This window comes from Halorubrum sp. B53, assembly GCF_059752395.1.
Genome location: NZ_MWTH01000003.1, coordinates 53,168 through 162,690, shown reverse-complemented (window position 1 = coordinate 162,690; position 109,523 = coordinate 53,168). Strand labels below are relative to the sequence as shown.

The window sequence follows — 109,523 nt, the reverse complement described above, 5'->3', positions numbered from 1 at the left end:
CATGGTCGACCGCGTTCCGCAGGACGTGCACGAGCGGGTCGCGCATCTCCGTCAGGATCGTCCGGTCGAGCTCGACGTCGTCGCCCTCGATCTCGAAGTCGATCCGCTTGTCGAGGTCCCGCGAGATGTCGCGGACGAGCCGCGGGAAGGAGTCGGACACCTGCGAGAACGGGATGAGCCGCATGTCCATCGCGGTGTCCTGCAGGCTGGAGGCGAGCTTGTCGAGCTCGTCTAAGGCGTCCGACTCGGCGTCCGCCTCCTCCAGCTCCCGACGGAGCTTGATCCGGCTCGTCACCAGCTGCTCGACGAGCCCGTACAGCTCGTCGACCTGGTCGACGTCGACCCGGATCGACTTGATCTCGTCGCGGTCGCCCTTCCCGGACGGCGAGCCTGACTGGTTGTCGGGGCTCTCCGAATCGGCCTCGTCGGGGCTCTCCGAATCGGTCTCGTCCGGCTCGGTCTCGTCGTCCTCGGCGCCGTCCTCCTCGACAGCCTCCGGGTCAGCGGGCTCGAACTCCTCGGCCCGTTCCTCGACGGAGTCCGGCTCCTCGCCCTCGCTCCCCGCGTCCGGTTCCTCATCAGCAGCGGCGCTCTCGTCGGACGCGTCGGACGACTCCCCGTCGTCACCGACGAGCGCCGTCGCGATCGACTCGACCTGCGTGAGCGCGCCGAGTCCCTCCGCGACCACGTCGGGGTCGGCGCCGGAGACGAAGGCGTCGAACCCCTCGTCGTACTCGCCGTCCTCCAGCGCGTCCGGGTCCGGATCGGTGACGTGGCCGTCGAACTGCCCGTCGAGCGCCTGGAGGACGAGCGCGGCGTCGACGCCGGCCATCGCCGTCTCGCCGACCGTCACGTCGGCGTACACGACCGGGGCGTCGAGCGCCGCGGCGGCCGCGGGGAGGTCGGGGACGGAGACATCGGCGTCGGGCTCGTCCGCTGTGTCGGCGGCGTCAGGCTCGTCGTCGCTGTCGGCGGCGGCGCCCCCTTCGCCGTCGGTCGTCTCGTCCTCGGTGTCTCCAGCGGACCCGTCGTCCGCCGAGTCGCCACCGACGGTTCCGTGCTCCTCCATCTCGCGGAGTCGGCCCTCCAGATCCGACGGGTCGGTCGACACCTCGCCGGTATCGGCGATCTCCGCGACCATCGCTTCGACGGTGTCGACGCCCTCGAACAAGAGGTCCATCAGCTCCGGCGTCACCTCGCGGTCGCCCTGCCGGACCGCGTCGAGTAAGTCCTCTAAGGCGTGCCCGAAGTCGGAGACGTCGTCGTATCCCATCGCCGCGGCGTTCCCCTTCAGCGTGTGGGCGACGCGGAACACGTCGTCCATCGCCTCGGCGTCCTCGGGATCCGCCTCGAGGGCGAGCAGGGCGTTGTTGAGGTCTGTGATCCCGTCCTCGGCCTCGGCGACGAACGCGGCGCGGTGGGAGTCCATCAGGCCTCACCCCCCACGATCGCGCCGGCGACGTCGTCGAGGTCGCACACCTCGTCGACGCCGCCCGTCTCCACCGCGCGCTTCGGCATCCCGTAGATGACGCAGGTGTCCTCGCTCTGCGCGATCGTCCGCGCGCCGGCGTCGGCCATCGCCCGGATCCCCTCGGCGGCGTCGGCGCCCATCCCCGTCAACACGACGCCGACGAGCGGATCGTCGATCACTTGGGCCGCCGAGCGCATCGTCACGTCGGCGGCCGGCGTCACCGACTGCGAGTCGTCCTCGTCGAGCTTGACGCGGAGCCGTCCCGCGCGGTAGCCGTCGATCCGGGTGTGGCTCCCGCCGCGGGCGACGACCGCCTCCCCCGCCCCGATCCGCGCCCCGTCGCTCGCCTCGCGCACGTCGTACGCCGAGGCCGCGTCGAGCCGGTCGGCGAACCGCGAAGTGAACGCCTCCGGCATGTGCTGGACGATGACGACCCGGCAGTCCCCCATCGGCAGCGCCGACATCACGCGTTCGACCGCGTTCGGGCCGCCGGTGGACGCACCGATCACGACCGTCAGCGGGGCGTCGACGTCGACTGTCCCGTCGCCCGACGAACCGATCGAGCCGCCCGCCGAGTCGGCCGCACCGGCCGCGTCGGCGCGGTCGCGCTCGCGCCGGTCGCGCGTCGCCGCGTCGAGGTCGGCGTCCGCGACCGACTTGACCGCCTCGACGAGCCGGTCGGACTCGCGGGAGACGCCGGTCGACACCTCGCCGCCGGGCTTCGAGAAGAAGTCGACCGCGCCGCGCTCGAGCGCCTCGAAGGTCACCGCCGCGCCCTCGGCGGTGTGGGCGGACAGCATCAGGACCGGCGTCGGCGTCTCGTCCATCAGCCGCTCGACGGCCTCCAGTCCCCCCATCCCCGGCATCTCGACGTCCATCGTCACCACGTCCGGGCGCGTCTCGGCGACCACCGACAGCGCCTCGGCGCCGTCGCCGGCCTCGCCGACCACCGCCACTCCGGCGTCCGTCAGGAGATCGGCGATCAGCCCTCGCATAAACGGCGAGTCGTCGACGACAACGACCCGCAAGGAGTCGTCGCGACCGCCCCGCCGATCCGTCGTCCTACTCATGTGCGAAACCGGAACCAGAATGAGCATAAATGCACGGACCCAGGAATCACCCCTGATAATTCAGGGGACACGGTTATTGGTGACTTCATCGCAGGATAGCCCATGGCAGCCACCGAGACGGAGGCCGAACCGACGAAGGTGTTGGAGTTCGGGCTGGGCGACGGGACGTACTGTCTGGACATCGGCGTCATCGACGAGATCGTCGACGCCGGCGAGCTCACCCGCATCCCCAACTCGCCGGCCCACGTCGAGGGCGTGATGGACCTGCGCGGACGGACGACGACGATCGTCGACCCGAAGACGCTCTTCGACATCGCGGAGGAGGGGCCGCGCGAGCGCATCGTCGTGTTCGACGACGACGAGATCGACGAGGGCGGCACCGTCGGCTGGATGGTCGACGAGGTGTTCCAGGTCCGCGACGTCGCGCCCGAGGACGTCGACCAGAGCACGACCGTCGACGACGAGGGGCTCCGCGGGATCGTCAAATCCGACGACCGCTTCGTCGTCTGGGTCTCGCCCGACGTCGAGGACGTCGCCGCCGACGTGGTCGAAGACGCCGAGGCGTAGCGTCCGGCGAGGCGTAGCGGCAGGAGCCGATCGCTCCGACGACCGCGTCTCCCGGAGCGCGACCGTTCTCACCCCTGAGAAACGGGAGCCAACCCTTATGCGGTGACCGGCGAGTCTCCCCGTATGCGCGCCACAAGCGGCGTTCCCGGGTTCGATGACCTCGTCGACGGCGGCTTCCCGGAGAATCGCTTATACGTTGTCAGCGGCCCTCCCGGCAGCGGGAAAACGACGTTCTGCTCCCAGTTCGCCGCGCAGGGCGCCCGCAACGGCGAGGACGTGCTGTACATCAGCATGCACGAGACCAAAGAGGGGATCCGCCGCGACATGAGCGGGTACGACTTCGGCTTCGACCGGGCGCTCGACACTGATCGGGTCACCTTCCTCGACTCCTTCTCCTCGGACGGCCGCCGGTTCTTCGGCCTCCCCGGCGAGCGCCGGGACCACTCCGGGGTGACGAACCGCCTCACCGGCTTCATCAACTCCCGCGACATCGACCGCGTCGTCTTCGACTCCACCATGCTGCTGCGGTTCCTCCTCGACGACGACGAGGACACGATGATCCAGCTGCTCTCGTCGCTGAAGCGGACCGACGCGACGACGCTGCTCATCTCCGAGATGACCGACCCGAGCGCCTACTCGGAGGAGCACTACCTCGCGCACGGCGTCGTCTTCATGCACAACTACCTCGAGGACGACGGGATGCAGCGCGGGATCCAGGTGCTGAAGATGCGCGGGACCGACATCGACACCGACATCCAAGACGTCGAGTTCACGGATGGCGGCCTCCGCGTCGGCGCCGCCGCGACGGTGACGCACTGATGTACGACCGGATCTTCGGCACGGAGTGGAACGAGCTCACCCGCGAGGAGGCGGTCCGCCGGGCGTTCGCGCTCGGCGTCGCCGAGGGCGTGGGGAACCGCCGGCCCGAGGAGCTCGATCGCGTGATGGAGGCGTTCCCGAGCGCGTACGACCAGAGCCTCGTCGAGCTGGCGTACGACGAGGGCCGGACCAAGGCGCTCGACGCCGCCGCCGAGGCCGACGAGCCGAGGGAGGTGTGGAACGCGCTCGTCGACGAGGCGGGCGCCCCGCGCGAGCCGCCCGTTCGGGCCGCGCTGCCCGGAGCGATAACGGATCTGACACTGACGCGCTCGCCCAGAGAAGGCCCCCCGTCCTCGCTCGACTTCCCGTCGATGCTCCGGAAGTGATCCCTCGGAAGGGTTTTACGCGATACCGCCTCAACCCAGACACATGACGGTGCTTCCCGACGCTGTCCGCGACGCCGACAGCGTGCTCGTCAGCGGCCCCCCGATGAGCGGGAAGTACGACCTGTTCAACCGGCTGCTCGCCGAGTGGACCGACGCGCCGGTCGTCATCTCGACCGGTCGCACCGCGGAGAAGGTGCGCGACGACTACGAGACGATCACGGGACGGGACGGCGACGACGTGATCGTCATCGACTGCGTCACTCACGAGCAGGGGGACAAGCGCGACGACACGCCGACGACGAAGTACGTCGCCAGCGCCGGGAACCTCACCGACATCGGGATCAAGTTCACCGACGTCGTCGAGTCCTCGACCGGCCGCGACCGCGCGGTCGGGGTCTACTCGCTCTCCCAGCTGTTGATGTACTGGGACCCCGAGCGCATCTACCGGTTCACCCGCGTGATGACCTCGCAGACGTCGGGCGAGGGGTGGCCCTTCGTCGGCGTCGTCGGGTCGACGGCGCACGACGAGCAGGTGGTTCACACCCTCCACGAGCCGTTCGAGGTCGTCGTCGAGACGCGCGTGGAGGACGACGACCGCGAGTTCCGCGTCCGCGGGCGGGTGGGCGGCCCCTCCGAGTGGACCGAATTCTAGCCGGCGACGGCGACGGCGACGCGCTCTCCTACCCGATCAGCTCGAACTGCGCTCCCAGCGGCGGCGCGTCGACGATCCCCCAGTAGACGAACCGGTAGGTCCCGGACCCGAGCGGCGGGCAGACGGCCAGGTCGAGGTCTGGGACCGCCGACGCGATCGCCTCCTCCTCGAGGTCGATCGACCAGCTGTACGTGCCGTCGAACGACTCCTCGGACCGCGGGAGGTCGACCGACTCGCCCGCGGGCGACCCGCGGACGTCGAGCCACCCCGCCCCGGTCTCCCGCTGGATCGAGTAGGCGTGTCGACCGAGGGCGGTCACCGGCTCGTCGCCGGTGTTCCGCAACACGAGTCGGATCGGCTGTCCGTACGTCTCCGAGTTCCCCTCCGAAGAGAGCTCGAGCGTCGTCCCGGCCGTCTCGACGAGCGTCCCCTCGACCTCCCGCTCGAACGGCTGCGCGAGCCGGACGAACTCGTCGTCCTCGCAGGTCAGGGTCTCCGGGACCCCCTCCGGTCCCTGCGGACCGTCGCCGGCGGCGAAGTCGAGACAGCCGGCGACGCCGGCCGCCCCCGCGGCGGCCAGCGTCGCCCCGGTCCGCGCCAACAGGTCGCGTCGCGTGCGCTCCATGCGAACCGTAGGGGCGGGACCGGTTTCAAGCACACGCGTTCGGACCGCCGCTCTCCGCCCCGGGTTCGGAACCGCTTTCCCGTCGGCCGGCGCATGGCCGTCCATGGAGCTGTTCGGATCCAGCGGCATTCGCGGGGTCGCGCTGCGGTACCTCACGCCGGAGCTCGTCCTCGACATCGCGAAGGCGGCCGGATCGGTGTGGGACGCCGACCGGGTCGCCGTCGCGCGCGACACCCGCACCACCGGCGAGCTGTTCGCCAACGCCGCCGCGAGCGGGCTGGCCGCGGTCGGCTGCGACGTCGACCGGCTCGGCGTCGTGCCGACGCCGGCGGTCGGTAACTACTGCGAGTCGGAGGGGGTCCCCGCCGTGCTCGTCACCGCCTCGCACAACCCGCCGGAGTTCAACGGGATCAAGCTCGTCGGCGACGACGGCGTCGAGCTCTCGGTCGACGTCTTGGAGCGCGTCGAGCGCCGCGTCCTCGACGACGACTACGACCTCGCCGACTGGCGGACCGCCGGCGAGACGACCGCCGTCGAGGGCGCCGTCGACGACTACGTGACCCAGCTGCTCGACGCGGTCGACCGCGAGGCGATCGCCGACGCCGGCCTGACGGTCGCGGTCGACCCCGGCCACGGCGCGGCGTCCGTCTCGTCGCCGCGGACGTACCGCGAGCTGGGCTGCGAGGTACTGACGGTGAACGCGACGCCGGACGGTCACTTCCCCGGCCGCGACTCGGAGCCGGTCCCGGAGAACCTCGAGGCGCTCTCCCGGCTCGTCGCGACCTCCGACGCCGACGTGGGGATCGCCCACGACGGCGACGCGGACCGCGCCGTCTTCGTCGACGAGAACGGCGGGTTCGTCGACGGCGACACCTCCTTCGCGGCGATGGCCGACGCCTGTCTGGAGCCCGACGACGCCGTCGTCAGCGCGGTGAACGTCTCCCAGCGGCTCGTCGACGTCTGCGACGCGAACGACGCCGACCTCGAGCTGACGCCCATCGGCGCGACCAACATCATCACCCGGACGCGCGAGCTCCACGAGGAGGGGGTGAACGTCCCCATCGCGGGCGAGGGGAACGGCGGGGTGTTCTTCCCGCCGTACCGGCTCTCGCGGGACGGCGCGTACATCGGCGCGCGCTTCCTCGAACTGCTCGCGGCCGCCGGCGACCCGGTCAGCGAGGTCGTCGCGCCGTACGCCGACTACCACTTCGTGCGCCGGAACGTCGAGTACGCGGACGGCGACGAGCGCGACGACATGCTCTCGGCGGCGCGGGCGTACGTGGAGACCGCCGACGCGGCGCCGAACACCACGGACGGCTACCGGCTCGACTACGGCGACGCGTGGGTGCTCGTGCGGCCGTCCGGGACGGAGCCGAAGATCCGGATCTACGCCGAGTCAGCCGAGGCCGACCGCGCCGAGCAGCTCGCGACGGACATGCTGGTCGCCGTCGAGAGCGGGCGGTAGGAGCGCGGGCGACTCGTCCCCCGAAATCGATTTCTCTGAGCCGCGATTCTCACACGGGTACACCGCGCTCTCGGCCGGTCGCGGCGACTGAGACCGCGACGGCGAATAGCTGACAGACTCCCGACAGCTATCGGTAGTAATATATTAACTCAGGTTGTAGTAATAATCGACATGGACGCAACGCAGTCCGGCGTCGCATCGCGCGGTAACCAGCGGAGTTCGACCGCACCGACCGATCTGGTGCGGGTGATGGAGAGCGAGACGGAGACGATCACCGGCGCCGTCGCGTCGGGAGCGGTAACGCTCGGAGACCTAGACCGGTTCGTCCGGAGCGTCGAGCGCGGCGAGGTCGACTGCTGCGGCGGGACCGACGCCGTCGTCCGGATCGTCCGGTCGCTGTTGAGCGACCGGCGCCCGAGCTGGGAGGAGATGGAGCCCGCCAAGCAGGCGGGTGCCTGACGACGCGGTCGAAGTAACGGCGATCCCCGAAAGAACGTAATCTGCGGTCGCCCGAATCTCTCTCGTCGTTTTTATTCCGTCGTTCTTCTCGCCGTTTTTCCGTGCGCTGCTTCCGCCCGCGTCTCCCGCTATCGGTCGAGCGCCGCGAGGGCCTCGGCCGCCTCGCGGGCCGCCCGCAGGTGGTCGCGGGCCCGTCGGGGATCGTCCGTCTCCTCGGCCGCGGCGGAGAACCTGTTCAGCGTCCGCACGAGCGACGCCCGGGCGTCGGCGACGCTCTCGGGCCCGGCGCTCGTCGACGTCGCGGTGCCGTCCCCGGGCGCAGCCGCGCTCGGGGTCGGCCCGGTCGCCGGCGATCCGGACGCGCCGGGCGACGAGTCGGGCGCGTCGGCGGCCGACGGATCCGGCGTTTCGGCGACCGACTGATCGGGCGCTTCGGCGGCCGGCTCGGGACCGGTCCCCGCCGGCCCCCGGTCGGCCCGCCGCACTCCGGCTGCCCCGTTCTCGCCGGCCGCCGCGGACGACTTCCCGCCCGCTGCCGGGGGCGACTCCCCGCCGGCCGGCGGCGGCGCCGACTGCCCGGCGGTGGTCGAGTCGGCGTCCGCGGCGCCTGCGAGGTCCGCGGCGTCCGCAGCCTCCGCGGCGTCCGCAGTCTCCGCGGCGTCTGCGGCGTCCACCGTGTGGCAGGTCGGACAGAACTCCTGCCCGTCCTTCCGGAAGATGGGGTCGCCGCAGTCGTCGCAGTGGCGGTTCGTCATCGTCGCCCCCTGCAGGAGGAGCTCGGACATCCGCTGAGTGTGCTCGCGCTTCTCCTCGTCGTCCGCGAGCTTCTCGCGGAGCTTCTCCCGTTCGGCCTCCTTGTCGAACCCGTCGCTCATGGGCGGACGAACGTGGTTGAGGAGGAAAAGTCCGATGGGCTCGGGACGGCTGCGCACAGAGAAGCTATCGTCGCCGACGAGGAGCGAGCGCTCCCGTCGGGGCGTCTACTCCTCGGTGATCGTGCGGTCGTCCTCGTCGAGCTCGCCGCGGTGGATCTTCGAGCCGTCCTGCGCGACCTGGCGGCCGAGCACCGCGCACTTCACCCGCATCGGGGAGATGTCGACGCCGAGCATCTCCGTGACGTCGTCGGTGTCCATCTCGTGGAGCTCCTCGACCGCCATCCCGTGGAGCCGCTCCGAGAGCATGCTCGCGGAGGCCATCGAGATGGCGCAGCCGTCGCCGGTAAAGCGCACCGCCTCGATCGTCTCGCCCGCCTCGTCGAGGTCGACGTCCATCCGGATCGTGTCGCCGCAGGAGGGGTTCTCGCCGACGTGCGTGAAGTCCGGCTCCTCGAGTTCCCCGTAGTTGCGCGGGTTCTTGTAGTGGTCGAGGATCTGCTGCCGGTACATGTCCGAGCCCAGTCCCATATCGGTCTCAGATAGGCCGGTGCGGGTCAAAAGGGTTCCGTCGGGGCGGGCGAGCGGCTACTCCTCGGACGCGGACGACTCCGCCGCGCTCGGAGCGACCGTCGTCGCCGGGCGGACGTTCCCGGCGTCGTCGCCGACGAGTCCGCGGAGCCGCTCGAGGATGCGGTCGTACTGACCTCGTTCCGGGCGCTTGGAGAAGTAGGCGTCCGCGCCGGCGTCGAGCGCCCGCGATTCCGTCTCGCGCTCGCGGCAGGTGGTGTGGAACGCGACCGGCACGTCGCTGCCCCGCTCCCGGAGCCGCTCGACCAGCTCGACGCCGGAGCCGTCCGGGAGCCGCTGTTCGGTCACGACGCAGTCGACCGCGCCGACCGCGTCGAGCGCCGCTCCCATCCCGTCGACCGAGAGGACCGCGAACCCGTCGGCGAACCGCTCCGCGAAGGCCGCCAGCAGCTCCGCGGAGCGCGCGTCCGGCTCGACGTGAAGCAGGACGACGGACCCATCGTCTTCCGTCGGGTCGCCGCCGGCGGTGTGTGCGTCTGTCTGGGCATCGGAAGCGGTCGGAGATCGTGTGAAATCTGTCATAGGCTTGGATATTCCGACGCGACGTCGTCGGGCGTTGACGGCGGACGGATTCGGGTCACGCTCTCGCCGAGCGTCGCGAACGCCGGGCGCCGGAGGCCGTCGGCGGAGGCGTCCCGAGAGCGGTAGTCGGCGGGGGCGTCCCGAGAGCGGTCGCCGCAGGTCTCCCGCGATCAGTCCGTCGTAGTGACTCATCGGACGCGCTCCATACGGGTATAAAATGGAGATGCTCAGCCCGAATTTTCCCGGATTAAGCCCGTTTTAACGTCGAGTGTCGCCGTCAGTTATATGCTATCGACGACCGCGCCGACGATCGCGCCGCCGACGGTGTCGACCCGGCCGCGTCGGCGCTCGCCACCTCGGCGACGCGCTCCGCCCGCCGCGGCGCGCGCGGCGGGGGTCAGGCGAACAGGTCGCGCGCCTCGCCGACGGCCTCGACGAGGGCGTCGACCTCCTCGACGGTGTTGTAGAGGTAGAAGGAGGCGCGCGCGGTGGCGGCGACCCCCAGCTCGTCGTGGAGCGGCTGGGTGCAGTGGTCGCCGGCGCGGATCGCGATCCCGTAGTCGTTGAGGATGCTGGAGAGGTCGTGCGCGTGGACGCCCTCGACGTTGAACGCGACGAGCCCGCCGCGGTCGTCGCCGGGCGGCCCGTAGATCTCCACGCCGCCGAGCGCCTGCAGCTCGTCGTACGCGTACTCGGCGAGCAGGTCCTCGTGGGCCTCGACCCGGTCCATCCCGACCGCCTCTAAGTACTCGATCGCCGCCGCGAAGCCGATCCCCTGCGCGATCGAGGGCGTGCCGGCCTCGAACTTCCACGGTAGGTCCTCCCAGGTGGAGTCCTCGAAGGAGACGCGCCGGATCATGTCGCCGCCGTAGAGGTACGGCTGCATGGAGTCGAGGAGTTCCTCGCGACCGTACAGCGCGCCGATCCCGGTCGGCCCGCACATCTTGTGCGCGGAGAAGGCGAAGAAGTCGACGCCGAGCGCTTTCACGTCGACTGCGCGGTTCGGCACCGACTGCGCGCCGTCGGCGAAAATGAGCGCGTCGTGGTCGTGCGCGAGGTCCGCGAGGTCGGCTATCGGATTAATGGTGCCGAGCGTGTTCGAGACGTGGACCGCCGACACCATCTGCGTGTCGTCGTCGATCAGTTCGGCGGCGTCGTCCATGTCGAGCCGCCCCTCGTCGGTGACGTCGATGAAGCGCACGTCGGCGCCGGTCCGCTTGCCGATCTGCTGCCACGTGACGAGCGAGGCGTGGTGCTCCATCTCGGTGAGGACGACGTTGTCCCCGGGGCCGAGCTCTTCGAGGCCCCACGCGTAGGCGACGAGGTTCATCGCCTCGGTCGTGTTCTTGGTGAAGACGATCTCCTCGCGGCCCGCGGCGCCGACGAAGTCCGCGACCGTGTCGTGGGCCTCCTCGTAGGCGACGGAGGCCTCCTGGCTCAGCTGGTGGATGCCGCGGTGGACGTTGGCGTTGTAGCTCCGGTAGTAGTCGGCGATCGCGTCGACGACTTGGTCCGGCGTGTGCGAGGTCGCCGCGTTGTCGAGGTAGACGAGCGGGGTGTCGTCGCCCGGCCCCTCACCCGGCGACTCCGGATCCCCGCCGACCTTCCGGTCGAGGACGGGGAAATCGGCCCGGAGCGCCTCCACGTCGAACGAGTACTGCTCCTGAACTCCCATTACGCCGAGTTGGGCCCCGAGCACTAACACGTCTTCGGTTCGGCAGGTGTTGTGGATAGCTCGGATCGAAACTGGTGTATATAAATGGTCGCTGTCGTCAGCAGAGTGACCGCCTCCAAATCCCCAGCCGCTCGGCAATACGTCGTTGCTGTCGACGGTGCGACGAACACCGCCAAAGCTCCAGCCGCGACGGCTCGCGCACCTCGCCGCGGTCCTCAGTCGCTCGCGGTGTCGCCGGCGCTTCGCGCCGGCTGCTAGAGGGACCTCCGGTCCCTCTCCGCTCGCTCCCTGCGGTCCTTGCGTCGGTGTGCTTCGCCCTCGCGGCTGCCCCTTTGAGTCCCGCCCCGCACAGCAACCGCACCTCACGCCTCCCCAGCCTCGGCGGACGGCCCGGCGCGGGCAGGGCCGCGCCGAACCGCCGCCTCCCTCGCGCGGTCTGCTCGCGGCCTGACGGCCGCTCGCAGGCGCACGCCGGGGTTGTTTATAAATACTCACGTCGAGACGTTTCGTTCTCCGCGTTGCGGTGTGACGCCCGAACTAATGCCCTTTTGAACGCGGGGGACCTCCGGTCGGGTATGACCGATACGCTCAGGCTCGCCACGCGCGGGTCGGACCTGGCCCTCCGGCAGGCCGGGACCGTCCGCGACGCGCTGTCGAGCCGCCGACGCGACGTGGAGCTCCGCCGCGTCGAGACCCGCGGCGACCAGATCCCCGACGAGCTGATCCACCGGCTCGGGAAGACCGGCGCCTTCGTCCGCTCGCTCGACGAGGAGGTGCTCGCCGGCGACGCCGACCTCGCCGTCCACTCGCTGAAGGACGTGCCGACCGAGGGGATGGACGACATGGTCGTCGCCGGCGTCCCGGAGCGCGCGCCCTCCGGCGACGTGTTCGTCCACCCCGACGGGCTCGGGATCGAGGACCTCCCCGCGGGCTCCGTCGTGGGAACCGGCTCGCTCCGGCGGACCGCCCAGATCAAGGCCACGCGCCCGGACCTGGTCGTCGAGCCGTTACGGGGGAACGTCGACACTCGGATCGAGAAGCTGCTCGCGCCCGGCCTCCAAGCGGAACACGAGCGCCGGCTGATCGCCTCGGGCGAGGCGAGCGCGATGACCGCCGAGGAGGGCGGGGTGAGCGACGAGGGCGACGCCGAGAGCGGCGAGACCGACGCGGACGTCGAGAGCGGCAAGACCGACGCGGACGCCGAGAGCGACGAGCCCGAGGTCGACGAGGAGTTCGAGACCACCGTCGAGGAGTGGTTCGACTCCCTCTCCGACCTGGAGCGCTCGGCGATGGAGCGGAAGGTGGAGACGGAGTACGACGCCATCGTCCTCGCGGAGGCGGGGCTCCGGCGCTCCGACCTGTTCCACGACGTCCCGACGACCCGGCTCCCGCGCGAGGAGTTCGTCCCCGCGGCCGGCCAGGGCGCCATCGCGGTGACCGCGACTGACCCCGACGTGATCGAGGACGTGCGCTCCGCGGTCGACCACCCCCGGACCCGGGTGGCGGTCACCGTCGAGCGCACGATCCTCGGCGAGCTCAACGGCGGCTGCGTCGCGCCGATCGGCGTCTCGGCGCTCGTGCAGGGCGAGCACGTCCACACGCGCGTCCGGGTCCTCTCGACCGACGGCACCGAGGAGGTGGCCGACACCCGCGACCTCCCGATCCGGTCGCACGCGAAGGCCGCCGAGTCGTTCGCGGCGGACTTAGCGGACCGGGGCGCCGACGACCTGATCGCGGCCGCCCGCGAGGCGGCCGAGGTCGACGAGGGGACCCGACAGGAGGCGGCCGATGAGTGAGGGGGAGAGCGAGGGCGACGGCAGGGAATCGACCGAGCCCGGCACCGTCTACCTCGTCGGCTCCGGCCCGGGCGACCCGGACCTCATGACCGTGAAGGCCGCCCGGCTGATCGAGTCGGCCGACGTGGTCCTCCACGACAAGCTCCCGGGCCCGGAGATCCTCGGGGAGATCCCCGAAGCGAAGCGCGAGGACGTCGGCAAGCGCGCCGGCGGCGAGTGGACCCCGCAGGAGTACACGAACCGACGGCTGGTCGAACTGGCGCGCGAGGGGAAGTCGGTCGTCCGGCTCAAGGGCGGCGACCCGTTCGTGTTCGGCCGCGGCGGCGAGGAGGCCGAACACCTCGCTGAGGCCGGGATCCCCTTCGAGGTCGTCCCGGGCGTCACCTCCGCGATCGCGGGGCCCGCGGTCGCCGGGATCCCCGTGACGCACCGCGACCACGCCTCCTCCGTCTCCTTCGTCACGGGCCACGAGGACCCGACGAAAGAGGAGTCGGCGGTCGACTGGGACGCGCTCGCCGCGACCGGCGGGACGATCGTCGTGCTGATGGGCGTCGGCAAGCTGCCCGCGTACACCGCCGAGCTCCGCGACGCCGGGCTCGACGGCGACACCCCGGTCGCGCTGGTCGAGCGCGCGACGTGGCCGGAGATGCGCGTCGCGACCGGCACCCTCGATACCATCGTCGAGGTCCGCGACGAGGCCGAGATCGAGCCGCCCGCGATCACCGTCATCGGCGACGTGGCGGCGACTCGGGACCGCGTCGTCGAGTTCCTCCGGAACGACCGCGAGCGAGGTGAGGAGGCGTGAGCGACCCCGCTCCCCGCGTCGCCGTCTTCCGCCCGGCCGACGAGCGGATCGACGACGCCGCGGCGCTGCTGGAGTCGCTCGGCGCCGACCCGGTCGCGGACCCGATGCTCGCGGTCGAGCCGACGGGCGCGGTGCCGGCCGCGGCGCCGTACGTCGTCCTCACGAGCAAGACCGGCGTCGAGCTCGCGGCCAAGGCGGGCTGGGAGCCGGGCGACGCGACGCTCGCCGCCATCGGCCCCGCCACCGCCGACGCGGCCCGGGAGGCGGGTTGGACCGTCGACATCGTCCCCGACGAGTACACCTCGGCGGGGCTGGTCGAGGCGCTCTCGGGCCGCGTCGACGGCGAGCGCGTCGAGGTGGCGCGCTCGGACCACGGCAGCGACGTGCTCGTAGACGGGCTCCGCGAGGCCGGCGCGACGGTGAACGAGACGGTGCTCTACCGCCTGACGCGGCCGGAGGGCGCGGGCGAGTCCGCGGAGTTCGCCGCCGCGGGCGACCTCGACGCCGCCGCGTTCACCTCGTCGCTCACGGTGACCCACTTCCTCGACGCCGCCGAGGAGCGGGGACTCCGCGAGGCGGCGGTCGCGGGCCTGACCGACGCGGTCGTCGGCGCCATCGGTCCGCCGACCGCGGAGACGGCGATGGACCACGGGATCGACGTCGACGTCGTCCCGGAGGACGCCGACTTCGCGGCCCTCGCCGAATCGGTCGTCGAGGCGGTGGACGGCGGCGAGGCGGGCGACGACACCTCACCGAACCGTTAGTTTTCAACTGAGATATCTCGTTTTCGCCAAAACGGGGGGCGACCCTTAAGCACGGGTTTGGAGGATGCTTGGAACGTTTCGGCTCAGCCTCCCGATAGAATGGTTATCAACCTAGATAACTGGAGCCGTGTATTTATCAACCGACAGGTGTGGTGTACTGTTATGCAACCGAGCGAGCGCTGGACGCTGCGGACCGACGGCGAGGCGTTAGTCGTCGAGTTCCCGCACGGGACGGGGCTCAGCCCCGCCGACGGCGAGGCGCTGCTCGATCGGTGGCGGACCGTCACCGCCGACCGCGCGGTCGACGCCGTGGTGATCGTCGTGAAGACGAGCCGTCCCTGCTCCGACGCGGGACGGCGCGCGCTCCGCGAGTCCGCGCAGATCGCCGTCGCCCGGGGCGTGGACCGGTTCGCCGTCGTCGGCGAGCGCTCGAAGCGCCGCTACCTCAAGCGGACAATCGACGTCGACGGGATCGACACCGAGGCGTTCAACGACGACGACGCCGCGCTGCGGTGGGCGAAGTGCCCGTCGACGGCCGCGCCGTCCGTCGAGACCTCGTCGTAGGCGGGATCGCGGCGCGTTTGAAAAGTAGGCGCGAGTCGGTCGGCGAGTGGGGACGCGGGTCACCCTCTCGCGGTCGGTCGTCGCTTCAGGCGGCGGTCTCGTTCTCGGCGTCGTCGGTCTCGTTTCCGGTGGCTCCGTCGCCGTCGTCCTCCGAGTCCGCCGTTTCGTTCGCGTCTTCGTCGGAATCGTCCTCGTCACTCTCGTCCTCGTCACTCTCGTCGTCGCCGTCATCACCCTCGTCGTCCCCGTCCGCATCGTCGTCGATCTCGTTGACGTCGACGTCTCGGCCCGCGACCCCGCTGCCGGAGATCACCGGCTTGAGGATGTAGCCGTTGTTCTTGCCGCGCTTGACGACGTTGATGTCGAAGACGAAGCTGACGGGCTCGTCGGGCGTGACCTCGAACCCGTTCGTGATCTGGAGCTTCTCGCTCGGGAGCTTCACGTCGACCGCCTCGCCCTCGACGATCCCTTCGACCGCGGAGACCTCGAGCTCGACCTTCTCGTAGCTCCCCGCCGGGATCTCGTCGTCGAACACGGCCGTCGCGTCGTCTCCGATCACCTGCGTGAGGTCGACGGTCTCGCCGCCGAGGTCGACGACGGTGAAGCCGCGGTCGTCCTCGTCATCCGCGTCCTCGTCGTCCGCGTCCTCTTCGTTCTCCTCGTCCTCGTCGTCCGTCTCCTCGTCCTCCTCCGCGGTCCCGTTGGGGGAGTCGCTCTCCACCTCGGTCTCGTTGCCGGTCTGATCCGACCCGTCGTCGGTCTCCGCGTCGTCCGTTTCATCCGTCTCCGCGTCGTTCTCGTCGTCCGTCTCCGCGTCGTTCTCGTCGTCCGTCTCCGCGTCGTCCTCCTCGTCATCCTCTTCCTCGTCGTCCCGAGCCTCGAAGATCCGCGCCTCGTCGAGCGTGACGTTCAGCTCATCGAAGTCGGCGATGTCGGCCGGCGCGTCGCTGATGAGGAGCCGGAAGTTCCCGGTGAGCGTCTGGGAGCCGTCCGAGCCGTCCGAACCGTCCGAGCCGTCCGAACCGTCCGAGCCGTCGGACGCGAGTCCCCCGTCGCCGGCACAGCCCGCGAGCATCGTCGCGCCCACGCCCGCGCCGAGCGCCACGAACTCCCGTCGCCCGAAGCCGTCGGTGGGAGTGCCCTGAGATCGGTCGCCGCCTGTCGTCCGCGATGGGTCCGTCATGGTGAGTCACCGAAGGCGCCCCGCACGGGTATAAAAGGGAGATCCTCAGTCCGAGTTTGCGCGGATCAAGCCCGTTTTGCGGGCGCCAGCCGCGTTCGTTTATAAACGGTCGGCGGCGTCGCCCGCGAGGAGCGACGATTCGGCCGCGTCGATGCCGGCCGCCTCGACCACGCGCTTCGCCTCTCGGGTGGCGCGCTCGCGGACGGCGTCGGCGTCGATCCCGACGTGCTCGCCGTCGTCATACCGGACGTCGCCGTCGACCATGGTGAAGACCACGTCGTCGCCGTGGGCGGCGTACACGAGGTGGGAGCGCGGGTCGTGGACCGGCGTGGCGCGCGTGCGGTCGGCGGTGAGCCCGATCACGTCCGCGCGCTGGCCCTCGCGGAGGGTGCCGAGGCGGTCGAAGCCGGCGGCGCGCGCGCCGTTCGTGGTCGCCATCTCCAGCACGGTCGCGGCCGGGAGCCGGGTCGGGTCGCGAGCGTCAACCTTCCCGAGGAGGCTCGCCTGCCGCATCTCGGTGAAGGGGTCGAGCGTGTTGTTGCAGGGCGGCCCGTCGTTGCCGAGCGCGACCGCGATCCCCCGGTCGAGGTAGTCGTGGACCGGGGCGACCCCGGAGGCGAGTTTCATGTTCGAGGAGGGGCAGTGGGTGACGACCGTGTCCGTCTCGGCGAGCACCTCGCGCTCGCGCTCGTCCGTGTGCACGCAGTGCGCGAGGGTCACGTCCGGTCCGGTGAGCCCGACCTCGTCGAGCCACAGGACGTTCCGCATCCCCGTGTCGGCCTCCACCGCCCTGATTTCCTCTTCGTTCTCGCTGGCGTGAGTGTGGATCGTCACGCCCTCGTGGCGGTCGGCGAGCTCGCGGCAGCCCCGCAGACACGCCTCGCTGCAGGTGACGGCGAAGCGGGGCGTGACCGCGTAGCGCACCCGCCCGCCGGCGGCGCCGTGGTACTCCTCGATGAGGGCCTCGCTCTCGGTGAGCGCGGCGTCGGTGCCCTCCAGCAGGCCGTCCGGCGAGTCGCGGTCCATCAGCACCTTCCCGAGCCGCGCGCGGATCCCGGTCTCGATCGCGGCCTCGAACGCCTGCTCCGCGTGATTGACCGAGAGGTGGTCGACGACGGTCGTCGTCCCCGATTCGAGGCACTCCAGGTGGCCCAACTCGGCTGCGGCGCGGGTCGCCTCGGCGTCCATCGCGGCCTCCATCGGGAGCACGGCGTCGAACAGCCAGTCGAGGAGGGAGGCGTCGTCGGCGATCCCGCGTCCGAGCGACTGCACCGAGTGCACGTGGCCGCCGATCAGGCCGGGCGCGACGATGTCGACCTCGCGGCGCTCGTGGTCGGGATACTCCTCGCGGAGGGCGGCGGCGTCGCCGACCGCGGCGATCGTCGCGCCCTCGACGACGACCGCGCCGTCGGGGACGACGGTCGCGGGGTCGGCGATGACGGTTCCGGCGATCAGCATGTCCGTCCGTTCCTAACGGTCGCCTCTTAAGAGGGTGTCCCTCGCGAGGCGGCGGCGGGCGGGCGGGTCGGCTGCCCGCGACGCGGACGCCGCGCTCCGTCACCGACCCCGCGCTCTCCCGTCCGCTACTCCAGTTCCGTCTCGCGCTCGCGGCGGTCGCGGGACTCGCGTCGGTCCGCGGCGGTGGCGTCGATTCGCCCCTCCAACTCCTCGGTCTCCAGCAGTCGGTCGAGTCGGCGCTCGAACTCCTCCTCGCCGATCTCGCCGGTCGCGTACCGCTCACGGAGCGTCTCCAGGGGATCCCCGGTCGTCGCGGGCGCCGAGACCGACTCACCGGCCGCTTCCCCGGACTCGACGAGCGGGAAGTCCTCGTCGAGCAGCGCCACCAGCGGGATGATCACGAAGAAGCCGAGGATGAACGTGGCGGGGATCAGCGGCCCCAGCGCCCCCGGGAGGAGGACGGCGAACAACGAGGTGAGCCCGAACGAGAGGACCGCAACGAGCCCTATCAGCCGATTTTTCTCGAACGTCGGGAGGGACATACGCGGGGGATTTCGACGAATCACCAAAAACGTACTGCCGGCGGTCCGTCGATCGGGTCGACCGCGGCGGCGACCGCGACCGACGGCTATTCGTTCCGGCCGCTCCCACGCGGATCCGTGCTCAGATACGTGACGACGAATCCGGGGAAGGTGCGCGAGGCGGAGCGCTACCTCCCGGACGGCTCGGTGGAGCGGCTCGACTTCGACTACCCGGAGATACAGGCCGCGGAGCTCGGACCGATAGCCGCCCGCGGCGCTCGGGAGGCGTACCGCCACGCGGGCGGGGCGGTGCTCGTCGACGACGCGGGGCTGTTCGTCGAGGGGCTCGACGGCTTCCCCGGCCCGTACTCCTCGTACGTCGAGGAGACGCTCGGGATCGAGCGGGTCCACGAGATCGCGGCCGACCTCGACGACCGCCGGGCCGCGTTCCGCTGCGTGCTCGGCTACTGCGACGGCGACGAGTTCGCCGCGAGCCCGGATCCGGTCGACCGCGGGGACCGGAACGCGGCCGCCGCGGCGGGTCCGGACGCGGACGGCGACGCGGACGCGGCCGGCGAGCGCGACGACGCCGAGCCTCTCCCCGTCAAGCTGTTCGAAGGGTACGTCCCCGGCCGGATCGTCGCGCCGCGCGGCGGGGGCGGCTTCGGCTACGACCCGATCTTCGAGCACGACGGCGAGACGTTCGCCGAGATGGACACCGACCGGAAGAACGCGGTGTCGCACCGCGGCCGCGCCTTGGAGAAGTTCGCGGAGTGGTACGCGGAGCGGTGAGTCGGCGTCTCAGGCGGCGTCGGTGACCGCGGCGGTCAACAGGTCGCAGCCGAGTTCGATCTCGCGTTCGGTGACGTCGAGGGGCGGGAGGACCCGGAGCACGTCGTGACCGGCCGCCAGCGTGAGCAGCCCGCGGGAGAACGCCCCCGTCAGGACCGCGTCGCGGCGCTCCGTCGAGTCGAACTGGACCGCGAGCATCAGTCCCTTCCCGCGGACGTCGGTCACGCCCGGGAGGTCGGCGTCGCGCATCGTCTCTTTGAACTGTCGACCCCGGACGGTGGCGTTGTCCATGAGGTCGTGCTCGCGGATGGCGTCGAGCGTGAGCGCGCCCTGCGCCGAGGCGATCACGTCGCCGGCGCCCCACGTCGACGAGAGCCGGCTCGTCTCCTCGGGGAACACGTCCGAGCGGGAGATCGTCGCGCCGACGCGGAGCCCCTTCGCGCTGGAGATCACGTCCGGTTCGAGCGCGTAGTGGTCGGCGCCCCACAGCTCCCCGGTGCGGCCGACCCCGGACTGGATCTCGTCGGCGATCAGCGTGATGTCGTGCTCGTCGACCAAGGCCGCGATCTCGTCGGTGAACGCGTCGGAGGGGAACCGGTAGCCGCCCTCGCCCTGGATCGGTTCGAGGATGAGGTACGCCACGTCGTCGGGGTCGACGTGACCGCGTTCGGGGTCGAGCTTCTCGCGGAGCCGGGAGACGCCGCCCGCGAAGAAGCCGCACGAGCAGGTCTCGGGGGTGCAGGACCGGTCCTCGCAGAACGGGGCGTCGTGGACGCCGCTGATCTCCGGGAACTCCCGGCGGTAGACGGACTTGGAGCGGTTGAGCGAGAGCGCTCCGAGCGTCCGCCCGTGGAACGCGCCGTCGAACGTGATCGCGTGCTTGGCGCCGCCGGAGTCGTCGTACGCGATCTTGATCGCGTTCTCGACCGCCTCCGCCCCGGAGTTCGAGAGGAAGACCGTGTCCATGTCGTAGTGGGCGGTGACCTCGGTGAGCCGCTCCATCAGCCCGGACGATCCCGGGAGCCCGTCGCCGGGCGACTCGCCGCCGGCGACGTAGAAGTCCTGGCCCGCGATCTTCAGCGGGTCGACGAGGTCGAACTCGGAGAGCGGCTCCATAATCAACGGGTTGTTGTAGCCGAGCGGCGCGGCGGCGACGTGGCTGGTGAAGTCCATGAGGACGTTGCCGTCGACGTCGGTGCAGAACGGGCCCTCCGCGGGCGCGGTGCGGTCCCAGACGAACTCGTAGACGTACGTGCTCGGCGCGGCCGACTCGTGGTGGTAGTCGACCCACTCTCGCGCGCGATCGCCCGGGAGGTCCGTGACGTCGGGCGTGGCCGTGTGGCGATCCATGGTGACGCGTCGCACGCCCGCGGAATAAAGCCGAGGCGATCGCTCGGTCGTTGGAGAAACCTCCAACTGCAGTTCGCGAGACGCGACGGGAGGCTGAGAAGAGGGCGAGAGGCTGAGAAGAGGGCGAGAGGCTGAGAAGAGGGCGAGAGGCTGAGAAGAGGGCGAGAGGCTGAGAAGAGGGCGAGAGGCTGAGAAGAGGGCGAGAGGCAGTGAGGGGCAGGGGAGAACGAAGAGAGCGGGCGGTGGAGAGGAGCGAGAACCGAGACCGACGACGCTACCGACCGGTCAGTGGTCGACGTACTGCGTCTCCCACTCGGTGCGGGCCTCGATCTCGCGTCGGCCGCGGCGGGTGAGCGTGTAGTAGTTCGTGCGGCGGTCGCGCTGGCCCTTCTCCACGAGTCCCTTCTCCACGAGCGTGTCGAGGTTGGGGTAAAGCCGGCCGTGGTGGATCTCCTTTTCGTAGTAGTCCTCCAGCTCCTCTTTGATCGCGAGCCCGTGCGGCTCGTCCAGACCGGCGATCACGTAGAGCAGGTCACGCTGAAAACCCGTGAGGTCGTACATGCAACTGCTCGTACATTCCTGTTCTAAATAAATAAATATACCGTTACAAACGGCCTCGATCCGCGCTCCAACCCGTGTAATCAGCCGATTTCTTCGGTTCAGTTCTGTCAGTAGATCAACTATGGCGACGCAATTCGGGCCGAATCGCGTCCCTGACCGAACGTCCGGAAACTGATAGGTCGACACGGAGACCCGTCTCCCGGGTCGGTCAGATCGGTCGAGTCAATCGCGTCAGTCGGATCGGTCGAGTCAATCGCGTCAGTCGGATCGGTCGCGTCGCTCGCGACGTGCGGGCGTGTCGGAAGCAGAAAGCCGGCGCGCCCGACGCGGAAAAAAGCCGCGTCGGGCGGCCGATTGGTCCCCGCTGACGCTTCGGCCCTCCAGACGAAGCGTCACCTGACAGTACAGGGTTCGGATTGATAAAGCTAACGAGGGACCGCCACAGGTGTTCTATCGACAACATGTTACGGGGGTCGAAACGGTGTGGCGGGGCTGTCACAGAGGAACAAAGAGGAAGCCCACGGCTTCAGTCGTAGGTTACTGACAGGCGGTCCGACTCACATGTGCTCCTCCTCTAGCACCCAGCCGAGCGCGCGCTTGTAGTGAGTGAACAGCTCTTCGACGCCGCGGTGAGACATCTCCTCGTCGTCGAGCTGTTCGCGGAGAAACTCGTACTGCTCGCGGATCTCGTCTTCGGAGCGCATGGACGCGGGTACGGTGCGTGCCCGGATAGGGTTGTGGCCGAGGACGACGTGCACGAGGCGTGATGCGGATCGGCGGGGGATACGTCCAAAGCCCCAGCTCCTCGTTTATAAATAGCTGACTGCGGATCGACTGTGAAGACCTCCAAAGCCCCAGCCGCGACGGCTCGCGCGCCTTGCTGCGCGCTTCAGTCGCTCACTTCGTTCGCTCCTTCCAGTGCTTGCTGCGGCGTGCTTCGCCCTCGCGGCTGCCCCTTTGAGTCCCGCCCGCACCGCAACCGCACCTCACACCTCCCCAGCCTCGTCGGACCGGCGCGGCCGCGCCGGTCCGACTCCCTCGCACGCGCTCCGCGCGGCCTTCCGGCCGCTCGGAGGCGCGCGCCACCGCCCTGTTTATTTATAAACCGTCGCTGTTCGGCCGCCCGAGGTCGCCCGCGAACGATACGTTGATACGTCGACCGCCGGTACCCGATGAGACGATGGACGACCGGACGCGCGAGTACCTGAAGGGGCGGTTCGGCGACTACTACCGCCGCGCGTCGCCGTCGCTCCCGCCGGACGCGAACCTCCGCGAGTGGGGCCACATCCCGTGGACGCCCGGCTCCGGAACGACGATGGTCCGCCACCAGTCGCTGTACGATTTAGGCGACGTCGACACGTTCTTCGCGGACAACGCGCCCCGGCACGCCTACTTCTCGGCCGCGCGCTACGACGACCCCGGCGCCTCGACGATGTCGCGGAAGGGGTGGCGCTCCGCCGACCTGATCTTCGACCTCGACGCCGACCACCTCCCCGGCGTGGACCCGGAGGCGACCTCGTACCCCGAGATGCTGGCGGAGTGTAAAGACGCCCTCCTGCGCCTGCTGGACTTCCTCGACGACGACTTCGCCTTCGACGACCTCACCGTCGTCTTCTCCGGCGGGCGCGGCTACCACGTCCACGTCCGCGACGAGAGCGTGCGGGAGCTCGACAGCGAGGCGCGCCGGGAGATCGTCGACTACGTCCGCGCGATCGACCTCGACACCGAGGGCCTGATCCGGACCGTCTCCGAGCGCGGCACGACGAAGCGCGTGCTCCGCACCGAGGGCGGGTGGGGCGCCCGGGTCCACGAGGCGCTCGTCGAATACGCCGACGACCTCCGCGACATGGACGAGGACGACGCCCGCGAGCGCCTGATGGAGTTAGAGGGGATCGGCGAGGGGCGCGCGGAGACGATCCTCGGCGCGTTCGACCGGAACCCGACCGCGGTCCGCGAGGGCAACGTCGAGGCCGGGGGGCCGGGCGTGCGCCGGCTCGTCTCCGCGCTGGCCTCGCGCGTGGCCGCGACCGACACGGCGCCGATCGACGAGCCGGTGACCACGGACACGCGGCGGCTCATCCGGCTCCCGGGCACCCTCCACGGCGGCTCCGGGCTCGTCGTCACGCCGATCGAGCGCGACGAGCTCGCTGACTTCGACCCGCTGCGGGACGCGGTGCCGGACCGATTCGTCGGCCGGGAGATCCGGATCGAGAGCGACGCCGATCGGACGGTAGAATTAAACGGCGAGCGCGTTAGAGTTGAATCCGGTAGAAACACCGTGCCCGAGTTCGCCGGGGTCTTCCTGATGGCCCGCGGCGAGGCGCGGAAGGCACCCGAATAATGAACCTCGACGAGCTCAGATCGGCCCAGGCGAAGGAACGCCGCAAGGACAGCCTCCAGCACCTGCGGGACTCCTTCTACGACGACGTGGCGGCCTACGTCGCCGACCTGCGCGCGGCCCGCGACCGCCGCGCCGAGCAGGTCGACAAGCCGTTCTCCGACGACGACGTCCGCCGCCTCTCCGACGAGGTCGAGACGGCCGAGGAGGTCGCGGAGGCGCTGTACGAGCGCCGCGTCGGCAAGGTCGTCAAGCTCGCGTCGTTCGCGGCGGCCGACATGTCGGTCGACGCCGACGGCATGACGACCGAGGAGCGCCGGCTGTTCGACGACCTCGTCGAGCGGATCAAGGCGAACAAATCGAGCGTGCTCGACGTGCTCTCCGGCGAGGTGTCGGTGGACGAGTCCGCGTCCGACCCGACGCCCGTCCCCGAGTCCGACTCGCCGCCCGTATCCGAGTCGACGACTGACGGGATCGCGGAGGGAGGGGACCCGACGGAGGGAGTCGCGGCGGACTCCCGCGAGGACCCGGTCCCGCCCGCGCCCGAGCCGGAGACCGCGGACGAGACGACCGCCGCCGAGGCCGGAGGCGACGAGGTCGCCGACGCGCTCGCCGGCGCCATGGGCGGCGCGGACGACGGGGTCGCCGACGCGCTGGACGCGGCCCGTGACGGGACCGCGGAGGGGTCGGACGCGCCCCCGCCGACCGACGCGTCGGGCCGCGAGGCTGGCGAGGGCACCGCGGAGAGTACCCCGGGCGGCGCCACAACCGACGGCGGCCCGACCGCGGTCCCGCCGGAGTCCGCGCCGCCCGGCGCGCCCGGGATCGACGACCCAGGGGCCGCGAGCGACACTGACTCGGCCGGTGGCGCGAGCGACGGCGCCGGCGCGCCCACCGAGACCGGCGCCGAGCCCGACTCTGGAATCGACGACCGCGCGACCGTCCGGATCACCCGCGACGTCGGCGCCATCTTCGGCGTCGACGAGCGGGAGTACGACCTCGCGAGCGAGGACGTCGTGACCCTCCCCGTCGAGAACGCGGAGCCCCTGGTCGAGCGGGACGCCGCTGAGCGGCTCGACTGACCCCCGTCGATGGGCGCCGACGCCGCGGCGAGGGGGCCGGACGCGGCGGCGACCCGACGAGCACGGACCCTCGGCGCGGCGGCCACGGTCCTCGCGCTCGGCGGCATCGCGGCCGCGATTCTCCTCGACCCGACGTTCTCGTGGACGAGCGACGCGCTCTCCGATCTGGGGGTCCGCGAGCCGAGCGCGCCCGTCTTCAACTGGGGGCTGATCCTCGGTGGCGCGGCCGGCGTGGGGTACGCGGTCGAACTCGGGCGAGTGTTCGACTCCCGGGCCGGCGCGCTCCGCGCGGTCGCCCTCGGGCTCGCGATGGCCGCGATGGCGGGGGTCGGCGCCTTCGATCTCACGGAGCCGCTCCACGGCCCGTCCGCCGTCGGCTTCTACGCCCTGGTCACAGTCGCCGCCGCCGTCGACGGGGTCGTCCGTAAGGGGAGGGCGACGGGGCGGATCGCCCTCGCGTTCGTCCCGGCCCACGTCGCGGTGTGGGCGACGTTCGTCGCGGGGTGGTGGCCGGTGACGGGGCTCGCGCTGCCGGAGTTGCCGGGCGCGCTCTTCCTCGCCGCGTGGGTGTGGCTCCTCGGGCCGGCACCGGTCCTCGAGGCGGTCGCGACGCGGCTCGACGGAGGCGGGAGCGACGGAGGCGGGAGCGACGAGAGCGGGAGCAATCGGGGCAGAAGCGACGGGTCCGGGACCGACGAGCACTAACGCCGCGGGCGGCTACGGCCCGGTAATGGAGGTCGAGTTCCTCGGCGGCGCCCGCGAGGTCGGTCGGAGCGCGGTCCTCGTCGACGGCGCGCTGCTCTTGGACTACGGCCTGTTGACCGCGGACCCGCCGCAGTACCCGGTCCGCGACCCCGAGCCCGACGCGGTCGTCGTCTCGCACGGCCACCTCGACCACGCCGGCGCGGTGCCCGCGCTTTTAAAAGGCGACCGGCGGCCGGCGATTCACTGGACCCCGCCCACCGCGGACCTGACGCGGACACTGGCGCGCGACACGCTCAAGCTGCACGGGAACAGCCCGCTGTGTCTCTTCTCGGAGGAGCACGTCGCGCGGCTCGGCGAGGTCGAGGAGTGCCGCGCCTACGGGGAGCCGTTCGCCGTCGAAGCCGGCGGGACGGAGTACGAGGTGACGCTTCGCAACGCCGGGCACATCCCCGGGTCCGCGCACGTCCTCGTCGACGACGGCGAGACTCGCCTGCTGTACACCGGCGACTTCCACACCGACGACCAGCGGCTCGTCTCGGGGACGACAGCGCGGCCCGACGCCGACGCCGTGATCTGCGAGGCGACGTACGCGGACGTGACCCACGAGGACCGCCGCGCCGTGGAGGACCGCTGGGCCGAGAGCGCGAAGACGACGATCTGGGAGGGCGGGACCGTCGTCGCGCCCGCCTTCGCTATCGGGCGGACCCAGGAGCTCATGCTCGTCGCCGACGCGAACGACATCACCCCGTACGTCGACGGGATGGGGATCGAGGTGACGCGGATCGTTCGGCGGCACCCCGAGTTCCTGCGCGACCCCGAGGCGCTCCGCCGGGCGAAGGGCGCCGCGCGCTTCGTCACCGGCCGCGACGGCCAGCGCGAGCGGATCGCCGCCGACAACGAGCTGATAATCACCACCTCGGGGATGCTCGCGGGCGGCCCGGTCCACTCGTACCTCCCGAAGATCCGGGGGAGCCCGACGAACCTCGTGACGCTGACGGGGTACCAGGTCGAGGGGACGCCCGGCCGCGAGCTCCAGGAGCACGGGCGGCTGGCGATAAACGGGCAGGTGCGCCCCGTCAGCGCCCGAGTGGAGTCGTACGACTTCTCCGCGCACGCCGACCGCGAGGGGTTGGAGTCGTTCTTGAACTCGTATCGGGGGGCGCGCGTGCTGGTGAACCACGGCGACCGCTGCGAGGCGTTCGCCGAGGACTTGCGTGAGGACGGGTTCGCGGCGAGCGCGCCCGCGATCGGCGAGCGGATCGATGTATAAAAGGAGCGAACCGGGAGTGGGGGTCAGTCGCCGTCCCCGCTCTCGGCGACGACCTCGTTGCCATCGACCGAGGCGTTCAGCAGGAACTCCTCGTCGACGGCCCCCTCGTACTCGACGCCGTCACCCGAGGAGGGATTCTCGTAGTCGCCGGCGTCCCAGCCCGGGTGGACGTAGGTGACGCCTTGTCCGGGGAACTCGACGGCGGCGATCTTCCAGTTCTCCGGCGGGTCGTCGACCTGCGACCGAATCTTCTCGGCGGTGTCGAGCCGGTCATCTCCGTCGAACGTCGTCACCTTCCCGAGCTCGTCGACGCCGTCGGCGGGATTCTCAGCGATCCACACGGTCGCATCGACGAATCCGTTCGCGCTCTGGACCGTGACGTTCCCGTTCGCCCCGTCGTTGAATTCGACCCCCGTCACCGTCGGTCCCTTCGGCACGCACGTCACGGTGTGGGTGCGGTCCAGCGAGACGCTGACGCCGCCGCCGCTCCCGTCGGCCTCGAACAGGAGCGGGACCGGCTCCTCCTCCGAGCAGTGCAGGGTGACGTTGACCGGGAGGGCGGCTCCCCGATCGAGCGACGAGGGCGTCTCGACCGACTCGATCGTCGCCGCTGTCGCTCCGGTGTCCGCGATAGAGACGTCGACGTCGAACTCGTCGAGGTCGCTCCCGAACTGGTTGCGGTACTCGACGACGGGCGTGGACTCCCCGTCGTGGACCTCGTCGGTCAGCGGCTCGTAACCGAGGTACGCGCTCGTGTCGTTGGTGACGTTGACCGCGAGCCCGCGGTCGGCCTCCATCGCGGTGAACCCGGCGGTGCCGAAGATCAGCCCGACCGCGGCCGTGAACGCGAGCACGAGGCTCAGCGTCCGGAGGGCTCGCATCCGGGCCGGCGGCGACCGGGTCGCGGTGCTCATCTGCGCTTGCGGAGCTCTGGCGGTTTCTCGGTGTTGCCGAGGCGCGTCCGGCGTCCGATGACGTGGTGCGCGGCCGACGAGAGCCCGAAGGCGGTGGCGGTGAACACGCCCACGTCGAGCGCTTCGAGCCAGGCGAACCCCGGCGTCCCGGTGGCGACGGCGACCGTGAGGGAGACGGCGAGGCCCGCGAGCCCGACGTAGTAGAGGCTCCACGGGATCTCCGTGCTCCGAAGGACCTCGACGTAGATATCGAGCTCCTCCAGCTCGTCTGTCGGCTCGACGAGGTTCTCCTCCTCATGGACCGTCACCACGTTCTTCTCCTCCAGCTTCGGTAAGTGCGTGCGCTGAAGCGTGCTGTACACGTTCCGGCGGTCCTCGTACTGGACCTCGTCCGGGTCGACGTCGCGCTCCCACGCGGTGACGCGCGTGGAGAGCTCGGAGACGGCGACTGGCTCCTCCGCGCGCTTGAGCGCGTGGATGACGAACCGGCGGCGCCTGTTCGACAGCAGTTTGAAGATCTCGTCTTCGGACAGTTCGCCGCCGCCGTTTCGCCCCGCCCCGTATGTCGTTGTCGCTGTAGAGAGCATCGATGTGACCACCTGGTTCTGCGCCGGCGGATCCCCCTCCTCGAACCGGCGATTTTCGCTCGTAATGTGTGATTGTGTCTACCATAAATAGGTTGGATAATTAACCTGTTAAATTAAGAAATGTGATGAGAACACGTTCGGCTCGTTAGTTCCTCGAGAGGCGATTGAGCCGCGGAGCGGGGTCCTCGCGGGTCTTCAGGGAGTCGTTGAGACGCGGCGGGCGATTCAGGCGCGGGCTTCAGCGTCTCCACGTCGGGTTCAAGGACGACTCGATACGGACCGCGAGGAGCGGTCGACCCGTATCGAGGCGCTCACGTCGCGTTATCGAGCCCGGCGCGTGATCGTGTCGAGAATTTCATAACGAAGTACCATGCCCCGTATGGATTATCCGAGCGCTCCCGGCCCGGACGACCGGGCTGCGGGGGTGCGCGAACACAGGTGAGATACGACATGGAACGGCGCAAGTTCGTGATCGGTATGGGATCGCTCGCTGCCGGCGGGGCAGCTGCAACGGGGACTGGTGCATTTACAAGCGCAGTCGTGCCGCGTGAAGGCGACATCAACGTCGCTAACGACAGTAACGCTTTCCTCCAACTCAAAGCCGGTGGAGCCAGAGGCGTTGGAGAGCGGGTCGATCAGAACGGTAGCGGGGAATTATATATTGATCTCGACGATGATGCGGGAGGAGATGGCGTTAATGACCAGTCGAAGTACCAACTCGGTGCGATGAACGACTCTGCGACTGGAGACGAGATCGCTTTTGATAGCCTTTATGACAGCGATTCTAGCCCGGCTGCAGCAGGCAACGGAGAACCGTGGGTTGACGATAGTACTAATGACGGACTCGATCAGTCAGCATTCGTGCTCCACAACCAGAGCGGGCAGACGCTTGACATCCAAATTGGCCTAAATAGTGCGTCTGGAAGTCCGGGTGCAACGCTGTACCTACAGGGGAAAGCAACTGCAATCGATAGCGGGGGCGAAGACAGTCAATTGGACGGAGCAACGCAAACTCAGACTACAGACCTCGACCTCAGCGATCCAACAGAAGGTCAAGAAGACGAGGAAGAAGCTCTTAGTTTCAATAATGATGGCGAAGGAGCGGACGAGGCCATTCCTTCGGGTGAGTCTGTATATGTCTCATTCCAAGTTGACACGACAGAGGCACAGACCGCAGATGGTACTTCACTCGCTGAAGAGCTGACTATCAGCGCCAACGAGGCTGCTGATCCTGGTGGTGAGGATACGACATAGTCGCCCCAGTCACTTTCGACCAACTGTTTCTGTTTTAATATGATTTCATAAATAAAATAAAATCAACCGATATCAGTCTATAATCGGGGAGAAACCAATTGAATTACGGAGAGTTATTAGAGAAAACAGAGCGTCGCTCACAAGAAACGGAGAGTAACCTACAGATATGAAACGAAGAAAACTTCTCCTCGGACTGAGTGCGACTGTCACGGGCGGCAGCGCGACGCTCGGAACTGGAGCATTTACCTCTGCTCAAGTGAACCGAGACGCAAACATCTCAGTCGTCAGTGACTCGCAGAGCCTCGTCGCTCTGATTCCGAACGATGAGGTTGCCGGCGTTTCTGAAGGTGACAACGGCCAGTTATCGATATCCATCGCCGATCCGGGAGTTAATGTCAACTCCATCTACCAGTTCGGTTACCTCACTGAGACGTATCCCAAGGTGACGCCGGATTGGTTCACGTTGGAAACGACGAGCGATCCGGTCGGTGCCAGTACCGACGACTTCGAATCGGCTTTCCTGATATCAAACCAGACGGATAGCACGATGAGTATCACCTTCACCTTAGATCCGACCAGCAGCAGCTCAGATGCCGGTGACACGAGATTCCTATTCGAAATCCATGATTCGAGCGGGAAACTGTCCGAAGTTCGGTATCCGGACCAGATCGCAGCACCGTCGCTAGAATTCGATCCCGGCGACGCGTTAGGTGTTTCATTCGTCGTCAACGCTCTTAATGGCGACGTCGGCGACTTCTTCACCGCGTCGCTGACGGTCGAGGCCAGTGCGGTCTCCTAACCGAATTTTCATTTTCGGTTGACGATGAGACGCGTTCCACCGTGATCTGATCCTCCTATCGAGGAGATTCATGTTGATTAATGAGCACATATATAGTTTATAATACGAGGCCACTGCTCGATGCTAATTGAGGACCGATTACTTTGGTACCTCTAGATAGATCACTATATCTAATGTCGTCCCGAGGATCGACAACCTTCCTCGCGCTCGCTGCCGTTGCGGTCACTGTCCTCCTCGCGATATCCACCGGCGCCGTCGTCCTCGATCAACCCACCGACCCCATCACCGACGACGTCGCCCTCCAACCCGGCGACAACCCCTATGCCTATCTCGACGAGAACGACGAGCTCGCGATCGACATTACCGAGGACAACCCCCGAATCGAACACGATGGGGTCAACGTAGACGCGTTCGCCGCCCAGGAGGCGCTCTTCTACATCACCTACGATGGGAACGCGACCGCCGAGGCGTGGATCGAACACGAGGGGACGGGCGTCACCTTCGTCGTCGACGGCGAACCGGTCGAGAGCCCCGAGCGGGCGGTGTTGCTCACGCCCGAGGACAACGCCGTCCCGGTCGGCGTCCGGATCGACACCCGCGTCGCCGGGGTCGTTCCGGGCGACCGACTCATCGACGAGATCTCGGTCCACGCCAGAGTCGCGGAGCCGGAGGAACCGTCCGGCGGGGAGAGTCCGAGCGACGACGGCGACGAAGACGACGACCCGAGCCCCACCACCGGCCCGATCGTCTCCGTCGATCGCCCGTCCCCGAGCGTCCGAGAGGTGACGCTCCGATCGGTCGGCGGCGGCGAGGAGACCGCGGTCGACCTGCGGGGGCTCCGCGTCGGCGACCCCGCGATCCTGCTCGACCGGCTGACGTTCGTCCGGGAGTCGCCCGGCGACGTCGCGTTCGCGGTGCGGGGGATGAGCGACCGGCCCACGGAGGCGCCGCCACCGCCCGGCGTCGACCCCCTGGGGTACTACGCGGTCGAGTTCGCGGAGTCCGGCCAGCCGATCGCGGAGGCGACCGCCGAGATCGCCGTGGACCGCGACCGGCTCGCCGCGGCCGGAGTTGCCCCCGAGCGCCTCGCCGTCTACCGCGAGACCGACGCGGGCTGGGAGGGCGCCGAGATGCGCGTCGTCGACGCGGGAGCCGAGACGGTCCGGCTCCGGGCCGCCACCGAGGGGTTCTCCGCGTTCACGGTCGCGGCCGAGCGCCCGGCGCTGGCCCCGACCGAGGCGAGCCTCTCCGACGACCGGGTCGCGCCGGGCGAGCCCCTGACGGTCGCGGTCGACGTCGAGAACCGCGGGCCGGCCCCCGCGAGCGACGAGACAATCCGGGTCGAGACCGCCGGCGGGAGCGCGGTCGCGAGCGACGAGGCGGTCACGGTCGACGCGGACCCTGACGCGACGGCGACCGAGTCGGTGACGGTCCGGTTCGACGAGCCCGGGGAGTACGACCTCGTCCTCGCCGGCGACGCGGTCGCGGAGACGGCGGACGAGGGGGAGCCGAGCCTCGGGTCCGTCACCGTGACGGAGCGCGCGGACGGCGCGGGAGACGACGGGACCGAGCCGCGCGTGGGTGACGACGCGGGCGGCGGGGGCGACGGAGGCGACAGCGACGACGCCGGGGAGGGACGGACGGGGGACGGGAACGGAGCGGGAACGACGGGCGACGGGGAGGCGGGAACGGAGCTGTCGACCCTCGATCTCGCCGACTTCGCGGGGCTCGCAGCGCTCGTCGCTATCGTCCTCGCGACGCTGGTCCTGGTCCGGCGCGCGCCGCGGTGACCGCGTCTGGGCGATTTAGGCGGGACGAGTCGGGCGGTGCGAGGCAGGCGATGCGAGTCGGACGGAGCGAGGCGGGCGGCACACGGGACGACGGCTCGCGGAGCGGTCGAGTCGAGGAGAGGGGGCAGACGCCTCGGGCGGGGAGCCGGGAGGGGGACCGACGGGTCGACTACTCGCCGCCGTCGGTGTACGCCCAGTCGTCGAGCACGCGGTCGGCGGTCGCGTTCGCCTCGGCGGGGGTGGGGCAGTCGCCGCCGCCGACCTCGTCGGCGAGGTCGCAGGCGAGGTCGTACACGGCCGCGCCGTCGGCGCGCTCGGCGACGCGCTCGAACGTCGGTCGGTAGCCGGCGGCCGCGCGCTGTCCGGTCTGGTCGAGGGAGGCGTCGATGGCGTACTCGAGCTGTCGGACCGCTTCCTGGGGTTCCATACGCGAACGCTGGACCTCTCCGCACTTAAGTATACTCGGATTCGGAATTGAGTTAATACTTCCGCAGCGAGGGCCCGACGGCGGGGGCGGAGCCGGCCGCGGGGTCGCGGAAAGGGGGTCGGCGATCGACGTATATACGCGTCGGCGCGCCGCAGAACGTCCATGACCGACGTAGACGAGCGCGCGGCCGTCGCGGAGCGCGCGGCGCGAGCGGGCGGCCGCGTGGCGCACGACCGCTTCCGGAGCGGCATCGCCGTCGAGACCAAGGGGGAGATCGACGTGGTGACGGAGGCCGACCGGGCCGCCCAGCGCACCGTGATCGAGTCGATTCGGGAGCGGTTCCCGGACGACGTGATCGTCGGGGAGGAGGAAGACGAGCGCAAGACCGTCCCCGAGGACGGCGCGGCGTGGGTGATCGACCCCATCGACGGCACGCACAACTACGTCCGGGACATCCGCGTGTGGGGCACCGCGGTCGCGGCCGTCGTCGACGGCGAGCCGGTCGCGGCCGCCACCGTCTGTCCCGCGCTCGGCGACGCCTACACCGCCGACGCCGACGGCGCGTATCGGAACGGCGACCGGATCGCGGTCAACGACGTCGCCGACCCGCACCGGGCCGCCGTCGACCCGACGCTGTGGTGGGACCTCGACGCCCGCGACGAGTACGCCGCCGCCTGCGAGGCGATCGTCCGGCGGTTCGCCGACATGCGCCGATTCGGCGCCGCGCAGGTCACGCTCCCGACCGTCGCGGCCGGCGGGCTGGAGGGCACGATCTCGAACCTCCGGGCGAACCCGTGGGACTCCGTCGGCGGCGTGTTCATGATCCGACAGGCCGGCGGGCGCGTCACCGACCTGGAGGGGAACCGCTGGCGACACGACTCGACCGGGCTCGTCGCCTCGAACGGCGCCCTTCACGACGAGGTGCTTGCCGCCGCGCGCGAGATCGAGGAGTTGGACTGAGCGAGATTATTTATAAACGAGATATGGTGGCGCGTGCCTGCGAGCGGGCCGTAGGCCCGCGAGGAGCCCGCGCGAGGGAGTCGGACCGGCGCGGCCGCGCCGGTCCGACGAGGCTGGGGAGGCGTGAGGTGCGGGGCGGTGCTGTGCGGGGGGGACTCAAAGGGGCAGTCGCGAGGACGGCGCAGGCGACGTAAGCACCGCAGGGAGCGAGTGAAACGAGCGACTGAGGAGCGCAGCGAGCGTGCGCCGTCCTCGCGGCTGGGGCTTTGGGAATGATCGCCGTCGAAGCCCCGGTAACAGGCCCGACTTATAAATAGCCGAGGGCGACGCCGAACGCGTCCGAACCGCCGCCGAAAACGAACACACGCGAGTACAGCCGAGGGTTCAAATCCGATCCCACCGAACCCCGCCACATGTACGCGGTCGTCGGCTGCAACGAGTGCGCGGCCATGTGGCTCCTCTCGGACCCCCGGACCAGCGACAGCGCGACCTGCCCGCGCTGCGGGAAGACGCATCGGACGGCGAAGCTCAAGCGGTTCTTCGAGTCGGAGGACCGCGAGGCGGCCCGGGAGGCCCGCGCGGCGCTGCTCGCGAAGAAGCGGGACGAGAGCGCCGCGTTCGCCGAGGTGGACCACGTCTCGGAGCTCGAACGCGCCGTCGAGGACGCCGGGATCGACGACCGCGAGTACCTCGAGGCCGGCGGGGTCGACGCCGACGCCGTCGACGAGGCCGGCGCCCGCGCGGAGGGCGGCGGGTCGGCCTCGCGCACCCGGACCGAGATCGTCCGCGACGCGGTCGACGCCGCCGACGAGCCGACCGAGCGGAACGTCGTCGCCCGCGCAGGCGAGCACGGCGTCCCGGCCGACGCGGCCCGCGAGATCCTGACGAAGCTCACGCGGCGGGGCGAGCTCTCCGAGTCGCGGGGGCGGTACAGGGTGCTCTGAGCCGGCCCTCGACTCGGCTGCGGCCGACTGCGTCCCGTCCCCGGACCGCATCGAAATCCGACAAAGCACTTATATTGTCGGTTTGACGTGCGACGTATGGACACGCGAACTGCCCTCCTGGCGGCCGCGGCCGCGGTGCTCGTCGTGAGCGCGGTCGGGGTCGTCGCCGCGCCGGACGCGCTCGACGACCCCCGCGAGGAGCCCGAACGCCCCGGCCGCGTCGACGTCGCCGGCATGGTCGTCTCGCCGGGCGAGGTGCGCGGCGAGACCGCGGAGCTCCGGCTCGGCCTCGACCTCCGACACCGCGGGTCGGCCGTCGAGAACGTCACCGTGCGCCACCGCGCGATCGGCGCCGACTCGGGCCTGCTCGTCGACGAGACGACGGTCGACGTCGGCACCGTCGACGGCGGCGGCGAGCGGACGATCGACGGCGCCGTCGACGTGGAGCGCTCGGGCGGCTACCGGATCGAGACCGTCGTCTTCGTCGACGGCGAGCGCCGAGAGAGCCGGACGACCCGCGTCGGCGGCGTGGCCGCGCTCACGCCCGACTACGCCGACTCGCGGGTGGGATTCACGGACGGGAACGTCTGGCCGACCGTCGCGGTCAGCGTGAGCGAAGCGGACAACCGGACCGCGACGCTGTCGGTCTCCGTCTCCGTGACCAACCGCGGTGACACGGCGTCCGAGCCCCTCGACCTCCGACTGCTGATGCGGCAGGCCGAGTCCAACGTGATCGCCGACGAGGCCCGCGAGACCGTCGGGTCGGTCCGCCCCGGGCGGACGGACACGGTGACGACGACCGTCGAGGTGCCCGCCGATTACAACTACTACGTCGACGCGGCGCTGTGGAGCGACGACGTCCTCATCGACGAGACGCAGGGCGTCGCCAACCTGAACCCGCGGGAGACGATCTCGGCCGACGAGAGCGTCGAGGAGGTGGAGTTCTCCGTCGAGGACTTCGCGGGCGGCGACGGCGCGGGCGGCTCAGGCGACGACGCGGCCGACGGCGAGCGGCCCCCCGGCGACGGCAGCACCGCCGACGGCACGCCCGGGTTCGGGCCGGTCGTCGCGCTCGCCGCGCTCCTCGCCGCGGCGCTGTACGCCCGGAGGCGACCATGACGGGCGACGACCGGCCGGAGGCGAACGGACGGACGACCGACTCCGAACCCGACCGACCCGCGACCCAACCCGACCGACCCGCGACCGAACCCGACCGACCCGCGACCCAACCCATGACCGACACCGACGCAGACACGACCGAGACGGGCGAACCGACCGCGGCCGCCGAATCGGCCGCCGAACCGACCGGCGGCGATCGCGACCGATCGGCGGACAGCGGGATCGACCGGCTCTCCACCGACCGCCTCCGCGGCATCCTCGATCGGGTCGGCCTCGCCGCGCTGGTCCTGCTCGCGCTGATCGCCGGGTGGGGGTTCTACAGTCAGACCGGCGCCGCGATCCGGACGTGGCTCGACCCGGCCTACCAGCCGATCGCGCTGGCGACGTTCAACCTCGCGATACTCCTCGTCGCGCTCGCCGGCGTGGCCCACCAGCTCACCCGCATCCGCGCGAACGAGTAGTCGGGGCGGCAGGTGGAATACGTGCCGGGACGGCAGGTCGAACGCGCGCCGCCGCGACGCCTCACTCCTCCGGCAGGTCGTCCGAGCTGGCGGGAATCCGCTCCACCTGCCCGGCGAGTGTCGCCGCGTCGCCGGCGACCGTGGAGGGCTCGACGCCGGCCACGTTCGAAACCAGTCGGACGTGCGCCGCGAGCAGCGCGATCGCGCGGAGCCCCTCGCCCTCGGGCTCGTCTTCCGCCCGCTGTGCGAACGTCGTGTCGACCTCACCGTCGCGGATAATACCGACCTGTAGCGCCTCGATATCGTCGCTGTCGAGGAGGTCTCGGGCGCGGGCGAGCTTGGCGGCGAACTCCCCCTCGTCGGGGGTCTCGCCGGCGGCGGACTCGCCGTCGTTGGAAGGAGACCCGTCAGCGGCCGTCGCGTCGTCGTCGCTCATGAACAACCGTACGCGGAGCCGACGCAAAAGTGCGGCGTTCGCGCGGGGAAAATCGGGAACTCACAGCGTCGCGAAGGACGGAACCGCGGGGCGGCCGGCGTTACTCGCTCGGCCGCGGGCGGGCGATGAACAGCGCCTCTTCGAGCGTGAACGGGTCGTACGTCGACTGGTGGCAGACGCAGTAGGTCCCGTTCTCGGCGTCGTACCGGGCGGACTCCTCTAACACCTTGTAGTCGGGAATACAGCAGAAGTGCGTACAGACGTTGAGGTACGCGATGAACCCCTGATCGGTGGAGGCCTCGAGCCACTCGTTGTCCGAGTTCGCGACGGCCTCCTCGATCCGCGGCGACCGGATGACGATGGCGTTCAGGTTGGTCTCGGCGTCCTCGGACCGCCACGTGACGGACGCCGGCTTCCCGACGCCGTCGTCGCCGATCCCGTTGCCCCACGTGTCGTAGTTGGCGAAGTCGTCGACGTGGATCCGCTCGCCCGCGTCGTACGTCTCGTCCTGCCAGTCGTACTTCCCGGGGGCGGCGCGGAACAGGTTGTCCGACTCGAACTCCGGCGCGATGTTCTCTTGGGACTCGACGCCGCAGTACTGGAACCACGCGCCGGTGTAGGTTTTCCCGCCCAGCTGCTCTTTCGCCACTTGGACTTCCTGTCCCTCCTGGGTTTCGGTCTGCGTCTCGGGCCAGATCCCCTCGATGAACCCGTCGTCGGTCACCTGCAGGGGAATCTGCGGGAGCCCGCGCGGCGCCGGACCGCCGGTCTGCCTGATCGTCGTGGCGACCGTCGCCCCGCCGCCGACCCCACCGGCGGTCGTCAGCGTGTTCACGGTCGCCGAACCCATCGCCCCGACGCCCGCGAGGGCCGCGCCCCCGACGACGCCCTTGACGAAGCGCCGCCGACCGGACTCGGCCGGATACTTGTCGGACTTACTCATACGCGTGGTTCGGGATGGATCGGTAAAAAGGGTGACGAACCCGCCACCCGAGGGGTCGGCCGACCGGAATCGGACGAAGCCGACCGATTCGGCTCGATTCGGCTCCCCCGTGACGGAGAGCGGTGACCGAGCCTCCGATCGACGCACGATCGATCGGGATATTCACTCGATACCGAGGCAAACATTCGTTCAGACATCGCATTTAACCCGCGGCGACGGGTGTCACTGTGGTATGGAGTTGCACAATCGAGACGTGCGGACGGACGTCCGGGAGCTCGGCGCGCTCGTGGGGGACGTCCTCGCCGCACAGGCCTCCACGGAAGCGTACGAGACGGTGGAAGCGCTGCGGAACACGGCGATCCGATACCGGCGAGGGGACGCGGAGAGCCGAGCCGGGCTCCACGAGTCGGTCGGCGAGCTCTCGTCGAACCGCGAGGAGATCGTCGCCCGCGCGTTCACCACCTACTTCGAGCTGATCAACCTCGCCGAGGAGCGCGAGCGCGTGCGCGCCATCCGGAACGCCGACGACGAGGGCGCACTGCACGACTCCTTCGAGGCCACGATCGCGGAGTTCGCGGAGCAGGGCGTCGAGCCCGACGAGCTGCGCGAGCTGTTAGAGGACGTGCTCATCGAGCCGACGTTCACGGCCCACCCGACCGAGGCCCGCCGGGCGACGGTGAAGGCGAAGCTGCGGTCGATCGCCAACCACCTCGAGGACCTCGACGAGCGCAACCTCACCGACCGCGAGCGGAACGCGATCTGGCGCGACGTCACCGCCGAGGTGACGAGCCTCTGGGGCACCCGACAGGTGCGCCAGCGACGCCCGGAGCCGGAAGACGAGGCGCGCAACGTCGGCTGGTACTTGGAGAACACCCTCTTCGACGTCGTCGGCGACGCCTACGAGGAGTTCGAGGAGACCATCTCGAGCGAGTACGACGACGTCGACTGCCCGAAGCTGTTCGAGTTCCGCTCGTGGGCCGGCTCTGACCGCGACGGCAACCCCTTCGTCACGCCCGAGGTCACCGACGAGACGCTCGAGCGCCAGCGAGCGGTCGCCATCGAGAAGTACCGCGACCAGTGCAAGCGGCTCTCCGCCGTGTTGAGCCAGGACGGCGAGCGGTACGCGATCGACGACCGACTCACCGAGTCGCTCGCCGACGACGCCGAGCGGTTCCCGACCGTCGTCGAGGAGGCCCGGGAGCGCTACCCCGACGAGCCGTACCGCCAGAAGCTCCGGCTGATGCGCGAGCGGCTCGACCGCGTCGACGACGTCCGACCCGGCGAGTACCCCGACGGCGACGCCTTCCTCGCCGACCTCAACGTGATCGCCGAGTCGCTCCGGGGCGACGGGCAGGACGCGGTCCGCGAGTCGTTCGTCGAGCCGCTCCGCCGGCAGGTGGACACGTTCGGCTTCACGCTGGCCTCGCTCGACCTCCGCGACCACCGCGAGAACCACACCGAGGCCGTCGCCGAGGCGGTCGCGAGCGAGGGGGTCGACTACCGCGAGATGGACGAGGCGGCCCGCGAGGAGTTCCTCACCGAGGCCATCCTGCAGGACGACCCCGTCATCGACCCCGACGAGCCCGGCGACGTCTCCGAGACGACCGAGCGCGTGCTTGAGCGGTTCAGCGAGCTCGCCGGCTGGCAGGAGGAGTACGGCCAGCAGGCGATCGACACCTACTGCATCTCGATGACCGAGGAGCCGAGCCACGTGCTCGAGGTGCTCTTCCTGGCCGACCAGGTCGGCGCCGTCTCGCTGCCGGACCACTGCGGGCTCGACGTCGTCCCCCTGCTCGAGACCGAGTCCGCGCTCAACGGCGCCGAGCGCATCCTCGGGGCGCTGTTCGACAACGAGGCGTACGCGACCGCGCTGGAGGTCCGCGACGACGTGCAGGAGGTGATGCTCGGCTACTCCGACTCCAACAAGGAGAACGGCTTCCTCGCCGCGAACTGGGACCTCTACGAGAACCAGCGCCGGATCGCGCGGTTCTGCCGCGAGGAGGACGTCACGCTCCGGCTGTTCCACGGCCGCGGCGGCTCCATCTCGCGCGGCGGCGGCCCGATGAACGAGGCGCTGCTCGCGCTGCCGAACGAGACCGTCACCGGGCAGGTGAAGTTCACCGAGCAGGGCGAGGCGATCGCCGAGAAGTACGCCAACCCGCGGATCGCCGAGCGCGAGCTCGAGCAGATGCTCGACGCGCAGATCCGCGCCCGCCACGAGGCCAACGAGGAGCCCACCGAGGACGTCCCCGAGGCGTGGGTCGACGCGATGGAGACGATGGCGCCCGCGGCCCGCGAGACGTACCGCGACCTGCTGAACACGGACGGGTTCGTCGACTACTTCGGGCAGGCGACGCCCATCTCCGTCGTCGAGGACCTCAATCTCGGCTCGCGGCCCGCTTCCCGCTCCGGCGAGCGCACCGTCGAGGACCTGCGCGCGATCCCGTGGGTGTTCTCGTGGACCCAGACGCGGCTCATCCTCCCCGGCTGGTACTCGCTCGCCTCCGGCATCGACGCCTACCTCGACGAGGTCGGCGAGGAGACGGGGCTCGAGACCCTCCGCGAGATGTACGAGGAGTGGCCGTTCTTCCGCACCACGCTCGACAACGCCGGGCTCGCGCTCGCTCGGACGGAGCCGGAGATCGCCGCCGAGTACGCCGACCTCGCCGACGACGAGCTCCGCGAGCGCTTCTTCCCGGAACTGATCGGCGAGTACGAGCGCGGACGCGAACTGGTGTTGGCGATCAGCGGCCGCGACGGGCTCCTCCGCCGCGAGTGGCTCGAAGAGAGCCTCGACCGTCGGAACCCGTACGTCGACCCGCTGAACCTGCTGCAGGCGAACCTGCTCGGGCGTACGCACCGCACCGAGGAGGAGGAGCGCACCCTCCGGCTCACCGTCAACGGCATCGCCGCCGGGATGAAGAACACCGGATAGCGGGGCGCACGGCGGTTCCGTCGGTACTCCTTTTATACGACGTGGGTCCGTTCGCGACCGAACGACTCCGTCGGCCGTTTCGGCGATTCCGCGGGCCGACTGGCGGCGTCGCCGCTCGGAGTGCGGGCGGTCGTCTGCACTCCGGGCGACGGCCGCCGGTACCGATCGGTAGTCAGGGGGCTCGCGGCGGCTTCCGGGCCTCGATAGTGGCCGAGACGAGATAGTCACCGAGGTTGCGGTCGGCGTCCCAATCGCTGATGAACTCCGTGCTCTCGTCTTTGGGCGCGATCTCGATCGCCTCGAAGCCGGCGCTGTCGAGCATCGCTTCGAGATCCGAAACGGTCGACGCGCCGGCGACGCAGCCGGTGAGCGAGTCCGGGTCCGTCTCGACGTCGTCGGGGAACGGCGCGGTTCGGACGACGTCCGAGACGGCGACGCGTCCGCCGGGTTTGAGGACGCGATAGGCGTCGTCGAACACGGGCTGTTTTTCGGGGGCGAGGTTGACGACGCAGTTCGAGATGACGACGTCGACGGTCGCGTCGGCGACGGGGAGGTGACTGATCTCGCCGAGCCGGAACTCGACGTTGTCGACGTCGTTCTTCGCGACGTTCTCCCTCGCTTTCGAGACCATCTCCGGGGTCATGTCGACGCCGATGACCCGGCCGCCCGGGGAGACCTCCCGCGCGGCGAGAAAGCAGTCGAAGCCCGCGCCTGAGCCGAGGTCGAGCACCGTCTCGCCGGGCGCCATCTCGGCGAACGCCTTCGGATTCCCGCACCCGAGACCGAGGTCCGCACCGTCGGCGACCGACGCGATGTCGTCCGTCTCGTACCCGAGGCGCTCGCTCCCGGTCGCGCCTTCGCTGCCGTCACAGCACCCGCCGTCGTCGACGTCGACACCGACGTCGCCGCAGCAGTCCGTCCCCCCCGCGGCGATGGCTCCGTAGCGTTCGCGCACCATCTTCCGAGTCTCTTCGGGGTCGCGCTCGTCGGCCGCCGGCTCGTTACTCACGGCTACCTCGCAGGTCGTCGAGCGTTTCGAGGAGAACCGCAGTCGCCTCGGTCGGTTCGTAGTACCGCCAGGACCCCTCTTTACGGCGCGTGACCAGTCCCGCGGTGTACAGGCGGGAAAGCGCTTGGCTGACGGCGCTCTGGCTGACCCCGACCGCGGCTTCGAGGTCGCAGACGCAGACGCCGTCGTCGGCGGTCGCGACGCGGCGAAGCAGCTCGTATCGCGTGTCGTTCGCCATCGCGGTCAGTAGTCGGAGGTCCGTCGCCATGGCGTCCGAGTCGACGTCTCCGGGCGGTGCACAGCAGGCGACGGTCCCGTCCGCGGTTTCGTCGGTGACCGTTCCATCACTCATATCAACTATAGCTTATACAAGCGTCTACTAATATGTGCCGCTGAGGAACCGCGCACGACATCGGAACGCGCCGAAACCGTCGCTAAATCCGCTATCACCGCCATCTGACCCCGTAGGTACGCTCGCGGGAGGAGTGTGCGCAGAGACGCTTTCCGAGGGCGCTTTTCGAGCAACGCCCACGTTCGAGGGCGTGTGAGCCGCGGACGGACGCGTTGAGGCGCCGGTCTCGACTACTGAGTAGGAATTCTATATAGCGGTATAAGATATACTCGCGAGAGAACGGCGAGCGCGTCGCTCAGACGGATCCACCGGAGGAGGGGCCATCGGCGTCGGAATCGCCGGAGACGCGACCGAGAGCCGCGGCTGGAGCGGGCGAACGGTTCAGAAAAAGCGAATCGGCGGTCTACGCGTAGCGTTCGAGTTCCGGGCGGTCGAGGTCCTCGAAGACCTCGGCGGCGACCTCGGAGAGGAACGCCTCGCCCTCGTCGGAGAGGCGGCGGCCCTCGCCGGCGGCGGTCGTCACGAGACCGTCCTCCTCGAGCGCCTGCAGCGACGCGCGGATGAGCTTGCGGGAGCCCGAGGAGTGGCGGCCGGGACGGACGATGTAGCGGTTCGAGCCGCGCTTCTTCGAGCCGTACTCGGTGGCGAGCCGCTCGATGCCGATCGGCTCGTTCTGGGCGACCTTGCGGAGGAGGCTCGCGGAGCGCACGTACCAGAAGTCCTCCTGTTCCGGCGGGAGCTCCTTGCCGGAGCCGCTCTTGGCGAACTCGACCCAGTCAGGCTCGTCGATCCGGTCCTCGAGTCGTGCGGCGACCTCCTCGATGAGGGCGTCCGCCGGCACGTCGTAGATGGTTACCATTGAGTATCGATTCACCCTAGCGTCGTTTAAAACCATCGTATCGGGAGAGCCCCGTGTTAGCCGTTTTCACGGGGTTGCGGGCTTCTACCGGGACCTCGGGCGAGGCGAACGCGGGCGGAAGCGCTACTCGACGTACTCGTACTTCCGCTCGTTCATCCGACCCCAGCCGGTGAAGACGAACTCCCCGTCGGGCTGGGTGAACTCCTCGATCTCGCGTTCCACGTCCATGTCGTACTCGTGGACGTCGTGGACGTCCTCGTACTCCTCCCACGTGAGGTCGTATCGCTCGGCGAGCTGGTCGTCGATGTCGAGCCCCTCGATTTCGGCGCGCCATCCCTCGCGGACCGTCTCCGCGTGGATCTCCGCCTGTGCGCCGGAGCCGTACGAGGCGACGAGCAGCGTCTCGCCAGCGAACGACCGGTCGCGCGTCAGAGCGTCGCGCAGCGCGCTGACGCGGGCGATGTGGACCGAACTCGTGTACCAGTTGCCGACCTCCCGGGAGAGCCCCAGCGTCGGCTCCACGACGGTGTCGTACCACGTCTGGTACTGGTCGGTGGTCTTCAGCTCGTCCATGTAGTCGCGAATGGCCGCCTCGTACGCCTCGCGGTCGGCGAAGTCGGCCTCGCGCGGCTGGCGGCCGATCTCGTCTGCGAGCTCGTCCTCGTGCTCCGTGTCGCGGATGACGTGCCGGTACGCCAAGAGGGCCGCCTTCCGGACCATTCCCGGGAACGGCGTGTGGAACGGGGCGTACGCGAAGTCGTCGAGTTCGATGTCGTCGGTGACGGACTCGTAGTCCTCCAGCGCCTCCCGCATCCGGGAGAGGTACACTTGCACGGAGCGTTTCCCGTCGACGCTCGGGAACTGCTGGTTCGGCTTCAGGAAGTCCGTCTCGTCCTTCGAGCCGTACCCCTGATCGGTCGAGAGCGCGACGATGGAGGGGTCCTCGTCGATCAGCATCGCGACGGCGCCGGCGCCCTGCGTCGCCTCACCGGGGTCGCCGCGGGCGTACAGCGCGGTGTCGGTCGTGATGACGATCGCCGGCCGGTCGCGGTTCCGCCCGGCGCGGATCCAGTTGTACGCGTCGTCGATGGCCTGCGTGCCGGCCAGGCAGGCGAACTTGCGCTCGCCCTTGTTGGCGTGGGTGAAGTCGCCGTCGTATACCTGTTCGAGACAGCCCGCGATGTACGTCGACACCGGCTTCGAGTGGTCGAACGCCGACTCGGTGGCGACGTCGATCCGGCCGATGTCCGCCGGCTCCAGCCCCTTCCGGTCCATCAGCCCCTTCGCGGCGTTCGCGCCCATCGTGACGATGTCCTCGTAGACGTCCGGGAACGAGGAGTTGTTGAGCCCGAGCCCCTTCGTGTACTTCTCCGGGTCGTCGCCCTTCTCCGGCGCGAACGTGCCCGGTAAGTCGAGCTTGAGCTTCCCGGTCCAGATCTCGACGGCGTCGATGCCGACTTCGGTCATGAGCGGTTGTTCATGAGGTGGGCATATGGCTTTGTCGATGGTGGGTTACGTCGATTGTGGAACCGATTTAGCGTGATCTGATTCGAATATCGAGACTCTTACCGGATTGCTGTATGTTCACAATCGAGGATTCTGTTGTAATGCTATCACGAAGATTGTTCAGTTCCGATTGAGTTGCACTTTCATAACTTGCCGCATCGAACAGATCGCGCTCTCCCTGCGCGAGTCCGATATCATTTGCTGCTTCTGTGGTCAATTCAAACGTGTTTCCGTCGATGACGACGGTTTTTTGACTCCAGTCACCACCTACTTTCCCGCCGGGATCATCTCTAATAGTGACTTGGATTGCGTTCGATGAGCCGTCAGAATTTTCAATATCGAAGTTTGTGTTGATCTGCTCATTATTTTTAAGACCCATATACGAAATCACATTAACAGTTGCAGGGCCTCCGCTACCCCTGTCACTACCTCCAATAGCCGCATTATCGTTTTGTGCCGCTTCTTCTGGCGCTTCCCCCACACCGACTGTATCCAAAGTCAGGTTCTCGGCAGTCGTATTGAGCGTCAGGTTGTAGACGCCGTCGCCGTTCGCATCGTCCGTAACACCTCTGTAGATATCGCTATCTGTCGGGAGATCGGTCTCGTTTTTCCAGTCGTCCTCGCTCAGCCGCGTCGGAACGGTGACGGTCAGGTCGCCCTCAGGAAGCGTCTCAGTGACGTTGTCGGCCGGCCGGAGCTCTAGCGTTACCCGACCGGCCCCGCTCCGGCGGAACTCGTTCTGGAGGGCTACGACCCGGACTTCCCCGTCACTGGTGACGAGCTCTTGATCCTCGATCACCGCGATTCCGCCGCCCTCGTCGCGAGCGTCGACGTAAAGCACGGAGGCGTCGTACCACGTCGGCGACTGGTCGATTTCGTTGTAGCCTGGTCGATACTGGATGAATCGGGTAGAGACGTTCACAGACTCACCGGAACCCTCAATCGTGATATTGTACGAATCCGTCGTCCGTATGGTCCCAGCCGGGTCTGGCGGATTAATCGCGAATATGCGGGTCGAATAGGTGGTGCCCAGCCGAACCGTCTGATACTGCGGTTGGTCGACACTCCCAGCTTGCAGAATCCCCGCTCTGAGCTCGACGAGGTCGTTTCGGACCTCCTCGAAGTGCTCGAACTCCGTCTGCGCGTTCTGCTGCGGGACCACCTGCACCTGATACAGCGAAAGCGCGAGGATCAGGAACCCGAACAGAATCACGGTCCCGATCACGACCGACTGGCCCCGACGGTCGTGGCTGAATCGCATTAGGAGATATCGGACCCGGACACGTATAAAAGCCTCCGCCCGCCGTCTCAATCGCGATAACCGTCTCCGCGACCCCGCACCTCACTCGCCGCCCGCTTCCCGTCGCGCCGTCAGCCACGCCGACGTGGCGGCCACGACGCTCGCGAACCCGCCGACCAGCACCGCTTGCGTCCAGTTTGCCCCGAGCAGGTACCCCGTGACCAGCGTGACGAGCACGAAGGCGATCACGACGGAGCCGATTGTCGGAGCGAACGAGTCGGGGTTCGAATCGGTCATACCCGGATCTGCCCCGGCCGGGCGATAAACCGGCCGATCGACCGAGGGTCGGGCCGGTCGTAGTATCGGAGTGAATTGAGCGTCCGCACCGCTAATAAATTGTATACCGCGATATCAAATCGGCTTCGCGGCGCTCACCCCCGTCTTCCGACCGGTCCGTTTTTGCGCGCGGCGGCTGTCTCCGCGCGTATGGCGAAACAGCCGCACCTGCTGGTCGAGGAGGGCGACGTCCACGAGACCGCGGTCATCCCCGGCGACCCGGGCCGCGTCGACCGGATCGCGGATCTGTGCGACGACAGCGAGCTCGTCGCGCAGAACCGCGAGTACAAGGTCGTCAACGCGAGCTACGAGGGGACGGATCTCACGATCTGCTCGACCGGGATCGGCTGCCCGTCGGCCGCGATCGCCGTCGAGGAGCTCTCGCGGGTCGGCGTCGAGACGTTCCTCCGGTGCGGCACGTGCGGCGCCCTGCAGGCCGACATGGAGGTCGGCGACATGGTGGTCGCGACGGGCGCCGCCAAGGAGGAGGGAACGAGCAAGCGCTACGAGTCGGTCGAGTACCCCGCGGTCCCCGACTACGACGCGCTGCGCGAGCTGGTCGGCGCCGCCGAGGCCAACGACGAGGAGATCCACGTCGGCCCGATCGTCTCCGACGACGCGTTCTACAACGAGGACGAGTCGTACGTCGCCGACTGGAACGACGCGAACCTGCTCGCGATCGAGATGGAGGCCGCGACCGTCTTCGCGCTGGCGCGCCGCAAGGGGCTCCGGGCCGGCGCGATCTGTACCGTCGACGGCAACCTCGTCGCGGGCACCCAGAAGGGCGCGGACTCGGACGACGAGCTCCCGGAGAAGGCCAAGGACAACGTCGAACGCGCGATCCGGATCACGCTGAACGCGGTCACAGAGCTGTAGGCGGCGTCGCGCGGCGGGGTTCTCTCTACTCGTCTTCCGCTCGGAACTCCACTAGCGTCAGGTCCCGGTCGAGCGCGCAGGTGTCGTGCGGCGGCTCGCCGAGCACCTGGTCGATCACGCGCTCGTCGTCGAAGTCGGCGCCGTCGGGGACGCAGTAGCCGTGGCTCGGGCACTCGGTGTGCGGGCACGGCCCCGCGAGCGAGACGCGGCTGCCGGCGTACGCCTGCTTCGACGGGACGTTCGCTGGGACCGGCGCGGGCTCGACTTCGACCGCCCGGACGCCGGCGTCGTGGACGGCGCAGTCGAGAACCTGCGCGTTCTCGCGGATCCCCGTCACGCGGTACCGGGTCCCCTCTGAGAGGTTGAGACACTGGCTCCGGTAGGGGCACCCCTCGCAGTCGGGCGACTCCCCCTCGTAGACGAACTCGCGCCCCGTGTCCGCGAGCCGCGTACCGATGAGCGTGACCGTGGTCATGGGCGACACGACGCTCCGCGCCGCCGTAAGCCTCCCGCCTCGCGGGGGACGCAAGAGAGGCCCGGTCGGTCCGGAGTACCGACCGCCGGGAGCGCAAGCCGGAGGGCAAGACACATCCCCGGCCCCCGGCAACGACGACCGAACGAATGATCGCGGGGCTCGCGCGGGACGCGAAACGAGAGGCGGAGGCGGCGAACGAGCGGCGCGTCCTCGTGTGCGCCGGCGACCGCGACCGCGGGATCGACGCGGCGTACGACGCGATCGAGGCGGTCGACCCCGACTCGACCGCCGTCGTCTCGACGCGCGATGGGTTCCGGTTCGAGGAGCACCGGCCACGGAACGCGGACGAGCTGCTCGGGCGCACCCGCGAGATCGTCGTCCTCGACTGTCACGAGCGGTTCGTCCCGAACGCGCTCGGCCGGTGCGTCGGCGCGGTCGACGGCGGCGGCCTCCTCGTCCTCCTGACGCCGGCGCTCGACGAGTGGCCGGCGGTCCGCGATCGCTTCGACGACTCGCTGGCGGTCCCGCCGTATACCATCGACGACGTCACGGGGCGCTTTCGCGAGCGGTTGGTCGACACACTGCGCGCGCACCCGGGGATCGCGATCGTCTCGCTCGGGGAGGACGGCGGCGAGGACGACGTCGTCGAGCGGGACGGGCTGACCGGCGGGCCGGTAGACGGAGCCGGCCCGAGAAGCCAACCGACCGTCCCGCCGGACGCGACGTTCCCCGCCGCGGCGTACGAGGCGTGTCTCACGGCCGATCAGGTCCGGGCGGTGCGCGCGTTCGAGTCGCTGTCGACCCCCGGCAACGCGGTCGTCGTTGAGGCCGACCGCGGGCGGGGGAAGTCGAGCGCGGCGGGGCTCGCGGCGGGCGCGCTCGCGCTCGCCGGCGCCGACGTGCTCGTCACCGCCCCCGCGGCCCGCAACGCCGCCGAGGTGTTCGCGCGGGCCGAGGAGCTGATCGGGGGATCCGACGCCGAAAGCGACGGGGCTCCGCTCGGGGAGAACCGCCGCGTCGACGCGCCGGGCGGCGGGCGCGTGCGGTACCTGCCGCCCGCCGAGGCCGCGGAGCTGCCCGGCGACCCCGACGTCGCGATCGTCGACGAGGCGGCCGCCCTCCCGGTGCGGCTGCTGGAGGGGTTCCTCGACGGGTCGCTCTCGGTCGCGTTCTGCACGACGGTCCACGGCTACGAGGGGGCCGGCCGCGGCTTCGCGATCCGGTTCCGCGAGCGGCTGCTCGACGGCCCGCTCGCGGTGCGGGACGTCCGCCTCGACGAGCCGATCCGGTACGCGCGGAACGACCCGGTCGAGGCGTGGGCGTCGCGGGCGCTCCTGCTCGACGCGCGGCCGGCGGTCGACGAGGCGGTCGCGGGAACGGCGGTGGCGGACGCGACGTACCGGACGCTCGCGCCCGACGACCTGCTCGCGGACGAGACCCTGCTCGGGGAGGCGTTCGGACTGCTCGTCGCCGCTCACTACCGCACCGAGCCGAACGACCTCGCGCGGCTGCTCGACGCTCCGAACCTCTCGGCGCGGGCGCTCGTCGCCGAGGGGCGGGTCGTCGCGGTCGCGCTGCTCGCGCGCGAGGGGGGGCTCGACGCCGAGACCCGCCGGGCGATGTACGAGGGCGAGCGCGTCCGCGGCAACATGGTGCCGGACGTGCTCACGAGCCAACTTCGCGACGAGGGCGCCGCCGAGCCGCGGGGGATTCGGACCGTCCGGATCGCGACCCACCACGCCGTCCGGGACGAGGGGTTCGGCTCCCGCCTGCTGGAGGAGATCCACGCCGAGTTCGGCGGGGCGGGCGGTGGGGTCGACGGCGCGGGGGGCGGCGACCGGGACGAGGTCGACTACTTCTCGGTCGGCTACGGCGCGACCCCGCGCCTGCTCCGGTTCTGGCGGCGGGCGGGCTACCGGACCGTCCACCTCTCGACCTCCCGCAACGACGCCTCCGGCGAGTACTCGGCGATCATGGTGCGACCGGTGACCGCGGCCGGCCGCGACCTGTGCTCCCGCCACGCCGCCGCCTTCCGCGACCGCGAGCGCGACGGGCTCTCCGACGCCCACCGCGACGTCGACCCCGACGTGGTCGCCGGCGCGCTCCGCGCCTGCCCGGCGCCGGTCCCCGTTGACCTGACCGAGACCGAGTGGCGCTCCGTCGTCGGCGCGTCGTTCGGCCCCGGGATGTACGACAGCGCCCCCGGCGCGTTCCGCGACCTGGCGATGGCGGCGCTCGTCGGCGTGGACGACGGCTCCGAGGCGGGCTCGGCCCTCGACGCCCGCGAGCGACGCCTGCTCGTCCGGAAGGTGTTACAGGGTCGGCCGGGCGCGTCGGTCGCCGACGAGCTCGGCTACGTCTCCACGGCCGCTTGCATGCGCGCGCTCGGCGACGCGTACGAGCCGCTCGTCGAGCGGTACGGGACGGAGCTCGCGCTCTCGGAGCGCGACCGGTTCACCGTCGAGTGACCCCGCGGCCGCGGCGGTTCGGGGCCAACACCGAAGGCGGTCGCGAACGGAGAGCCGGTATGACCGCCGATGCGAACGATCCCCCGACCACCTGCACGGAGTCGGACTGCGACCGGCCGGCGGCCGTTCGCCTGCGCGTGCCGTGGGACGCGGACCGCGCCGTCTGCCCGGCCTGTGCGCGGGCGCTGGCCCAGCGGGACGGCGTCGTCGCGGAGCCGCTCTCCGGTCACGAGGACGCGTGGCCGTGACGGGTTGAAAAGGCGTTCGGGACCGCTTACAGCGACCGCGCCATCATCACTTCGTCGACGTATTCGCCGTCGATCTTGTAGTGGTCCTCGCGGGTCGCCTCGGTGTGCCACCCGTGCGTCTCCAAGAAGTTCCGTGCCTCCTCGTTGGTGGCGGGGACGCTGTTGTACAGCTTCTCGAAGTCGTTCTCGCGCGCCCAGGTTGACCCCTTCTCCAGCAGCGTCGTCCCGATTCCGCCGCCGCGGTACTCGTCGAGGACGCCGACCGTGAGCTTCGCCGTGTGGCGGAGCTTCCCGGTCTGTGGGAGGTCGAGGTGGACCCAGCCGACCACCTGTTCCTCCACGGTGGCCACGAAGAACATCCGCGACTCGGCGCTGTTGTTCCGCAACAGGATCTCCTCGTAATCGATCAGGTCGGCGACGGTCTCCGCCTCGATGTACGACCCCTCGTTCGCCACCTGCCGGATGATGCCGACGAGCCCCGAGAGGTCCGCCTGTCGCGCGGTCCGGATCGTGAAACGGCCGTCGTCGTCGTGCTTGTGGACGACTCCCGAGTCCGTGTCGAACGCGATCTCGAGCTCGCCCTCGTCCTGCCGCACGTAGCCGTCGCGTCGCAACACGGCGAGGTGGTGGCCGAACGCCTCCTCGTCGAATCCGAGCTCGCGGCGCACCGCCTCCGCCGAGACCGACCCGCGCCGCTCCACGTACTCGTAGATGTCTTTCCGGTCACGGTTCTCGATCGAAACGCGTTGCGCGAGCTCCATGGTTCGTGGTACCACACAACAACAGATAAGTATTCCCCACGATCGATCGTGTTTGTTACTTCGCCTGACCGCGGGCGTGGGGTCGCGGTTCGCGGCGGCCCGCGACCCACGGCGGCCTGCGACTCACGGCTCGTTGCGATGCGTCCCCGTGAGCAGCGCCGCCACGTCGGTGATGTCGTGCGTGTCGATCAGCAGTTCGGCGGCCTCGCGGACGGTCGCGTCCGGGTCGGCGTCGACCCCTCGACACCGGGCGTACACCGCCAGCCAGTCGCTCGTCGCGGCGTGAAGGCGGTCGAGTTCCCGCCCGGAGAACCTGACCGGCTCGTCCGCCGTGCGCGCCTCCACGTAGACGCCGACGACCGGCCCGAGCCCGTCGCGCGCCGCGACCAGCGCCGCCTCCTCGCGGTCCGAAACGGCGGTTCCCGCGAGTTCGAGCCCCGCGTACCGCGATCCGCCGTTCGCGACCGTCGGTCCGTCGTCCGCGTCCCTCGACTCGTTCCCGTCGACGTTCCGCGGGGGGTCGAACCGTTCGCGCGCGGCGCGGGCGTCCGCCGCGAGCGACGCGATCCGGTCGGCGTACCGAGAGCGCGTCCCCGCCACGTTACCCTTCCTTGAACTCGACGCCCTTGCCGCCGCTGGGGTGTTCCCACTCCGTGTCTGCGACGACGGCGCAGGTGCCGCACTCGACGCACGGCTGCGTGTCGAGGCTGACGACGCGCTTCTCCTCGCCGTTCGTCCGAACCGTCTCGTCGCGGTAGCAGCCGCCGCCGAACTCCTCGGCGCTCACCGGACAGGCGGTCACGGCGGCCCCGCTCGCCTCGTAGCTCTCGTCGCGGAGCTCGATGTGCGGGTCGCCGACGTCGTAGGTCAGGTCGCCGATCCGGTCCGCGAGGTCCGGCGGACGAACGCCGGCCTCGTCGTCGGCGGGCGAGCGCTCCTCGATCGGCTCGCCGAGGACCTCCGCGATCCGCGTCGGCACGTCGACGTACGAGAACCGGGTGTCCGGCACCATCCCGAGCAGCAGCGGGGAGTTGAACGCGCGCTCCGCGAGCCCGTCGAAGGCCCGCAGGCCGGCCGCGCCCAGCGACGACTCGACTAAGGCGCTCCCGATCCGGTTCACGGCGTCGTGCTCGGAGACGGCCCGCGTCGCCCGGTAGCGTCGCGGGCGGAGCTTCTCCATCACGCCCTCCTCGCGGAGCTTCCGCTCGTAGAGCTCTCCCGCCTTCGAGGCGTCCCCTCGCGTCCGGGCCTCGACGAAGGCCTCGGCGGCGAGCCCGCCGGCGGTCACGGCGTGGTTCATCCCCTTGATGATCGGCCCCTGCGCCTGCATCTGGCCGGCGGCGTCGCCGACGAGCAGGAGCCGCCCGCGGTGCGGCGAGGGATGTGCGACCTTCTTCGAGTCGGGAACGAGCTTCGCCGAGTACTCGCGCTCCGCGTACTCGCCCTGGAACCAGCGGTCGAGCAGGGGATGCGTCAGGAGGCCGTCGAGCAGCTCGTGCGGCTCCGCCCGCTGTGCGGTCAGCGAGTCGAGGTGGAACACCGTCCCGATCGACAGCGAGTCCTCGTTGGTGTAGAGGAAGCCGCCCCCGCGGACGCCGTCGAACAGGTCGCCCGAGAACAGGTGGGCCGCGCCGCCCTCCGGATCCACGTCGAACCGCTCGTTGATGACGTCGGGCTCCATGTCGACGACCGCCTTCACCCCCTGGAACCAGTCTTCGGGGTCGTCCCAGTCCATGAGCCCGGCGTCGCGCGCCAGCTCGGAGTTGACGCCGTCGGCGGCGACGACCAGGTCCGCGCGGATGGGGTCGAGCTCGTCGCAGGTGACGCCGACGATCTCGCCGTCCTCGCGGAGCAGGCCGTTGACTCGGACCCCCGTGAGCAGCCCGCCGCCGGTCTCGCGGGTCAGCTCGTGGACGCGCTCCGCGAGCCACGAGTCCATCCGTCGGCGCAGCACCGCGTCACACCAGTCGGTGTCGTGGTTGTGGATCCGGTCGAGGTCGAACGTCTTCACGCGGTCGCCCGCGACGTTGTGCATGTGGTACTCGTCGATCGGGCGCTCGGACGCCGCCTCGCGGAACCCGGGGAACAGCCCGTCGATCGTGTAGGGCGCGGACTCCTCGGCGTAGATCAGCCCGCCGGAGACGCTCTTCGAGCCGGCGTCGACGCCCCGCTCCAAGACGAGCGTCTCGACGCCCTGCTTGGCCAGCGCCGCGGCCGCCGCCGCGCCGCCGGGGCCCGCCCCGACGACGACGGCCTCGTAGTGCTCGTGATCGGCCGATTCGCCGGCGTCGACCGCGTCGGCGTCAGTCATCGGCCACCCCCTCCATCGCCGCGACGGAGCCGTCGCCCTCGACCGCCGCCGTCAGCCGGGGTAACACTTCGAATAAGTCGCCCTCGACGAAGTAGTCGGAGAACTCGCGGATGTCGGCCTCGGGGTCGTCGTTGATCGCGATGATCGTGTCGGACTCGTCCATGCCGACCTTGTGCTGGACCGCGCCGGAGATGCCGGCCGCGACGTACACGTCTGGCTCGACGACCTGCCCGGACTCGCCGATCTGTCGCTCCTCGCTGATGTAGTCCTCGACGTGGCTCGCGAACTCGTAGGAGGCGGTGATGACGCCGCGCGAGAGTCCGAGCGCGGCGTCGTCGAACGCGTCCACGAGGTCGACGCCGAGCTCGATCCCCTCGGTGGGGTCGTCGCCGATCCCCCGACCGAGCGCGACGATCACGTCGTGGCCGGTCAGGTCGATGCCCTCTTCCAGCCGGTCGTGCTCCACGACGTCGACCTGGAACCAGTCGTCCGGGAGGTCGAGGTCGTGTTCGACGACCTCGCCCTCGCGCTCCGGGTCCGGGTCGGGGAGGTCGAAGGCGCCCGGGATGACGCTGGCGCCCTGCGGGTGGAAGTCGCGGTGCGGCTTGTCGATACAGAGGATAGTCGAGTACTCGAACCCGGAGAAGTCCGGGCGGGGCATGTGGAGCACGCGCTCGAACTCCTCGCTGTCGCCCGGCTTCCCCGTCTTCGCCGGGTTGGAGATCATCGCCTCCTCGATGTACAGGTCCGAGCAGTCGGAGGCGAGCCCGGAGTCGAGCTCGGCCTGCACGAGCGCGGAGAGGTCGCGCCCGTTGTGCGTCGCCGGGAACACGGTGTAGCGGGGCTCGTGGTAGTCGCGCCACTCCGCCTCGAAGTCCCGGCACATGTGCACGAACAGCTCCGTGTACGGCTTGTGCCGGAAGCGGTCGAGCCGGTCGTCCTCGTGGTAGACCGCGCGGTCCGCGCCGTAGGCGATCGCCTCCTCGGCGAGGTCGGCGACGTCGTCCCCGATGAGGACCGCGATCACGTCCTCCTCGTCGCCGTATCGCTCGGCGTAGTCGTCCAGCAGCTCGTCGGCCTTGCCGAGGATCTCCTTCGAGGCGTCGACGAGCTCGCCCCGCTGGGTCTCGCAGTACACCCACATGTCGCGGTACGTCTCGCCGGAGACGCCCTCGACGTACGTCTTGTCGGCGGTCGGATGGTCGAGGTTCGGGTGTTTCTCCTCCGGCGGCACGTACTCGGCCGCCTCCTCGTCGTCCCCCTGCTCGGTTCCCTCGATCGCCTCGATCCGACTCTCGATCCGCGTGATCGCGCCGTCGCGGTCCTCGCCGTCCCGTTCGCGGTCGAGCAGCTCGCGGAGGACGTCGGGGTCGTCGACCCCGCGAACCATGTTGGCGACCTCCGCGATCGACAGCTCCGCGGGGTCGACCTCGGCGGGATCGACGTCCTCGTCACCGCCTTCCGCCTCCGATTCCAGCGTCTCGATCCGGCTCTCGATCAGCGTCTTCACCGGGGCGCGGTCGGGGCCCTCGCTTTCCAGCTCCAGCATCTCCTGCAGCTCCCCGAGGTCGTCGACGCCGTTGACCTTCGGGCCGAGGTCCGCGATCTCGTGGTCGGTGGGGTCGATGTCGACCATCGTCAGTCACCCCCCGCGAACGGCGCCAGTTCGTCCACGACCGCGTCCATTCCGTCGGCGTCGTCCGGGGAGACTACCGTCGCCTCGCGCTCCGACGGCTCCTGCGCGATCGGGTCCACGCCCGCGACGATCGTCGGCGACCCGTCGAGCCCGATGAAGTCCGGGTCAAGGTTGAGATCCTCGTGGTTCCACGTCGTGAGGTGCTCCTCGTACTCCGCCGCGCGCTCCGTCGTCTCCTCGCGGAGGTCCTTATACCGGAGCTGGTGGGCCGCCTTCCGGTAGCTCGGCTCGAACTCCGGGTCGGTGACGACCAGCGCCGGGAAGTCGGTCTCGACGGTCTCGATCTCCGCCACGTCGCCCTTGACCAGCCGCTTCGCGCGGAGCGTCTCCTCCTCCGGGTCGACGTCGAGCGCGACCACGTGAGTCACGAGCGACCGGTCGGGCAGCGCGTCGTTCATGTGGTGACACCAGGTCGTCTGCGGGCCGGTGTGCCCCGTCTCCCCGTCGGCCGTCTTAAATCCCGCAACGATCAGGTCCGGCTCGGGGTCGAGCTTCGAGAGCCCCGTCGCGACGGTGATCGACGTGGCCCAGGTGTCGGCCGCGGCCATCTCTCGATCGGAGAGGAGATAGAGATCGTCGGCGTACACCTCTCGCATACCTTCTTGCAGCACCTCCTCGTACCCCGGCGGCCCCATGCTCAGCAGGGAGACGGTTCCGCCGTGGCGTACCTTTTCCTGCAGCGCCGCCCGCAACGCGACCTTGTCGTTCGGGTTCATGACCGTGGGCGTCTTTCCGCGCTCCAGGTGACCGTCCTCGTCGAACGCCACCTTTCCCTCGCGGAAGTCTGGGACGCCTTTTGTCAGGACAACTGTGTGCATCGTTGGTATTCCTCAGCCGACGATTATCACGATTCCTAATAGTCCTTTGTGCGAGGTTACACGATCGGACGGGACCGGACGCGACCGCGCGGTACCGGAAAATCTCCGCAGGAACGTATCGTTTCGAGGGGAAACCGCGGAAAGTCCGTTGCGAACGCCCGAACTCGAAGTTTCAACCGGCGAGGAGGAGGCCGTTGCAGGTTACCGACGGAGCGGATGGCGTCTCAGATGCGGCCGGCCCGGCCGGGGTCGACGTCGATCGCGTCGACCGGGCACACGTCGACGCAGAGCATACAGTCGATACACTGGTCCTCGTTGGTGGGGTTCGCCTTGATCTCGCTTTCGGGGTGGCCGGGCGTGTCGACCCACTCGAACACGTCGACCGGGCAGTCCTCCAGACACGCGCCGTCGGCCAGGCAGATGTCGAAGTCGACGGCGACGTGGGTGCCGCGGATACCGAGCTCTTCCGGCGAGTCGACCGGGCCCCACACCGCCACGCCGTTCTCCTCACCGACCTGTTCGCGGGTCTCCTCGAAGTTCGGGTCGATGGTCATGTATACACGGACACTCCGCTGCTCGGCATATAAATCCGGCGACGGGACGGGAGACGCCGCTGAACGGTCGAAAACGACGGGCCGGGTCGTCGGAGGCCGACGTACGGGACGACGGCGACCGGGCTACCCGTCGGTCGGCGGGCGGACCGGCCCGAGGCGGCTCACGGGTGCGCGTAGTAGGCGACGAGGTCCTCCTCGCCGGTCGGTCCGTACGCCTCGCCCGTCGGCTCGGGGGCGAAGTCGTCGAGGCGGACGAACCCGACGCGCTCGAACTGGACCACGTCGTCGACGGCGGCGTCCGCGATCGCGGGCTCGGCGAACCCGCGCACGTCGCCCTCGATCGTGCGCATGAGCGTCTCCAAGCTCTCGTCCGCGGGGACCCAGTGAACCACGTCGACGTCGCCCTCGCGGACGACCTCGATGTCGTCGCCGACGTACTGGAACGCGTTCCGGGTGTATCGGACGCAGCCGAACCCCTTGAGCCAGACGCGGTCGCCGCGTCCCGGGAGGTCGGACTCCTCGATCAGCACGCGCCCGGCGGGGACCGTGCGGGTGCCGCGCTCTTCGTGATCGGGATGCAGCGGCGGGTGTCCGGCCTCGGGGCCGCCGACCACGTCGAGTCCGACCGCGGGGTCGTCGTCGCGGTCGCGCACGAGGAAGTACCGGTCCGCGTCGTCGTCGACCAGGTCGCGGTTGTTCGCGTACACCGACGACATCGCGAGGTCGACGTCGGAGGTGGACATCCCCAGCGCCGTCATCGAGTCGACGAGGGCCTGCCCCCGGATGCCGCGGCGGCGCATCGACCGGATCGTCGGCGCGCGCGGGTCGTCCCAGCCGGTCAACTCGCCGTCCTCGATGAGTTTTTTGATCGTCGACGTGGAGAGCGTCACGTCGTACTCGTCGACCTGCACGTGGCCCCAGTGGAGCACCTCGGGGTACTCCCAGTCGAAGTAGTCGTAGACGAACCGCTGGCGCTTCGCGGAGTCCTGGAGGTCGATGCCGCGGATGATGTGGGTGACGCCCGTGAGGTGGTCGTCGACGCCCGACTGGAAATCGAGCATGGGCCAGCACCGGTAGTCGGCCGCCGACTCCCGCGGGTGCGGCGTGTCGATCATCCGGAACGCGACCCAGTCGCGCAGCGCCGGGTTCTTGTGGTCGATATCGGTGCGCACGCGGAGCACCATCTCGCCGGCGTCGTACTCGCCGTCGACCATCGCCGAAAACTCCTCGTGGACCGTCTCGCGGTCCTTCTCGCGGTGCGGGCACGCCTCGGCGTCGTTCTTGAGCGCGGAGAACTCCTCGCCGGAACACGAGCAGGTGTACGCGCCGCCGGCGTCGATGAGGTCGCGGGCGTGCTCGTAGTAGGTGTCGAGCCGGTCGGAGGCCTTCAGCACGCGGTCGGCCTCGAAGCCGAGGTACTCGATGTCCTCCAAGATGGCGTCGTACGCGTCCAAGTCGGGTCGCTTCGTCTCGGGGTCGGTGTCGTCGAACCGGCAGATGAACTCGCCGTCGTACCGCTCCTGGTACGTCCCGATCACCGCGGGCATCCGGGCGTGGCCGACGTGCCACGGGCCGTTGGGGTTCGGCGCGGCGCGCATCACGACCTCGCCCGGCTCGGCGTTCGGGAGGTCGGGGAGGACGCGGTCGTCCTCCTCGTCTTCGGCCTCCAGCTCCGCGAGCTTGTCGGGCGCGAGCTCGGCGAGCCGGTCGCGGCGCTCGGCCTCGTCCATGTCGGCGATCCGGTTCACGACCGGCGCGACGACCCCCGGGATCTCGTCGCCGTGCGGTCGAAAATCGGGGTTCTCGCCCATGAGCGGGCCCATGATGGCGCCCACGTCAGGGTCGCTGCCGTGTTTGAGCGCGTTGAACAGCGCGGCGGCCTCGCCGGCCGCCTCGACGCGCTCGCGGAGTTCGTCGTCCATGCCCGTCGGTTGGCGGGGTCGGCTCAAAAGCGCCGCGGAACGGCGGCCTGCGGGAGGCTGCCGAGGAGGGACGCCCAGAGAAACGGCGTCGGAGGGACGGCCGCGGCGGGGGCCGCGGAGGGGGAGTCCGCGGGTAGGGGCGTCAGGAACCAGCGCCCGGACGGACTTAAACGACCGAGACCATTCACGGCCCGAACGGGGCGATTTCGGACCGAGCGGGCCGTGAACGGTCGATACGCTTATCAACAACGGACAGGTTAAGATGTCGAATAGTCGTGGTTCGCCGGCTTGATATCGGGTCGCGCCGTGGGTGAGGCATGGACACGAGAGCGGCCCGACGCGCCCCCCTATCGGCGGAGGGATCGGCGTGGTAGGACCCATGTCGGACGCGGAGCGCGACGCGGGGAACCGCAAGATCAAGGCCGGCGTCCTCCTGCTCGTGGCCGTCTCGCCGCCGCTCATCGCCCTCCAGTGGGGAGCGACGCCGGTGGAACTGCTCGCCGCCCTCGGCGCCGGGATCGTGTTGGGAGCGCTGCTCGTGTGGTACCTCGGCCGCCTCGCCGACGAGTTCACCGGCGGGTCGCAGCGGCCGGGTCGGCGACGATAGGGACCGGGTCGGCGACAACAGCGCCCGGGTCGCGCCTGCGCTCAGTCCCCGTCCGCTCGCGGGAGTTTCTCGCCGCCGACGACCTCGCCCGCGCGGTCGCCGGCGACTGACCGCGACGACGACAGCGGCGAGACGCTCACCTCGCCCTCCACGGCCGCGAGCCGGTCGGACCCCGCGTCGTCGGCGACGTCCCCGCGGAGGAACTCCCGCCAGAAGCGGTCGCGGAGCTCCATTCCCATCTCGCCGCGCCGCTCGCCGAACTCCCATCCCTCGGGGACGTTCTCGTCGTTCGGACCCTCCTCGCCCGGTCGGAACTCGATCACGTCGAAGCCGCGCGCGGGCTCCGTCAGCCGATAGGTCGGGTCGCTCGCGGTCTCGTCGTCCGCGGCCGGCGCGTTAACGTTCAGCACGTCGGCGCCGAACGGGAGGGTCAGCCCTCCCGTGTCCCCGTCGCCGCCCGCTTCCGTCCCGTCCTCCGCGCGGTCGAGGAGGTCGAGCGTCGCCTCGGCGGCGAGCGCGAAGTCGCCGGCGTCGAGGGTCGGTGGCACGGGGAGGTTCCCGCGGTCGTACAGCGAGACGGCGATCGCGGGCGTCCCGAGGAACGCGGCCTCCATCGCGGCGCCGACCGTCCCGGACTGCCCGAGGATGTGCGCGCCGATGTTCGGCCCGTGGTTGCAGCCGGAGACGACGACGTCCGGGTCGAGCCCGAGCGCCACCTCGGCGACGGCGACGCAGTCGGCGGGCGTGCCCTCGACCGCGTAGCCGGCGTCCGTCTCCGCGTACTCCACGGTGGTGTCCCACCACGACCGGGCGCCGCCGACCCCGGACTGGTTCTGCTTCGGCGCGACGACGGTCACGTCGTGCTCGCGGGAGAGGGCGTCCGAGAGCGCCCGGATCCCGACGGCGTCGATCCCGTCGTCGTTGGTGAGGAGGATCTCGCGGGTCATGGAGGACACTGCGGCGGGCCGAGTCAAAACGTCGCCGGTAGCGGGCGAACGCGGTGGCAGAGAGAGGGATGAAAACGGGGATCCGACGCGGGAACCGGCAGGCGTCGGGCGGGTGGTACTCCGGGGGCGGTCAGCGGAGGAAACGGCGGGCGGGGTCGTCTCCGGTCTCGAACCGACGAGCGCGGCCGCGGTCGGTCGGCGACGGTCAGTCGGCGGCGACGTGCGGGGTCGCCTCCGCGAGATCGAGCACCTCGTCGAAGAAGCCGAGCGAGTCGTGCGGCCCGGGGTTCGCCTCGGGGTGGTACTGGCGGGTGATGACGTCGAGCTCCTCGCTGTCGAGCCCCTCGACGGTGTCGTCGTTGACGTTCACCTGCGTCACCTCGAGCGGACCGGTGTCGTCGACCGTGTAGCCGTGGTTCTGCGTCGTCATCACGACCCGCTCGCTGCGGAGGTCCCTGACGGGCTGGTTGACGCCACGGTGGCCGAACGCCATCTTCTCGGTCGAGCCGCCGAGCGCGCTCGTGATCACCTGCTGGCCGAGACAGATGCCGGCCATCGGCAGCTCGCCGGCGAAGGCGTCGACGACCTCCTGGGCGGCGACGAAGTTCTCCGGGTCGCCCGGGCCGTTCGAGACGAAGAGGACGTCGGGATCGATCTCGGCGACGTCCTCGGGGGTCGCGTCGTACGGGAGGACGTGGACGTCCGCGCCGCGCTCGGTGAGCGAGGAGATGATCGAGCCCTTCGCGCCGCAGTCGAGCATCGCGACGTCGGCGACGCCGCCGCCCTCGTGGACGGTCGGTTCCGTCACAGACACCTGCGCGCCGATGTCGACGTGGTCGCTCATCGGCTCGCACGCCTCCATCTCCGCGACCGCGTCCTCGGGGGTCACGTCCGGGCCGGCGGCGATCCCGCAGGCCATCGCGCCCTCCTCGCGGACGGTGGTGACGATCTCGCGGGTGTCGACGTGGTCGACGGCCGGGATCTCCTCGTCGGTGAGCCACTCGGCGACGTCGTCGGTCAGCTCGCGGGCGATCGCCGCGTTCGGCTGGACCGACTCGGACTCGAACCGCTCGCTTCGGACGCCGTAGTTCCCGATCAGGGGGTACGAGAAGGTGAGGATCTGTTCGGCGTAGGAGGGGTCGGTGAGCGACTCCTCGTAGCCGGTGTACGCGGTCGTGAACACCAGTTCGCCGCGGGTGCGCCCCGGCGCACGAGCGCGCGCTTCGAGCACGCGTCCGTCGGCCAGCGCGATATAGGCGTCCGACATTACGAGAAACGTACGTGCAGTAGGTAATAAATGCGTCGTTCGTAGCTTCGTTACGATATTCGTAACGAGTAAGTCGCCGGGGCGAGTGAATCGAGTATGGACGACCTCGACCGCCGGATCCTCTCGATCCTGCGCCGGGACGCGCGAACTCCCTACACGGAGATCGCGGACCGGGTCGGCACCTCGGAGGGAACCGTGCGCAACCGCGTCGACCGCATGACCGAGGAGGGGATCATCGAGCGGTTCACCGTCACGACCCGCACCGGCAACGTGAAGGCGATGATCGAGATCTCGGTGGAGATGAACGTGGACACCGCCGCCGTCGGCGACCGGATGGTCGAGTGGGAGGAGGTGGACTTCGTCTGGCAGGTGTCCGGCGAGGACGACATCGTGCTCGTCGTCGACGCCGTCGACACGCGCGCCGTCAACGAGCTGATCTCGCAGGCCCGCGAGATGGACGAGGTGAAGTCGACGAAAACGCGGCTCATCCTGAACGAGCGGCTCGGCTAAGGCGATCGGTTGGACGGTCAGCGCCGCCGCTAGCGGGTCGAAATAGCGGGAGAATTCGAGAGCGCGGCGCGCGCCCTATCGGCCGGAAGACGGTCGCGGCGCGTCTACTCGAGCGTACCCTGGGTGACGAGGGTGTCGTCCTCCAGGTAGTGCTCGAGGTGGTGACCGTGCTCCTCGACGTCCATGAGGACCTCGCGGAGCTGTTCCTCGGTGTTGTAGTCGCCGAGGTTGTTGGCGAGCTGGATGTGCTCGCGGAGCATCTCCGTGATGTCGCCGAAGATCTCCAGATCGTTCTCCAGCCCCGTCCGGATGTCGTAGGCGTCGGCGTCCTCCGGACTCACCGGCGCGTGCTCCTCGTAGTTCGCGCCGCCCGATAGCGGCACGCCGCCGAGCGCCTGCGCGCGCTCGGCGATCACGTCGGCGCCCTCCTCGAGGTCGGCCGCGACCTCGCCGAGGTAGACGTGGATGTCGTGGAACTCGGCGCCCTCGACGAGCCAGTGGTGCTTTTTCACCTGGTGGTAGAGGACGTACGTCGCCGCAAGATCGGTGTTGAGCGCGTCGACGAGCTGTTCGGCCTTCTCCTCGGGGACGCGGAGCGCTTCGCTCTCGTGGACGTCGCCGTAGCGTTGTCGAGCCTCTTTCTGGGTACTCATGTCTACCTCTAGATACGCGCGCGGGTCACTTAACTGTTTTCACGAAGATAATCAGATTTCTAAATAACAAAAATTATTTTTGCAGATTGCACACCGACTCGACGAGTCCGCACCGATCTGCGATCGCGTCTCTGTCGAGCGTCGCGAGCGGACCCCCGCTCGCCGCGGATATAGACGGCTTAAAAAACGGATCCAGCATCGCCGCGAAGGGAAACGTCTTAATGGACTACGCGCGCAGTTCGTGGTATATGAGCAACGGCGACGACGACCCGGCCGACGCCTCCGAGGAGGCCGACGCCGCAGACGACGCGGAGGAAGAGGCCGGCGCCGGCGAGTCGACGGACGCGGCCGCCGCGCCCACGCTTCCCGACGAAGCGACCGAGGAGTCCTTAAACGAGTACCTCGACGAGATCTCGACGCTCCTCGACGACGCCGAGACCGAGGCGGACCTCGACGACGTCGACGCGCTCCTCGACGACGCCGAGTCGGGGATCGAGGAGGCCGACCTCCCCGAGCCCGACGAGGACGACGAGGACGCCGACGACCCCCGCAGCGACCTCGAGGACCGCGTCGCGGAGCTTCGCGAGGGCGTCGAGGCGGCGCGCGGCCCCTACGCGGAGGACGTCGTCGACGCGATCGAGAGCGCCGGGGCGACGCTCGAGGAGACCGAGTGGACGGCAGCCGGGATCGACGACGCCGCCGACGCGGTGACCGACTTCGTCGAGGCGGCCGCGGACGCCGTCGACGACGGGGTGGACGCGGACGAGATCGAGACGGACCCCGCCGCCGTCGACGCCTCGGCCGACGCGGCGGCCGACGGCGAGAGCGACGACGCCGACGCGGATGACGCCGACACGAATGAGGCCGGCGAACCGACCTCCGAAGACGACCGCGTCGCAGCCCTCGTCTCCGCCCTCGACGCCGTCGCGGCCGGCGTCGCTGACGCGGACCTCGACCCCGACGGCGACGCGGAGACGATCGCCCCCCTCATCGAGGCGACGGACGAGCTTGAGGCGGGGCTCGACGACGCCGAGGAGTGGGACGACCTCGAGACCCACGAGCAGCTCCGCGCGGAGGGGTACTACGACGTGCTCGGCCACTACAAGGACTACCCGGTCGAGTGGTCGGCGCTGAAAGAGCACGAGGCGCGCGGCAACGTCGACATGGTCCTGCTCGCGCTCGACTCGCTCACCTCCGACTTCATGGAGCGGCACTGCCTCGAGGCGCTCGAACGCATGGGCAAGCGCGGGAAGACCGAGGCGTCGGTGGAGGAACTGCTCGGCCGCGCCGAGAAGCGCGACCAGTTCGCGATCCGCATCCTCGGGAAGATGGCCGCCGACGAGGCGACGGAGACCCTCGTCGAGTACGTCCCGGAGGAGTCGAACCCCCAGCTCCAGAAGGCGACGTTCAAGTCGCTCGGCGAGATCGGCGCGAGCGAGGCGGTCCAGCCGCTCGCGGACGCGCTCGTCGACGACGACACCGAGGAGCTCGTGCGTCCCCACGCGGCTCGCGCGCTCGGGCTCATCGGCGACGCCCGCGCGGTCGACCCGCTCGCGGACGTGCTCGCCGGCGACGGCTCGGACGACGTGCGCGCCGCGGCCGGCTGGGCGCTCCGCCAGATCGGCACCCGCGACGCCCTCGAAACCGTCGCCGAGTACGCCGACGAGCGGTCGTTCATTATCTCGACCGAGGGCGAGAAGGCCAAGCGCTCGCTCGACGCCGCGTCGGCGACCGCCTGACACGTCGGCCTGACCGTCGGGTGAACTGCCCGGTTCTTTTTATCAGATACCGCGGGCAGCCCCGGTGTGTCGTCCGCATCGTCTCGTCCCGCACGCGACTCGAACGCGAGCGTCGCCGTCGCGCTCGGGCTGCTCGTCCTGACGGCCGCCGCGCCGGTCGCGGCGGCGGACGCCGGGAACCACTCGGTGGCCGTCACCGATCGAGCGAGCGGCGCACCGGAGAACCGGACCCTCGTTGCTGAGCAGCCGCGGATCCTCGAGCTGTTCCCGAACCCAACGGCGTCGGAGAACCGCGGCGAGTACCTCGTCGTCCGGCTCCCCGAGCGCGGGAACTGGTCGCTCTCGGACGGCTACCACGAGGCGGCGATCCCGGCGAACGCGAGCGGCGTCGTCGCGCTTTCGATGGACCCCGCGAACACGACGCCGCTGCTCGACGACGAGAGCGCGGTCGGCGTTCACGGCGCCCACGACGACGGCGCCGGCACCCCCGAGCTCCGCGCGCTCGACGGCTACTTCCCGCTCGCCGCGTCCGGCGACCGGATCGCGCTCCGGCGGAACGGGACGGCGGTCGCCGTGGTCGACTACGACCGCGCGCCGGAGGGCCACCGCTGGCGCGCGGACTGGGGCGAGTGGCGGCCGCGCGGCTACGACGCACGGTCCGCGGCCCGCACGCCCAACGCGACCGTGCGCCCGTTCGTGCTCCCGGACAGTCCGGGCATGCCGATCGAGCCGCTTCGCGGGGCGGAAGACCGGCTGCTGCTCGCCGGCTACACGCTGGGCTCCGAGCGCGTCGCCGACCTCCTCGTCGCCGCCGCCGAGCGCGGCGTCGAGGTGCGCGTCCTCGTCGAGGGGTCGCCCGTCGGCGGGTTCTCCGCGCGGAGCGCGCGGCTCCTCGACCGGGTCGCCGCCGCCGGCGTCGAGGTGCGCGTCCTCGACGGCGACCCCGAGCGGTTCCGCTTCCACCACGCGAAGTACGCCGTCGCCGACGACCGCGCGGTCGTCCTCACGGAGAACTGGAAGCCGTCGGGCACCGGCGGCCGAACCAACCGGGGGTGGGGCGTCGTCACCGGGACGCCCCGGTCTGCGCCCGCCGGCGAGACGACCGCCGACGACCTCGCCGCGCTGTTCCGCGCCGATGCCGCGGCGGCCGATGCCCGGTCGTGGGAGGCGTTTCGCACGGCGGCCGAGTTCCACGACGGTGGCACGGCGAACGGGAGCTACCCGGCGCGGTTCGAGGCCCCTCCGCCGACGACGGCTGACGTCGAACTCCTGACGGCCCCCGGGAACGGCGCAGACCGCTTGGTCGAGCGGATCGACACCGCGGACGACCGCGTGCTGGCGCTCGTCCCGCGGACCGGCGGCCCGGACAATCGGCTCGTCCGCGCGCTCCGGCGGGCCGCCGACCGCGGCGTCGACGTTCACCTGTTGCTGTCGAACGCGTGGTACGACCGGGAGGAGAACCGCGCGCTCGTCGAGGCGCTCGCGGACGAGCCGGTCGAGGTCGCCGTCGCGGAGCCGCGCGGCCGGTACGGGAAGGTCCACGCCAAGGGCGTCGTCGTCGACGACGCGGCGATCGTCGGGAGCCTCAACTGGAATCGGGGCGCCGCGACGGAGAACCGAGAGGTGTTGCTCGCGATAGAAGACGAGGCGGTCGCCGACTTCTACGCTCGCGCGTACGCGGCCGACTGGCGCGGCGGCGGGGTCCATCTGCCGGTCGGACTCGTGGGCGGTCTCGGGGCCGCGGTCGCGGGCGCCGGCGTCGTCGCGCGGCGGGAAGTAGAATTCGCGTGAGCTCCCGAAAAACTCCGGGGGACCGCGTCAGTCGTCGAGCGCGGCCGTCGACGAGAGCGCCTCGTCGATCTCCGCCTCGGCCATCTTCTCGACGAGTGTCTCGATGACGGCGCTCCGGCGGCCCTTCACGAACTTGATCGAGCCGACGACGAGGTGGCCGCCGCCGGAGACGCCCGCCTCCGGGAGCTCCTCGTTCAGCTCGGTCACCATGTTCGGGATGTCGAGGCGGACCCCGTCGGACCGGAGCACGCAGAAGTCCGGCCCGTAGCCGATCGTGATGACGGGGTCGCCCGTCTCCGTGACGCGGGTGTCGTGGAGCTCGCCGGTCGTCTTCCCGGGCGCCGGGTAGGTAAACCGGTGGGCGTACTCGTCGAGGTCGATGCGGTAGAGGTGCGCGCCGGAGGCGAGCCGCTCGTGCTCGACGTGGTCGTCGAGCGCGTCGAGCTGGCGGTCGACGTCGCGCTCGGCGCGCTCGGAGAGGAACTCGACCAGCTCCTCGTGGCGCCCTTCGTCGTCGCAGCCGACGTTGAGGGCGTCGTTGACCAGCGTCTTCCCCTCGGAGTAGCGCAGCCAGTGGGCGGCGTAGTCGAGCGCCTCGCCGATGTCGAGCAGGTCGGACTCGTCGTACCCGGCGTCCTCGGCGAGCGCGACGTAGTCGTCCATCGCCTCCGCCTTCGAGCGGTCGGAGAGCCCGGCCACCGCGGGGACGTGTTCGAGCTCCTCGGTGATCGAGGGGTCGATCAGCCGGGCGAGTTCGACACACATCATCCCCGTCGTGACCCGGTAGTCCTCGCCGTGGAGGTACGGGTTGACGTGCGCGTCGAGCAGCGGCTCAACGGCCTCGGGGTCGGGGTGGTGGTGGTCGACGACGGAGATCGGGATGTCGTAGTGTGCGAGGTTCTCGTAGGCGGGGACGTCCTCCTCGGTCGACCCGTTGTCGAGCATCAGGAGGAAGGGGAGCTTCTGGCCGTGGCGGGCGCGCCCCTCCAGCGCGAAGTTCAGGTCGCGGGTGACGTCCTCCATCTCGTAGTACGGCGCCTTGCTCGGGAGCCGCTTGAACAGGTGTCGCGCCGCGTCGGGGTCCTCGTGGACGTCGGTCACGAAGTTCTCCAAGGCGAGCTGGACCGGGATCGCCGCGCACATCCCGTCGCCGTCGGCGTGGTGGCGGACGCGGATCGGGCGGCCGGCGAGCACGGTCCGGCGGAGCAGCCGGGCGAGTTCGCGGAGGTCCTCGTGGATCGGCTCGAACGCCTCCCACTCGACGAGGGGGTCGACGTCGGCGGGCGCGGCGCGCTCGTCGAGCGCGGCCTCGAACCGCTCGCGGGCCTCGGCGGCGCGCTCGTCGGGGAGCCGCCGCAGCGAGTCGACCTCCAGCTGGAGGGCGTTCTCGCGGGTCTCGACCGTTCCGCTGACGTGGACCATGTCGCCGACCGCGACCTCGGGGTACGCGCGGACGCCGGCCTCCTCGAAGGCCGCGCAGGAGACGACGCCGGAGGCGTCGGCGACGGCGAAGATCGTCGGGCCGCCGGTCTGTTTCGCCTGGACGACCTCGCCCTCGACGGTGACCTCGTCGCCCGGGGAGAGCCCGCGGACGCGGGAGACCGTCGGCTCGTGGGCGACCGTCTCGGTGCGGTAGTCGTCGGGGGCCTCGTCGTCGAACGCGACGTCGCCGTTCTCCTTCACTTCGGTCAGCCGGACGATCAGTCGGTCGCCGACCGCGTAGTCGCCGTCGATGTTCGACTCGTGGACGAGCCCCGAGAGGGCGTCGGAGACGTCGACGAAGACGCCGTAGTCGACGACGCCGTTGACCTCGGCGTGATACAGCGCGTCTATCTCGGCGTCCTCGAGGGTGCAGTCGGGTGCCAAGTCGTAGACGATCGGCCGGTCGTCGGCCGCCCCCTTCGCCGCGTCGGCGTCGGGTTCGGGGCTCGAATCGCCCCGCGTGCCGGAATCCCCGGCGGTGTTCTCGCTCATGGAAGGCCTTCGGGAACGGGCGGTGTTAAGCCTGTTCTCTCGCGTCTCTGCCCGTCTGGACGCGTTCGACCCGTGGACCCGCCGTCGTCCGGTCCGGAACCCCTATGGGGCGACGGCGCCTTCCGTCGCGTATGCGACTGTTCCGCTCGGACGAGCTCCTCGGGATCGCCCGAGAGACGATGGAGTTCGTCCTCGAGGCGAGCGAGGAGACCCACCCCAACGAGTACATGGGGTTCCTCCGCGCGGACGACGCCCGGAAGCTCGACGTCGACCGAGACGGGCAGGTGATCACCGACGTGCTCGTCATCCCGGGCACTGAGTCGAACCCGACGAGCGCCAGCGTGCGCACGCACATGAAGCCGAACGACATGCGCGCCGTCGGGTCGGTCCACTCGCACCCGAACGGGGCGCTCCGGCCGAGCGCGGCCGACCTCGCGACGTTCGGCCAGGGGCGGGTGCACATCATCGTCGGCGCCCCCTACGGGTGGGGCGACTGGAAGGCGTTCGACAACGAGGGGAACCAGACGACCCTCGACGTGCTCGACGTCGAGGTGCCCGACGAGCACTTCTTCGATTTCACGCAGGAGGACATCGACAGCGAGCTCGACACGGAGCGCCGCGACGGCGGCGGCTTCCTCTCGTGGTTCCGATGACCCGGGTCGTCGCGCAGGGGACGTTCGACCTGCTCCACCCCGGTCACGTCCACTACTTGGAGGACGCGGCGACGTACGGCGACGAGCTCCACGCCATCGTCGCCCGCCGCGACAACGTCACCCACAAGCCGGAGCCGATCCTCTGCGCGCGCCAGCGGCGCGACATGGTCGCCGCCCTCGAGGCGGTCGACGAGGCCCACCTCGGCGACCCGGAGGACGTGTTCGTCCCCATCGAGCGGCTCGACCCGGACGTGATCGTGTTGGGCTACGACCAGCACCACGACGAGGCGGGAATCGCCGAGTCGCTCGCGGCCCGGGACATCGACTGCCGCGTCGAGCGGGCGTCGGGACGGGAAGCCCGGTACGAGAACGAGCTGCTCTCCAGCGGCGACATCGTCGACCGGGTCCTCCGTCGACGCGGGGCGTCCGGCGAGGTCGACGACGGCTCGCGCGGGGCCGACGAGGACTCGAGCGGAGTTGACGACGCCGCGCCCGGCGATGCCGGCGAGCGGCGATAGCTCTGTCGCGTCGGCCGCGTTCGGCGCGGATCCGCCGAAGCGCGGGACATATATGGATCCGTTCCCAAGCGAGCGTCAGTGACGATACCCGACCGGTTCCCCGCGGTCCTCGCGGCGACGGCGATGGGCGTGTACCTCCTGCTCGTCGTCGGTGCCACGACCTCGCTCACCGAGGCGGCCGCCGCCTGCTCGGGCTGGCCGCTCTGCGGCGGGGGCGCCGCGCTCCCCGTCGAGACCGCCGGCTGGATAGCGCTCGGTCACCGAGCGATCGCCGCCGTCGTCGGCGTCCTCGTGGTCCTCTCGGTCGCCCTCGCGTGGCGCGACGGGGCGAGCCGTCGGGTCCGGGGCGCCCTCACGGCTGCCCTCCTGCTGTTCCCGGCCCAGGCGGGCGTCGGCGCGCTCGTCGCGGTCGGCGGGCTTCCCGCCTCGCTCGGTCCGGTCCACCTCCTGCTGGGCGTGACGATCTTCGGCGCCGTGCTCGCCGCGCTCGCGTGGTGGCTGGAGGCCGAGACCGGCGTCGCCGACGACGCTCCCGTGGACTTCCAGGCGGGGACGGACGACCTCCCGCCGGTCGACGAGGCGCCCGAGCCCGAGATCCCGACGGCGGCGGTGCCCCGGCTGAAGGCGACCGCGGCCGCCTACTTCCAACTGATGAAGCCCCGTCTGATGTGGCTCCTCTGCCTCGTCGCCGCCGCGGCGATGGCGCTCGCCGGCGGGCGGGGATTCACCCCGTACGTCGTGGCCGCGACGCTCGCGGGCGGCGCGCTCTCGATCGGCGCGTCGGGGACGTTCAACCACGTCTTCGAGCGCGACATCGACAAGCGGATGCAGCGGACCAACGACCGCCCGCTGGCGACAGACCTCGTCCCGGTGCGCAACGCGCTCGCGTTCGGACTGCTGCTGACGGCGGTCTCCCTCGGCCTCTTCTGGACGGTGAACCCGCTGACCGCGGGCCTCGGGCTGGTCGCGATCCTGTTCTACAGCGTCGTCTACACCCTCGTGTTGAAGCCGAACACGGTCCAGAACACCGTCATCGGCGGCGCGGCGGGCGCGCTGCCGGCGCTCATCGGCTGGGCGGCGGTGACCGGCGAGGTCGGCGGCGGCGGGCTGCTGCTCGCGCTGGTCATCTTCCTGTGGACGCCGGCGCACTTCTACAACCTCGCGCTGGCGTACAAGGACGACTACGAGCGCGGCGGCTTCCCGATGATGCCCGTCGTCCGCGGCGAGACGGCGACGCGCCGCCACATCGTCTGGTACCTCGGGGCGACGCTCGTCGCCGCGGTCGCGCTCGCGGTGGTCGCCGAGCCGCTCGGCGCGCTCTACGCCGCGGTCGGCGTCGCCCTCGGCGCGGTGTTCCTGTGGGCGGTCGTCCGGCTCCACTACGAGCAGACGGAGGCCGCGGCGTTCCGCGCGTTCCACGCGTCGAACGCCTACCTCGGTCTCCTGCTGTTCGCCGTCGTGTTCGACGCGCTCGTGGTCTGACGGGTGCGGCCCGGAGCCGGGCGGCGCGGAGTTAAAAGCGTTCGACTCGAAGTAACGCCACATGACCCGAGTGGAGGTCGAGTACTGCGTGCCGTGCGGCATGTTGAACCGCGCTCAGGACGTCTCGGAAGCCCTGCTCAAGCAGTTCGGCGAGGGGCTCGACGAGGTCGCGCTGGTGACGGGCGACGACGGCGTGTTCGTCGTCCGCGCGGACGGCGACGTCGTCTTCGACAAGACCGAAGACGAGTACGACGTCGACGCCATCGTGCGGGCCGTCAGGCCGTACGTCGGCGCCGCCGCGTGACCGTGACTCACTCGCCCTTATAAACGGCCCGCGCCGAGTTCGACACCACGAGGACGCTGCTCGTCGCCATCGCGAGCGCGGCGAGGAGCGGGTTGAGAACGCCCGAGATCGCCATCGGGATCGCCACCGCGTTGTAGACGAACGCCCAGCCGAGATTCTGCTTGAGCCGGCGGTTCGTCCCGCGGGTGACCGCGAACAGCTCCGGGATCGCGGAGAGGCGGTCCTCCAAGAGGACGGCGTCCGCGGCGTCGGCCGCCAGGTCGGTCCCGCTCGCGATCGAGACGCCGAGGTCGGCCGCGGCGAGCGCGGGCGCGTCGTTGCTGCCGTCGCCGACCATGGCGACGCGTTCGGTCGCCGCGAGCCGCCGCACCGTCTCGGCCTTCGCCTCCGGCGGCACCGCCGCGAAGACCTCGTCGATCGCCGGGTGGTCCTCGAACCGCCGGGCCGCCTCGGGCGAGTCGCCGGTGAGCACCACGACGCGTCGCCCCCCCTCAGTGAGGTCGGTGACGACCGCCTCCCACCCGTCGCGGACCTCGTCGCCGACGACGAGGACGCCGACGACCGACCCCTCCCAGCCGACGAAGACGGGAACCCGCCCGTCGTCCCGGGCCTCTCCGCCGGCCGCCTCCAGTGACGCCGGCACGGTCCACTCCGCGCCGTCGAACAGCGACCGATGGCCGACGACGACCGCGTCGCCGTCGACGCGGCCCGTAACGCCCCGGTCCGAGACGGTCACGTCCGTCGCCGCGGCGTCGCCGCCGGCCGCGACCGCCCGGGACCCGTCCGGGTCGGTTCCGGTCGTCACGCCCCCGTCGGTCGCCGCCCCGGGGGCGTCGTCGCCCGCCTCGCCGCGAGCGCCGGCGGCGGAGTGACCTCCTCCGTCGCCCGCGACGGCGTCGACGATCGCCTCGGCGACGGGGTGGACCGAGGCGCGCTCGACCGCCGCCGCCCGCCGCCGCACTTCGTCCGGCGAGGCGCCGTCGGCGACGGTGTCGACCAGCCGCATCTCGCCGTCGGTCAGCGTCCCCGTCTTGTCGAGCACGACGGTGTCGATGTCGGCGGCCTCCTCGAAGACGGCGTCCGAGACGATCACGATGCCGCGGCGGGCCGCGTCGCGGATCCCGGCGGCGATGGCGAGCGGCGTCGCGAGCCCGAGCGCGCACGGGCACGAGACGATGAGCACCGTGAGCCCGACCAGCGCGGCGTCCACGGGCGCCGCCCCGAACGCGAACGTGGCGCCGGCGCCGAGGACGGCGACCGCGACGACGAGCGGCACGAACACCGTCGCGAGCCTGTCGACGAGCCGCTGGACGCCCGACCGCGAGCTCTGGATCTCCCACAGCAGTCGGACGAGGGTGTCGAGGGTGCTCGTCGCGTCCTCGCCGACCTCGACGACGATCGGCGCGTCGGTGACGACGGTGCCGCCGCGGACCGCGTCGCCCTCCCGCTTCGTCGCTGGGAGCGACTCGCCCGTGACGAGCGCCTCGTCGACGGCGGCGGTCCCCTCGGCGACGGTCCCGTCGAAGGGGACGCGCTCGCCGGGGCGCACGAGGAGCCGGTCGCCCGGATCGACGGCGTCGGCCGCGACGGTCTCCCCGCCCTCGGTGCGGACCGTCCGGTCGCCGGCCGTCGTGAGCTCGGAGAGCATCCCGGTCGCGCGCCGCTTGATGATCGACTCGTAGTGGTTGCCCGCGGTGACGACCAAGATCACGGCGATCGTCACGTCGAAGTAGAGGTCGGTCCGACCGAGGAGGAGCGCGAGCGTGCTGTACGTGTACGAGCTGGCCGCCGCGAGCGACACCAACAGGTCCATGTTCGGCTGTCGCGCCCGGAGGCTCACGTACGCGCCCCGCAGGATCGGGTAGCCGGTGTAAAAGAGGACGATCGAGGCGAACACCCACACCTGCGCGAACAGGTAGGTGCCCGAGACGCCGCCGAGATCGAGGATCGGCTCGTACCCGAAGTAGGTCGGGTATAAGAAGAGGACGTACCACAGCATCGCCATCATCCCGAAGAAGCCGCCGCCGATCAGGAAGCGGACCACGGCGACGTCGTCGCCGTCCGGCTCCGGGTCGGCCCGGTCGCTCGCGGAGTACCCGGCGACCGAGAGCCGCTCGGGGAGCTCGTCGGCGCTCACCGCGTCGGGGTCGTAGTCGACGCGGATCGTGTCGGTCGCGTAGCTCGCCTCGGCGGCCGCCACGCCCTCCTGCTCGCCGGCGGTCAGCTCGAGGAACGACTCGCACGTCGCGCAGTGCATCCCGTCGACGTGGAGGAACGTCGTCTCCCCGTCGAACTCCCGGTCCGGCTCCGTCTCGGGGCGCCGCTCGTCGAGGTCGTCGAGGTCGTCGACGTCGTCCAGCGACCGGGCGACCGCGAGGCAGCCGCGGCAGCAGAACTCGCCGTCGACGTCCGGGGCGGTGTTGGGGTCGTCCCCCGTCGGCAGGTCACAGAGGGTGCAGTTCGACATGGCGTTCGGTCCCGGCGGTCGGTCGGCGACGCTACGCCTCCTCCGGGTCCGCCGCGTCGGCCGAGCCCGAGCCGGGGCGGAGGCTCCCGCCGGTCGCGACGTGGAGGCTCGCCCAGATGATGAGCACGTTCACGAGCGTCACGGCGACGAAGATCTCCGCCCGGTCGGCGATGAACACCGTTGCCGGAATGAGACCGCCCAACACGAGGAGCACGGCCCGCTGGAGCGAGAACTTCATACCACGGTGTAGGGTCTGCCGAACATATATAACGCCCGTGTTTTCATGTCCCGGGAACGGATAGATATTATATAGTCGCTAATCTATAACCCGGCCTATGGGGCAAAACCAAGCCGCACACGCATCGAGTGATGATGTGAGCGGTGAAGAGGAGTTCGATCCGATCGGAACGCTCACGCTCATCGGGATATATTTCGTCATCCTGCTGTTAGCGTGGGTGTACATCTATTACATCGAGTTCCTCGGCCGCGATCTAGTCGTCGTGGGGTGATCACGCATGCACATTCACGCCTACGAAAAACTCTGGCTCGCGGCATCGATCCTGCTGATACTGCTGCTCATCGGCTCGGTCACCTACGGCGCGGTCGGTCCCGGCGTCGCGATGGTCTCCGACAGCGAACAGCCCATCGACGCCCAGGGGCTCGACGAGGACGAGCGCTTCTCCGAGCCCCGCGTCGAACAGGTCGGCGACAACGAGTACGCCGCCTACGTCGTCGCTTACCAGTTCGGCTTCACCCCCGACCCGATCGTCGTGCCCGAAAACAGCACCGTCACGTTCTACGTCACCTCTCGCGACGTGATCCACGGCTTCGAGGTCGTCGGAACCAACGCGAACACGATGGTCGTCCCCGGCGAGGTCTCCGAGATCACGGTGGAAGTCGACGGATCGAAGGAGTACGGGCTCATCTGTAACGAGTACTGCGGCGCCGGCCACCACGTGATGGAGGGGAACGTGAACGTCGTCAGTCAAGAAGAGTTCGAAAACCGCAACAGCGGGGGTGACGACGCATGAGCGAGGCCATCGAAGCCGAGCAGTCGTTCGTCGACAAGTTCCCCGACGAGGCGCGGATCGTCCGCGCCGCGCTGCTCAGCTCCTTCCTCGCGCTGGCGCTCGGCGCGATCTTCGGGATCATCCAAACGCTCCACCGGACCGGGGTGTTCCGGGGGATCATCTCCTCGACCGACTACTACACGTCCCTCACCGCACACGGCGTGTTCCTGGCGATCAGCTTCACCACGTTCTTCCTCGTGGGACTGTTCACGTGGGCGGTGACGCGGAGCCTCGACCGGCCGCTCATCGACATCCGGATCACGTGGACGTGGTACGCGATCATGGCGGTTGGCATGACGATGACCGGCGTCTCCATCCTCGCCGGCTTCGTCCCCGCCCTCGACATGAGCGCCGACGTCCTGTTCACCTTCTACGCCCCGCTGCAGGCGCACCCCCTGTTTTACGCCGGCCTCGCCGTCTTCATCGTCGGCTCCTGGATCGCCGGCGCCGACTGGTTCCGCACCTTCCTCGCCTGGAAGCGCGAGCACCCCGACGAGCGCATCCCGCTCCAGACGTTCATGGTGTTGACCACCATGGCCATGTGGTACATCGCCTCCTCGGCCGTGGCCGCCTCCGTCCTCATCTTCCTCCTCCCGTGGTCGCTCGGCTTCATCGACCAGGTGAATCCCACGCTCACCCGGACGCTGTTCTGGTTCTTCGGCCACCCCGTCGTCTACTTCTGGCTCATGCCCGCCTACCTGCTGTGGTACACCGTCCTCCCGAAAATCGCCGGCGGACGCCTGTTCAGCGACCCGCTCGCCCGCGTCGTCTTCGTCCTGTTCCTCTTACTGTCGACCCCGGTCGGCATCCACCACCAGTACCTCGACCCCGGCATCGCCGAGGGGTTCAAGTTCATCTCGATGACCAACACCATGTTCCTGCTGTTGCCGAGTCTGCTCACCGCGTTCACGGTCGTCGCGAGCGTCGAGTACGGCGCCCGCCAGCGCGGCGGCACCGGCCTCCTCGGCTGGCTCACCGACCTCCCGTGGCGCGACCCCGCGTTCACCGGCATGATGCTCGCCGGCCTGATGTTCGCCGCCGGCGGCTTCTCCGGCATGGTCAACGCCGGGATGAACATCAACTACATGATCCACAACACGATCTGGGTGCCGGGCCACTTCCACCTCACCGTCGGCACCGCCGTCGCGCTCACGTTCATGGCCGCCACCTACTGGATCTGGCCGCAGATCTCCAACAAGCCGATCTTCAGCCGATCGATCGGGCTGTTCCAGGTCGTCCTCTGGTTCATCGGCATGGCGCTGATGTCCAACGCGATGCACGCACAGGGAATCATGGGCGTGCCGCGCCGGACCGCCGAACCCGAGTACTCCGGCTTCGATTACCCGACGATGTTCGGCGGGTTCGAAGAGCTCAACATCCAGATCGCCATCGGCGGGACGCTGCTGTTCGTCTCGACGGTGCTGTTCATGGGGAACCTCGTGCTCACGATGGGGAACCCGAAGGTGTCCGGACTCGCCGAGTCGCTGCCGCCGGCGCTGTCCGGCCCCGACGACGCCCCGCGCGTGCTCGACAGCCTCCGGCTGTGGGTGGGGATCGCGCTGACGCTCGTCGTGCTGGCGTACGCGCTCCCGCTGGCGGCGATCATTCAGCGCGGCGGCCTGCTCGGCCCGGGCGTGGGCACGTACCCGGTGTGGCTCGCACCGGCGCTCGACGCGCTCGCGGGCGCGGTGACCCCGGTGGTCGGCGCCGTCGGTGAGGCGACCGCCTCGCTCGTCGAGGTGGGCCGATGAGCCTCGATCGGACCCGCGGCGGGCTCCTCGTGGCGTTCGCGATCTTCGGCGTGATCGTCTACGAGTTCCGGACGGTCCTGGACTTCGTCGGCGTCGAGCTCCCGCTGATCCCCTATATGGCCGCCGTCTTCGCGCTCGCCGGCGTCCTGCTGTGGATCGTCACGCTGACCGGCGGCTGGCGGACCGAACCCGAGGGCGACGAGCCGGCGTAGCGGCGCGGAGCGCTCCGCCCGGACGGTCCGTTCGAGGCCCTCGCACCGCGAGTGTTTTGTGCTATCCGACCAATATCCGGTATGGAACGGACGCGTGTCACGGTCCGGTGTGCCGACTGTCCCTTCGAGGCGGGGTACGACCGGCTCCCGCCGGCGCGGGCCGCGCTCGGCGAACACGAGTCGGCGACCGGTCACGAGGTGGCGTGGGAGATCGAGTCGCTCGCCGAAGGCGTCTCGCGGGCCGGCGCCGACGCGGGCGTCTGCGGCCGCCCCGAGTGCGCCAACGAGGACTCGCCGCTCGTGAACCCCGAGCCGGCCGACCGGTAGCGCGGCGCGGACGATCGCCGGCCGCCTCGGGCCGGAGTCGCCGGCTCTTTTATATTCGGACCCTCGATGGTCGCGTATGTCAACCCGGACCGATCGGCTCACCTTCGGCGTGCTCGGCACCGCGGGAATCGCTCGCGACGCGGTGGTCCCGGCGATCGCGGCGAGCGAGCACGCGGTCGGCGCGGTCGCCTCGCGAGACGGCGACCGGGCGGCGGCGTTCGCCGAAGCGGCGTCGATCCCGCGGAGCTACGGCTCTTACGAGGCGCTTTTGACGGACGACGAGCTCGACGCCGTCTACGTCCCGCTGCCGAACGGGCTCCACGCCGAGTGGACGACGCGCGCGGCCGACGCGGGGCTCCACGTACTCTGCGAGAAGCCGCTCGCGGTCGACGCCGCGGAGGCGCGCGAGGTGACCGATCACTGTGCGGACCGCGGCGTCACGCTGATGGAGGGGTTCATGTACCGGTACCACCCCCGCACCGAGCGAGTCCTCGAGCTGGTCGAGCGGGAACTGGACGACGTGCGTACGGTGACCTCGACGTTCCGGTTCCCGCTGTACGACCGACCGGACGACGTGCGCCTCGACCCGGCGCTCGCCGGCGGGTCGCTGATGGACGTCGGCTGTTACCCCGTCTCGCTCGTCAGGGCGGTCCTCGGCGAGCCCGATCGAGCGTACGCGCACGCGAACGACACCCGGGACGCCGGCGTCGACACGGAGCTCGCGGGCGTCTTGGAGTACGACGACGGCCGGTCCGCCCGAGTCGCCTCGGGATTCGACACGCAGCTCGTCCAGCGGTACCGGATCGACGCGACGAACGGCTGGATCGCGGTCGAGCAAGCGTTCGACGCGCCGACCGACGAGCCGGTGGAGCTGACCTACCAGATCGACGGCCGGCGCGGCGTCGAGACGTTCGAGCCCGTGGACCAGTACCGGCTGCAGGTGGAGCACTTCGCCGATCGCGTCGCCGACGACGCCGACCCCCTGACCGACGGGGAAGCGGCCGTCGCGAACATGCGGGTCATCGACGCGCTCGCCGAGAGCGGCGACGGCGGCGACGGCGCGGTGGACGTCTCCTGAACGGGGCCTCCCCGCGGCGAACCGAGCGGTGGGCGCCGTCGATCCGAGCGAGCGTTTATATGCGTTCGGCCCTAATAGTGTGCATGATGAGCAATACTACGGCCGGCGGCGCTGAGTCGGATGGAAACGAGGGGGTCCGCCGTCCGACGTCTCTCGCCGACGCTGACGCCCTCGACGCGTTCGTCGCCGACGCCGACGCCGCGCTCGTCGAGTTCTACACCGACGGGTGCGGGATCTGTGCGAGCATGGAGCCCGTCCTCGGGAACGTCGCTCGCGCGCTCGACGTCGACGTCGCCCTGATAAACCCCCGCGACGATCCGCCGCTCGTCGAGCGGTTCGACGTCCGAAGCGTGCCGCTGTTCGTGCTGTTCGTGGACGGCGAACCGGTCGCGCGACGTGCGGAGGGGTTCATCCCCGGCGACGACCTCACCGCGTGGGTCGACGAACGCGTCGAGTGATCGGTCGCGGCGGCGCGAGACGCGCGCATCGCTACCGGGACGCGACGAACTGAACAGAAAGACGTTCGATTTCCGGCCGAAGCCCGACGGCGTCGGCGCTACAGTCGGCCGACGTTCTCGACGGCGACGGACTCGACGCCGTCGACGTCGGCGAACGCCTCTTCGACCGCCTCGGTCCCGCCCGCGCCGTCGGGGACGATGACGGTCGGCAGAAGGGCGACGAGGCCGAACGCGACGTCGTCGCGCTGGAAGCCGCGGATCTTCGCGCCCTGCGGGAGCGACTCCTCGAGTCGGTCCTGCAGGTCGTCGAGGTCGACCTCGGGGCTGTTCGGCATGACCTTGATTTTGGCGGCGACGTCTCCCATAACTAGGGTCCTCGGAAGCCGCAGTCGGGACACTCGTAGAGGTTGCTCTGCTTCCGGCACTTCGCGCACCGGTGGATGGTCGTCCCGCAGTCCGGGCAGGAGAACCGCGCGGCGTTCATGCCGGCCACCTGGATACCACAGGAGACACACTGCCGGGTGCCCTGCGTTTCACTCTCGCTCATACACTGAGACACCACCGCGCGACTTTTAACCGTTGTTCTTTGCGGTCGGCGCCGAACGCGGCGTGGGGCGCGGTACCGCGCCGCTCGGGTGTCGAACGCGCGGAGCGCGGCCAGCGGTAGGCGAGAGCCGAGGACCGCGGAGCGCGGTTCGAGGGAGTCGGCGACGGAGTCCCCCCGGCGCTCACCCGACGATCAGCGGACCGATCAGCACGCCCATCAGGTGGACCCGCCGGGCGCCGACCCGGGGCGGGACGAGTCCCAGCGCGCCGGCGACGGCGAAGACCCCGACGCCGAACGGTCCCGCGAACAGGAACGAGACGCCGGCGAGCAGCGCCAACACGCCGATCGAGAGGCGGGTGTAATCCGCGTTCCCGACGACGCGGAGGTAGGCGTCGCCGACGAGGAGGACGAGCGCGAACCCGCAGGCCGCCGCGGCCCCCGCGGCGACGAGGAGGATCGGGAGCGCGAAGGGGACGCCGGCGCGGTCGATAGCGACAGTGACCCCCGTCCGGGGCGTGCCGAGCGCGACGAGGGAGAACAGCGCGAATATCGTGTTCGCCGTGTTGGCGCCGCTCGTGGCGACGAGGAATCCGCGGTCGCCCTCCTCGCGCGGGACCGCGGGCAGCGCGGCGACGGCGGCGATGGCGGCGGAGACGCCCGGGACGTAGCCGACCACCGCGCCCGCGAGCGACCCGGCGCCGGCGCTCACGCCGAGGTCGCGGGGCGCCATCGTGATCCGCGCGTCGGCCTGCGGCGGGACGCCCTCGCCCCCGAGCGCGTCGACGAGGACGGGCGCGCCGAACAGTCCGGCGAACAGCGGCGCGAGGACGCCGCCGGCGTCGAGCGGCGCCGCGGGATCGACGTCGAGGGTTGCGAACCCGAGCGCGGCGCTCGCGAGAAACGCGAGAAACCCGCCGACTGCGGCCTCCTTCGACGACTCGGTGAACACGAGGAACGCGACGACGCCGGTCAAGAGCAGCGGGAGGTGCGCCCGCACCGTCGGATACCCGCGCATCATGATCCACGTGATCGGCACGGCGAGCGGGACCGCGAGCGCGACGGCCAGCCCGGAGCCGACCGCCGAGAGCCGGATCGCCTCGCGGCCGCGGCCCGCGATCACGAGCCGGTGGCCCGGCAGCGCCGCGACCGCCGTCGCCGCGTCGGGCACGCCGAGCGCGAGCGCGGGGACGATGTCGAGGAACGAGTGGACCACGCCCGCGCCGAGCATCGCGACGCCGACGAGGAGCGGATCGGCGGCGACCGAGGGGGCGAGCCCCGCGAGCAGCAGCGCGAAGTTGTTCGCGTGGAGGCCCGGAACGAGCCCGCTCAGCGTGCCGAGCGCGGCGCCGCCGCACAGGAACGCGAGCGCGGCGGCCGCGAACGTCGGGTCGACGACAGGGCGGACGAGGGCGTCCATCGCGACGAGGTGGCCGCGGCTTCGGTGATAAGGCGCGGGGTGTGCGGCGAGACCGAGCGCCGCGGCTCGGGAATCGCGGAACGTGCGGTCGAAAACTCGGGACCGGTTAGGCCTTCTGGGCCGCCTGCGCCTTCTTCTGGGTGACGTAGCCGGCGATCCGGTTGCGGACGCCCTTCGACTCGACGGTGGTCAGGGCCGTGACGCTCTCCTTGTTCGTCTCGAAGTCCGTGTTGAACGAGTCGGGGTACCGCTCAAGCAGGACGTTCCCGAGCTGCTTGATGTACTTGGGTTTGATGGCCATACCGAGCGATACCGCCGGGCCGAACTAAAAGGGTTCGTTACGCCGCGAGCGGCCGCAAGGCGGTATTACGCCGGGCGAGCCACGCGGTCCGGTCAGGGCTCGTCGTCGACGTCGTCGCCGTCGCCCCCGCGCTCGGTCCCCTCCGCCGCCGCGAGCGCCCGCCACCCGGTCGCCTCGTCGATCCGAGCGAACGCCTCGCGCTCGGCGGGACCGCCGCAGCGGTCGACCACGTCCGCGAAGTACGCCAGCCGGCCGAGCAGGTCCGCCGTGTCGAACGCGGGCACGTCGAGCCGCGAGGCGGCCACCGTGGCGTCGACGACCGCGCCGAACCCGCGGTTGATCGTCGGCACGCGCTCACGGCGAACCGCGCTCTCGACGGGATCGAGCGCCCACGTCCGGATCGTCGTGTCGCCCTCGGTCTCGCTCCCGATCTCCTCGGCGGTCACCTCGACCCACGCGTCGGCCGTCTCGAGGACGGGGTCGTCGACCTCCCGGACCGTCAGCGCGGCGTCGACGAACGTGCGCGGGTCGGTCGTGAACTGGACGACCCCGCCGCCGCGCTCGGTGAAGTTCCGCCACGTCCGAGTGCGCCCGTACGTCCGCGCGGTCACGGGGTCACCGGGGTCGGCCGGCGCGTGGATCCCGAGCGCCGCGACGTTCCAGCGGTCGTTCGGGCCGAGCGTCGTCACGACCGACTCGGTGACGCCGCGGAGCGCGACCGGCCAGCCGTCGGGCGCAACGGCGTCGGCGCCGTCGGCCGCCCCGCCGCGGCCCACGTCGGGCGCGTCGTCGGTCACCGCGCCACCTCCGCGCCGCGCCGGAGCGCGACGTACAGCGCCGCGCAGGTGAGGTCCGCGGTCGTCCCGGGGTTGATCCCCTCGTCGACGAACGCCGTCGCCAGCGCCTCGGCGGCGTCGAGGTCGGCCCCGTGGACGGCGTCGGCGTCGACGTCGCTCGGGTCGAGGGGACCCGTGGAACCGCCGTCGTCCGCTCCGCCGAGCAGGGCGGCGGCCCGTGCGCTCGCCTCGCGGGCCGTCTCCGGGTCGTGGCTCGCGGCGACCAGCGTGTCGGGCTCGGCCGCGAGCAGGCCGAGGAAGGCGCGCGCGGCTCGATCGGTCAGCGGCCCCTCGTCGGCGCGGATCCACTCGGCGGCGCGGAACGTCCGCGGGAACCCCTCGACCCACTCCTGCGCGTTGCGGTCGGGAACGCGGTCCGGATCGTCGGGGGCGGCCGAGACCGCCATCACGTCTCGGAGCGTCAGCTCCCGGTCGCGGAGCGCCGGCGCCGCGTCGCTCCCGTGACGCACGTCCAGTTCGGCGGCGTCCGCCGGCGGATCCGCGACCGCGACATCGACGCGCTCGAAGGCGCGGTAGAACGCGACCGCGTCGCCGACGGTGGTCTCGCGGGTCACGCGGTCGACGGCGTCCGGGTCGAGATTCCCCGAGGGCGACACGTCGCCCGCGGGCGAACCCACGACGGTCGCGCGGAGCAGCGGGACGAGCAGCAGCAGACAACCGAACTGGGTGTTCGTTCCCGCGCGGTCGGCCATCCCCGCCACGCCGCGCTCGAAGGCGTCGCCGACGGACCCCTCGTCGCTCGCGGCCAGTTCGAGCCCGTCGCGGGCGCCGACCGCTCCGCCGAGAAAGGACTCGAACCGGAGGTCGTCCAGGTCCCGCCGCCGGTCGACGTTGCCCGGTTTCGGGGTGCCGGCGACTTCGAGCAGGAGCGCGAGGGTCGCGTCGTCGACCGGATCGCGGGCGCGGGAGTCGACGGCCGTCACGGCGACGCCTCCCGTCGGCGCTCCGGCGGCTCGCCGATCGAGAGCTCCCCGTCGCGCCACGCGCGAACCGCCTCGGCGACGCGAGCGAGCTCCGCCGGGTGCTCGGTCGGCCGCCCGACGCTGACGGCGTCGGCGCCGTGCGCGGCGTACTCAGCGACCGTCCGCCGGCCCCGGACGCCGTTGTTGGCGATCACGGTGAGGTCGGCGCGGGCTCCCTCATCCGCGATCAGTTCTCCGACGACGGCCTCCGAGTCCATCGCGTCGACGTGGAGCCACTCCGCCCCCGCGTCGGCGACCGCGTCGGCGACGGCGACGAGGTCGACGTCGGGGACCTCGGCGCGGACCTTCACGCTCGTCGTCGCACCGGTCCCGGCCGCGGCGGCGACGTAGTCGGCGAGCCGGTCGCGGTCGGAGAGCAGGGACTCGCCGCAGCCGACCGCGCGGAGTTCCGGCTGTCGGCAGTGAGCGTTGACCTCGCAGACGGCGCCGTGCTCGGCGCAGACCGCCGCCGCCTCGCGTACCGGGTCGACGGTCGCGCTCCGGACGTTGACTCCGGGACGGACCGGCGCGTCGGCGAGCGCGGCGAGCTGTCGGTCGATCCACGCGAGCGGGTCGTCAGGGAGGAACTCCGAGCGCCCGCGCGCGACGAGATCGCGGGCCGCGGCCCGGCTCGCAGGGTCGAGCGCGATCCCGCCCAGCACCGCCGCGTCGACGTGCGAGGCGGCGGCGCGCGCCCAGTCGGCGTCGGCCGCGCCGCTGAGGCTGGCGGCGACGAGGGAGGGGGACTCGCCATCGTCGGTTGCCGTCACTCCGCCACCTCCGCGTCGGTCGCCGCCGCGTCCGACACCGCTGTCAGCGCGCGCTCGCAGGCTCGGGCGACGCGCTCGGCGTCGTCGGCGTCGTCGATCCGTGTGTCGGTGCGCTCGACGTGGCGCTCGGAGAGCTCGGTCGGATCGTCCGTATCGAGGACGAACGCGTCCGCAAACGGGTACGCGGCGGCGACGCCCGCGGTCGAGGGGTCGCGGCCGACGCCGGCCATCAGGTCGGCCGCCGGGCCGGAGAAGGCCTCGTCGCCGACGAACGGCGAGACCGCGACGACCGGCGTCGCCGACAGCGCCGCCTCGAACTCGGGGAGCGCGAGCATCGGGCCGAGGCTCGTCACGGGGTTTGAGGGACCGATAACGACCGGGTCGGCGAGGGCGTCCAGCACGGCGTCGGTCGGCTCGGCGTCGTCCGCGCCGCGGAACTCCACGTCGTCGACCGGCGGCTCGCCGCGGCGCGCGACCCAGTACTCCTGGAAGTGGATCGTCTCGCCGGCCGCGGTGTGTATCAGCGTCGCGACCGGGTCGTCGGACATCGGGAGGAGGTCGACGTCGAGGCCGAAGGCGTCGGCGAGCGCCCGGATCGCCTCGGTGAGCGTGCGGCCCTCGTCGAGCAGGCTCGTGCGCGTGACGTGGACCGCGCGGTCGCGGTCGCCGATCTCCATGAACTCGCCGACGCCGGAGAAGCGCCGCCAGCGGGCGATCTCGCGGCCCGCCGTCTGCGCCTCGGCGTCGAGGTACCGCGGCTGCGTCCCGATCCCGACCTCGTCCGCGAGCCGGCGCAGCTCCGCGTGGGTCTCGGTGGTGTCGTCGGCGATCCCCCACCACGTCTCGCGGTCGAGGACGCCGCCGCCGGCGAACAGCACGGTGTCGACGTCGGGGCAGACGAGGTGGCCGCCGAGCTCGACGTCGTCGCCCGTGTTGGCGACGACCGCGACCTCCTCGGGGTCCCAGACGCGGGTCGCCCCGTCGAGGAGCTTCGGCGTCCCCGTGCCGCCGGCGAGGAACGTGACCATACGCGGGCAAGGCGGCCGGCGGATTTGTATCCTCGCCTCCGCGGACGACGAGGCGGGTCGGGGTCGACGCAACGAGCTCATTTATAAATGCTCGACGACGCCCGACCAGTTTTACCGTCGGCGCGCGCCTCCGAGTGGCCGCCACCGGCGGCCACGAGGAGCACGTGCGAGGGAGTCGCGAGGAAGCGGGCGACCGGCGGGAGCCCCGACCGAGCGACGAGGCTGGGGAGGTGTGAGGTGCTGTGCGGAGCGGAGCGGGGTGGGACTCAAAGGGGCAGCCGCGCTCGGCGAACCCCAGCGACGTAAGCACCGCAGGGAGCGAGTGAAACGAGCGACTGAGGAGCGCAGCGAGCTGTGGGAGCCGAGCGCGGCTGGGGCTTTGGAGGTGTTCACCGTCGACCCGTCAGCAACCGCTTATAAGCGAGCGGCTGGGGCTTTGGAGATGGTCACCGCGAAATATTTTATTTATAAATGGCCGCCCGCCACGTCAGCGACTATTTATAAGCGATACTCGTCTGCATCCCGTCCGTGTTGAACGCGCTCCCGGCCCCCTCCTCCCCGAGGACGATCACGCCGGCTCCGGAGCCCGTAATCTCCTCGAACTCCTCGATCGCCCGGTCGGCCGCCGCCTGCGCGCCGATCCCGTCGTCGAGATGCTCCACGCCCCGGCGCGAGAGCGTGACGCGCGCGATGTCCTCGCCGGCCCCCGTCGCGCTCGCGCCGCCGGCCTCGGTACAGAAGAATCCCGAGCCAACCTGCGGCACGTCGCCGACCCGGCCCGCGAGGGCGAACGACCGGCCGCCCGTGGAGGTCGCCGCCGCGAACCGCTCGCCGTCGGACGCGACCGCGCCGACCGTGTCGTGGTCGGGCGCGCGACCCGAATCGCCCTCCCCCTGAGAGCCGTTCTCTAACCCACTGCCGGCCTGATCCGAGCCCGATCCGAACCGCGTCGCGAGCCAGTCGAGGTGCTCGCGCGGGCCGCCCCGCGGCGGGTCCTCGTCCTCGTATCGGGCGCGCGTCTCGTCGGTGAGCAGGTCGACGCCCGTCTCGACATCGAAGTCGGCGGCGAGGTCGACCGCATGCTCGCCCGAAACGAAGACGTGGGGCGTCTCCGAGTGGACGACGCGGGCGACGCTCGCCGCGTGCTTCACGCCCGGCATCGAGCAGGCCGCGCCGATCTCCCGGTCCGAGGTCATCACGCCGGCGTCGGTGCGGACGACGCCGTCGGACTGGACCGCGCCGCCGACGCCGGCGTTGAACCGAGGGCTCGATTCGAGAGGCGCGAGCGCCGCCTCGACGGCGTCGAGGGGAGTTCCGGCGTCCGCGCCGCGCTCGGCCGCCGCGTCGAGCGTCTCCTGTCTCGGCGCCGGGTCGTCCGGCGCGCCGCCGGCGCCGCCGTGGACGACGACGCGCATCGAGGGTCGCTGTGACATACGCGAGGGTGCCGCGGCGTCCGCATAAGCGCCCGGGAAGCGGCGGGCGATACCGCCGAGCGGGTGGGGGGCTCTCGCGGTCGGCCGCGGCCGGTCCGCCGCCGCAAGAACTATTCCCGCCGCTCGGGGAGTCGCCACTGTCGTGGACGACCACCGAGGACGCACAGCCGACGCCCCCGCCGAGGACCCCGAACCGCGCACCGACGAGGAGCCCGCGGGGCGGCCCTCGCTCCGCCGCCGCCTCCGAAACGCGGTCGGGGCGCGCGTCGGGATCGACCGCCGCGCCCTGGCGGCGTTCCGGGTCGCGCTCGGGGTCGTGCTCCTCGTCGACCTCGGGCTGCGCGCCCGGAACCTGACGGCCTTTTATACCGACGCTGGGGTGTTCCCGCGCTCGGCGCTCGCCGAGGCGTACCCCCTCGCCGCTCGCTTCTCGCTGCACGCGCTCTCGGGGGCGGCGTGGCCCGTCGCGCTGCTGTTCCTCGTCGCCGCGGTCGCCGCCGTCGCGCTCGCGGTCGGCCACCGGACCCGGCTCGCGACCGCGGTCTCGCTGGTCCTGCTCGCGTCGCTGCAGGCGCGAAACCCGTTCGTGCTCAACGCGGGCGACAAGCTGCTCTGGCAGCTGCTCGGGGCCGGGCTGTTCTGTCCGCTCGGCGCGCGGTGGTCGGTCGACGCCGTCCGGCGCCGGGGTTCGACGGTCGGGACGGCCGGCCGCCAAGGGCAGGGAAGCGACCGCTTCGTCGGGCCCGCCTCGGCGCTCCCGTTGGCCGTCGTGGTCGCGGTCTACGTCGCGAACGGGATCGAGAAGCTCCGGGGGACGGCCTGGCCGCGCGGCGAAGCGGTCGAACAGGTGTTCCGGCTCACGTACCTCCACGGGCCGGTCGGCGGACTCCTCCCCGAGGCGCCGGCGCTGTACGCGGCCGCCACCTACGGCTGGCTCGCGCTGCTCGTCGCGTCGCCGCTGCTCGTCGTATCCGCCGGGCGCGTCCGGGCGGCGCTCGCGGGGAGCCTCGTCGCCGCGCACCTCTCGATGACGCTCACGCTCCAGCTCGGCGTCTTCCCGCTGATATCGGCGACCGCCCTCCTCCCCTTTTTCCCGTCGTTCGTCTGGGACCGCGTCGAGGAGGGCGTCGGCTCGGCGAGCGGGCGGCTCCGGCGGGCGGCGGCGTCGGTCCCCGGCGGGCCGCACCTCGCGGACCGGGCAGACCGGACAGACCGGACGGATCGGGCGGACCGGGCGACCCGCGAGCGCGCCGTCGCCCTCGTCGCCGTCGTCCTGCTCGCGTCGGTGCTGGCGTGGAACGGGATGGCCGCCGGGCTCGTCGACGCGCCCGAGCCCGTCGCGGCGACGGCGGACCCGGCCGAGCACGGCTGGGACATGTTCGCGCCCGACCCGAGCTCGACGGACGCGCTCCTGCTCGCGACGGCGACGACCGCCGACGGCGACGCGTTCGACGCGCTGCACGGCGACCCCGTCGCGGCCGACCGGCCGCCGTCGGACGCGCGGGCGTACCCCACCGCCCGCTGGCGGAAGTACCTCACTCTGTTGGCGGACGACGGGGCGCCGAGCCGCGTCGACCCGCTTCTCGCGCACCTCTGCGACCGCTCTGCGGGGGGCGGCGGCGACCCGGTCGCGTCGGTGACCGTCTCGATGGTCGAGGTCGACGTGACCGACGGCGGAGAGGCCCGAGTCAACGAACTCGGAACGCGGGAGTGTCGGCCGGGGTGAGGCTCGGGACGGGGGAGTGTCGACCGAGGTGAGTCGCGGGCGACTGACCACTTATCAGTCCGCCTCCCGAACCGATCGACGTGACGGAGAGCGAGCGATCCCGCCCGCCGACGTCGGTGCTCCTCCCGACGGTGCGCTGGACCGAGGCGTGTTCGGAGGTGGCCGCCCAGCTCGGCGAGGACGACGAGCTGTTGGTGATCTGCGACACCGGCGACGACCCGGTGGCCGAGCGCCGGGACGGTGAGAGCGGCGCCGAGGGGGAGGGCGACGGGCTCCCCGACAGGGTTCGCGTCGTCCTCGCGGGCGAGCCCGATGGCTGTTCCGGGAAGGCGAACGCGATCGCCGCGGGCATGGCGGCGGCGGAACGCGACCGGATCGTCTGGACCGACGACGACTTCAGGCATCCGCCGGAGTGGCTCGCGACCCTCAACGCCGACTACGAGCGACAGGGGCCGACCACGGAGGTCCCCGTGTTCGTCGGGGCGGACCCGCTCGGGCGGTTCTTCGAGCCGGCGTACGTCATCGGCGGGACGCTCGCGGTCTCCCGGGACGGGATCGCGTGGGGCGGCGCGGTCGTCTTCGAGCGCGACGACCTCGACGAGGACGCCTTCCTCGCCGACCTCCGCCGCACCGTCAGCGACGACGGGACCCTGGCCGAGCACCTCGACGTGAGCGCCGCCGACCGCACCCGGACCGTCGCCGCGGGCGGGTCGGCGCGGGAGTCACTGGAGCGGTTCGTCCGGTTCCTGCAGATCACTCGCCGCCACGCGCCGCTGGCGACCGCGTTCAACGTCGCGCTCTCGATCGCCCTCGCGTCGCTGTGCCTGCTCGCGCCGGTCGCGGGAGCGGCGTTCGTCACGGCGCTCTCGGGGGCGACGTACGCGCTGTTCGGGGTCCGGCGGGCGACGTTCCTCCTCGCCGCCCCGTCGGTGATCGTCTCGCCGGTCTTCCTCGCGTACGCACTCGCACGACGGACGTTCGTCTGGGGCGGCCGGCGCTACCGGTGGCGGTCGATGTTCGACGTCGACGTCGAACCGGTCTGAGAGCCGGAACCGGCAAAGCCTGCGAGAGCGGCGCTCACGCCGAAAGCGGCAGGCACTTTAAGCCACCACCAGAATCCACGAACGTTCATGAGCTACGATAAGGTCGACGTCCCCGACGACGGCGAGGCGATCACACTCGCCGACGAGGAGACCGGCGAGCTGAACGTCCCGTCGAACCCCATCATCCCGATCATTCACGGCGACGGGATCGGCACCGACGTCGGACCGGCGGCACAGCAGGTACTCGACGCGGCCGCGGAGGCGACCGGGCGGTCCATCGCGTGGATGCGCGTCTACGCGGGCTCCAGTGCTCGGGAGATGTACGACGAGAACCTCCCCGAGGACACCGTCTCGGCCATCCGCGACCACCGCGTCGCGATCAAGGGGCCGCTGACGACTCCCGTCGGCGCCGGCTTCCGCTCGCTGAACGTCGCGCTCCGGAAGACGCTCGACCTGTACGCGAACGTCCGCCCGACCTACTACATCGACGGCGTCCCGTCGCCCGTCAAGAACCCGGAGGAGATGGACATGGTCACCTTCCGGGAGAACACCGAGGACGTCTACGCCGGCATCGAGTGGGAGGCCGGCACCGACGAGTCCGAGCAGGTACGCGACTTCCTCGAACAGGACATGGACGTCGCCGACGTCATCCACGACGGCCCCGTCGGTATCGGCGTCAAGCCCATCTCCGAGTTCGGCTCGAAGCGCCTCATCCGCGAGGCGGTCGACTACGCGCTCGCGAACGACCGCGACTCGGTCACGCTCGTCCACAAGGGAAACATCATGAAGTTCACCGAGGGCGCGTTCCGCGACTGGGGCTACGAGGTCGCCGAGGAGGAGTACGGCGAGGACGTCATCACCGAGGACCAGCTCTGGGAGGAGCACGACGGCGAGCGCCCCGAGGGCGCCCTCGTCGTCAAGGACCGCATCGCGGACAACATGCTCCAGCAGCTGCTGACCCGCACCGACGAGTACTCCGTCATCGCGACGATGAACCTCAACGGCGACTACATGTCCGACGCCGCCGGCGCGCAGATCGGCGGCCTCGGCATCGCGCCCGGCATCAACCGCGGCCACGGTCGCTGTCTCGCCGAGCCCGTCCACGGCTCCGCGCCGAAGTACGCCGGCGAGGACAAGGTGAACCCCACCGCGATGATCCTCTCCGGCCGCGAGATGCTCGACTACCTCGGCTGGTCCGACGCCGCCGACCTCGTGCGCGAGGCCGTCGAGGAGACCATCTCCTCCGGCAAGGTCACCTACGACCTGCACCGCCAGATCGAGGGCGGCGAGAAGCTCGCGACGAGCGAGTTCGCCGACGCCGTCGTCGAGAACATCGAAAAGCTCGCCTAGGCGAGCTTTTCGAGCGCCCGAAAATCTTCGATTTCCGGGAACATCGAGAAGCTGTCGTAGACAGCTTCTCTGGCCTCCGGCTGACGCCGGAGACATCGAAAAGCTCGCGTAAGCGTCGCTCTCGGCTTCGACTCCTCTTTTATTGCGCTCTCCTCCGACACCGAGCGACAGCGCCGGGAAGAGTAGCGCCGAGCGAGCTACCGCCCGGACTCGTAGAACTCCTCGCGGTAGACGCGCCCGAACGCGTTCCGCCGGAGGGTACTCGCGGCCGCGTCGGGCTCGTCCTGGAACGTCGCCGCGACCACGGTGTCGGCGAAGGGGATCGGGTGCCAGACGAGGTTGTCGACGTTGTCGGAGCCGATCCGGACGACGTCGTCCGCGTCGAACTCGCTGTCGGCGAGCCACGCGTCGAACTCGCTCTCGTCGCCGACGTGGACCGCGAGCAGCTCGGCGAAGGTGGCGTCGCGGGCGGTCCGGATCACCTCCGGGGTGACCCGGTCGTCGTACTCGTCGGCGCCGAACTCCATCGCCTTCGTCGCCTCGCGGACGACGACCTGCGCGACCGGGCCGACCTCCTCGTAGCGTTCGAGCGCGTCGGCGCGGGTCTCGGGAGCGAACGTCCCTCTGGTGTGCATACGTCGCGTTCGGCGCCGACTGAAAAGGGCGTTCCGTTACGCGGACGGGTCGGCGGCGTCGTCGGCGTCGTCGGCAGCGTTGCCGGCGGCGTCCCCCGCATCGTCGCTCTCGCTGTCCTCGTCCTCCTCGAACATCTTCCGCGTCAGCTCTCGGGCCTCGCGCAGCGCGGCCTCGGTCTCCGGGTCGGTCGCGCCCGACTCGTCGACGCCGCCTCGCGCCCCGGGAACGTCGGGAGCGCCGTGACTGTGTCCCGCGTGGTCGTGGTCGCCGAGGTCGACGTCGGGGCGCCCGCGGTCGACGGTGTCCTCGAACACCTCGTGGTACTCGGCGTCGTCGGCGTGCGGGGTCACCTCGGCCGCGAGGCCGTCGGGGTCGCGGTCGCTCCAGTCGGGGACGCGCTCGTCGAGCCACGCCTCGTGGTCGTCGCCGTGGAGCATCGCCGTGAACGCGAGGTGGTGCGCGAGGTGTTCGCCGTCGCGCTGCGGGGTCTCGCAGACGGGGCACGCGTATCCCATTATGTGCCCGGATTCGCGCGTGAGGCGTAAATCGGCGTCGGACGAGTACGGAGCTGACGACGTTTGTTTATAAACGGATGACTGCGGGCCGGTGGTGAACACCTCCAAAGCCCCGGCCGCGAGGACTCGGTGCGGTCGCTGCGGTCCTCAGTCGCTCGCGGTGCTCGCTCCCTGCGGTCCGTGCTTCCCGCGCCTTCGTCCTCGCAGCCGCCCCTTTGAGTCCCATCCCCACAGCGACCGCACCTCACACCTCCCCAGCCTCGTCGGCCACTCTTCGCTTCGCTCCGAGTGGCCGACTCCCTCGCGCGTGCTGTCGCCGGCGCGTAGCGCCGGCTTCCAGAGGGACCTGCGGTCCCTCGCGGCTCGGCCGCGAGGCGGCCTCGCAGGCACGCGCCACCGCACCGCACGCTGATTTATAAGTGGTCGTCGCCGTCGCGCTCGGGTGTCCGTCTCGCGTCGTCGCGCTCGGACGTTCCGCGAGAACTCCCTGCCGCCACTATAACAGCAACTTTATCACTCGCACGGAGCGAATTTCCGGTAAGACTGCTCCGTTAGGAGGTCCAACAGTGACTGAAGCCAACACACAACCGGAGGTGAACATCGGTCTCGTCGGTCACGTCGACCACGGGAAGACGACGCTCGTGCAGGCGTTGTCCGGCTCGTGGACCGACCAGCACAGCGAGGAAATGAAACGCGGCATCTCGATCCGGCTGGGGTACGCGGACGCGACGTTCCGGCGCTGTCCGGGCGTCGACGCGCCCGAGTGTTACACCGTCGACGAGGAGTGCGAGGACGGCTCCGAGAGCGAGCCGCTCCGGACGGTCTCGTTCGTCGACGCCCCGGGCCACGAGACGCTGATGGCGACGATGCTCTCGGGCGCCTCGATCATGGACGGCGCCGTGCTGGTCGTGAGCGCGACCGAGGACGTCCCGCAGGCGCAGACGGAGGAGCACCTGATGGCGCTCGACCTGATCGGGATCGAGAACGTCGTCATCGCGCAGAACAAGGTCGACCTCGTCGACCGGGACCGCGCGGTCGACAACTATCAACAGATCCAGGAGTTCGTCGAGGGCACCGTGGCGGAGGACGCGCCGATCGTCCCCGTGTCGGCCCAGCAGGAGGTCAACCTCGACCTGCTCATCGACGCGATCGAGACGGAGATCCCGACTCCCGACCGCGACCCCGGCGAGAACGCACGGATGTACGCGGCGCGCTCGTTCGACATCAACCGGCCGGGCGCGACCGCCGCGGACCTCAAGGGCGGCGTCGTCGGCGGCTCGCTCGTCAGCGGCGAGCTCTCCGTCGGCGACGGGCTGGAGATCCGCCCCGGCCGCGAGGTCGACGAGGAGGGCCAGACGGAGTGGCGGCCCCTCGAGACGACCGTCCGCTCGCTGCAGGCCGGCAACAACGACGTCGAGAGCGCCCGACCGGGGGGCCTCCTCGGCGTCGGGACGGGGCTCGACCCGAGCCTGACGAAGGGCGACGCGCTCGCCGGCCAGGTCGCCGGCGAGCCGGGCACGCTCCCGCCGACCCGCAACGAGTTCGAGATGCAGGTCGACCTCCTCGACCGCGTCGTCGGCAAGGAGGACGACGAGAGCGGCGAGAGCGACATCGAGGAGATCAGCACGGGCGAGCCGCTGATGCTCACGGTCGGCACCGCGACGACGGTCGGCGCGGTGACGAGCGCGCGCGACGGCGAGTGCGAGGTGAGCCTCAAGCGGCCCGTCTGCGCCGAGGAGGGCGCGCAGATCGCGATCAACCGGCGCGTCGGCGCGCGCTGGCGGCTCATCGGCGTCGGGACGCTCTCGTAACGTGACCGACTCGACCCGCGCGGGCGACGCCCCGACCGAGGCCCTCGCGGGCGACACTCCCGACGGCGCCCCGGTCGTCGCGCTCGACGCGAGCGCGCTGATGGCGCCGGTCGAGGCGAACCTGCGGCTGTTCGAGGAGCTCGACCGACTTCTCGGCGCGTACGAGGCGGTCGTTCCCACCGCGGTCACGTCGGAGTTAGACCGGCTGCAGGGCGGGAACGGCGAGGAGGCGACCGCGGCGAGCGTGGGCGCGGACCTCGCGGCGCGGGCGGAGGCGGTGGAAACGACGGAATCGTACGCCGACGACGCGCTGGTCGAGCTGGTCACCGAGGGCCGGGTCGACGGCGTCGTCACGAACGATCGACCGCTGGCGAACCGGGTGCTGGAGGCGGGCGCACCAGTAATCGGTTTAAGGGGTCGGAACACACTGGCGATAACGGAACCCTAGCGGACGCGGACAACCAAGAACATGTACAAACGAGTTCGACTCAAGGATACGGTCGAGGTGCCGCCGAAACACCTGGCGGACGTCACCGACGAGCGGGTGAAAGCCCTGCTTCAGGACAAACTGGAAGGACGAATGGACGAGGACGTCGGCAGCGTCGTGAGCGTCATCGAGGTCCACGACATCGGCGACGGCGCGGTGTTACACAACCGCCCCGGCGTCTACTACGAGGCCGAGTTCGACGCGCTGACGTACGACCCCGACATGCAGGAGGTCGCCGACGGGACGGTCGTCGAGACCGTCGAGTTCGGCGCCTTCGTCGGGATCGGCCCGGTGGACGGACTCCTCCACGTCTCCCAGATCACGGACGAGTACCTCACGTTCGACGGGGCGAACCAGCAGCTCGCCTCCTCGGACTCCGACAAGACCCTCGGCGTGGACGACGCCGTCCGGGTCCGCGTCGTGACGAAGAGCATCGACGAGCGCAACCCCCGCGACTCGAAGATCGGGCTCACGGCGAAGCAGCCGGGGCTCGGCAAACACGAGTGGCTGGAGGGGAAGCGGCTCCACCGCGAGCAGACCAGTGAGGAGGCCGACTGATGGCAGAGGACCGCCTCGCCTGCCGTGAGTGCCACCACGTCAACGACCCCGACTCGCAGACCTGCGAGCACTGCGGGTCGTCGTCGCTGACGGAGGACTGGGCGGGCTACGTCATCATCACGAAGCCCGAGGAGAGCCAGATCGCCGAGGAGATGAACGTCACGAAGGCCGGGTCGTACGCGCTGAAGGTCCGATAGCGACGTCGACGCCGCTCACAGTCCGACACCCCATTCATGCTCACGCTTCCGAACTCCATGCGCGACGCGTTCAAGGAGCCGCTCGGCCCGGTGACGACGGACGCCGACGAGCTGCTCGCGGCCGCGGCGGAGACCCGCGGCGAGCGGGCCGCGCCCGAGGCCCCGATCATCGCGGTGGGCGACGTGGTCACGTACCACCTGCGGGAGGCGGGCCGCGTCCCCGACGTCGCGCTGATCGACGGCAAGACCGAGCGCGAGGCGGTCGACGCGCGGATCGAGTCCGGACTCGCGGCCGCGGACGACCGCCGAATCCCCGTGGAGAACCCCGCGGCGTCGCTGTCAGCGGAACTCCTCGAGGCGCTCGCCGAGGCGCTCGACGACGCTGACCCGGTCATCATCGAGGTGACGGGCGAGGAGGACCTAGCCGCACTGCCGGCGATCCTCGCCGCGCCCGACGGCGCGAGCGTCGTCTACGGCCAGCCCGGAGAGGGGATGGTCCGTGTCGCGGTCACGCCGGAGTCCCGCGCGGAGGCGCGGGAGTTGTTCGAGGCGCTCGACGGCGATGTCGAGGCGGCCTACGAGGCGCTCGGTCGACTCCCCGAGGACCGCCGGTGACCGGCGACCGGGCGCGCCGAGCCCGGCCGAGCCGCTTCTGAGCCGACTCACGGCGAGCCGACGTACAGGCTCGACGCGAGGGCACCGAGGCCGACGACGAGCCCGGCGAGAGACGCGAGCCGCGGCGTGGCCGGGAAGACCTCGTAGGGGAGGTACGGCTGGACCCCGAACTCGTTCAGTCGCCGGACCGCATCGATCCCCCAGTGGCCGCTCACGAGGAGCGCGGCGCCCGAGACGACGCCAAGCGACCCGGTGATAAACCCGAACGCCGAGGCCGCGTCCTCGGCGGCGATCAGGGTCCAGACGCTCGACTCCGGCGGATCCGGACGGCGGTCGAGGGACACTCCGACGGCGGTGAGCCCGGCGACCGCGGCCGCCAGAGCGACGGTACCGACGAGAACGGCCGCGGCGGCTCCGAGTCGAGTCGTCATCGGGTCTCCCGCGAAGTACGTCTCTCGGACGGCTGCCGGGAGCGTCGCCACGACCGGTCCAACAAGCGCTGCAAGCAGCGCGAGGAGACCGCACAGGTGCAGCTTCCGCCGGAGGGACAGCGGGACGATGACGTGTTTCGATCGCATCAGGTCGTATCGGGTCCGCTCCGCGGGCTCGACGAACGGGTCCGTGTCACCGGGCATCCGATCGGCGGTTGGTCCCGCCCGGACTAAATCGTGTCTCCGATGAGGTGCCGGGAGCGACGGAACTGAGATCGCGGCCGTGAGGGGGGCAATTCCGGCCGCACCCCCGCTTCGAAATCCTTTTACAGCTTTCGAGGGGATATACGCGTAACTGAACCATGGACGTCGATATCATCTCCGAGGAGGAGAACCCGATGTTGCACCGCACGGACATTCGATTCGAGACGACACACGAGGAGGCGACGCCCTCCCGCCTGTCGGTCCGCGACTCGCTCGCGGCCAAGCTCGACAAGGCCTCCGAGGAGGTCGTCGTCCACGAGCTGGACACGAAGTTCGGCATGCGCAAGACGGTCGGCTACGCGAAGGTGTACGACACCGCCGAGGACGCGCTCGACGTCGAACAGGAGTACATGCTCGAACGCAACAAGATCGGCGACGAAGCCGACGCGGACGCCGAAGAGGCCTGACGCCGCGCCGGATGCGCGTTCTCGGCATCGAGGGGACCGCGTGGTGCGCGAGCGCCGCGCTGTACGACGCCGAGGCCGACTCCGTTTTCATCGAATCTGACCCGTACGAGCCGGACAGCGGCGGCATTCACCCGCGCGAGGCCGCCGAACACATGTCCGAGGCGATCCCCGAGGTCGTCGACGCGGTCCTGACCGCCGCCGAGGCCGAACACGGCCCGGACGCGATCGACGCCGTCGCCTTCTCGAAGGGACCGGGGCTCGGCCCCTGTCTCCGGACCGTCGGCACGGCCGCGCGGGCGCTCGCGGGGACGCTCGACGTCCCCCTCGTCGGCGTCAATCACATGGTGGCGCACCTGGAGATCGGTCGCCACCGGTCAGGGTTCGAGAATCCGGTGTGTCTGAACGCCTCCGGCGCGAACGCGCACCTGCTCGGCTACCACGACGGTCGCTACCGCGTGCTCGGCGAGACGATGGACGCGGGCGTCGGCAACGCGATCGACAAGTTCACGCGCCACATCGGGTGGGACCACCCCGGCGGGCCCAAAGTGGAGACCGCGGCCGCGGAGGCGGCCGCCGAGCGCGACCCCGACGCCGATCTGGTCGACCTGCCGTACGTCGTCAAGGGGATGGACTTCTCCTTCTCCGGCATTAGCTCCGCCGCCAACGACGCGTACGACGACGGGGTCCCGGTCGAGGAGATCTGCTTCGCGCTCCAAGAGCACGTGTTCGCGATGCTGACGGAGGTGTCGGAGCGGGCGCTCTCGCTGACCGGCGCGGACGAGCTCGTCCTCGGCGGCGGCGTCGCGCAGAACGACCGGCTCCGCGAGATGCTGGAGACGATGTGCGCGGCCCGCGGCGCCGACTTCCACGCGCCCGAGCCGCGGTTCCTCCGCGACAACGCGGGAATGATCGCCGTGCTGGGCGCGAAGATGGCCGCGGCGGGCGACACGCTGTCGGTCGCCGAGTCGGCGATCGACCCGGACTTCCGGCCGGACCAGGTGCCCGTGACGTGGCGCGACGGCGACGCGTCGGTCGCCCGCGGGCGGGGAGACGACGGGTGGGAGAGAGAGGAGCGGGACGGCGACGGGACCGGCGATCGGCGCGGCGCGGAGGCGACCGTGGAAATCGCGACCGCCGACGCCGGAGGCGCCGTCGGGGACGCCCGCCGCGTGATCAAGCGCCGGGTGCCCAAGCGGTACCGTCACCCCGAGCTGGACCGTGCGCTCCGTCGGGATCGGACCGTCGCCGAGGCGCGGCTGACGAGCGAGGCGCGGCGAGCGGGCGTCCCGACGCCGATGGTGTACGACGTCGACGTGCCGGCGGCGACGCTGACGCTCCAGCACGTCGGCGACCGCGACCTCGCCGCCGCCCTCGGCGAGCGGTGGACCGCGGCCGTCGGCCGCCACCTCGCGCGGCTCCACGGCGCGGGGATCGTCCACGGGGACCCGACGACGCGGAACGTCCGGATAGCGGCGTCGGCCGCGGACGGCTCGACCGCGGGCAGATCGGCCGAGGAAAACGTGGGTGACGACGACGCCCTGACGACGCTCATCGACTTCGGGCTCGCGTATCACACCGGTCACGTCGAGGACCACGCGATGGACCTCCACGTGTTCGAGGGGTCCGTCCGCGCGACGGCGACCGACCCGCCCCCGTTGATCGAGGCGTTCGAGGCAGGCTACGCCGAGGTCGGCGATGACGACGTCCTCGACCGGCTGCGGGACGTCGAAGGGCGCGGGCGGTATCGGTAGCCCGGACGGCGCTCTCCGGCCCCGGTCGCCCTGACAGGCGGCTGACGCGGGCGCAGACGCTCGGTCCCGCCACGATTTATATCCCCGGCGGGCGATATGCCTGTATGGCAGACAAACCGTCCTCGGGAGAGATACTCGGGATCCCGTACAACTTCGAGCGGCCGAGCCTCGGCCGCCTGCTGTCGTCGTACTGGCAGCCCGGCAAGGGGATGCTCGTCGAGAAGCCGTTCGGCATCGGCTACACGCTGAACCTCGCCAACTGGCGGTCGTGGGTCGTCCTCGCGGTCGCCGGCGGGCTCTACTACCAGCAGAAACAGTCCGGCGCGGCCGGCGACGCCGGCGACGCCGACGCGGAGGCGGACGACGGCCCCGTCGAAGTGATCGTCGACGACGACTGACCGCGCCGCGACCGCGGCAGCGACGACGCCCGGTTCTCACGATCGATTTCGAGACGCGGCGTTTTAAATACCAAACCCCCGTAATCGGAATAATGAAAGTCCAGTTCGAATGCTCCTGTTCGGAGGAGATCTCCGAGTTCACGCGCGGACAGACGAGCCGCGGCGTTCACGTCGAGTGCGGAAACTGCGGGGCCGTGTACGCGGTGACGATCACCGAGCTCGACTAGTCGGGTCCCCCGCGGCGCCGCTTCGGCGTCCCTCGGCGCTCTCCCTGTCCTCCTCGGCGCTCCTCCCGGTTTGTTCGGTGTCACTGCGGCGCGTTCCGGCGTCGTCTCGACGCTCCGCGGCGTCGGCCGCCCGGTCCCCGGAGTCACCCCGCCGCCTTGCCGACTCCGCCGGAGGCGTCTCAGCTGCCGCGGATTCGAACCGCAGCCGGACCGTCGTTCCGTCGTCGGTCGTCTCGAAGCCGACCGTCCCGCCCTGCGTCTCGCACATCCACTTGACGAGCCAGAGGCCGATACTGCTCGCGTGCGAGAGCGGCGTCTCCCGTTCGGCCCGCAACACCGCTCGCTCGTCTTCGGGGATCCCCGGCCCGTTGTCCCTGACCTCCAAGCGGGTGGTGGTCCCGTTCTCCACGATCCGCGCGTCGACCCGCCGAGTCGCTCCGTCGTTGTGGGTGACCGCGTTCTCGAACACCTCGCGGATCGGGTACTCGACGGAGCGGTCCGCGCGGATCCACGCCTCCGCGGGCGTCTCCATCGTGACCGTCACGTCCGACCCGTCGACCTCCGCGGCCGCCTCTCGGGCCGCCTCGACCAGGTCGATCCGCTCCTCGGGCCGTTCGAGCGACGCCTCCTCGATGACGCGCAGCTTCTCGCTGATCTCGACTACGTCGTCGGTCGTCTCCCGGATCGTCTCTAGGCACTCGCGGCTCCGGTCGTCGTCGACCCGCTCGGCGAGCAGGTCCGCGTACCCGCGGATGACGTTGAGGTCGTTGCGGACGTTGTGCCGGAACACCCGGCTCAGCACCTGCAGCTGCTGGTTCGACGTTTCGAGCTCTCGGCGCGCCGTCTCCGCGCGCCGGCGGTGGTAAGTCAACGCGCCGTGGAAGAACACCGACGAGACGCCGACGACCGCCCAGCCGCTCGCGAGGTGAGTCGGGGCCCACGCGGTCGCGTCGCCGGCGGCGGCGACCGCCACGTCGACCGCCACGACCAACAGCGCCCCCACACAGAGGAAGCCGACCACGAGCGCGCGGGGCGAGCGGCCGTAGAGTCGGTCGATAGAAAATTTCATGTTAACGATCTAAAACCTCAGGGAGTTTTACTCGTAAGTAACGACCGCGCGGGGGGTATTAAATCTAATCGCGGTCACCACTCCTTGCAGGCGGCGCAAACGAGGTCGCCGCCGGCGAACCACCGCCGCGCGGCCCGCTCGCCGCACCGGTCGCAGGCGGCGCCGCCGGTCGTCCATGTGGCGGTCGGGACCGCCGAGTCGGCGTTGACCGGTTCGTCGACACCGTCGACCGCGTCGTCCCCGCCGTCGACCGTCTCGTCGGCGTTGTCCCGCCCCCCGCCGTCGACCGTCTCGTCGGCGTCGTCCCGCCCCCCGCCGGCCTCCGAGCCGACGGCGAACTCGTCCAGCGAGCGGTCCTCGGACATCTACGCCTCCCGGCGGAGCCGCGCCACGACGTAGTCGCGCTCCAGTTCGCCGAGGAACTCGCCGAGGCGCGGTCCCTGCGTGTCGTCGAAGAAGAGCCGGTAGCCGGCCGCGAAGAAGTCGCCGACGTCGACGTCGTGTGCGCGCGCCGTCTCGTACATCTCCGCCTGGATCGCGTCACCGTCGTTGCCCGCGGCGACGAAGTCGGCGAGGTCGTCGAGCGCGGCGGCCACGTCGTCGTCGAACTCGGCGTCCGGCAGGTCGGTCTGGAGCCGGTAGTCGTACTCGTTGCCGGTGCGCTCGGCCCAGTTCCGCGCCTTCTCGACGCGGGCGAGCGCGGCCTCGACGACCTCCGAGGAGGCGTCTTCGGGGATGTGGCCCTCGTCGCGGGCGAGCCGCTCGCGGAAGTCGGGGTCGTCGACCATGCCGAGGACGGCCGCGAACGTGTACGGGAGCCGGACCGGCTTCTCCGTCGGCGGGTCGTCGGCGCGACCAACGACGAACGGGTAGGCGCGCTCGGCGAAGGCGGTCAGGTCCTCGTCGTCGACCTCGCCGAAGTACGCGCGCTCGAAGCGGTCGAACCGGTCGACGAGCTGGTCGAGCCGCTCGATGTCGAGGTCGCGAGCCTTTTTCGGGTGGAGCGCGAAGAAGTACCGGAGCACCTCGGGTTCGAGCAGTTCGAGCAGTTCCGGCACGGTGACGACGTTGCCCGCGGACGAGGAGAGCGGCTCCCCGTTGAGCGTGAACCACTCGTACACCATCGGAACGGGCGGTTCGATGCCGAAGACGTTGCGCGCGACGTCGACGCTGGACGGCCAGGACCCCTCCGCGTGGTCCTTGCCGAACGGCTCGAAGTCGACGCCGAGCACGTCCCACTGGCCGGGCCACTCCAAGCGCCACGGGAGCTTCCCCTCGCGGAACGTCGCGGTCCCTTCGTGGCCGCAGCCCTCGATCACCTCGTCGCCGACCTCCATGTCGGTGCAGGCGTAGTCGACGGTCTCCGCCTCGAGGTCGACCGCCGTGACCGTCTCCGTGACCTTGCCGCACTCCGCGCAGACCGGGTTAAAGGGGACGTACTCGTCGTCGACCTTGTCTTGGTACTCGGAGAGCACCTCGCGGACGCCATCGAGGTCGGAGAGGACCGTTCGGGTCGCGTCGTCGAAGTCGCCGTCCGCGTACAGCTCGGTGTTCGAGATCATCTCGACCGGGACCCCCAGTCGCTCGGCGTCCGCCTGCAGGAGGGCGGCGAAGTGGGCCGCGTACGACTCGCGCTCGCCGAACGGGTCCGGGATCGCGGTGTACGGCTTCCCGAGGTTGCGGCCGAGCGCGCCCGCGTCGACCTCGCCGAGGCCGACGATCTCGCCGTCGGCGTTCGCCAGCTTCCGCGGGAGCTTCCGGAGGGGGTCCTTGTCGTCGGAGGTGAACACCTGCCGGACCTCGCGGCCGCGCTCGCGCAGCACCGCGGCGACGAAGTACCCACGCATGATCTCGTTGAAGTTGCCGAGGTGCGCGACCCCCGACGGGGAGACGCCGCCCTTGATCACGATCGGCTCGTCGGGGTCTCGGGCCTCGATCTCGTCGGCGATCACATCGGCCCAGAAGGCGCGGAAGCCGGCGTCGCCGGCCCCTCGGTCGTCGGCGGCGGCGGCGTCCTCGTCCGCTTCCGCGGCGCCCGCGGCGTCCCGCGCCTGCTCGGAGAGGATGTGCGGGGAGTCGTCTGGCGGACCGGCGGCGTCGTCCTCGCCGGCGTCAGCGTCGCGGTCGGCGCTCACGCGTCGCTCGCCCCCGTCCAGTAGGTCGGCTCGTCGGTTCCCGTCGGGACCACGTCGGTCCCGGTGTGCTCGCCGCGGAGGACGGCGTCGACGACGGCGTTCGGCTCCGTGCCGTCGAGGACGATGGAGCGGATCCCCGCCCGGTCGATCAGCTTGGCCGCGAGCAGGTCCACCGGGGCCGAGGCGCCGGCATTCCGACTCATCGGGAGCACGATGTCGACGAGCTCGGCCGGTGACATCGAGCCAAACTGCGTCGCGTCCGGGTCGACGTTGGGGTCGGCGTCGTACACGCCGTTCGCGCTCGTCGCGTACACGAGCAGGTCGGCGTCGACGGACTCGGCGAAGGCGGCGGCGACCGCGTCGGTCGTCTGTCCGGGGGTAACGCCGCCCATCACCGACACCTCGCCCCGCCGGAGGGCTGCGGCCGCCTCGTCGTACCCCGTCGCCGGCGAGAGGTTCGCGCGGCCGTCGAGCGCGGCGATCAGCAGGCGGGCGTTGAGCCGGGTGGTGCCGATGCCGAGCTGGTCGAGCTCGACCTCGTTGGCGCCGAGGTCGCGCGCCGTCTCGATGTAGTCGCGCGCGACGCCCCCGCCGCCGACGACGACCCCGACCTCGCAGCCGTCGGCGGCGATCCGCTCGATCGCTTCGGCGTACGCGGCCACCCGGTCGGGGTCGAGATCGGGCGCGAGCACGCTCCCGCCGATAGAAACGACGACTCTCATTACCGTCGCATACCCCTGTCGCGCTCTTAAGGATTATCAAGCCCGGACGGCCCGAGGCCCGAGCCGTCCCGGTCGAGGACGCCCCGAGTCCCCGGCCGCCGCGATCGCGGACGAACCGGGCCACCGACGGCGTCGGCGGGAAACGCCTAAGCCGCTCGCACCCCGCCCTCGGGTATGCAACCGATATCGATCGTGGGCCCCGGCGCGCCGGACCTGGCGGCGGCGCTCGCCGGCCGGCTCGACGGGCGGATCGCCGTCGTGAACCGCGCGGGCGACGATCTCGGCGAGGCGCACGCGAGCGACGAGGCCACCGACGGCGGCGTCGCGGTCGAGGCGCCGGCTGACCGCACCGACGCCGACACCGCGGTGAGCCTCGGAGCGGACGGCGAGTGGACCGGCCGCGGGAGCGTCGACGACCTCGACGCGTTCCTCGACGGGCTCGCGCCCGACCACGACTACCTCGTCGCCGTCGGCGACTCCCGACTGCGCGTGCCGACGGTCCTGCTCGGGACGGACGCGGACCGGGAGGACGTGCCCGGAACGGTGATCGCGGCGGCGGAGACGGCCGGGGACGTCGACCTCGACCGGCTCGTCGCCGACCTCGATGCCGCCGAGCCCTGGATCACGCGCGAGGTCCTCGTGCGACGCGTCGAGGCGTCGGCGAACGCGGACCGCGCGGGCGCGATCGCGACGTTCACCGGGCGGGTCCGGGCGCGCGACGCGCCGGACGACGACCGCACCACCCACCTGGCCTTCGAGAAGTACGAGGGCGTCGCCGCGGAGCGCATGGACGCCGTCGCGGCCGAGCTGACCGAGCGCGACGGCGTGTTCGACGTCCGGATGCACCACCGGACGGGCGTGATCGAGGCGGGCGAGGACATCGTCTTCGTCGTCGTCCTGGCGGGGCACCGACGGGAGGCGTTCCGGACCGTCGAGGACGGGATCGACCGGCTGAAAGACGAGGTGCCGATCTTCAAGAAGGAGGCCACCGAGGCGGAGGAGTTCTGGGTCCACCGGCGCAAGTAAACTACCCCACCCGACTCGCTCGCTCTGCTCGCTCCTTGAGGTCGGAGGCTCCACGTTGTATTATGCCGACTCCGCCCCGTGTCCCTTCGCGGACGCGGGTCGCACCGCCCCGGAAACGGGGATCGGCGCGCGGTACGACGCGGGCGATCGGGGAACCCATCGGCACCGATCCGCGCGCGCACCGGCCGAGGAACGGCGGCCGATCAGCCATTTACCGGCAACAAAGACCTCTTTATTCGCCGCCGACGCGTTCGTCGAACCGGAGTACGGGGCGGAGTATTCTCTCGCTGTAAACGTTTCAAAATGTAGCATAAAACTTCTAAGTCGATTTAAAACGATTATAAACGGTTCGTCAGACACGTTTTAGCTCCCGAGGTCGGCCTGAAACGCCATGAAAGCCACTGAACACCGTCCAACGGTCTCACCTTTATAACATCCTCCGGGGACAAGCAGGGAGTGTACCATGAGCGCGACTGCGAATCCCTCCGCGAACGCGAACCCCACCGACGACCTCAGCAAGGAAGAGCGGCTGAAGCGGTACCTGCTCGACCGCGCCGAGGACGGCGAGATGTATTTCAAGGGGAAGTTCATCGCCGACGACGTCGACCTCTCTCCGAAGGAGATCGGCGCCCTGATGGTGAAGCTCCGCGACTCCGCCACGGAGCTCACCGTCGAGAAGTGGTCGTACACGGGCGCGACGACCTGGCGCATCGAGCCCGCCTGACGAGCGTCGATCCGATCTGATACCGACCGTCCATCCCGTCTGACGACGAGAAACCACGCGCTCTCGCGCGTCCCCGCTTTCTCTCCGTGAACGCGTCCCCCGCCGGGGGTCGGCGTTCTCCGAACCGCTCCGCCGACGAGCAGCGCCGGCCGGCGGCGTTCGCGGAATCGACAGCGCGTCCGGCCGCGGCGACCCTCGGGTGCCGCGTTCCCCGGCGACGCGGGGTTTATACTCGCCGACCAGTTACGACCGACGATGTCAGAACACGAGGACGGGGAGCCGTCGGCGGGGTCCGACGCCCCGCGTCCGGAGCCGCTGCGGACGTTCTTCCGAGTGGACGAGATCCGTCGGGAGGACGGGCGCATCCGGTACGTCGGCGAGTCGTACGTCCCGGAGCGCACCCTGCTTCGGAAGCTGGTCCCGCCGTTCCGGGACGCCGGCTACGACGTCGACCTCGAGGCCGACGGCGACGGTCACGTCGTCGTCGCGACCCCCTTCAGTCAGGGACGCGAGGGGGTCCCGTGGCTCAACGTCGCCCTGTTCGCGGCGACGGTGTGTACCACCCTGTTCGTCGGCGCGTACGGGTGGTACTACGTCGGCTGGGAGGAGATCGCCGCGAACCCGTTGACGATGCTGCGGGCGTGGCCGTTCACCGCGGCCGTGCTCGGCGTCCTGATGACCCACGAGCTCGGGCACTACGCCGCCGGCCGGTACCACGGGGTCAGCGTCTCGCTCCCGTACGTCATCCCGTTCGTCTTCCCGTTCGGCACGCTCGGGGCGGTGATCCGGATGCGCGGGCGGATGCCCTCCCGGAAGGTGCTGTTCGATATCGGCGCCGCCGGGCCGATCGCGGGGCTCGTCGCGACCGTGGTCGTCACCGTCATCGGCCTCTCGCTCGACCCGATCCGCGTCCCGGCGGAGCTCGCGAACGCCTCGGGGACGATGATCCGCTTCAACAACCCGCCGCTGCTGGACATCATCGCCGGCCTCATCGGCCAGCCGACCGGGTACGAGGACCCGCGCCTCACGGCGCACCCGGTGGTGATCGGCGGCTGGGTCGGGATGTTCTTCACCCTTCTGAACCTCCTGCCCGTCGGCCAGCTCGACGGCGGCCACATCGTCCGCGCGATGGTCGGCCCGCGACAGGAGACGATCGCGGCGCTCGTCCCCGGCGCGCTCTTCTCGATCGCCGCGTACCTCTACTTCTGGCGCGGCCTCGGGATCGACGAGTCGGTCGGGCTGTGGGGGTTCTGGGGCGTGTTCGCGCTCGTGATCGCCTTCAACGGCCCGGCGAACCCGGCGGACGAGGAGTGGATCGGCTGGCCGCGGCTCGCCGTCGGCCTCGCGACGTTCGCGCTCGGGGCGCTCTGCTTCCTCCTCGTCCCGATTCAGGTCATCTCCGGCTGATCGCCGGGCGACCCGGGGCTAGTCCTCGCGCCGCTGTTTCATCCCCTGTCTGGTGAACTGAGGCGTGGTCCGGAGGCCGCGCTTCTTCCGGAACGAACGGTAGAGCGCGATCGCGAGCGGGACCGCCAAGAGGAGGACGATCCCCGCGAGCCGCCACGCGTCGGCGAACGAGTAGAGGATCGTCGCGGAGAGGACGCCCACCGCGAGCAGCACCGAGTAGGCGATCCGCATCGCGAGCTTGTCGAGGACGTTCGAGTCGTCCTCGATCGTGACATCGACGTGGAGGTCGCCGCGGTTCGCCCGTTCGAGGAAGTCGTCGGCCTTCGGCGGGACCGTGAACAGCGCCTCCGTGGTGCGCTGGACCTGGCGGCCGGCGTCCTCGGCGAGGTCGCGGGCGGTCTGCTCGTAGTACCCCTCGTCTCTCAGGTACTCCGTCGCCGTCGAGATGAAGTCGAACTCGGGGTCGAGGGTGACGCAGACCCCCTCGACGACGGTCGCGACGCGCAACACGAGCGCGAGGTTCGGCGGGAGCCGAAGAGGGAACTCGTAGATGGTCGACTCCACCTGCTCGATGATCTGGTTCACCTGGTACTGCTCGATATCCTCGCCGCTGGCGTCGGCGATAGCGAGTTCCATCACGTTGCCCATCACCTCGCGGTCGGCCTCCGGCGAGAGCGTCCCCATGTCGATCAGCGTGTCGAGGATGCTGTCGATGTCCTGTCGGGCCACGGCGACGTAGAACTCGACGATCTTCTCCTGAATGAACGGGTCCACGCGCCCGGACATCCCGAAATCGTAGAAGATCACGGCGCCGTCGTCGTCGACGGCGAGGTTTCCGGGGTGCGGGTCGGCGTGGAACACGCCGTCGTCGATGATCATCTGGAGGTACACCTCTTGGAGCGTCTCGGCGATAGCGTTGCGGTCGAACCCAGCCTCGTCGAGCTCGTCGATCCGGTTGATCTTCACTCCCGGGATGTACTGCATCGTGAGCACGCGGGGACCGGACACCTCCTCGTAGGCGGTCGGGATCCGGATCCGGTCGTTGCCCTCGAAGTTGCCGCGGATCTCCTCGAGCATCTCGCGCTCGCGCTTGTAGTCCATCTCCTCGCGGATCGTCTTCGCGAACTCGTCGGCGAGATTCTCCAGCGAGAACGCCCGGCCGCTGCCGATGAACCGCCTGACGATGGGGATCGACCAGCGGATCGTCCGGAGGTCGGCCTCGACGAGCGACTCGATCCCCGGTCGGCGGACCTTCACGGCGACGTCGTTCCCCTCGTAGCGGGCGGTGTACACCTGCCCGAGGCTCGCGCCGCTTATCGGGTCGCGGTCGAAGTCGTCGAACGTCTCGTCGACGGGGCCGAACTCGTCTTCGAGGACGACCTTCGACTCCTCCCACGGGGCCGGCGGCACGTCGTCTTGGAGCCCCTCTAACACGTCGATGTACGCCGGGGGGAGGATGTCCGGCCGGGTCGAGAGGATCTGCCCGAGCTTGATGAACGTCGGACCGAGGGTGAGCAGGATATCGAGGAGGACCGCGGCGCGCTCGCGCTGGGTCTCCGCGTCGACGTCGCGGCCGCCGCCGAAGAGGAGGAAGCGCTTCCGGTCCCGCCAGTAGGCGACGATCAGCGGCGAGAACCGCCGGATAACCACGAAGAACCGCCAGTAGGCGCGAAGGTTGACCAGCGTGATCACCCGTCAGGCGTCGGTTTCGTCGGCGGAGCCGTCGGCGGCGCCCCCGTTGTCGGCATCGCCCTCGTCGGCGTCGTCGACCGGGATGGTCCGGGAGACGTCGCCGGTCCGCTTCGGGATCGTGACCTCGAGCACCCCGCGGTCGATCTCGGCGTCCGCCCCGCTCCCGTCGGCGTCGCCCGGGAGCGGGAGCTCCGCGTCGAGGAACAGGGGTCGGTCCTCGCTGACGTAGCGGAACCCCTCGGGAACGCTCTTGTCGCGGCGCCCCTCGATGACGATCCGACCGTCCTCGGCGAGGACCTCAGTCGTCTCCGCGGTCGCGCCGGGGAGGTCGACGACGAGGACGTACCCGTCGTCCGACTCGAGCAGATCCGCGAACACCGCGTCCGGGAGGTCCCGGAGCGCGTCACGTAACGCTGACATGTACACGAGTACGGTCGCCGCGGCGAAAAAGGTGTGGAAAGGGGGAGTCGACGACGGTCGGCGAGTCAGTCCCTGCGGTCGAAGTCCAAGTCGAGGTCGTTGATGTCCGCCCCCTGCGACTCGCCCGGGAGGATGTCGCCGAGGCTCGCACCGAACGCGCCCCCGGCCCAGACCACCGCCACGCGCGAGACGCGCTCGAGCGACGACGGGTCCCCCTCGTGGAGGCGTCCCCAGAGGAGCAGCATGAACACGGACGTGCAAAGCGAGACGAGAAGTATCCCCGCGTACCGGCGCGGGATGACCCCGAGGATCGGGTGACTGATCTCGATCTGCCGGAAGTCCGCGAAGTACAGCAGTCCGGCGGTCATGACCAGCACGAACCCCACGTGAGCGAGGAGGAAGACGGGAACGCCGCCCGGCCGCACCGCGGCGAACCACGCCGCGATCTCGAAGACGCCGCCCTCGACGAGCAGCGGGAGCGCGAAGAGCACCGCACCGACGAACGCCTCGGCCATGTCCCGGGAGGTGTACTTCGTGATCCGAGTCCTGAACGCCGAACTGCCGGGCATCCGCTCAACGAGCGAGATGGTCTGGCGCACCTTCTCGCGCTCGTGTCCCTCGTCGACGGTGTCGCTCAGGGCGTCGAGCTTCGCGAGCAGGTCGTTGATGTCGGGGTTCTCGGGACCGTGGGGGCCGTTCGCGGGAGTTCCTTCCCCGCCGTCGTCGACCCGGCTCGCCGCCCGGTCCGCGTCGGAAGGCGGACCCGATCCGACGGACCGTCGTCCCGAGTCGTCGCCGTCCATGGGCGATCGGTCGGCGTGGGCGTCGCAAAAGCGTATCGGCGGCGACATGACCGCGTTTCGATGGGCGGCGCGGTCGGGGTTCGGCGGGCAGCGCCACGACGGGACCGCCGAGGTCCCGTCGAAGCGGCGAATCGTTTATATATCGTTGGGTGGTAACACGTACCACGAGGTGAGTACCGACGACATCGAGGACCAGATATCCAGTCATCGACCGTCGAGCGGTACCGCGCGACTATAACTGTCCGATCCACTCGTTCCGGTGCGGGGCGTCCCCCCTCGACCCGAACTCCACGCCCCGCCACCGTCGACTCCGGGCGCGCCGATCGCGGATTCGACCCCCTGGTCAGCGGGCCCGGCCCTGCCGGTCGCTACCCTGATCCCTCCGAGCGGCACGCGAGGAACGTCGAGAGCACCGCGTTGAACGCCGCGGGGCGTTCGAGCATCGCGAGGTGCGCGGCGCCCTCGACCGTCGCGCGCTCGCAGTCGTCGATTTCGTCCGCGAGGTAGTCGTGGTACTCCGGCGGGGTGAGCGCGTCGTGCTCGCCGACGACCGCGAGCGACGGCGCCGCGACCTCGTCCAAGCGGTCGCGGACGTCGAACGCGTGGCAGGTCCGGAAGTCGCGCTCGGTGACGGCGCGGCCGCACTCCCGCATGCCGGCGCGCGAGAGCTCGACGTACTCCGCGGGCGGGTCGTGGAAGAGGCGGTCGGGCTGGTGGAGCAGGTCGATCGACCGGTCGAAGTCGGTCGCGAGCGCGTCCAACAGCGGCTCGGCGACCGCGAGCTTCGCGCCCGTGCCCGCGAGGACGAGTCCGTCGAGGTCCCGGTCGCGGTCCAAGGCGACCCGCAGTGCCACGGCGCCGCCGAGCGAGTTGCCACAGAGGACCGTCGCGCCGGTCTCCGCGGCCACCGCGACGACGTCGTCCGCGTAGGCGTCGAGCGTCGCGGGCCCGGCCGGCGTCTCCACGTCGTCGCTGTCGCCGTGTCCGGACAGGTCAAGCGCGACGGTCGGGAACCGATCGCTCAGGCGCGCCTGCGCCTTCCAGACGTCCTTGCTCCCGCCGCTCCCGTGGACGAAACACACCGTCGGGCCGTCGCCGCCGCGGTCGGAGACCCGGTACGCGGTGTCGCGGCCGTCGTGGGTGACCCGCTTCATACTCCTCCTCCCGGGCGGGAGTTTATAAACGTCCGGCGGCCTCGCCGGCCGCCGCGCCGGGAGGAGCAGCGACCGGATCCGGCCCTCGACGACCCCGAACCGCAACACCACCGATGCGCCCCGTGAAATCTCACGTCATGCGATTTTTAGCGATTAGTTTAAATACTCTCGCGCCTAACTTGTAGTTAGCATGAATCACCAACAGACCCGATCGACCGGCGACGGTCCGCTGCTCCGCCGGTTCGAGTACGAGGACGGGTGGATCGTCGCCGCCGATCTGGGCGCCGACGCCGCAAACGTGAGCGTCGACGCGGTCGGCGAGACGGCGATCGTCGTCGTCGAGGGCGACGGCGAGCCGGTCGAGTCGGAGTTCGAACTGCCGGGGCCGGCCGCGTCGACCGCGGTCGCGAACGGCGTGATCACGGTCGAAGGCGGCACGATTGAGGACGACACGGCCGAGGACGACGTGACTGAGGACGACACGACGGAGGGCGAGCGATGAAGCTCACCGTCAGACCCCTCAAGCAGAAGGACGCCGGGCGCCGCCTCGCGGCGATCGACCGCGTCGCGGCCGAGGAGCTCGGGCTCTCCGGCGGCGACATCGTCCGCGTCGAGGGCTCGGACGGGGCCGCGATCGCCCGCGTCTGGCCCGGCTACCCCGAGGACGACGGAAGCGGCGTCGTGCGCATCGACGGGCGGCTCCGCCAGGAGGCGGGCGTCGGGATCGACGACCGCGTGACCGTCGAATCGGTCGACGTCTCCCGCGCGGAGTCCGTCACGATCGCCTTCCCGAGCCAGCTCCGCGTGCGCGGGCAGATCGCCCCGTTCATCCGCGACAAGCTCTCCGGCCAGCCGGTGACCGAGGGCCAGACGATCCGCACGTCGATGGGCTTCGGCCTGATGGGCGGCCAGTCGCAGGCGGTGCCGATGAAGGTCGCCTCGACCACCCCGTCGGGGACGGTCGTCATCACCGACGACACCGAGATCGAGATCTCCGAGGTCCCCGCCGAGGAGCTCGCCGAGCGGAGCGGAAGCGGCGAGGGAGCCAGCGAGGGCCCGGACGTCGCCTACGAGGACATCGGCGGGCTCGACAGCGAGCTCGAGCAGGTCCGCGAGATGATCGAGCTGCCGATGCGGCACCCGGAGCTGTTCAAGCGGCTCGGCATCGACCCGCCGAAGGGCGTCCTGCTCCACGGTCCGCCGGGCACGGGGAAGACGCTGATCGCGAAGGCCGTCGCCAACGAGATCGACGCCAGCTTCCACAACATCTCCGGCCCGGAGATCATGTCGAAGTACTACGGCGAGAGCGAGGAGCAGCTCCGCGAGATCTTCGAGGAGGCCTCGGAGGAGGCGCCCTCGATCATCTTCATGGACGAGCTCGACTCGATCGCGCCTAAACGGGAGGAGGCCGGCGGCGACGTCGAACGGCGCGTCGTGGCCCAGCTGCTCTCGCTGATGGACGGGTTAGA

The 109,523-nt window shown here is 70.4% G+C and carries 115 protein-coding genes and 1 pseudogene (2 of these 116 running past the window's edge); 58 read left to right on the top strand and 58 right to left on the bottom strand.

The annotated features are described in order from the left end of the window. Together B4V06_RS02180 and cheB are read right to left on the bottom strand one after the other, a co-directional pair. Positions 1-1,429 carry the 5' portion of a chemotaxis protein CheA gene (locus B4V06_RS02180; RefSeq protein WP_498167119.1) on the bottom strand. Its footprint begins 878 nt before the window's first position, so only the first 1,429 of its 2,307 coding nucleotides appear in the window; its start codon is at positions 1,427-1,429; the stop codon falls past the left edge of the window. Beyond that, positions 1,429-2,541, bottom strand: coding sequence for a chemotaxis-specific protein-glutamate methyltransferase CheB (gene cheB, locus B4V06_RS02175; protein ID WP_176329390.1), 1,113 nt, complete (start codon positions 2,539-2,541; stop codon positions 1,429-1,431). The genes B4V06_RS02180 and cheB overlap by 1 nt, the downstream gene beginning before the upstream one ends. 102 nt (positions 2,542-2,643) lie before the next feature. Between cheB and B4V06_RS02170 the strand changes: the two genes are divergently transcribed. The 4 genes from B4V06_RS02170 (at position 2,644) to B4V06_RS02155 (ending at position 4,965) form a co-directional block, all read left to right on the top strand. Continuing rightward, positions 2,644-3,108, top strand: a complete 465-nt coding sequence (locus tag B4V06_RS02170) for a chemotaxis protein CheW (protein ID WP_123113132.1) — start codon at positions 2,644-2,646, stop codon at positions 3,106-3,108. Positions 3,109-3,231: 123 nt separating this feature from the next. Next, a complete protein-coding gene (locus B4V06_RS02165) occupies positions 3,232-3,927 on the top strand; it encodes an RAD55 family ATPase (RefSeq protein WP_498167115.1) in 696 nt (231 codons plus the stop codon). Beyond that, positions 3,927-4,313: a DUF8057 family protein gene (locus B4V06_RS02160; RefSeq protein ID WP_123113134.1), complete on the top strand. Its 387-nt coding sequence runs from the start codon at positions 3,927-3,929 to the stop codon at positions 4,311-4,313. The genes B4V06_RS02165 and B4V06_RS02160 overlap by 1 nt, the downstream gene beginning before the upstream one ends. Before the next feature lie 43 nt (positions 4,314-4,356). Continuing rightward, positions 4,357-4,965, top strand: coding sequence for a DUF7504 family protein (locus tag B4V06_RS02155; protein WP_123113135.1), 609 nt, complete (start codon positions 4,357-4,359; stop codon positions 4,963-4,965). A 28-nt stretch (positions 4,966-4,993) separates the two neighbouring features. Here B4V06_RS02155 and B4V06_RS02150 read toward each other — a convergent pair whose 3' ends face one another. After that, positions 4,994-5,590: a hypothetical protein gene (locus tag B4V06_RS02150; RefSeq protein WP_123113136.1), complete on the bottom strand. Its 597-nt coding sequence runs from the start codon at positions 5,588-5,590 to the stop codon at positions 4,994-4,996. 103 nt (positions 5,591-5,693) lie between these two features. Here B4V06_RS02150 and glmM point away from each other — a divergent pair, with 103 nt between their 5' ends. Continuing rightward, positions 5,694-7,055 (top strand): phosphoglucosamine mutase, encoded by a 1,362-nt coding sequence (gene glmM / locus B4V06_RS02145; RefSeq protein ID WP_123113137.1) that lies wholly within the window; start codon positions 5,694-5,696, stop codon positions 7,053-7,055. Between the two features lie 171 nt (positions 7,056-7,226). Continuing rightward, on the top strand, positions 7,227-7,514 hold the full coding sequence (locus B4V06_RS02140; RefSeq protein ID WP_123113138.1) for a hypothetical protein: 288 nt from the start codon (positions 7,227-7,229) through the stop codon (positions 7,512-7,514). 128 nt (positions 7,515-7,642) lie between these two features. Here the strand turns inward: B4V06_RS02140 and B4V06_RS02135 are convergent, their stop codons facing one another. From B4V06_RS02135 to B4V06_RS02120, 4 genes are all read right to left on the bottom strand, one after another. Further along, a complete protein-coding gene (locus B4V06_RS02135; protein ID WP_123113139.1) occupies positions 7,643-8,389 on the bottom strand; it encodes an Sjogren's syndrome/scleroderma autoantigen 1 family protein in 747 nt (248 codons plus the stop codon). A gap of 105 nt (positions 8,390-8,494) precedes the next feature. Next, positions 8,495-8,917, bottom strand: coding sequence for a Fe-S cluster assembly sulfur transfer protein SufU (gene sufU / locus B4V06_RS02130; protein ID WP_123113140.1), 423 nt, complete (start codon positions 8,915-8,917; stop codon positions 8,495-8,497). Positions 8,918-8,974: 57 nt separating this feature from the next. After that, complete coding sequence (locus tag B4V06_RS02125; protein ID WP_123113141.1) at positions 8,975-9,499, bottom strand: response regulator; 525 nt, start codon at positions 9,497-9,499, stop codon at positions 8,975-8,977. 397 nt (positions 9,500-9,896) lie between these two features. Continuing rightward, entirely contained in the window at positions 9,897-11,174 is a 1,278-nt protein-coding gene (locus B4V06_RS02120) for an aminotransferase class V-fold PLP-dependent enzyme (RefSeq protein ID WP_498167108.1), read from the bottom strand. A 575-nt stretch (positions 11,175-11,749) separates the two neighbouring features. On the opposite strand from B4V06_RS02120, the gene hemC reads away from it, so the two are divergent. The 4 genes from hemC to B4V06_RS02100 all read left to right on the top strand — a co-directional run bounded on the left by hemC (position 11,750) and on the right by B4V06_RS02100 (position 15,103). Then, positions 11,750-12,970 carry a hydroxymethylbilane synthase gene (gene hemC / locus B4V06_RS02115; RefSeq protein ID WP_498167106.1) on the top strand — a complete coding sequence of 407 codons (1,221 nt, stop codon included), beginning with the start codon at positions 11,750-11,752 and terminating at the stop codon, positions 12,968-12,970. Further along, positions 12,963-13,775, top strand: a complete 813-nt coding sequence (cobA, locus tag B4V06_RS02110; RefSeq protein WP_123113144.1) for a uroporphyrinogen-III C-methyltransferase — start codon at positions 12,963-12,965, stop codon at positions 13,773-13,775. Before hemC ends, cobA begins: the two co-directional genes overlap by 8 nt. Further along, positions 13,772-14,539, top strand: coding sequence for a uroporphyrinogen-III synthase (locus B4V06_RS02105; RefSeq protein WP_498167104.1), 768 nt, complete (start codon positions 13,772-13,774; stop codon positions 14,537-14,539). The genes cobA and B4V06_RS02105 overlap by 4 nt, the downstream gene beginning before the upstream one ends. A gap of 162 nt (positions 14,540-14,701) precedes the next feature. Then, entirely contained in the window at positions 14,702-15,103 is a 402-nt protein-coding gene (locus tag B4V06_RS02100) for a hypothetical protein (RefSeq protein ID WP_123113146.1), read from the top strand. An 85-nt stretch (positions 15,104-15,188) separates the two neighbouring features. Here B4V06_RS02100 and B4V06_RS02095 read toward each other — a convergent pair whose 3' ends face one another. The 3 genes from B4V06_RS02095 to B4V06_RS02085 form a co-directional block, all read right to left on the bottom strand. Continuing rightward, positions 15,189-16,286 carry a DUF4382 domain-containing protein gene (locus B4V06_RS02095; RefSeq protein ID WP_123113147.1) on the bottom strand — a complete coding sequence of 366 codons (1,098 nt, stop codon included), beginning with the start codon at positions 16,284-16,286 and terminating at the stop codon, positions 15,189-15,191. 99 nt (positions 16,287-16,385) lie between these two features. Next, on the bottom strand, positions 16,386-17,744 hold the full coding sequence (locus B4V06_RS02090) for a 5'-deoxyadenosine deaminase (protein WP_498167101.1): 1,359 nt from the start codon (positions 17,742-17,744) through the stop codon (positions 16,386-16,388). 125 nt (positions 17,745-17,869) lie between these two features. After that, positions 17,870-18,286 carry an SHOCT domain-containing protein gene (locus B4V06_RS02085; RefSeq protein ID WP_498167099.1) on the bottom strand — a complete coding sequence of 139 codons (417 nt, stop codon included), beginning with the start codon at positions 18,284-18,286 and terminating at the stop codon, positions 17,870-17,872. Between the two features lie 117 nt (positions 18,287-18,403). Between B4V06_RS02085 and B4V06_RS02080 the strand changes: the two genes are divergently transcribed. Beyond that, a complete protein-coding gene (locus tag B4V06_RS02080; RefSeq protein ID WP_123113150.1) occupies positions 18,404-19,057 on the top strand; it encodes a non-canonical purine NTP pyrophosphatase in 654 nt (217 codons plus the stop codon). A gap of 9 nt (positions 19,058-19,066) precedes the next feature. Here the strand turns inward: B4V06_RS02080 and B4V06_RS02075 are convergent, their stop codons facing one another. From B4V06_RS02075 to B4V06_RS02065, 3 genes are all read right to left on the bottom strand, one after another. Continuing rightward, positions 19,067-20,407 carry an aminotransferase class III-fold pyridoxal phosphate-dependent enzyme gene (locus B4V06_RS02075; RefSeq protein WP_498167096.1) on the bottom strand — a complete coding sequence of 447 codons (1,341 nt, stop codon included), beginning with the start codon at positions 20,405-20,407 and terminating at the stop codon, positions 19,067-19,069. Positions 20,408-20,692: 285 nt separating this feature from the next. Continuing rightward, positions 20,693-20,968 (bottom strand): PadR family transcriptional regulator, encoded by a 276-nt coding sequence (locus B4V06_RS02070; RefSeq protein WP_123113152.1) that lies wholly within the window; start codon positions 20,966-20,968, stop codon positions 20,693-20,695. A gap of 557 nt (positions 20,969-21,525) precedes the next feature. Further along, the gene (locus B4V06_RS02065; RefSeq protein WP_176329389.1) at positions 21,526-21,672 is read right to left on the bottom strand and encodes a DUF8555 family protein; all 147 of its coding nucleotides are present in this window, start codon (positions 21,670-21,672) and stop codon (positions 21,526-21,528) included. 476 nt (positions 21,673-22,148) lie between these two features. Between B4V06_RS02065 and priS the strand changes: the two genes are divergently transcribed. Genes priS through B4V06_RS02045 form a run of 4 tightly spaced genes read left to right on the top strand, consistent with a single transcriptional unit; the run spans position 22,149 to position 26,363 of the window. Continuing rightward, positions 22,149-23,309, top strand: a complete 1,161-nt coding sequence (gene priS / locus B4V06_RS02060) for a DNA primase small subunit PriS (protein ID WP_123113153.1) — start codon at positions 22,149-22,151, stop codon at positions 23,307-23,309. Next, positions 23,309-24,388: a DNA replication complex subunit Gins51 gene (locus tag B4V06_RS02055; protein WP_498167092.1), complete on the top strand. Its 1,080-nt coding sequence runs from the start codon at positions 23,309-23,311 to the stop codon at positions 24,386-24,388. Before priS ends, B4V06_RS02055 begins: the two co-directional genes overlap by 1 nt. A 9-nt stretch (positions 24,389-24,397) precedes the next feature. After that, complete coding sequence (locus tag B4V06_RS02050) at positions 24,398-25,093, top strand: DUF998 domain-containing protein (RefSeq protein WP_498167089.1); 696 nt, start codon at positions 24,398-24,400, stop codon at positions 25,091-25,093. A gap of 25 nt (positions 25,094-25,118) precedes the next feature. Beyond that, positions 25,119-26,363: an MBL fold metallo-hydrolase gene (locus B4V06_RS02045; protein ID WP_123113156.1), complete on the top strand. Its 1,245-nt coding sequence runs from the start codon at positions 25,119-25,121 to the stop codon at positions 26,361-26,363. Between the two features lie 23 nt (positions 26,364-26,386). On the opposite strand, the gene B4V06_RS02040 is transcribed toward B4V06_RS02045, so the two are convergent. Both B4V06_RS02040 and B4V06_RS02035 read right to left on the bottom strand, forming a co-directional pair. Then, positions 26,387-27,277, bottom strand: coding sequence for a hypothetical protein (locus B4V06_RS02040; protein WP_498167086.1), 891 nt, complete (start codon positions 27,275-27,277; stop codon positions 26,387-26,389). Beyond that, entirely contained in the window at positions 27,274-27,864 is a 591-nt protein-coding gene (locus B4V06_RS02035; protein WP_123113158.1) for a DUF7344 domain-containing protein, read from the bottom strand. The genes B4V06_RS02040 and B4V06_RS02035 overlap by 4 nt, the downstream gene beginning before the upstream one ends. A 450-nt stretch (positions 27,865-28,314) precedes the next feature. Between B4V06_RS02035 and B4V06_RS02030 the strand changes: the two genes are divergently transcribed. The 3 genes from B4V06_RS02030 (at position 28,315) to B4V06_RS02020 (ending at position 31,707) form a co-directional block, all read left to right on the top strand. After that, positions 28,315-29,118, top strand: coding sequence for a hypothetical protein (locus B4V06_RS02030; RefSeq protein ID WP_498167084.1), 804 nt, complete (start codon positions 28,315-28,317; stop codon positions 29,116-29,118). 166 nt (positions 29,119-29,284) lie between these two features. Then, positions 29,285-29,917 (top strand): hypothetical protein, encoded by a 633-nt coding sequence (locus tag B4V06_RS02025; RefSeq protein ID WP_498167082.1) that lies wholly within the window; start codon positions 29,285-29,287, stop codon positions 29,915-29,917. 173 nt (positions 29,918-30,090) lie between these two features. Beyond that, on the top strand, positions 30,091-31,707 hold the full coding sequence (locus tag B4V06_RS02020; RefSeq protein WP_498167079.1) for a hypothetical protein: 1,617 nt from the start codon (positions 30,091-30,093) through the stop codon (positions 31,705-31,707). A 169-nt stretch (positions 31,708-31,876) separates the two neighbouring features. On the opposite strand, the gene B4V06_RS02015 is transcribed toward B4V06_RS02020, so the two are convergent. Further along, the gene (locus tag B4V06_RS02015) at positions 31,877-32,134 is read right to left on the bottom strand and encodes a hypothetical protein (protein ID WP_123113161.1); all 258 of its coding nucleotides are present in this window, start codon (positions 32,132-32,134) and stop codon (positions 31,877-31,879) included. 162 nt (positions 32,135-32,296) lie between these two features. Here B4V06_RS02015 and B4V06_RS02010 point away from each other — a divergent pair, with 162 nt between their 5' ends. The 4 genes from B4V06_RS02010 (at position 32,297) to B4V06_RS01995 (ending at position 35,618) form a co-directional block, all read left to right on the top strand. Further along, positions 32,297-33,094, top strand: coding sequence for an inositol monophosphatase family protein (locus B4V06_RS02010; RefSeq protein ID WP_498167077.1), 798 nt, complete (start codon positions 32,297-32,299; stop codon positions 33,092-33,094). A gap of 413 nt (positions 33,095-33,507) precedes the next feature. Next, on the top strand, positions 33,508-34,038 hold the full coding sequence (locus B4V06_RS02005) for a DUF5817 domain-containing protein (protein WP_498167074.1): 531 nt from the start codon (positions 33,508-33,510) through the stop codon (positions 34,036-34,038). A gap of 96 nt (positions 34,039-34,134) precedes the next feature. Then, complete coding sequence (locus B4V06_RS02000) at positions 34,135-35,157, top strand: DUF7490 domain-containing protein (RefSeq protein ID WP_498167071.1); 1,023 nt, start codon at positions 34,135-34,137, stop codon at positions 35,155-35,157. After that, positions 35,154-35,618 (top strand): DUF8060 family membrane protein, encoded by a 465-nt coding sequence (locus B4V06_RS01995; RefSeq protein WP_123113164.1) that lies wholly within the window; start codon positions 35,154-35,156, stop codon positions 35,616-35,618. Before B4V06_RS02000 ends, B4V06_RS01995 begins: the two co-directional genes overlap by 4 nt. A 61-nt stretch (positions 35,619-35,679) precedes the next feature. Here the strand turns inward: B4V06_RS01995 and B4V06_RS01990 are convergent, their stop codons facing one another. Continuing rightward, positions 35,680-36,054: a DUF8113 family protein gene (locus B4V06_RS01990; protein ID WP_123113165.1), complete on the bottom strand. Its 375-nt coding sequence runs from the start codon at positions 36,052-36,054 to the stop codon at positions 35,680-35,682. A gap of 100 nt (positions 36,055-36,154) precedes the next feature. Next, positions 36,155-36,997, bottom strand: coding sequence for a Rieske (2Fe-2S) protein (locus tag B4V06_RS01985; protein WP_123113166.1), 843 nt, complete (start codon positions 36,995-36,997; stop codon positions 36,155-36,157). A gap of 232 nt (positions 36,998-37,229) precedes the next feature. On the opposite strand from B4V06_RS01985, the gene ppc reads away from it, so the two are divergent. Further along, complete coding sequence (gene ppc, locus B4V06_RS01980; RefSeq protein ID WP_498167068.1) at positions 37,230-39,932, top strand: phosphoenolpyruvate carboxylase; 2,703 nt, start codon at positions 37,230-37,232, stop codon at positions 39,930-39,932. A gap of 172 nt (positions 39,933-40,104) precedes the next feature. Here ppc and B4V06_RS01975 read toward each other — a convergent pair whose 3' ends face one another. From B4V06_RS01975 to B4V06_RS01950, 6 genes are all read right to left on the bottom strand, one after another. After that, the gene (locus B4V06_RS01975; protein ID WP_123113168.1) at positions 40,105-40,941 is read right to left on the bottom strand and encodes an arsenite methyltransferase; all 837 of its coding nucleotides are present in this window, start codon (positions 40,939-40,941) and stop codon (positions 40,105-40,107) included. Further along, positions 40,934-41,293, bottom strand: a complete 360-nt coding sequence (locus B4V06_RS01970) for an ArsR/SmtB family transcription factor (RefSeq protein WP_123113169.1) — start codon at positions 41,291-41,293, stop codon at positions 40,934-40,936. Before B4V06_RS01970 ends, B4V06_RS01975 begins: the two co-directional genes overlap by 8 nt. Positions 41,294-41,696: 403 nt before the next feature. Continuing rightward, complete coding sequence (locus B4V06_RS01965) at positions 41,697-42,152, bottom strand: 30S ribosomal protein S19e (protein ID WP_123113170.1); 456 nt, start codon at positions 42,150-42,152, stop codon at positions 41,697-41,699. Between the two features lie 123 nt (positions 42,153-42,275). Further along, a complete protein-coding gene (gene hmgB / locus B4V06_RS01960) occupies positions 42,276-43,619 on the bottom strand; it encodes a hydroxymethylglutaryl-CoA synthase (RefSeq protein WP_498167065.1) in 1,344 nt (447 codons plus the stop codon). 67 nt (positions 43,620-43,686) lie between these two features. Continuing rightward, positions 43,687-44,919, bottom strand: coding sequence for a hypothetical protein (locus tag B4V06_RS01955; RefSeq protein ID WP_123113172.1), 1,233 nt, complete (start codon positions 44,917-44,919; stop codon positions 43,687-43,689). An 81-nt stretch (positions 44,920-45,000) separates the two neighbouring features. Next, complete coding sequence (locus B4V06_RS01950) at positions 45,001-45,195, bottom strand: hypothetical protein (protein ID WP_123113173.1); 195 nt, start codon at positions 45,193-45,195, stop codon at positions 45,001-45,003. A gap of 189 nt (positions 45,196-45,384) precedes the next feature. Between B4V06_RS01950 and B4V06_RS01945 the strand changes: the two genes are divergently transcribed. Then, positions 45,385-46,110, top strand: a complete 726-nt coding sequence (locus B4V06_RS01945; RefSeq protein WP_498167061.1) for a guanosine phosphorylase — start codon at positions 45,385-45,387, stop codon at positions 46,108-46,110. A gap of 25 nt (positions 46,111-46,135) precedes the next feature. On the opposite strand, the gene B4V06_RS01940 is transcribed toward B4V06_RS01945, so the two are convergent. Next, entirely contained in the window at positions 46,136-46,585 is a 450-nt protein-coding gene (locus B4V06_RS01940; protein WP_123113175.1) for a UPF0179 family protein, read from the bottom strand. A gap of 146 nt (positions 46,586-46,731) precedes the next feature. On the opposite strand from B4V06_RS01940, the gene tmcA reads away from it, so the two are divergent. Beyond that, positions 46,732-49,053, top strand: coding sequence for a tRNA(Met) cytidine acetyltransferase TmcA (gene tmcA, locus B4V06_RS01935; protein ID WP_498167059.1), 2,322 nt, complete (start codon positions 46,732-46,734; stop codon positions 49,051-49,053). A 59-nt stretch (positions 49,054-49,112) separates the two neighbouring features. Next, positions 49,113-49,301: a DUF8014 family protein gene (locus tag B4V06_RS01930; protein ID WP_123114874.1), complete on the top strand. Its 189-nt coding sequence runs from the start codon at positions 49,113-49,115 to the stop codon at positions 49,299-49,301. A gap of 26 nt (positions 49,302-49,327) precedes the next feature. Here the strand turns inward: B4V06_RS01930 and B4V06_RS01925 are convergent, their stop codons facing one another. The 7 genes from B4V06_RS01925 to B4V06_RS01895 all read right to left on the bottom strand — a co-directional run bounded on the left by B4V06_RS01925 (position 49,328) and on the right by B4V06_RS01895 (position 57,363). Continuing rightward, the gene (locus tag B4V06_RS01925) at positions 49,328-50,062 is read right to left on the bottom strand and encodes a GNAT family N-acetyltransferase (protein WP_498167056.1); all 735 of its coding nucleotides are present in this window, start codon (positions 50,060-50,062) and stop codon (positions 49,328-49,330) included. 123 nt (positions 50,063-50,185) lie between these two features. Then, on the bottom strand, positions 50,186-50,662 hold the full coding sequence (locus B4V06_RS01920) for a DUF8055 family protein (protein WP_498167054.1): 477 nt from the start codon (positions 50,660-50,662) through the stop codon (positions 50,186-50,188). Position 50,663: 1 nt separating this feature from the next. Then, complete coding sequence (locus tag B4V06_RS01915; protein ID WP_123113179.1) at positions 50,664-52,373, bottom strand: FAD-dependent monooxygenase; 1,710 nt, start codon at positions 52,371-52,373, stop codon at positions 50,664-50,666. Then, entirely contained in the window at positions 52,366-54,009 is a 1,644-nt protein-coding gene (locus tag B4V06_RS01910) for an electron transfer flavoprotein subunit alpha/FixB family protein (protein WP_498167051.1), read from the bottom strand. Before B4V06_RS01910 ends, B4V06_RS01915 begins: the two co-directional genes overlap by 8 nt. A gap of 2 nt (positions 54,010-54,011) precedes the next feature. Continuing rightward, positions 54,012-54,887 (bottom strand): electron transfer flavoprotein subunit beta/FixA family protein, encoded by an 876-nt coding sequence (locus tag B4V06_RS01905; RefSeq protein ID WP_123113181.1) that lies wholly within the window; start codon positions 54,885-54,887, stop codon positions 54,012-54,014. 224 nt (positions 54,888-55,111) lie between these two features. Continuing rightward, positions 55,112-55,441, bottom strand: a complete 330-nt coding sequence (locus B4V06_RS01900; RefSeq protein WP_123113182.1) for a 4Fe-4S dicluster domain-containing protein — start codon at positions 55,439-55,441, stop codon at positions 55,112-55,114. A gap of 161 nt (positions 55,442-55,602) precedes the next feature. Next, positions 55,603-57,363, bottom strand: coding sequence for a glutamate--tRNA ligase (locus B4V06_RS01895; RefSeq protein ID WP_498167047.1), 1,761 nt, complete (start codon positions 57,361-57,363; stop codon positions 55,603-55,605). Positions 57,364-57,742: 379 nt separating this feature from the next. Between B4V06_RS01895 and B4V06_RS01890 the strand changes: the two genes are divergently transcribed. Then, a complete protein-coding gene (locus tag B4V06_RS01890; protein ID WP_123113184.1) occupies positions 57,743-57,970 on the top strand; it encodes a DUF8527 family protein in 228 nt (75 codons plus the stop codon). Positions 57,971-58,011: 41 nt separating this feature from the next. Here B4V06_RS01890 and surE read toward each other — a convergent pair whose 3' ends face one another. Together surE and carA are read right to left on the bottom strand one after the other, a co-directional pair. After that, positions 58,012-58,917: a 5'/3'-nucleotidase SurE gene (gene surE / locus B4V06_RS01885; protein WP_498167045.1), complete on the bottom strand. Its 906-nt coding sequence runs from the start codon at positions 58,915-58,917 to the stop codon at positions 58,012-58,014. 205 nt (positions 58,918-59,122) lie between these two features. Next, positions 59,123-60,184: a glutamine-hydrolyzing carbamoyl-phosphate synthase small subunit gene (carA, locus tag B4V06_RS01880; RefSeq protein ID WP_123113186.1), complete on the bottom strand. Its 1,062-nt coding sequence runs from the start codon at positions 60,182-60,184 to the stop codon at positions 59,123-59,125. Between the two features lie 96 nt (positions 60,185-60,280). Here carA and B4V06_RS01875 point away from each other — a divergent pair, with 96 nt between their 5' ends. Continuing rightward, positions 60,281-60,694, top strand: coding sequence for an Lrp/AsnC family transcriptional regulator (locus tag B4V06_RS01875; protein WP_123113187.1), 414 nt, complete (start codon positions 60,281-60,283; stop codon positions 60,692-60,694). 104 nt (positions 60,695-60,798) lie between these two features. Here B4V06_RS01875 and dpsA read toward each other — a convergent pair whose 3' ends face one another. Next, a complete protein-coding gene (dpsA, locus tag B4V06_RS01870; protein WP_498167041.1) occupies positions 60,799-61,347 on the bottom strand; it encodes a DNA starvation/stationary phase protection protein DpsA in 549 nt (182 codons plus the stop codon). Between the two features lie 248 nt (positions 61,348-61,595). On the opposite strand from dpsA, the gene B4V06_RS01865 reads away from it, so the two are divergent. Next, on the top strand, positions 61,596-63,086 hold the full coding sequence (locus B4V06_RS01865; protein WP_498167039.1) for a HEAT repeat domain-containing protein: 1,491 nt from the start codon (positions 61,596-61,598) through the stop codon (positions 63,084-63,086). Positions 63,087-63,152: 66 nt separating this feature from the next. Next, a complete protein-coding gene (locus tag B4V06_RS01860) occupies positions 63,153-64,877 on the top strand; it encodes a phospholipase D-like domain-containing protein (RefSeq protein ID WP_123113190.1) in 1,725 nt (574 codons plus the stop codon). Positions 64,878-64,904: 27 nt separating this feature from the next. Here the strand turns inward: B4V06_RS01860 and han are convergent, their stop codons facing one another. Further along, entirely contained in the window at positions 64,905-66,851 is a 1,947-nt protein-coding gene (gene han / locus B4V06_RS01855; protein ID WP_123113191.1) for a Hef-associated nuclease, read from the bottom strand. 131 nt (positions 66,852-66,982) lie between these two features. Between han and B4V06_RS01850 the strand changes: the two genes are divergently transcribed. The 4 genes from B4V06_RS01850 to B4V06_RS01835 all read left to right on the top strand — a co-directional run bounded on the left by B4V06_RS01850 (position 66,983) and on the right by B4V06_RS01835 (position 69,808). Further along, positions 66,983-67,504 carry a Mov34/MPN/PAD-1 family protein gene (locus tag B4V06_RS01850; RefSeq protein WP_498167035.1) on the top strand — a complete coding sequence of 174 codons (522 nt, stop codon included), beginning with the start codon at positions 66,983-66,985 and terminating at the stop codon, positions 67,502-67,504. Then, a complete protein-coding gene (locus B4V06_RS01845) occupies positions 67,501-68,022 on the top strand; it encodes an FAD synthase family protein (protein ID WP_498167029.1) in 522 nt (173 codons plus the stop codon). Before B4V06_RS01850 ends, B4V06_RS01845 begins: the two co-directional genes overlap by 4 nt. 78 nt (positions 68,023-68,100) lie before the next feature. Further along, positions 68,101-69,504: a heme o synthase gene (locus tag B4V06_RS01840; RefSeq protein WP_498167027.1), complete on the top strand. Its 1,404-nt coding sequence runs from the start codon at positions 68,101-68,103 to the stop codon at positions 69,502-69,504. A 61-nt stretch (positions 69,505-69,565) separates the two neighbouring features. Beyond that, entirely contained in the window at positions 69,566-69,808 is a 243-nt protein-coding gene (locus B4V06_RS01835) for an Rdx family protein (protein ID WP_123113194.1), read from the top strand. Positions 69,809-69,815: 7 nt separating this feature from the next. Here the strand turns inward: B4V06_RS01835 and B4V06_RS01830 are convergent, their stop codons facing one another. Together B4V06_RS01830 and B4V06_RS01825 are read right to left on the bottom strand one after the other, a co-directional pair. After that, on the bottom strand, positions 69,816-72,275 hold the full coding sequence (locus B4V06_RS01830; RefSeq protein ID WP_498167025.1) for a heavy metal translocating P-type ATPase: 2,460 nt from the start codon (positions 72,273-72,275) through the stop codon (positions 69,816-69,818). Between the two features lie 31 nt (positions 72,276-72,306). After that, positions 72,307-72,513, bottom strand: a complete 207-nt coding sequence (locus B4V06_RS01825; protein ID WP_498167023.1) for a DUF8131 family protein — start codon at positions 72,511-72,513, stop codon at positions 72,307-72,309. Between the two features lie 97 nt (positions 72,514-72,610). Here B4V06_RS01825 and B4V06_RS01820 point away from each other — a divergent pair, with 97 nt between their 5' ends. From B4V06_RS01820 to B4V06_RS01790, 7 genes are all read left to right on the top strand, one after another. Continuing rightward, entirely contained in the window at positions 72,611-72,784 is a 174-nt protein-coding gene (locus B4V06_RS01820) for a hypothetical protein (protein WP_498167020.1), read from the top strand. Between the two features lie 6 nt (positions 72,785-72,790). Then, complete coding sequence (locus B4V06_RS01815) at positions 72,791-73,306, top strand: cytochrome c oxidase subunit II (protein ID WP_498167018.1); 516 nt, start codon at positions 72,791-72,793, stop codon at positions 73,304-73,306. After that, on the top strand, positions 73,303-75,096 hold the full coding sequence (locus B4V06_RS01810; RefSeq protein WP_498167015.1) for a b(o/a)3-type cytochrome-c oxidase subunit 1: 1,794 nt from the start codon (positions 73,303-73,305) through the stop codon (positions 75,094-75,096). The genes B4V06_RS01815 and B4V06_RS01810 overlap by 4 nt, the downstream gene beginning before the upstream one ends. Continuing rightward, positions 75,093-75,308, top strand: a complete 216-nt coding sequence (locus B4V06_RS01805) for a CbaC protein (RefSeq protein ID WP_123113199.1) — start codon at positions 75,093-75,095, stop codon at positions 75,306-75,308. The genes B4V06_RS01810 and B4V06_RS01805 overlap by 4 nt, the downstream gene beginning before the upstream one ends. An 81-nt stretch (positions 75,309-75,389) precedes the next feature. Then, positions 75,390-75,635 (top strand): DUF7542 family protein, encoded by a 246-nt coding sequence (locus B4V06_RS01800; RefSeq protein WP_123113200.1) that lies wholly within the window; start codon positions 75,390-75,392, stop codon positions 75,633-75,635. Positions 75,636-75,711: 76 nt separating this feature from the next. Continuing rightward, positions 75,712-76,713: a Gfo/Idh/MocA family protein gene (locus B4V06_RS01795; RefSeq protein ID WP_123113201.1), complete on the top strand. Its 1,002-nt coding sequence runs from the start codon at positions 75,712-75,714 to the stop codon at positions 76,711-76,713. A gap of 83 nt (positions 76,714-76,796) precedes the next feature. Further along, the gene (locus B4V06_RS01790) at positions 76,797-77,171 is read left to right on the top strand and encodes a thioredoxin family protein (RefSeq protein ID WP_123113202.1); all 375 of its coding nucleotides are present in this window, start codon (positions 76,797-76,799) and stop codon (positions 77,169-77,171) included. 98 nt (positions 77,172-77,269) lie between these two features. Here B4V06_RS01790 and B4V06_RS01785 read toward each other — a convergent pair whose 3' ends face one another. From B4V06_RS01785 to B4V06_RS01745, 9 genes are all read right to left on the bottom strand, one after another. Beyond that, a complete protein-coding gene (locus B4V06_RS01785) occupies positions 77,270-77,536 on the bottom strand; it encodes an elongation factor 1-beta (protein ID WP_092565372.1) in 267 nt (88 codons plus the stop codon). A 2-nt stretch (positions 77,537-77,538) separates the two neighbouring features. Then, positions 77,539-77,718: an HVO_2753 family zinc finger protein gene (locus B4V06_RS01780; RefSeq protein ID WP_123113203.1), complete on the bottom strand. Its 180-nt coding sequence runs from the start codon at positions 77,716-77,718 to the stop codon at positions 77,539-77,541. A gap of 181 nt (positions 77,719-77,899) precedes the next feature. Then, positions 77,900-79,135 (bottom strand): tripartite tricarboxylate transporter permease, encoded by a 1,236-nt coding sequence (locus B4V06_RS01775; RefSeq protein WP_498167010.1) that lies wholly within the window; start codon positions 79,133-79,135, stop codon positions 77,900-77,902. A gap of 106 nt (positions 79,136-79,241) precedes the next feature. Then, the gene (locus B4V06_RS01770; RefSeq protein WP_008007028.1) at positions 79,242-79,436 is read right to left on the bottom strand and encodes a 30S ribosomal protein S17e; all 195 of its coding nucleotides are present in this window, start codon (positions 79,434-79,436) and stop codon (positions 79,242-79,244) included. A 92-nt stretch (positions 79,437-79,528) separates the two neighbouring features. Next, a complete protein-coding gene (locus tag B4V06_RS01765) occupies positions 79,529-80,233 on the bottom strand; it encodes a DUF447 domain-containing protein (RefSeq protein WP_498167008.1) in 705 nt (234 codons plus the stop codon). Next, a complete protein-coding gene (locus tag B4V06_RS01760) occupies positions 80,230-81,216 on the bottom strand; it encodes a triphosphoribosyl-dephospho-CoA synthase (RefSeq protein ID WP_498167005.1) in 987 nt (328 codons plus the stop codon). The genes B4V06_RS01765 and B4V06_RS01760 overlap by 4 nt, the downstream gene beginning before the upstream one ends. Beyond that, positions 81,213-82,025 (bottom strand): tRNA-dihydrouridine synthase, encoded by an 813-nt coding sequence (locus B4V06_RS01755; RefSeq protein WP_498167002.1) that lies wholly within the window; start codon positions 82,023-82,025, stop codon positions 81,213-81,215. Before B4V06_RS01755 ends, B4V06_RS01760 begins: the two co-directional genes overlap by 4 nt. Further along, the gene (gene cofD, locus B4V06_RS01750) at positions 82,022-83,053 is read right to left on the bottom strand and encodes a 2-phospho-L-lactate transferase (RefSeq protein WP_498167000.1); all 1,032 of its coding nucleotides are present in this window, start codon (positions 83,051-83,053) and stop codon (positions 82,022-82,024) included. Before cofD ends, B4V06_RS01755 begins: the two co-directional genes overlap by 4 nt. A 494-nt stretch (positions 83,054-83,547) precedes the next feature. After that, positions 83,548-84,468 carry an isoaspartyl peptidase/L-asparaginase gene (locus B4V06_RS01745; RefSeq protein ID WP_498167247.1) on the bottom strand — a complete coding sequence of 307 codons (921 nt, stop codon included), beginning with the start codon at positions 84,466-84,468 and terminating at the stop codon, positions 83,548-83,550. Positions 84,469-84,628: 160 nt separating this feature from the next. Between B4V06_RS01745 and B4V06_RS01740 the strand changes: the two genes are divergently transcribed. The 3 genes from B4V06_RS01740 to icd all read left to right on the top strand — a co-directional run bounded on the left by B4V06_RS01740 (position 84,629) and on the right by icd (position 88,605). Next, a complete protein-coding gene (locus B4V06_RS01740) occupies positions 84,629-86,212 on the top strand; it encodes an HTTM domain-containing protein (RefSeq protein WP_498166997.1) in 1,584 nt (527 codons plus the stop codon). Positions 86,213-86,292: 80 nt separating this feature from the next. Then, positions 86,293-87,255 (top strand): glycosyltransferase family 2 protein, encoded by a 963-nt coding sequence (locus tag B4V06_RS01735; RefSeq protein WP_498166995.1) that lies wholly within the window; start codon positions 86,293-86,295, stop codon positions 87,253-87,255. A gap of 87 nt (positions 87,256-87,342) precedes the next feature. Next, positions 87,343-88,605, top strand: a complete 1,263-nt coding sequence (icd, locus tag B4V06_RS01730; RefSeq protein ID WP_123113210.1) for an isocitrate dehydrogenase (NADP(+)) — start codon at positions 87,343-87,345, stop codon at positions 88,603-88,605. A 197-nt stretch (positions 88,606-88,802) separates the two neighbouring features. Here icd and B4V06_RS01725 read toward each other — a convergent pair whose 3' ends face one another. Continuing rightward, entirely contained in the window at positions 88,803-89,240 is a 438-nt protein-coding gene (locus B4V06_RS01725) for a DUF5809 family protein (protein WP_123113211.1), read from the bottom strand. A gap of 36 nt (positions 89,241-89,276) precedes the next feature. Beyond that, a complete protein-coding gene (locus B4V06_RS01720; RefSeq protein ID WP_123113212.1) occupies positions 89,277-89,756 on the bottom strand; it encodes a DUF5810 domain-containing protein in 480 nt (159 codons plus the stop codon). A gap of 566 nt (positions 89,757-90,322) precedes the next feature. On the opposite strand from B4V06_RS01720, the gene B4V06_RS01715 reads away from it, so the two are divergent. From B4V06_RS01715 to B4V06_RS01695, 5 genes are read left to right on the top strand one after another with little or no spacing between them, the layout of a single operon-like run. Beyond that, positions 90,323-91,567, top strand: coding sequence for a translation initiation factor IF-2 subunit gamma (locus tag B4V06_RS01715; RefSeq protein ID WP_123113213.1), 1,245 nt, complete (start codon positions 90,323-90,325; stop codon positions 91,565-91,567). A 1-nt stretch (position 91,568) separates the two neighbouring features. Then, positions 91,569-92,015 carry a type II toxin-antitoxin system VapC family toxin gene (locus B4V06_RS01710; protein WP_123113214.1) on the top strand — a complete coding sequence of 149 codons (447 nt, stop codon included), beginning with the start codon at positions 91,569-91,571 and terminating at the stop codon, positions 92,013-92,015. 21 nt (positions 92,016-92,036) lie between these two features. Then, on the top strand, positions 92,037-92,612 hold the full coding sequence (locus tag B4V06_RS01705; RefSeq protein WP_123113215.1) for a DNA-directed RNA polymerase: 576 nt from the start codon (positions 92,037-92,039) through the stop codon (positions 92,610-92,612). Further along, positions 92,612-92,809 (top strand): transcription elongation factor subunit Spt4, encoded by a 198-nt coding sequence (spt4, locus tag B4V06_RS01700; protein ID WP_008001262.1) that lies wholly within the window; start codon positions 92,612-92,614, stop codon positions 92,807-92,809. The genes B4V06_RS01705 and spt4 overlap by 1 nt, the downstream gene beginning before the upstream one ends. A gap of 36 nt (positions 92,810-92,845) precedes the next feature. Beyond that, positions 92,846-93,424 carry a GTP-dependent dephospho-CoA kinase family protein gene (locus B4V06_RS01695; RefSeq protein ID WP_123113216.1) on the top strand — a complete coding sequence of 193 codons (579 nt, stop codon included), beginning with the start codon at positions 92,846-92,848 and terminating at the stop codon, positions 93,422-93,424. A gap of 47 nt (positions 93,425-93,471) precedes the next feature. Here the strand turns inward: B4V06_RS01695 and B4V06_RS01690 are convergent, their stop codons facing one another. After that, positions 93,472-94,059, bottom strand: coding sequence for a hypothetical protein (locus tag B4V06_RS01690; protein ID WP_498166988.1), 588 nt, complete (start codon positions 94,057-94,059; stop codon positions 93,472-93,474). Between the two features lie 158 nt (positions 94,060-94,217). Between B4V06_RS01690 and B4V06_RS01685 the strand changes: the two genes are divergently transcribed. The 4 genes from B4V06_RS01685 to B4V06_RS01670 all read left to right on the top strand — a co-directional run bounded on the left by B4V06_RS01685 (position 94,218) and on the right by B4V06_RS01670 (position 96,902). Further along, entirely contained in the window at positions 94,218-94,526 is a 309-nt protein-coding gene (locus B4V06_RS01685) for a 30S ribosomal protein S24e (RefSeq protein WP_123113218.1), read from the top strand. An 11-nt stretch (positions 94,527-94,537) separates the two neighbouring features. Then, positions 94,538-96,277, top strand: coding sequence for a bifunctional N(6)-L-threonylcarbamoyladenine synthase/serine/threonine protein kinase (locus tag B4V06_RS01680; protein WP_498166986.1), 1,740 nt, complete (start codon positions 94,538-94,540; stop codon positions 96,275-96,277). Positions 96,278-96,381: 104 nt separating this feature from the next. After that, positions 96,382-96,675 carry a DUF5808 domain-containing protein gene (locus tag B4V06_RS01675; protein ID WP_123113220.1) on the top strand — a complete coding sequence of 98 codons (294 nt, stop codon included), beginning with the start codon at positions 96,382-96,384 and terminating at the stop codon, positions 96,673-96,675. Between the two features lie 92 nt (positions 96,676-96,767). Continuing rightward, entirely contained in the window at positions 96,768-96,902 is a 135-nt protein-coding gene (locus tag B4V06_RS01670) for a hypothetical protein (protein ID WP_004047153.1), read from the top strand. A gap of 154 nt (positions 96,903-97,056) precedes the next feature. Here B4V06_RS01670 and B4V06_RS01665 read toward each other — a convergent pair. From B4V06_RS01665 to pyrH, 4 genes and pseudogenes are all read right to left on the bottom strand, one after another. Further along, positions 97,057-97,971: pseudogene (locus tag B4V06_RS01665) on the bottom strand (sensor histidine kinase); the annotation flags it as partial. Positions 97,972-98,045: 74 nt separating this feature from the next. Then, positions 98,046-98,336, bottom strand: coding sequence for a DUF7573 domain-containing protein (locus B4V06_RS01660; protein ID WP_123113222.1), 291 nt, complete (start codon positions 98,334-98,336; stop codon positions 98,046-98,048). Next, entirely contained in the window at positions 98,337-100,106 is a 1,770-nt protein-coding gene (gene lysS, locus B4V06_RS01655) for a lysine--tRNA ligase (protein ID WP_498166982.1), read from the bottom strand. Then, entirely contained in the window at positions 100,103-100,828 is a 726-nt protein-coding gene (pyrH, locus tag B4V06_RS01650) for a UMP kinase (RefSeq protein ID WP_123113224.1), read from the bottom strand. Before pyrH ends, lysS begins: the two co-directional genes overlap by 4 nt. Before the next feature lie 174 nt (positions 100,829-101,002). Here pyrH and B4V06_RS01645 point away from each other — a divergent pair, with 174 nt between their 5' ends. From B4V06_RS01645 to B4V06_RS01635, 3 genes are all read left to right on the top strand, one after another. Next, positions 101,003-101,854: a molybdopterin synthase gene (locus B4V06_RS01645; RefSeq protein ID WP_498166980.1), complete on the top strand. Its 852-nt coding sequence runs from the start codon at positions 101,003-101,005 to the stop codon at positions 101,852-101,854. Between the two features lie 463 nt (positions 101,855-102,317). Next, positions 102,318-102,578: a DUF7123 family protein gene (locus B4V06_RS01640; protein WP_123113226.1), complete on the top strand. Its 261-nt coding sequence runs from the start codon at positions 102,318-102,320 to the stop codon at positions 102,576-102,578. 255 nt (positions 102,579-102,833) lie between these two features. After that, on the top strand, positions 102,834-103,985 hold the full coding sequence (locus B4V06_RS01635; protein WP_123113227.1) for a site-2 protease family protein: 1,152 nt from the start codon (positions 102,834-102,836) through the stop codon (positions 103,983-103,985). Between the two features lie 18 nt (positions 103,986-104,003). Here the strand turns inward: B4V06_RS01635 and B4V06_RS01630 are convergent, their stop codons facing one another. From B4V06_RS01630 to B4V06_RS01615, 4 genes are all read right to left on the bottom strand, one after another. Further along, positions 104,004-105,677 carry an ABC1 kinase family protein gene (locus tag B4V06_RS01630; protein WP_123113228.1) on the bottom strand — a complete coding sequence of 558 codons (1,674 nt, stop codon included), beginning with the start codon at positions 105,675-105,677 and terminating at the stop codon, positions 104,004-104,006. 3 nt (positions 105,678-105,680) lie between these two features. Beyond that, a complete protein-coding gene (locus B4V06_RS01625) occupies positions 105,681-106,097 on the bottom strand; it encodes an Hsp20/alpha crystallin family protein (protein WP_123113229.1) in 417 nt (138 codons plus the stop codon). Between the two features lie 65 nt (positions 106,098-106,162). Further along, positions 106,163-106,900 (bottom strand): DUF2391 domain-containing protein, encoded by a 738-nt coding sequence (locus B4V06_RS01620; protein ID WP_123113230.1) that lies wholly within the window; start codon positions 106,898-106,900, stop codon positions 106,163-106,165. A gap of 368 nt (positions 106,901-107,268) precedes the next feature. Then, positions 107,269-108,054, bottom strand: a complete 786-nt coding sequence (locus tag B4V06_RS01615; protein ID WP_123113231.1) for an alpha/beta fold hydrolase — start codon at positions 108,052-108,054, stop codon at positions 107,269-107,271. A gap of 190 nt (positions 108,055-108,244) precedes the next feature. Here B4V06_RS01615 and B4V06_RS01610 point away from each other — a divergent pair, with 190 nt between their 5' ends. Both B4V06_RS01610 and B4V06_RS01605 read left to right on the top strand, forming a co-directional pair. Beyond that, positions 108,245-108,556 (top strand): DUF7127 family protein, encoded by a 312-nt coding sequence (locus tag B4V06_RS01610; RefSeq protein ID WP_123113232.1) that lies wholly within the window; start codon positions 108,245-108,247, stop codon positions 108,554-108,556. Beyond that, a protein-coding gene (locus B4V06_RS01605; RefSeq protein ID WP_123113233.1) for a CDC48 family AAA ATPase crosses the window boundary here: on the top strand, positions 108,553-109,523 show its beginning. It continues 1,297 nt past the right edge of the window; only the first 971 of its 2,268 coding nucleotides appear in the window; the start codon lies at positions 108,553-108,555; its stop codon lies beyond the right edge, outside the window. The genes B4V06_RS01610 and B4V06_RS01605 overlap by 4 nt, the downstream gene beginning before the upstream one ends.

Excerpts from the sequence above, each read along its gene's own strand:
- B4V06_RS01835 (WP_123113194.1), top strand. The coding sequence starts at position 69,566 with ATGACCCGAGTGGAGGTCGAGTACTGCGTGCCGTGCGGCATGTTGAAC.
- spt4 (WP_008001262.1), top strand. The coding sequence starts at position 92,612 with ATGGCAGAGGACCGCCTCGCCTGCCGTGAGTGCCACCACGTCAACGAC.
- B4V06_RS01925 (WP_498167056.1), bottom strand. The coding sequence starts at position 50,062 with ATGGAGCTCGCGCAACGCGTTTCGATCGAGAACCGTGACCGGAAAGAC.
- pyrH (WP_123113224.1), bottom strand. The coding sequence starts at position 100,828 with ATGAGAGTCGTCGTTTCTATCGGCGGGAGCGTGCTCGCGCCCGATCTC.
- B4V06_RS02020 (WP_498167079.1), top strand. The coding sequence starts at position 30,091 with ATGTCGTCCCGAGGATCGACAACCTTCCTCGCGCTCGCTGCCGTTGCG.
- tmcA (WP_498167059.1), top strand. The coding sequence starts at position 46,732 with ATGATCGCGGGGCTCGCGCGGGACGCGAAACGAGAGGCGGAGGCGGCG.
- B4V06_RS02070 (WP_123113152.1), bottom strand. The coding sequence starts at position 20,968 with ATGTACGACCTCACGGGTTTTCAGCGTGACCTGCTCTACGTGATCGCC.
- B4V06_RS01875 (WP_123113187.1), top strand. The coding sequence starts at position 60,281 with ATGGACGACCTCGACCGCCGGATCCTCTCGATCCTGCGCCGGGACGCG.
- B4V06_RS01775 (WP_498167010.1), bottom strand. The coding sequence starts at position 79,135 with ATGGACGCCCTCGTCCGCCCTGTCGTCGACCCGACGTTCGCGGCCGCC.
- B4V06_RS01745 (WP_498167247.1), bottom strand. The coding sequence starts at position 84,468 with ATGCGCGTCGTCGTCCACGGCGGCGCCGGCGGCGCGCCGGACGACCCG.
- B4V06_RS01705 (WP_123113215.1), top strand. The coding sequence starts at position 92,037 with ATGTACAAACGAGTTCGACTCAAGGATACGGTCGAGGTGCCGCCGAAA.
- B4V06_RS01955 (WP_123113172.1), bottom strand. The coding sequence starts at position 44,919 with ATGCGATTCAGCCACGACCGTCGGGGCCAGTCGGTCGTGATCGGGACC.
- B4V06_RS01620 (WP_123113230.1), bottom strand. The coding sequence starts at position 106,900 with ATGGACGGCGACGACTCGGGACGACGGTCCGTCGGATCGGGTCCGCCT.
- B4V06_RS01895 (WP_498167047.1), bottom strand. The coding sequence starts at position 57,363 with ATGGACGACGAACTCCGCGAGCGCGTCGAGGCGGCCGGCGAGGCCGCC.
- B4V06_RS02005 (WP_498167074.1), top strand. The coding sequence starts at position 33,508 with ATGTACGCGGTCGTCGGCTGCAACGAGTGCGCGGCCATGTGGCTCCTC.
- B4V06_RS02035 (WP_123113158.1), bottom strand. The coding sequence starts at position 27,864 with ATGCTCTCTACAGCGACAACGACATACGGGGCGGGGCGAAACGGCGGC.
- B4V06_RS02095 (WP_123113147.1), bottom strand. The coding sequence starts at position 16,286 with ATGACGGACCCATCGCGGACGACAGGCGGCGACCGATCTCAGGGCACT.
- B4V06_RS01625 (WP_123113229.1), bottom strand. The coding sequence starts at position 106,097 with ATGTCAGCGTTACGTGACGCGCTCCGGGACCTCCCGGACGCGGTGTTC.
- B4V06_RS01985 (WP_123113166.1), bottom strand. The coding sequence starts at position 36,997 with ATGAGTAAGTCCGACAAGTATCCGGCCGAGTCCGGTCGGCGGCGCTTC.
- B4V06_RS01785 (WP_092565372.1), bottom strand. The coding sequence starts at position 77,536 with ATGGGAGACGTCGCCGCCAAAATCAAGGTCATGCCGAACAGCCCCGAG.
- B4V06_RS01890 (WP_123113184.1), top strand. The coding sequence starts at position 57,743 with ATGTCGGACGCGGAGCGCGACGCGGGGAACCGCAAGATCAAGGCCGGC.
- B4V06_RS01770 (WP_008007028.1), bottom strand. The coding sequence starts at position 79,436 with ATGGCCATCAAACCCAAGTACATCAAGCAGCTCGGGAACGTCCTGCTT.
- cobA (WP_123113144.1), top strand. The coding sequence starts at position 12,963 with ATGAGTGAGGGGGAGAGCGAGGGCGACGGCAGGGAATCGACCGAGCCC.
- B4V06_RS02040 (WP_498167086.1), bottom strand. The coding sequence starts at position 27,277 with ATGAGCACCGCGACCCGGTCGCCGCCGGCCCGGATGCGAGCCCTCCGG.
- B4V06_RS01915 (WP_123113179.1), bottom strand. The coding sequence starts at position 52,373 with ATGACTGACGCCGACGCGGTCGACGCCGGCGAATCGGCCGATCACGAG.
- B4V06_RS01910 (WP_498167051.1), bottom strand. The coding sequence starts at position 54,009 with ATGGTCGACATCGACCCCACCGACCACGAGATCGCGGACCTCGGCCCG.
- B4V06_RS02050 (WP_498167089.1), top strand. The coding sequence starts at position 24,398 with ATGGGCGCCGACGCCGCGGCGAGGGGGCCGGACGCGGCGGCGACCCGA.
- B4V06_RS01640 (WP_123113226.1), top strand. The coding sequence starts at position 102,318 with ATGAGCGCGACTGCGAATCCCTCCGCGAACGCGAACCCCACCGACGAC.
- B4V06_RS01660 (WP_123113222.1), bottom strand. The coding sequence starts at position 98,336 with ATGTCCGAGGACCGCTCGCTGGACGAGTTCGCCGTCGGCTCGGAGGCC.
- B4V06_RS01815 (WP_498167018.1), top strand. The coding sequence starts at position 72,791 with ATGCACATTCACGCCTACGAAAAACTCTGGCTCGCGGCATCGATCCTG.
- B4V06_RS02120 (WP_498167108.1), bottom strand. The coding sequence starts at position 11,174 with ATGGGAGTTCAGGAGCAGTACTCGTTCGACGTGGAGGCGCTCCGGGCC.
- B4V06_RS01795 (WP_123113201.1), top strand. The coding sequence starts at position 75,712 with ATGTCAACCCGGACCGATCGGCTCACCTTCGGCGTGCTCGGCACCGCG.
- B4V06_RS01865 (WP_498167039.1), top strand. The coding sequence starts at position 61,596 with ATGAGCAACGGCGACGACGACCCGGCCGACGCCTCCGAGGAGGCCGAC.
- B4V06_RS01970 (WP_123113169.1), bottom strand. The coding sequence starts at position 41,293 with ATGAGTGATGGAACGGTCACCGACGAAACCGCGGACGGGACCGTCGCC.
- B4V06_RS01990 (WP_123113165.1), bottom strand. The coding sequence starts at position 36,054 with ATGAGCGACGACGACGCGACGGCCGCTGACGGGTCTCCTTCCAACGAC.
- B4V06_RS01685 (WP_123113218.1), top strand. The coding sequence starts at position 94,218 with ATGGACGTCGATATCATCTCCGAGGAGGAGAACCCGATGTTGCACCGC.
- B4V06_RS02085 (WP_498167099.1), bottom strand. The coding sequence starts at position 18,286 with ATGTCCCTCCCGACGTTCGAGAAAAATCGGCTGATAGGGCTCGTTGCG.
- B4V06_RS02135 (WP_123113139.1), bottom strand. The coding sequence starts at position 8,389 with ATGAGCGACGGGTTCGACAAGGAGGCCGAACGGGAGAAGCTCCGCGAG.
- B4V06_RS01845 (WP_498167029.1), top strand. The coding sequence starts at position 67,501 with ATGACCCGGGTCGTCGCGCAGGGGACGTTCGACCTGCTCCACCCCGGT.
- B4V06_RS01905 (WP_123113181.1), bottom strand. The coding sequence starts at position 54,887 with ATGCACACAGTTGTCCTGACAAAAGGCGTCCCAGACTTCCGCGAGGGA.
- B4V06_RS01810 (WP_498167015.1), top strand. The coding sequence starts at position 73,303 with ATGAGCGAGGCCATCGAAGCCGAGCAGTCGTTCGTCGACAAGTTCCCC.
- B4V06_RS02150 (WP_123113136.1), bottom strand. The coding sequence starts at position 5,590 with ATGGAGCGCACGCGACGCGACCTGTTGGCGCGGACCGGGGCGACGCTG.
- B4V06_RS02045 (WP_123113156.1), top strand. The coding sequence starts at position 25,119 with ATGGAGGTCGAGTTCCTCGGCGGCGCCCGCGAGGTCGGTCGGAGCGCG.
- B4V06_RS01675 (WP_123113220.1), top strand. The coding sequence starts at position 96,382 with ATGGCAGACAAACCGTCCTCGGGAGAGATACTCGGGATCCCGTACAAC.
- B4V06_RS02075 (WP_498167096.1), bottom strand. The coding sequence starts at position 20,407 with ATGGATCGCCACACGGCCACGCCCGACGTCACGGACCTCCCGGGCGAT.
- B4V06_RS01965 (WP_123113170.1), bottom strand. The coding sequence starts at position 42,152 with ATGGTAACCATCTACGACGTGCCGGCGGACGCCCTCATCGAGGAGGTC.
- B4V06_RS01930 (WP_123114874.1), top strand. The coding sequence starts at position 49,113 with ATGACCGCCGATGCGAACGATCCCCCGACCACCTGCACGGAGTCGGAC.
- B4V06_RS01680 (WP_498166986.1), top strand. The coding sequence starts at position 94,538 with ATGCGCGTTCTCGGCATCGAGGGGACCGCGTGGTGCGCGAGCGCCGCG.
- cheB (WP_176329390.1), bottom strand. The coding sequence starts at position 2,541 with ATGAGTAGGACGACGGATCGGCGGGGCGGTCGCGACGACTCCTTGCGG.
- B4V06_RS02055 (WP_498167092.1), top strand. The coding sequence starts at position 23,309 with ATGAACCTCGACGAGCTCAGATCGGCCCAGGCGAAGGAACGCCGCAAG.
- B4V06_RS02000 (WP_498167071.1), top strand. The coding sequence starts at position 34,135 with ATGGACACGCGAACTGCCCTCCTGGCGGCCGCGGCCGCGGTGCTCGTC.
- B4V06_RS02140 (WP_123113138.1), top strand. The coding sequence starts at position 7,227 with ATGGACGCAACGCAGTCCGGCGTCGCATCGCGCGGTAACCAGCGGAGT.
- han (WP_123113191.1), bottom strand. The coding sequence starts at position 66,851 with ATGAGCGAGAACACCGCCGGGGATTCCGGCACGCGGGGCGATTCGAGC.
- cofD (WP_498167000.1), bottom strand. The coding sequence starts at position 83,053 with ATGGTCACGTTCCTCGCCGGCGGCACGGGGACGCCGAAGCTCCTCGAC.
- B4V06_RS01645 (WP_498166980.1), top strand. The coding sequence starts at position 101,003 with ATGCAACCGATATCGATCGTGGGCCCCGGCGCGCCGGACCTGGCGGCG.
- B4V06_RS02030 (WP_498167084.1), top strand. The coding sequence starts at position 28,315 with ATGGAACGGCGCAAGTTCGTGATCGGTATGGGATCGCTCGCTGCCGGC.
- hemC (WP_498167106.1), top strand. The coding sequence starts at position 11,750 with ATGACCGATACGCTCAGGCTCGCCACGCGCGGGTCGGACCTGGCCCTC.
- B4V06_RS02010 (WP_498167077.1), top strand. The coding sequence starts at position 32,297 with ATGACCGACGTAGACGAGCGCGCGGCCGTCGCGGAGCGCGCGGCGCGA.
- surE (WP_498167045.1), bottom strand. The coding sequence starts at position 58,917 with ATGACCCGCGAGATCCTCCTCACCAACGACGACGGGATCGACGCCGTC.
- B4V06_RS02155 (WP_123113135.1), top strand. The coding sequence starts at position 4,357 with ATGACGGTGCTTCCCGACGCTGTCCGCGACGCCGACAGCGTGCTCGTC.
- priS (WP_123113153.1), top strand. The coding sequence starts at position 22,149 with ATGGACGACCGGACGCGCGAGTACCTGAAGGGGCGGTTCGGCGACTAC.
- B4V06_RS01830 (WP_498167025.1), bottom strand. The coding sequence starts at position 72,275 with ATGTCGAACTGCACCCTCTGTGACCTGCCGACGGGGGACGACCCCAAC.
- dpsA (WP_498167041.1), bottom strand. The coding sequence starts at position 61,347 with ATGAGTACCCAGAAAGAGGCTCGACAACGCTACGGCGACGTCCACGAG.
- B4V06_RS01610 (WP_123113232.1), top strand. The coding sequence starts at position 108,245 with ATGAATCACCAACAGACCCGATCGACCGGCGACGGTCCGCTGCTCCGC.
- B4V06_RS01635 (WP_123113227.1), top strand. The coding sequence starts at position 102,834 with ATGTCAGAACACGAGGACGGGGAGCCGTCGGCGGGGTCCGACGCCCCG.
- B4V06_RS02090 (WP_498167101.1), bottom strand. The coding sequence starts at position 17,744 with ATGCTGATCGCCGGAACCGTCATCGCCGACCCCGCGACCGTCGTCCCC.
- B4V06_RS01690 (WP_498166988.1), bottom strand. The coding sequence starts at position 94,059 with ATGCCCGGTGACACGGACCCGTTCGTCGAGCCCGCGGAGCGGACCCGA.
- B4V06_RS02015 (WP_123113161.1), bottom strand. The coding sequence starts at position 32,134 with ATGGAACCCCAGGAAGCGGTCCGACAGCTCGAGTACGCCATCGACGCC.
- B4V06_RS01790 (WP_123113202.1), top strand. The coding sequence starts at position 76,797 with ATGATGAGCAATACTACGGCCGGCGGCGCTGAGTCGGATGGAAACGAG.
- B4V06_RS01800 (WP_123113200.1), top strand. The coding sequence starts at position 75,390 with ATGGAACGGACGCGTGTCACGGTCCGGTGTGCCGACTGTCCCTTCGAG.
- B4V06_RS02025 (WP_498167082.1), top strand. The coding sequence starts at position 29,285 with ATGAAACGAAGAAAACTTCTCCTCGGACTGAGTGCGACTGTCACGGGC.
- B4V06_RS01615 (WP_123113231.1), bottom strand. The coding sequence starts at position 108,054 with ATGAAGCGGGTCACCCACGACGGCCGCGACACCGCGTACCGGGTCTCC.
- hmgB (WP_498167065.1), bottom strand. The coding sequence starts at position 43,619 with ATGACCGAAGTCGGCATCGACGCCGTCGAGATCTGGACCGGGAAGCTC.
- B4V06_RS01950 (WP_123113173.1), bottom strand. The coding sequence starts at position 45,195 with ATGACCGATTCGAACCCCGACTCGTTCGCTCCGACAATCGGCTCCGTC.
- B4V06_RS01780 (WP_123113203.1), bottom strand. The coding sequence starts at position 77,718 with ATGAGCGAGAGTGAAACGCAGGGCACCCGGCAGTGTGTCTCCTGTGGT.
- glmM (WP_123113137.1), top strand. The coding sequence starts at position 5,694 with ATGGAGCTGTTCGGATCCAGCGGCATTCGCGGGGTCGCGCTGCGGTAC.
- sufU (WP_123113140.1), bottom strand. The coding sequence starts at position 8,917 with ATGGGACTGGGCTCGGACATGTACCGGCAGCAGATCCTCGACCACTAC.
- B4V06_RS02125 (WP_123113141.1), bottom strand. The coding sequence starts at position 9,499 with ATGACAGATTTCACACGATCTCCGACCGCTTCCGATGCCCAGACAGAC.
- B4V06_RS01695 (WP_123113216.1), top strand. The coding sequence starts at position 92,846 with ATGCTCACGCTTCCGAACTCCATGCGCGACGCGTTCAAGGAGCCGCTC.
- B4V06_RS01820 (WP_498167020.1), top strand. The coding sequence starts at position 72,611 with ATGGGGCAAAACCAAGCCGCACACGCATCGAGTGATGATGTGAGCGGT.
- B4V06_RS01720 (WP_123113212.1), bottom strand. The coding sequence starts at position 89,756 with ATGGGATACGCGTGCCCCGTCTGCGAGACCCCGCAGCGCGACGGCGAA.
- ppc (WP_498167068.1), top strand. The coding sequence starts at position 37,230 with ATGGAGTTGCACAATCGAGACGTGCGGACGGACGTCCGGGAGCTCGGC.
- B4V06_RS02065 (WP_176329389.1), bottom strand. The coding sequence starts at position 21,672 with ATGCGCTCCGAAGACGAGATCCGCGAGCAGTACGAGTTTCTCCGCGAA.
- B4V06_RS01670 (WP_004047153.1), top strand. The coding sequence starts at position 96,768 with ATGAAAGTCCAGTTCGAATGCTCCTGTTCGGAGGAGATCTCCGAGTTC.
- B4V06_RS01725 (WP_123113211.1), bottom strand. The coding sequence starts at position 89,240 with ATGCACACCAGAGGGACGTTCGCTCCCGAGACCCGCGCCGACGCGCTC.
- B4V06_RS01825 (WP_498167023.1), bottom strand. The coding sequence starts at position 72,513 with ATGAAGTTCTCGCTCCAGCGGGCCGTGCTCCTCGTGTTGGGCGGTCTC.
- B4V06_RS01995 (WP_123113164.1), top strand. The coding sequence starts at position 35,154 with ATGACGGGCGACGACCGGCCGGAGGCGAACGGACGGACGACCGACTCC.
- B4V06_RS01940 (WP_123113175.1), bottom strand. The coding sequence starts at position 46,585 with ATGACCACGGTCACGCTCATCGGTACGCGGCTCGCGGACACGGGGCGC.
- B4V06_RS01850 (WP_498167035.1), top strand. The coding sequence starts at position 66,983 with ATGCGACTGTTCCGCTCGGACGAGCTCCTCGGGATCGCCCGAGAGACG.
- B4V06_RS02160 (WP_123113134.1), top strand. The coding sequence starts at position 3,927 with ATGTACGACCGGATCTTCGGCACGGAGTGGAACGAGCTCACCCGCGAG.
- B4V06_RS02100 (WP_123113146.1), top strand. The coding sequence starts at position 14,702 with ATGCAACCGAGCGAGCGCTGGACGCTGCGGACCGACGGCGAGGCGTTA.
- B4V06_RS01805 (WP_123113199.1), top strand. The coding sequence starts at position 75,093 with ATGAGCCTCGATCGGACCCGCGGCGGGCTCCTCGTGGCGTTCGCGATC.
- carA (WP_123113186.1), bottom strand. The coding sequence starts at position 60,184 with ATGTCGGACGCCTATATCGCGCTGGCCGACGGACGCGTGCTCGAAGCG.
- icd (WP_123113210.1), top strand. The coding sequence starts at position 87,343 with ATGAGCTACGATAAGGTCGACGTCCCCGACGACGGCGAGGCGATCACA.
- B4V06_RS02165 (WP_498167115.1), top strand. The coding sequence starts at position 3,232 with ATGCGCGCCACAAGCGGCGTTCCCGGGTTCGATGACCTCGTCGACGGC.
- B4V06_RS02170 (WP_123113132.1), top strand. The coding sequence starts at position 2,644 with ATGGCAGCCACCGAGACGGAGGCCGAACCGACGAAGGTGTTGGAGTTC.
- B4V06_RS01900 (WP_123113182.1), bottom strand. The coding sequence starts at position 55,441 with ATGACCATCGACCCGAACTTCGAGGAGACCCGCGAACAGGTCGGTGAG.
- B4V06_RS01945 (WP_498167061.1), top strand. The coding sequence starts at position 45,385 with ATGGCGAAACAGCCGCACCTGCTGGTCGAGGAGGGCGACGTCCACGAG.